General features: G+C 56.1%; 101 protein-coding genes, 1 tRNA gene and 5 pseudogenes (1 of these 107 running past the window's edge). 37 read left to right on the top strand and 70 right to left on the bottom strand.

Annotated elements, in window-relative coordinates; all coding sequences use genetic code 11:
* Positions 1 to 139 precede the first annotated feature (139 nt).
* Both K5I40_RS09460 and K5I40_RS09465 read left to right on the top strand, forming a co-directional pair.
* Complete coding sequence (locus K5I40_RS09460) at positions 140 to 1,153, top strand: HNH endonuclease domain-containing protein (RefSeq protein WP_223074422.1); 1,014 nt, start codon at positions 140 to 142, stop codon at positions 1,151 to 1,153.
* On the top strand, positions 1,153 to 1,743 hold the full coding sequence (locus tag K5I40_RS09465; protein ID WP_223074423.1) for a bifunctional 2-polyprenyl-6-hydroxyphenol methylase/3-demethylubiquinol 3-O-methyltransferase UbiG: 591 nt from the start codon (positions 1,153 to 1,155) through the stop codon (positions 1,741 to 1,743). Before K5I40_RS09460 ends, K5I40_RS09465 begins: the two co-directional genes overlap by 1 nt.
* 109 nt (positions 1,744 to 1,852) lie before the next feature.
* Here the strand turns inward: K5I40_RS09465 and K5I40_RS09470 are convergent, their stop codons facing one another.
* The 11 genes and pseudogenes from K5I40_RS09470 to rraB all read right to left on the bottom strand — a co-directional run bounded on the left by K5I40_RS09470 (position 1,853) and on the right by rraB (position 13,918).
* Positions 1,853 to 5,035 (bottom strand): type III restriction-modification system endonuclease, encoded by a 3,183-nt coding sequence (locus K5I40_RS09470; protein ID WP_223074424.1) that lies wholly within the window; start codon positions 5,033 to 5,035, stop codon positions 1,853 to 1,855.
* A gap of 10 nt (positions 5,036 to 5,045) precedes the next feature.
* Entirely contained in the window at positions 5,046 to 6,176 is a 1,131-nt protein-coding gene (locus K5I40_RS24010) for a DNA methyltransferase (RefSeq protein WP_309487355.1), read from the bottom strand.
* A 37-nt stretch (positions 6,177 to 6,213) separates the two neighbouring features.
* Positions 6,214 to 7,017 carry a site-specific DNA-methyltransferase gene (locus tag K5I40_RS24015; protein WP_286014559.1) on the bottom strand — a complete coding sequence of 268 codons (804 nt, stop codon included), beginning with the start codon at positions 7,015 to 7,017 and terminating at the stop codon, positions 6,214 to 6,216.
* Between the two features lie 100 nt (positions 7,018 to 7,117).
* A complete protein-coding gene (locus K5I40_RS09480) occupies positions 7,118 to 7,987 on the bottom strand; it encodes a DUF4391 domain-containing protein (RefSeq protein ID WP_223074426.1) in 870 nt (289 codons plus the stop codon).
* Between the two features lie 10 nt (positions 7,988 to 7,997).
* A complete protein-coding gene (locus tag K5I40_RS09485) occupies positions 7,998 to 10,163 on the bottom strand; it encodes a C-terminal helicase domain-containing protein (protein ID WP_251929664.1) in 2,166 nt (721 codons plus the stop codon).
* Between the two features lie 14 nt (positions 10,164 to 10,177).
* Positions 10,178 to 11,311, bottom strand: a complete 1,134-nt coding sequence (locus K5I40_RS09490) for an SNF2-related protein (RefSeq protein WP_251929662.1) — start codon at positions 11,309 to 11,311, stop codon at positions 10,178 to 10,180.
* A 5-nt stretch (positions 11,312 to 11,316) separates the two neighbouring features.
* Positions 11,317 to 11,553, bottom strand: a complete 237-nt coding sequence (locus tag K5I40_RS09495; RefSeq protein WP_223074428.1) for a transcription factor — start codon at positions 11,551 to 11,553, stop codon at positions 11,317 to 11,319.
* 198 nt (positions 11,554 to 11,751) lie between these two features.
* Positions 11,752 to 11,836, bottom strand: a tRNA-Leu gene (locus K5I40_RS09500).
* Between the two features lie 114 nt (positions 11,837 to 11,950).
* Positions 11,951 to 12,669: pseudogene (locus K5I40_RS09505) on the bottom strand (topoisomerase II).
* 16 nt (positions 12,670 to 12,685) lie between these two features.
* Positions 12,686 to 13,444, bottom strand: a complete 759-nt coding sequence (gene miaE, locus K5I40_RS09510) for a tRNA isopentenyl-2-thiomethyl-A-37 hydroxylase MiaE (protein WP_223074430.1) — start codon at positions 13,442 to 13,444, stop codon at positions 12,686 to 12,688.
* A gap of 48 nt (positions 13,445 to 13,492) precedes the next feature.
* Complete coding sequence (rraB, locus tag K5I40_RS09515) at positions 13,493 to 13,918, bottom strand: ribonuclease E inhibitor RraB (protein ID WP_039030585.1); 426 nt, start codon at positions 13,916 to 13,918, stop codon at positions 13,493 to 13,495.
* Between rraB and argL the strand changes: the two genes are divergently transcribed.
* From argL to K5I40_RS09530, 3 genes are all read left to right on the top strand, one after another.
* Positions 13,811 to 14,113 (top strand): putative translational regulatory protein ArgL, encoded by a 303-nt coding sequence (gene argL, locus K5I40_RS24125; protein ID WP_375540633.1) that lies wholly within the window; start codon positions 13,811 to 13,813, stop codon positions 14,111 to 14,113. The genes rraB and argL overlap by 108 nt on opposite strands.
* Positions 14,083 to 15,087 carry an ornithine carbamoyltransferase gene (argF, locus tag K5I40_RS09525; protein ID WP_223074431.1) on the top strand — a complete coding sequence of 335 codons (1,005 nt, stop codon included), beginning with the start codon at positions 14,083 to 14,085 and terminating at the stop codon, positions 15,085 to 15,087. The genes argL and argF overlap by 31 nt, the downstream gene beginning before the upstream one ends.
* A 193-nt stretch (positions 15,088 to 15,280) precedes the next feature.
* Entirely contained in the window at positions 15,281 to 16,039 is a 759-nt protein-coding gene (locus tag K5I40_RS09530) for an IclR family transcriptional regulator (protein ID WP_039030588.1), read from the top strand.
* Positions 16,040 to 16,043: 4 nt separating this feature from the next.
* On the opposite strand, the gene K5I40_RS09535 is transcribed toward K5I40_RS09530, so the two are convergent.
* The 5 genes and pseudogenes from K5I40_RS09535 to K5I40_RS09555 form a co-directional block, all read right to left on the bottom strand.
* Positions 16,044 to 17,657 carry a glycoside hydrolase family 43 protein gene (locus tag K5I40_RS09535; RefSeq protein WP_223074432.1) on the bottom strand — a complete coding sequence of 538 codons (1,614 nt, stop codon included), beginning with the start codon at positions 17,655 to 17,657 and terminating at the stop codon, positions 16,044 to 16,046.
* A 12-nt stretch (positions 17,658 to 17,669) separates the two neighbouring features.
* Entirely contained in the window at positions 17,670 to 19,052 is a 1,383-nt protein-coding gene (locus K5I40_RS09540) for an MFS transporter (RefSeq protein ID WP_223074433.1), read from the bottom strand.
* Between the two features lie 228 nt (positions 19,053 to 19,280).
* Positions 19,281 to 21,247 (bottom strand): annotated as a pseudogene (yagF, locus tag K5I40_RS09545) (xylonate dehydratase YagF).
* A gap of 15 nt (positions 21,248 to 21,262) precedes the next feature.
* Positions 21,263 to 22,171, bottom strand: coding sequence for a dihydrodipicolinate synthase family protein (locus K5I40_RS09550; RefSeq protein WP_223074434.1), 909 nt, complete (start codon positions 22,169 to 22,171; stop codon positions 21,263 to 21,265).
* 307 nt (positions 22,172 to 22,478) lie between these two features.
* Positions 22,479 to 22,931 (bottom strand): YhcH/YjgK/YiaL family protein, encoded by a 453-nt coding sequence (locus tag K5I40_RS09555; protein ID WP_138370121.1) that lies wholly within the window; start codon positions 22,929 to 22,931, stop codon positions 22,479 to 22,481.
* A gap of 203 nt (positions 22,932 to 23,134) precedes the next feature.
* Between K5I40_RS09555 and K5I40_RS09560 the strand changes: the two genes are divergently transcribed.
* From K5I40_RS09560 to gbpA, 5 genes are all read left to right on the top strand, one after another.
* The gene (locus tag K5I40_RS09560) at positions 23,135 to 23,239 is read left to right on the top strand and encodes a pyrBI operon leader peptide (RefSeq protein ID WP_138370120.1); all 105 of its coding nucleotides are present in this window, start codon (positions 23,135 to 23,137) and stop codon (positions 23,237 to 23,239) included.
* 34 nt (positions 23,240 to 23,273) lie between these two features.
* Complete coding sequence (gene pyrB / locus K5I40_RS09565; RefSeq protein WP_139564077.1) at positions 23,274 to 24,206, top strand: aspartate carbamoyltransferase; 933 nt, start codon at positions 23,274 to 23,276, stop codon at positions 24,204 to 24,206.
* A 12-nt stretch (positions 24,207 to 24,218) separates the two neighbouring features.
* Complete coding sequence (gene pyrI, locus K5I40_RS09570) at positions 24,219 to 24,680, top strand: aspartate carbamoyltransferase regulatory subunit (protein ID WP_039030593.1); 462 nt, start codon at positions 24,219 to 24,221, stop codon at positions 24,678 to 24,680.
* 73 nt (positions 24,681 to 24,753) lie between these two features.
* The gene (gene ridA, locus K5I40_RS09575; protein ID WP_039030594.1) at positions 24,754 to 25,140 is read left to right on the top strand and encodes a 2-iminobutanoate/2-iminopropanoate deaminase; all 387 of its coding nucleotides are present in this window, start codon (positions 24,754 to 24,756) and stop codon (positions 25,138 to 25,140) included.
* A 183-nt stretch (positions 25,141 to 25,323) separates the two neighbouring features.
* Positions 25,324 to 26,775, top strand: coding sequence for an N-acetylglucosamine-binding protein GbpA (gene gbpA / locus K5I40_RS09580; RefSeq protein WP_223074435.1), 1,452 nt, complete (start codon positions 25,324 to 25,326; stop codon positions 26,773 to 26,775).
* Positions 26,776 to 26,931: 156 nt separating this feature from the next.
* Here gbpA and K5I40_RS09585 read toward each other — a convergent pair whose 3' ends face one another.
* Positions 26,932 to 29,316 carry a beta-N-acetylhexosaminidase gene (locus tag K5I40_RS09585; protein WP_223074436.1) on the bottom strand — a complete coding sequence of 795 codons (2,385 nt, stop codon included), beginning with the start codon at positions 29,314 to 29,316 and terminating at the stop codon, positions 26,932 to 26,934.
* Between the two features lie 211 nt (positions 29,317 to 29,527).
* Entirely contained in the window at positions 29,528 to 32,230 is a 2,703-nt protein-coding gene (gene mgtA, locus K5I40_RS09590) for a magnesium-translocating P-type ATPase (RefSeq protein ID WP_223074437.1), read from the bottom strand.
* A gap of 386 nt (positions 32,231 to 32,616) precedes the next feature.
* Between mgtA and treR the strand changes: the two genes are divergently transcribed.
* From treR to nrdG, 5 genes are all read left to right on the top strand, one after another.
* Positions 32,617 to 33,564 carry a trehalose operon repressor TreR gene (gene treR, locus K5I40_RS09595; RefSeq protein WP_223074438.1) on the top strand — a complete coding sequence of 316 codons (948 nt, stop codon included), beginning with the start codon at positions 32,617 to 32,619 and terminating at the stop codon, positions 33,562 to 33,564.
* A 130-nt stretch (positions 33,565 to 33,694) separates the two neighbouring features.
* Positions 33,695 to 35,113 carry a PTS trehalose transporter subunit IIBC gene (gene treB, locus K5I40_RS09600; RefSeq protein WP_223074439.1) on the top strand — a complete coding sequence of 473 codons (1,419 nt, stop codon included), beginning with the start codon at positions 33,695 to 33,697 and terminating at the stop codon, positions 35,111 to 35,113.
* A 49-nt stretch (positions 35,114 to 35,162) separates the two neighbouring features.
* Positions 35,163 to 36,818: an alpha,alpha-phosphotrehalase gene (gene treC, locus K5I40_RS09605; protein ID WP_223074440.1), complete on the top strand. Its 1,656-nt coding sequence runs from the start codon at positions 35,163 to 35,165 to the stop codon at positions 36,816 to 36,818.
* 372 nt (positions 36,819 to 37,190) lie between these two features.
* Positions 37,191 to 39,329 carry an anaerobic ribonucleoside-triphosphate reductase gene (gene nrdD / locus K5I40_RS09610; protein ID WP_223074441.1) on the top strand — a complete coding sequence of 713 codons (2,139 nt, stop codon included), beginning with the start codon at positions 37,191 to 37,193 and terminating at the stop codon, positions 39,327 to 39,329.
* Between the two features lie 207 nt (positions 39,330 to 39,536).
* The gene (gene nrdG / locus K5I40_RS09615; RefSeq protein ID WP_223074442.1) at positions 39,537 to 40,001 is read left to right on the top strand and encodes an anaerobic ribonucleoside-triphosphate reductase-activating protein; all 465 of its coding nucleotides are present in this window, start codon (positions 39,537 to 39,539) and stop codon (positions 39,999 to 40,001) included.
* Between the two features lie 2 nt (positions 40,002 to 40,003).
* Here nrdG and K5I40_RS09620 read toward each other — a convergent pair whose 3' ends face one another.
* The 10 genes from K5I40_RS09620 to K5I40_RS09665 form a co-directional block, all read right to left on the bottom strand.
* Entirely contained in the window at positions 40,004 to 41,914 is a 1,911-nt protein-coding gene (locus tag K5I40_RS09620) for a transcription antiterminator (RefSeq protein ID WP_223074443.1), read from the bottom strand.
* 19 nt (positions 41,915 to 41,933) lie between these two features.
* Positions 41,934 to 43,022 (bottom strand): lactonase family protein, encoded by a 1,089-nt coding sequence (locus tag K5I40_RS09625; RefSeq protein ID WP_223074444.1) that lies wholly within the window; start codon positions 43,020 to 43,022, stop codon positions 41,934 to 41,936.
* Positions 43,023 to 43,115: 93 nt separating this feature from the next.
* The gene (locus K5I40_RS09630; protein WP_138370111.1) at positions 43,116 to 43,856 is read right to left on the bottom strand and encodes a 2-dehydro-3-deoxy-phosphogluconate aldolase; all 741 of its coding nucleotides are present in this window, start codon (positions 43,854 to 43,856) and stop codon (positions 43,116 to 43,118) included.
* On the bottom strand, positions 43,853 to 44,971 hold the full coding sequence (locus K5I40_RS09635; RefSeq protein ID WP_223074445.1) for a DgaE family pyridoxal phosphate-dependent ammonia lyase: 1,119 nt from the start codon (positions 44,969 to 44,971) through the stop codon (positions 43,853 to 43,855). The genes K5I40_RS09630 and K5I40_RS09635 overlap by 4 nt, the downstream gene beginning before the upstream one ends.
* Positions 44,955 to 46,088 carry an amidohydrolase/deacetylase family metallohydrolase gene (locus tag K5I40_RS09640; RefSeq protein WP_223074446.1) on the bottom strand — a complete coding sequence of 378 codons (1,134 nt, stop codon included), beginning with the start codon at positions 46,086 to 46,088 and terminating at the stop codon, positions 44,955 to 44,957. Before K5I40_RS09640 ends, K5I40_RS09635 begins: the two co-directional genes overlap by 17 nt.
* A 42-nt stretch (positions 46,089 to 46,130) precedes the next feature.
* Positions 46,131 to 46,772, bottom strand: coding sequence for a DUF4310 family protein (locus K5I40_RS09645; protein ID WP_039030608.1), 642 nt, complete (start codon positions 46,770 to 46,772; stop codon positions 46,131 to 46,133).
* 13 nt (positions 46,773 to 46,785) lie between these two features.
* Complete coding sequence (locus K5I40_RS09650; protein ID WP_223074447.1) at positions 46,786 to 47,562, bottom strand: DUF4311 domain-containing protein; 777 nt, start codon at positions 47,560 to 47,562, stop codon at positions 46,786 to 46,788.
* 22 nt (positions 47,563 to 47,584) lie between these two features.
* Complete coding sequence (locus tag K5I40_RS09655) at positions 47,585 to 47,884, bottom strand: DUF4312 family protein (protein ID WP_006810338.1); 300 nt, start codon at positions 47,882 to 47,884, stop codon at positions 47,585 to 47,587.
* A gap of 2 nt (positions 47,885 to 47,886) precedes the next feature.
* Positions 47,887 to 48,249, bottom strand: coding sequence for an SFCGS family glycine-rich protein (locus K5I40_RS09660; protein WP_032616243.1), 363 nt, complete (start codon positions 48,247 to 48,249; stop codon positions 47,887 to 47,889).
* A 10-nt stretch (positions 48,250 to 48,259) separates the two neighbouring features.
* On the bottom strand, positions 48,260 to 48,598 hold the full coding sequence (locus K5I40_RS09665) for a glycine dehydrogenase (RefSeq protein ID WP_223074448.1): 339 nt from the start codon (positions 48,596 to 48,598) through the stop codon (positions 48,260 to 48,262).
* 451 nt (positions 48,599 to 49,049) lie between these two features.
* Between K5I40_RS09665 and K5I40_RS09670 the strand changes: the two genes are divergently transcribed.
* Positions 49,050 to 49,172 (top strand): Hok/Gef family protein, encoded by a 123-nt coding sequence (locus K5I40_RS09670; protein WP_231568143.1) that lies wholly within the window; start codon positions 49,050 to 49,052, stop codon positions 49,170 to 49,172.
* A 68-nt stretch (positions 49,173 to 49,240) separates the two neighbouring features.
* On the opposite strand, the gene cybC is transcribed toward K5I40_RS09670, so the two are convergent.
* On the bottom strand, positions 49,241 to 49,624 hold the full coding sequence (gene cybC / locus K5I40_RS09675; RefSeq protein ID WP_039030613.1) for a cytochrome b562: 384 nt from the start codon (positions 49,622 to 49,624) through the stop codon (positions 49,241 to 49,243).
* Between the two features lie 160 nt (positions 49,625 to 49,784).
* On the bottom strand, positions 49,785 to 51,137 hold the full coding sequence (gene pmbA, locus K5I40_RS09680; protein WP_039030614.1) for a metalloprotease PmbA: 1,353 nt from the start codon (positions 51,135 to 51,137) through the stop codon (positions 49,785 to 49,787).
* 95 nt (positions 51,138 to 51,232) lie between these two features.
* Between pmbA and yjgA the strand changes: the two genes are divergently transcribed.
* Positions 51,233 to 51,784 carry a ribosome biogenesis factor YjgA gene (gene yjgA, locus K5I40_RS09685; protein WP_138370108.1) on the top strand — a complete coding sequence of 184 codons (552 nt, stop codon included), beginning with the start codon at positions 51,233 to 51,235 and terminating at the stop codon, positions 51,782 to 51,784.
* A 99-nt stretch (positions 51,785 to 51,883) separates the two neighbouring features.
* On the opposite strand, the gene mpl is transcribed toward yjgA, so the two are convergent.
* Positions 51,884 to 53,257 (bottom strand): UDP-N-acetylmuramate:L-alanyl-gamma-D-glutamyl-meso-diaminopimelate ligase, encoded by a 1,374-nt coding sequence (gene mpl, locus K5I40_RS09690; RefSeq protein WP_039030616.1) that lies wholly within the window; start codon positions 53,255 to 53,257, stop codon positions 51,884 to 51,886.
* A 179-nt stretch (positions 53,258 to 53,436) separates the two neighbouring features.
* Here mpl and fbp point away from each other — a divergent pair, with 179 nt between their 5' ends.
* Positions 53,437 to 54,435, top strand: a complete 999-nt coding sequence (gene fbp, locus K5I40_RS09695; RefSeq protein ID WP_039030617.1) for a class 1 fructose-bisphosphatase — start codon at positions 53,437 to 53,439, stop codon at positions 54,433 to 54,435.
* A 150-nt stretch (positions 54,436 to 54,585) separates the two neighbouring features.
* Positions 54,586 to 54,939: a LysR family transcriptional regulator gene (locus K5I40_RS09700; RefSeq protein ID WP_223074449.1), complete on the top strand. Its 354-nt coding sequence runs from the start codon at positions 54,586 to 54,588 to the stop codon at positions 54,937 to 54,939.
* Here K5I40_RS09700 and K5I40_RS09705 read toward each other — a convergent pair.
* The 5 genes and pseudogenes from K5I40_RS09705 to ytfQ form a co-directional block, all read right to left on the bottom strand.
* Positions 54,914 to 56,481: pseudogene (locus K5I40_RS09705) on the bottom strand (methyl-accepting chemotaxis protein). The gene K5I40_RS09700 and the pseudogene K5I40_RS09705 overlap by 26 nt on opposite strands.
* Before the next feature lie 93 nt (positions 56,482 to 56,574).
* Positions 56,575 to 57,576, bottom strand: a complete 1,002-nt coding sequence (gene yjfF, locus K5I40_RS09710; protein ID WP_223074450.1) for a galactofuranose ABC transporter, permease protein YjfF — start codon at positions 57,574 to 57,576, stop codon at positions 56,575 to 56,577.
* The gene (ytfT, locus tag K5I40_RS09715) at positions 57,563 to 58,588 is read right to left on the bottom strand and encodes a galactofuranose ABC transporter, ATP-binding protein YtfT (protein ID WP_138370105.1); all 1,026 of its coding nucleotides are present in this window, start codon (positions 58,586 to 58,588) and stop codon (positions 57,563 to 57,565) included. The genes yjfF and ytfT overlap by 14 nt, the downstream gene beginning before the upstream one ends.
* Before the next feature lie 10 nt (positions 58,589 to 58,598).
* On the bottom strand, positions 58,599 to 60,101 hold the full coding sequence (gene ytfR / locus K5I40_RS09720; protein WP_223074451.1) for a galactofuranose ABC transporter, ATP-binding protein YtfR: 1,503 nt from the start codon (positions 60,099 to 60,101) through the stop codon (positions 58,599 to 58,601).
* 130 nt (positions 60,102 to 60,231) lie between these two features.
* Entirely contained in the window at positions 60,232 to 61,188 is a 957-nt protein-coding gene (gene ytfQ, locus K5I40_RS09725; RefSeq protein WP_032616231.1) for a galactofuranose ABC transporter substrate-binding protein YtfQ, read from the bottom strand.
* Positions 61,189 to 61,497: 309 nt separating this feature from the next.
* Here ytfQ and ppa point away from each other — a divergent pair, with 309 nt between their 5' ends.
* Positions 61,498 to 62,025 (top strand): inorganic diphosphatase, encoded by a 528-nt coding sequence (ppa, locus tag K5I40_RS09730; protein WP_032616230.1) that lies wholly within the window; start codon positions 61,498 to 61,500, stop codon positions 62,023 to 62,025.
* A 160-nt stretch (positions 62,026 to 62,185) separates the two neighbouring features.
* Here ppa and K5I40_RS09735 read toward each other — a convergent pair whose 3' ends face one another.
* Genes K5I40_RS09735 through tamA form a run of 3 tightly spaced genes read right to left on the bottom strand, consistent with a single transcriptional unit; the run spans position 62,186 to position 68,039 of the window.
* Positions 62,186 to 62,530 carry a gamma-glutamylcyclotransferase gene (locus K5I40_RS09735; RefSeq protein WP_039028479.1) on the bottom strand — a complete coding sequence of 115 codons (345 nt, stop codon included), beginning with the start codon at positions 62,528 to 62,530 and terminating at the stop codon, positions 62,186 to 62,188.
* A gap of 2 nt (positions 62,531 to 62,532) precedes the next feature.
* Positions 62,533 to 66,309 (bottom strand): autotransporter assembly complex protein TamB, encoded by a 3,777-nt coding sequence (gene tamB, locus K5I40_RS09740; RefSeq protein WP_223074452.1) that lies wholly within the window; start codon positions 66,307 to 66,309, stop codon positions 62,533 to 62,535.
* Positions 66,306 to 68,039, bottom strand: coding sequence for an autotransporter assembly complex protein TamA (gene tamA / locus K5I40_RS09745; RefSeq protein ID WP_138370102.1), 1,734 nt, complete (start codon positions 68,037 to 68,039; stop codon positions 66,306 to 66,308). The genes tamB and tamA overlap by 4 nt, the downstream gene beginning before the upstream one ends.
* A 224-nt stretch (positions 68,040 to 68,263) precedes the next feature.
* Between tamA and msrA the strand changes: the two genes are divergently transcribed.
* Both msrA and K5I40_RS09755 read left to right on the top strand, forming a co-directional pair.
* A complete protein-coding gene (gene msrA / locus K5I40_RS09750) occupies positions 68,264 to 68,905 on the top strand; it encodes a peptide-methionine (S)-S-oxide reductase MsrA (RefSeq protein ID WP_039028476.1) in 642 nt (213 codons plus the stop codon).
* Between the two features lie 187 nt (positions 68,906 to 69,092).
* Entirely contained in the window at positions 69,093 to 70,430 is a 1,338-nt protein-coding gene (locus tag K5I40_RS09755) for a hemolysin family protein (RefSeq protein WP_039028475.1), read from the top strand.
* A 58-nt stretch (positions 70,431 to 70,488) separates the two neighbouring features.
* On the opposite strand, the gene K5I40_RS09760 is transcribed toward K5I40_RS09755, so the two are convergent.
* Entirely contained in the window at positions 70,489 to 70,695 is a 207-nt protein-coding gene (locus K5I40_RS09760; RefSeq protein ID WP_032616223.1) for a DUF1107 domain-containing protein, read from the bottom strand.
* A 327-nt stretch (positions 70,696 to 71,022) separates the two neighbouring features.
* Here K5I40_RS09760 and K5I40_RS09765 point away from each other — a divergent pair, with 327 nt between their 5' ends.
* Positions 71,023 to 71,580 (top strand): YtfJ family protein, encoded by a 558-nt coding sequence (locus K5I40_RS09765; protein WP_039028473.1) that lies wholly within the window; start codon positions 71,023 to 71,025, stop codon positions 71,578 to 71,580.
* Here the strand turns inward: K5I40_RS09765 and cysQ are convergent.
* Positions 71,574 to 72,314 (bottom strand): 3'(2'),5'-bisphosphate nucleotidase CysQ, encoded by a 741-nt coding sequence (cysQ, locus tag K5I40_RS09770; protein WP_223074453.1) that lies wholly within the window; start codon positions 72,312 to 72,314, stop codon positions 71,574 to 71,576. The genes K5I40_RS09765 and cysQ overlap by 7 nt on opposite strands.
* A 190-nt stretch (positions 72,315 to 72,504) precedes the next feature.
* On the opposite strand from cysQ, the gene K5I40_RS09775 reads away from it, so the two are divergent.
* Positions 72,505 to 74,448 (top strand): bifunctional 2',3'-cyclic-nucleotide 2'-phosphodiesterase/3'-nucleotidase, encoded by a 1,944-nt coding sequence (locus tag K5I40_RS09775; protein ID WP_223074454.1) that lies wholly within the window; start codon positions 72,505 to 72,507, stop codon positions 74,446 to 74,448.
* Between the two features lie 130 nt (positions 74,449 to 74,578).
* Here K5I40_RS09775 and K5I40_RS09780 read toward each other — a convergent pair whose 3' ends face one another.
* A complete protein-coding gene (locus tag K5I40_RS09780) occupies positions 74,579 to 74,959 on the bottom strand; it encodes a helix-turn-helix domain-containing protein (RefSeq protein ID WP_039028470.1) in 381 nt (126 codons plus the stop codon).
* A gap of 89 nt (positions 74,960 to 75,048) precedes the next feature.
* On the opposite strand from K5I40_RS09780, the gene K5I40_RS09785 reads away from it, so the two are divergent.
* From K5I40_RS09785 to K5I40_RS09795, 3 genes are all read left to right on the top strand, one after another.
* Positions 75,049 to 75,897: an SDR family oxidoreductase gene (locus K5I40_RS09785; protein WP_223074455.1), complete on the top strand. Its 849-nt coding sequence runs from the start codon at positions 75,049 to 75,051 to the stop codon at positions 75,895 to 75,897.
* An 81-nt stretch (positions 75,898 to 75,978) separates the two neighbouring features.
* On the top strand, positions 75,979 to 76,803 hold the full coding sequence (locus K5I40_RS09790; RefSeq protein WP_223074456.1) for an AraC family transcriptional regulator: 825 nt from the start codon (positions 75,979 to 75,981) through the stop codon (positions 76,801 to 76,803).
* 76 nt (positions 76,804 to 76,879) lie between these two features.
* Entirely contained in the window at positions 76,880 to 77,845 is a 966-nt protein-coding gene (locus K5I40_RS09795) for a DMT family transporter (protein WP_223074524.1), read from the top strand.
* A gap of 152 nt (positions 77,846 to 77,997) precedes the next feature.
* On the opposite strand, the gene K5I40_RS09800 is transcribed toward K5I40_RS09795, so the two are convergent.
* The gene (locus K5I40_RS09800; protein WP_223074457.1) at positions 77,998 to 79,647 is read right to left on the bottom strand and encodes a methyl-accepting chemotaxis protein; all 1,650 of its coding nucleotides are present in this window, start codon (positions 79,645 to 79,647) and stop codon (positions 77,998 to 78,000) included.
* 242 nt (positions 79,648 to 79,889) lie between these two features.
* Here K5I40_RS09800 and ytfE point away from each other — a divergent pair, with 242 nt between their 5' ends.
* On the top strand, positions 79,890 to 80,552 hold the full coding sequence (gene ytfE / locus K5I40_RS09805) for an iron-sulfur cluster repair protein YtfE (protein ID WP_039028487.1): 663 nt from the start codon (positions 79,890 to 79,892) through the stop codon (positions 80,550 to 80,552).
* Between the two features lie 64 nt (positions 80,553 to 80,616).
* On the opposite strand, the gene cycA is transcribed toward ytfE, so the two are convergent.
* Complete coding sequence (gene cycA / locus K5I40_RS09810) at positions 80,617 to 82,026, bottom strand: D-serine/D-alanine/glycine transporter (protein ID WP_039028466.1); 1,410 nt, start codon at positions 82,024 to 82,026, stop codon at positions 80,617 to 80,619.
* A gap of 308 nt (positions 82,027 to 82,334) precedes the next feature.
* Complete coding sequence (gene fklB / locus K5I40_RS09815) at positions 82,335 to 82,955, bottom strand: FKBP-type peptidyl-prolyl cis-trans isomerase (protein ID WP_039028465.1); 621 nt, start codon at positions 82,953 to 82,955, stop codon at positions 82,335 to 82,337.
* Positions 82,956 to 83,186: 231 nt separating this feature from the next.
* Here fklB and K5I40_RS09820 point away from each other — a divergent pair, with 231 nt between their 5' ends.
* Positions 83,187 to 83,828 (top strand): OapA family protein, encoded by a 642-nt coding sequence (locus K5I40_RS09820; protein WP_039028464.1) that lies wholly within the window; start codon positions 83,187 to 83,189, stop codon positions 83,826 to 83,828.
* A 23-nt stretch (positions 83,829 to 83,851) separates the two neighbouring features.
* Here K5I40_RS09820 and K5I40_RS09825 read toward each other — a convergent pair whose 3' ends face one another.
* From K5I40_RS09825 to rpsF, 5 genes are all read right to left on the bottom strand, one after another.
* Positions 83,852 to 84,793 carry a DMT family transporter gene (locus K5I40_RS09825; protein ID WP_039028463.1) on the bottom strand — a complete coding sequence of 314 codons (942 nt, stop codon included), beginning with the start codon at positions 84,791 to 84,793 and terminating at the stop codon, positions 83,852 to 83,854.
* 153 nt (positions 84,794 to 84,946) lie between these two features.
* A complete protein-coding gene (gene rplI, locus K5I40_RS09830) occupies positions 84,947 to 85,396 on the bottom strand; it encodes a 50S ribosomal protein L9 (RefSeq protein ID WP_032616202.1) in 450 nt (149 codons plus the stop codon).
* A 41-nt stretch (positions 85,397 to 85,437) separates the two neighbouring features.
* The gene (gene rpsR, locus K5I40_RS09835; RefSeq protein ID WP_000135199.1) at positions 85,438 to 85,665 is read right to left on the bottom strand and encodes a 30S ribosomal protein S18; all 228 of its coding nucleotides are present in this window, start codon (positions 85,663 to 85,665) and stop codon (positions 85,438 to 85,440) included.
* 3 nt (positions 85,666 to 85,668) lie between these two features.
* On the bottom strand, positions 85,669 to 85,983 hold the full coding sequence (gene priB / locus K5I40_RS09840) for a primosomal replication protein N (protein ID WP_039028462.1): 315 nt from the start codon (positions 85,981 to 85,983) through the stop codon (positions 85,669 to 85,671).
* A gap of 6 nt (positions 85,984 to 85,989) precedes the next feature.
* Positions 85,990 to 86,385, bottom strand: coding sequence for a 30S ribosomal protein S6 (gene rpsF, locus K5I40_RS09845; protein ID WP_011915632.1), 396 nt, complete (start codon positions 86,383 to 86,385; stop codon positions 85,990 to 85,992).
* 344 nt (positions 86,386 to 86,729) lie between these two features.
* Between rpsF and yjfY the strand changes: the two genes are divergently transcribed.
* On the top strand, positions 86,730 to 87,005 hold the full coding sequence (yjfY, locus tag K5I40_RS09850) for a DUF1471 family protein YjfY (protein ID WP_223074458.1): 276 nt from the start codon (positions 86,730 to 86,732) through the stop codon (positions 87,003 to 87,005).
* 96 nt (positions 87,006 to 87,101) lie between these two features.
* Here yjfY and K5I40_RS09855 read toward each other — a convergent pair whose 3' ends face one another.
* The 6 genes and pseudogenes from K5I40_RS09855 to ulaA all read right to left on the bottom strand — a co-directional run bounded on the left by K5I40_RS09855 (position 87,102) and on the right by ulaA (position 91,509).
* Positions 87,102 to 87,788 (bottom strand): L-ribulose-5-phosphate 4-epimerase, encoded by a 687-nt coding sequence (locus K5I40_RS09855; RefSeq protein WP_223074459.1) that lies wholly within the window; start codon positions 87,786 to 87,788, stop codon positions 87,102 to 87,104.
* Positions 87,775 to 88,641 carry an L-ribulose-5-phosphate 3-epimerase gene (locus tag K5I40_RS09860; RefSeq protein ID WP_223074460.1) on the bottom strand — a complete coding sequence of 289 codons (867 nt, stop codon included), beginning with the start codon at positions 88,639 to 88,641 and terminating at the stop codon, positions 87,775 to 87,777. The genes K5I40_RS09855 and K5I40_RS09860 overlap by 14 nt, the downstream gene beginning before the upstream one ends.
* A 9-nt stretch (positions 88,642 to 88,650) precedes the next feature.
* On the bottom strand, positions 88,651 to 89,301 hold the full coding sequence (locus tag K5I40_RS09865) for a 3-keto-L-gulonate-6-phosphate decarboxylase UlaD (protein WP_039028458.1): 651 nt from the start codon (positions 89,299 to 89,301) through the stop codon (positions 88,651 to 88,653).
* A gap of 13 nt (positions 89,302 to 89,314) precedes the next feature.
* Positions 89,315 to 89,781 (bottom strand): annotated as a pseudogene (ulaC, locus tag K5I40_RS09870) (PTS ascorbate transporter subunit IIA).
* A gap of 9 nt (positions 89,782 to 89,790) precedes the next feature.
* Positions 89,791 to 90,096, bottom strand: a complete 306-nt coding sequence (gene ulaB / locus K5I40_RS09875; protein WP_138370093.1) for a PTS ascorbate transporter subunit IIB — start codon at positions 90,094 to 90,096, stop codon at positions 89,791 to 89,793.
* Positions 90,097 to 90,108: 12 nt separating this feature from the next.
* Positions 90,109 to 91,509, bottom strand: coding sequence for a PTS ascorbate transporter subunit IIC (ulaA, locus tag K5I40_RS09880; protein ID WP_138370092.1), 1,401 nt, complete (start codon positions 91,507 to 91,509; stop codon positions 90,109 to 90,111).
* 353 nt (positions 91,510 to 91,862) lie between these two features.
* Between ulaA and ulaG the strand changes: the two genes are divergently transcribed.
* Together ulaG and ulaR are read left to right on the top strand one after the other, a co-directional pair.
* Complete coding sequence (gene ulaG / locus K5I40_RS09885; RefSeq protein ID WP_039028454.1) at positions 91,863 to 92,927, top strand: L-ascorbate 6-phosphate lactonase; 1,065 nt, start codon at positions 91,863 to 91,865, stop codon at positions 92,925 to 92,927.
* Positions 92,928 to 93,036: 109 nt separating this feature from the next.
* Positions 93,037 to 93,792 carry an HTH-type transcriptional regulator UlaR gene (ulaR, locus tag K5I40_RS09890; RefSeq protein ID WP_039028453.1) on the top strand — a complete coding sequence of 252 codons (756 nt, stop codon included), beginning with the start codon at positions 93,037 to 93,039 and terminating at the stop codon, positions 93,790 to 93,792.
* On the opposite strand, the gene yjfP is transcribed toward ulaR, so the two are convergent.
* Positions 93,789 to 94,520: an esterase gene (yjfP, locus tag K5I40_RS09895; protein ID WP_223074461.1), complete on the bottom strand. Its 732-nt coding sequence runs from the start codon at positions 94,518 to 94,520 to the stop codon at positions 93,789 to 93,791. The genes ulaR and yjfP overlap by 4 nt on opposite strands.
* A 138-nt stretch (positions 94,521 to 94,658) precedes the next feature.
* Here yjfP and bsmA point away from each other — a divergent pair, with 138 nt between their 5' ends.
* From bsmA to K5I40_RS09910, 3 genes are all read left to right on the top strand, one after another.
* The gene (bsmA, locus tag K5I40_RS09900) at positions 94,659 to 94,988 is read left to right on the top strand and encodes a biofilm peroxide resistance protein BsmA (RefSeq protein WP_072036607.1); all 330 of its coding nucleotides are present in this window, start codon (positions 94,659 to 94,661) and stop codon (positions 94,986 to 94,988) included.
* 136 nt (positions 94,989 to 95,124) lie between these two features.
* The gene (gene yjfN, locus K5I40_RS09905; RefSeq protein WP_039028450.1) at positions 95,125 to 95,412 is read left to right on the top strand and encodes a DUF1471 family protease activator YjfN; all 288 of its coding nucleotides are present in this window, start codon (positions 95,125 to 95,127) and stop codon (positions 95,410 to 95,412) included.
* 172 nt (positions 95,413 to 95,584) lie between these two features.
* Positions 95,585 to 97,510, top strand: a complete 1,926-nt coding sequence (locus tag K5I40_RS09910) for a methyl-accepting chemotaxis protein (RefSeq protein WP_223074463.1) — start codon at positions 95,585 to 95,587, stop codon at positions 97,508 to 97,510.
* Positions 97,511 to 97,513: 3 nt separating this feature from the next.
* On the opposite strand, the gene K5I40_RS09915 is transcribed toward K5I40_RS09910, so the two are convergent.
* Complete coding sequence (locus tag K5I40_RS09915; protein ID WP_223074464.1) at positions 97,514 to 99,136, bottom strand: isovaleryl-CoA dehydrogenase; 1,623 nt, start codon at positions 99,134 to 99,136, stop codon at positions 97,514 to 97,516.
* Between the two features lie 160 nt (positions 99,137 to 99,296).
* On the opposite strand from K5I40_RS09915, the gene K5I40_RS09920 reads away from it, so the two are divergent.
* Positions 99,297 to 100,586, top strand: coding sequence for an MFS transporter (locus K5I40_RS09920; protein WP_223074465.1), 1,290 nt, complete (start codon positions 99,297 to 99,299; stop codon positions 100,584 to 100,586).
* A gap of 116 nt (positions 100,587 to 100,702) precedes the next feature.
* Here K5I40_RS09920 and rlmB read toward each other — a convergent pair whose 3' ends face one another.
* The 4 genes from rlmB to K5I40_RS09940 all read right to left on the bottom strand — a co-directional run bounded on the left by rlmB (position 100,703) and on the right by K5I40_RS09940 (position 105,894).
* Positions 100,703 to 101,434, bottom strand: a complete 732-nt coding sequence (gene rlmB, locus K5I40_RS09925) for a 23S rRNA (guanosine(2251)-2'-O)-methyltransferase RlmB (RefSeq protein ID WP_039028446.1) — start codon at positions 101,432 to 101,434, stop codon at positions 100,703 to 100,705.
* Between the two features lie 64 nt (positions 101,435 to 101,498).
* Positions 101,499 to 103,940, bottom strand: coding sequence for a ribonuclease R (rnr, locus tag K5I40_RS09930; protein ID WP_039028445.1), 2,442 nt, complete (start codon positions 103,938 to 103,940; stop codon positions 101,499 to 101,501).
* 38 nt (positions 103,941 to 103,978) lie between these two features.
* The gene (gene nsrR / locus K5I40_RS09935; RefSeq protein ID WP_039028444.1) at positions 103,979 to 104,404 is read right to left on the bottom strand and encodes a nitric oxide-sensing transcriptional repressor NsrR; all 426 of its coding nucleotides are present in this window, start codon (positions 104,402 to 104,404) and stop codon (positions 103,979 to 103,981) included.
* 191 nt (positions 104,405 to 104,595) lie between these two features.
* Entirely contained in the window at positions 104,596 to 105,894 is a 1,299-nt protein-coding gene (locus K5I40_RS09940; protein WP_039028486.1) for an adenylosuccinate synthase, read from the bottom strand.
* Positions 105,895 to 106,262: 368 nt separating this feature from the next.
* On the opposite strand from K5I40_RS09940, the gene K5I40_RS09945 reads away from it, so the two are divergent.
* Positions 106,263 to 106,553 (top strand): hypothetical protein, encoded by a 291-nt coding sequence (locus K5I40_RS09945; RefSeq protein WP_223074466.1) that lies wholly within the window; start codon positions 106,263 to 106,265, stop codon positions 106,551 to 106,553.
* A gap of 68 nt (positions 106,554 to 106,621) precedes the next feature.
* Here K5I40_RS09945 and hflC read toward each other — a convergent pair whose 3' ends face one another.
* The 8 genes and pseudogenes from hflC to tsaE form a co-directional block, all read right to left on the bottom strand.
* The gene (gene hflC, locus K5I40_RS09950) at positions 106,622 to 107,623 is read right to left on the bottom strand and encodes a protease modulator HflC (protein WP_039028443.1); all 1,002 of its coding nucleotides are present in this window, start codon (positions 107,621 to 107,623) and stop codon (positions 106,622 to 106,624) included.
* 2 nt (positions 107,624 to 107,625) lie between these two features.
* Positions 107,626 to 108,881, bottom strand: a pseudogene (hflK, locus tag K5I40_RS09955) (FtsH protease activity modulator HflK).
* A gap of 101 nt (positions 108,882 to 108,982) precedes the next feature.
* A complete protein-coding gene (hflX, locus tag K5I40_RS09960) occupies positions 108,983 to 110,263 on the bottom strand; it encodes a ribosome rescue GTPase HflX (protein WP_039028441.1) in 1,281 nt (426 codons plus the stop codon).
* A 77-nt stretch (positions 110,264 to 110,340) separates the two neighbouring features.
* Positions 110,341 to 110,649 (bottom strand): RNA chaperone Hfq, encoded by a 309-nt coding sequence (gene hfq, locus K5I40_RS09965; RefSeq protein ID WP_032616179.1) that lies wholly within the window; start codon positions 110,647 to 110,649, stop codon positions 110,341 to 110,343.
* Positions 110,650 to 110,734: 85 nt separating this feature from the next.
* The gene (gene miaA / locus K5I40_RS09970; RefSeq protein WP_138370085.1) at positions 110,735 to 111,685 is read right to left on the bottom strand and encodes a tRNA (adenosine(37)-N6)-dimethylallyltransferase MiaA; all 951 of its coding nucleotides are present in this window, start codon (positions 111,683 to 111,685) and stop codon (positions 110,735 to 110,737) included.
* Positions 111,678 to 113,525 carry a DNA mismatch repair endonuclease MutL gene (mutL, locus tag K5I40_RS09975; protein ID WP_223074467.1) on the bottom strand — a complete coding sequence of 616 codons (1,848 nt, stop codon included), beginning with the start codon at positions 113,523 to 113,525 and terminating at the stop codon, positions 111,678 to 111,680. Before mutL ends, miaA begins: the two co-directional genes overlap by 8 nt.
* A gap of 9 nt (positions 113,526 to 113,534) precedes the next feature.
* Positions 113,535 to 114,875 (bottom strand): N-acetylmuramoyl-L-alanine amidase AmiB, encoded by a 1,341-nt coding sequence (amiB, locus tag K5I40_RS09980; protein WP_223074468.1) that lies wholly within the window; start codon positions 114,873 to 114,875, stop codon positions 113,535 to 113,537.
* Between the two features lie 16 nt (positions 114,876 to 114,891).
* Positions 114,892 to 115,343, bottom strand: the 3' portion of a protein-coding gene (gene tsaE / locus K5I40_RS09985; protein WP_223074469.1) for a tRNA (adenosine(37)-N6)-threonylcarbamoyltransferase complex ATPase subunit type 1 TsaE. Its footprint extends 10 nt past the window's final position; the window shows 452 of its 462 coding nt (coding positions 11-462); its start codon lies beyond the right edge, outside the window — the gene reads right to left on this strand; its stop codon occupies positions 114,892 to 114,894.

The raw sequence follows: 115,343 nt of genomic DNA on the forward strand, positions 1-115,343 counted from the left end.
GCCCCGCTCTTCAACTGCAAATCGTCACAAATTCACCAAATACATAGATTCAGCGTTTACATCACCATTCATTTATTGTGTGATCCCGTTACAGGTTTCGGTAGTTCGCTACCTCCCCCACCGTAACAGGATTTCATTGATGGAATTTTACCAGGCTGACCCTACGCTGGAGAACTACTGGCGCGGGGTGATTCTTTTTGGAAAGAACGTCGCATCGTACAAGTTCGCGCTTGCCCATGCCCTGTATGAGATCGATAAGACGAGCAATGACATCATCACCCTCGACGAACTCGCCGTGCCGTTCAGCCGCCATCTTTGCGAACATTTGAAACACGCCCCGAAGCAGATCACCTCGAGCCGCAGCCTGTTTCTGGATACCTGCGCGCAATTTAATAACGGTGAGATCTCACATAGCCAGTTAATTGAAACTACGGTGCGGCGAGGCTTTGCTAACGTGATTGATGCCTTCCACAATGTGAATGGCGGCGAGATCGAAAAACGGTTTTTCATTGATGAGCGTAAAACTCATAACGGCATCCGCCTGACGGATAATTTCTTCCATCTGGGCGAGCGTCTGCAGTATCAGAACCTGGCATTTGAAACCACTGCGCGCTGGAACCTTGTCGAACAGGCCTGGGCGATGGGCGTTTCCCGCAACCTTGTTGGTGTTGAGTTTGACGAAGATAATCAGTTGCTGTTCAGTCGCGTAAATGCGCGGCGGGTTGATATCACCAGCTGTCGCGACAGTTTAAACGGCTATCAAAAAGGACGCTGCTTCTACTGTTTCAAACCTGTCAGCCTGATACCGGGCGATCCTGCGCTGGCTGATGTTGACCACTTCATTCCGTGGGCGGCACGCGATGAAGTCGCCAATATCAATGGCGTGTGGAATCTGGTATTGGCCTGCAAATGCTGTAATCGCGGCGTTGAGGGCAAATCCGCTCGCCTGCCGGGAAGTAGACTCCTTGAACGGTTAAATGCCCGCAACGAGTATTTTATTCAGAGCAAACTCCCGCTGCACGAAACTATAATCCAGCAGACCGGAAAGCAGCCCTCCACGCGGAAAAACTTTCTTGAAAATAACTGGAACGCTGCCAAAGTGAGGCTGTTCCATACCTGGGAACCGAAAGCTGAAGGCGAGGCCACATTCTAATGACGCTCAAATACTATCAGGACAATGCGCAGACCTTCTTCGACGGAACGGTGAATGTCGATATGTCCTCGCTCTACGAGACCTTTACTCGCCATCTTGCGCCTGGGGCGCGGGTGCTGGATGCGGGATGCGGCTCAGGACGCGATGCAAAGGCGTTTCTGGCGATGGGGTATCAGGTGGAGGCGTTTGATGCGTCCTCTGCGATGGTTGAGCTGGCGCGGGAACATACCGGGTTGCCGGTTCAGCTGATGACCTTTGCGGATGTGGACTGGAAAGAAGAGTTTCATGGGATTTGGTGCTGTGCTTCGTTGTTGCATGTTCCGGCAGTGGAGTTGACGGGAGTGATGCGGAGGTTGGCGGATGCGCTGAAGCCAGGTGGGGTTTGGTATGTGTCGTTTAAGTATGGGGATGGGGAGCGGGAGTTGGATGGGCGGCGGTTTACGGATATGGATGAGTTGGGACTGAGCATATTAGTGCAAGACATAGTAGGAATTGAAGTCGTTAAGTTATGGATAACTCAGGATAAGCGTCCACAGAGGAATGAGGTTTGGTTGAACGTGATATTAAGTAAGAACTTAGCCCTACGTTAGGGTCGGACCAGATATGCTTTCCGGGCCATATATCAGAATAGCTCTTGAAGTTTATAGCGCGTTTTGAAAGTAAACTTACAGGGTAGCCACAATGTGACTACCAATTAAATTATTCTGCAAGGTGCGTCGAGAAAGTGTCAAAAGAGTCTGCTTTGACGAACTTAGCAGGATTCTCAAGGGCGTTACCCTCTTTATCTTTTGACAACGCTTCAAAGTGAGCCATACCACAGTTAATTTTTGCTTGTTCAGATGCTCTCAGATCATCAGAGAAGATACTGGATTTCGTTTCTACTACAAAGTAGAGCTGATCACCCATACCATCGTCTTTGTCGATTAAAACCGCCCAATCAGGGTTATAACTGCCTAGCGGGGTATCAATCTTGAACCAAGAAGGAAGTTTTGCATAAAGCTTAACATCGTTCGATGCTTCAAGTTTTGCGGAAAATTCAATCTCTGTGTCTGAATCACAAATAATATAGTCGTAAACAGATTTTTTCGCTTCAACCATATTCTTGAGATAACCCGTCAGCTCTTCCTCTTGGAACAGCTCTTGAGCATAATAATCTTCATCACCGATACGGTGGTAAGTTATCCCATCGACAATTGCGAGTCGCATTTGTTTTCGGATCACTTCGCTAGCCAGTTCGATGAATCGTTGAGGGTTGTTCTTGAATGCTTCAAGTTTATCGCCCAAACCGAGCAAGATTTGAACTACGGTCTTACGAGTTAGGTTTGTATTCGACTCTAGATAAGTCACAACATCAGGCAATTGGAAGTTTCTATTACGGTAGTATTGAATCTTTGACTCTTCGTCAAATGTTTCAAGTTCCGCTTCTGTTATAGCAATTTTGACTTTCTTGTATTCAAATTTCGCACTCGCTACGGCTACTGATGCACGAATTTCTTTGATACATTTTTCAACCAATTCAGCAATGTTAAAATCTACTCTATAAGTCGTTTTATACTTGATACGATCCCAAAGGGCCTTGAAATCCTCACCAAGGACAACCTGCTTACCATTATCTTCACGTAGATTTGCAGTCTTCTTCTCTTCGTGTTTCTTAATGCTCAAGCCTTTAGAGACTTTCCTTAAAGTCGCTAAAATTGCATCGGAATATTCCGTTACACTTCCAGGAAGATTTACAGTGTTATCAAAAAGATCAGCCTTAAGGGAATCTTGGATCTTACCGTTCTTATCGATGTAACCATAGTCGGTTAGATGCTGATAGATCTCTTCTGATTTTTTAGTCCCAAGGAACTCTTTTTTGTCAAATTGCTTAGAAATAACGATATTAGCAAATTGATGCTTCTCAATAGCACCGAACTTAATACCTTCCTCTTTTTCAATCTCTTTTTGAAGTTCCGATACAAACTGCTCGTAAGATTCGTTCGCCATTACAGTAAGAGTATTCACCTCAAAACCGTATGGAACACGTTCACCGGATTGATCAACGGCTAAACGCAAACCTCGACCGATCTCTTGTCGTTTCTTCATGACTGAATTGGTTTCGTTTAGTGTACATATCTGGAATACGTTAGGGTTATCCCAACCTTCCTTCAATGCTGAGTGGCTAAAGATAAAGCGTAATTTCTCATCAACAGAAAGTAACTTTTCTTTATCTTTCATAATCAGATTGTAAGCAGATTCATCAGCAGCGGTTTTACCACCCTCACCATTTGCCGCTAACTTAGATTCTGCGAAAAGAGGGTTTCCTGACGCATCGTTCTTCTTGTCTTGAGCAAAATAGCCATTGTGAACTGAACTTGCCAATTCCTTTAGAGCTTGCTCGTTCAATACTGGCTTACCTGAGCTGTTCTTATCCCACACAGACGGGTATAAGACACGATACTTTGGTTTTCTGAGTTGCTGTATGAATTCTTCTTCGAACCATTGTGCAAATTTACCTTGGATCGGTACACCATCTTTCGTATAGCCTCGGTAGTTCGCTACTTTATCGATAAAGAACAAACTGAGAACTTTAATCCCCTTCTGACTCATCACTTTTGAATGATCCATAGGGTCAACTCCAGTTGTGATTTTTTTGAAAAATTTAAGCTCTTTCTCTAGATGTTCTTCAACGGTTTTAGATAGTTGCAAACGCTTATACGTGTTTTCATCAACCTCACCTATTGCCTGTCCAAGCTCGATAATATTATCACGACTTGTAAAGTCGATATATTCATTACCTTCTTCACAATAGATATCGTTGATCACATATCCTTCGTAAACAGTTCGTCCCCCAGATGCTTCAAATAAATCCGTACCACTCCTAACCGTGATGGTTTTACGTGGCTGTAATTTGCCAGTATTAGTTTGAGCGTCAATCTCAACTTTTGCAGTGATTAGTGACTTCTTATTATCGACACTAATTAATTTGATATAAGCTTGGTTGTGATTGTCTTGAACCTCTAGTGAAGCAACTTCAATCTGTTTAACAAGCTTACGGGAATAAGCATCAATCGAGTCAAGCTTATAGAGTAAGTTAAACTTTACTGTCAACGTTGCGGAGTAACGGAACGTGCATAGTGGGTTTAAGCTGGCAATCGCACTTTGACGATTAGCTGTAGATGCCACAGATTGGGGCTCATCAATCAAAACAACAGGATTAGTTGCTTGGATGAACTCAATCGGCTTCATTCCGTTCAATCGGTCATCGGTTCTGTGAATCAAGTTTGCAGTAGTCTCTTTATCTGGATCAGTGAAAGACTTACTGAAAGCATCAATGTTGATGACCATGATTTGAATATAATCATTCGTTGCGAAGTTTCTTACTTGCTCACGCTTAGAAGAATCGTATACAAAATAATCATACTGAACGTTCTTATACTCTTTTCTAAAATGCTCTTCTGTTATTTGCAGAGATTTATAAACACCCTCTTTGATCGCAACAGATGGAACAACAATGATGAACTTTGTTAGTCCATACCGCTGATTCAACTCAAACACACTACGCAGGTAAACGTAAGTTTTACCTGTTCCCGTTTCCATCTCGATAGTGAAATCAAGACTTGGAAGAGTTTGTTTGGACGTTTCAGTTTGTGGTAAGCCGTTAATAAGCTGAACATTTCGTGTATTTTCATAAAGCTCTTCTGGTAAAAGAGTAAGAGCATTTGCTACACCAATATCATTGTTTCGGGCAAACAAGCCCAACTGTTCATTTGTAAGTGTATTTGATAAAACTGAAAAATTAGACTGGAATGTTTCCTGCCCTTCAAAAACACCTATAATTGCGTTAATCGCATCTCTTTGATGGTCTAGATCAGGATTAAACTTAATCTTCATTTCAGACATAACTTATCCCTTAAATACTCTTAACATCTTCGATGCCGGCTTGTTTCAAGATCTGAATTGCATTGGTCTTAACTCGATCGTCAGTAAAACCTTCATCTTTGAAGACTACTTGTGTTGTTTCAGGATCTAATTCAGATTTTAGTTTGGTGATGCCTTCTACTGTTTCAGTCGTGATTTCATCATCCAAGCAAACAATTAAAGCTCCTGCACCGACTACAAAAACGTTTTTACCATTAACTGTTTCAGTTTCTGCTGGCGTAGTTAATTCATAGCCATATTTTAGGAATATTTCGTATAAAACATCTTCGCTAGAACGACCATCTTTGATTGACTTAGTAGCTTGTTGAAGTACTTGTTCTAAGCTGTCAAAGTCTGCATCCCAAGGGCGAATATTTGTTTCGCCAAGCTTAAAGAACTTAAAGCCCTGTTCTTCGCTCACACAGTGTTTAAGCCGAGAAATAGTAGTATCAATAATCGTTTTATCTGCCACCTTTTCAGGTAATTGTACTAAAATAAACTTCCTTTTTTCTTCATTATCAAATGAAAGGCAGGCATGTCCTGTTGTACCTGAACCTGCAAAAAAATCTAAAACTAAATCATCAGGTTTAGTAAAGTACGTAATTAGTGATTTGGAAAATTTATATGGTTTGGGGTTGTCAAAACTTATACCCATAGTTTTTAATAAGACATCGTCAGAACTAGAAAACTTTAGGACTGAAGGTACATTTTCAAACATATTTTCTGATAAAAGATATTTCCTACGGGGTTGAGTGTTCTCATCATCGCCGAATACAATCAGGTCTTTTTCCAACAAATCCATCATAGTAGATGGTGGATTTCTCCATCCCTTGGCAGGCACAGGGCATTCTTTTCTTGTTTTTGGATGTATTAAAGGTATGAAATAATCATCTGGTGCTTTTTTATTATTTGGCCATGCCATGGATACTGGTTGATACACTCTACCTTCATCATCAATATATTTATAAGCGGCCTCGCCACCAGAAAATTCTGTTTGAGAATTTATCCAGAAAGCCAATTCTTCATTAGCATCAGATAGCGTGTACATTTTTGAAAATGCATCTATTTGCAGATCAAGTTTATACTTTTTTATTATTTTAGCCAGCTCATCAGGCATAGCCATTTTCCAATCTTTTTATATAACGAGTTGGCTTTTTTAATTATTTTTCAGCATTTAACTTTTGTCTTTTTAATGCATTATCCTTGAACATCACGTAATTTTTAGCAAAGCAAATTATTGATTCATGCTGATATGCAATCCTAGTTGAATCCCCCTTAGGATTACCTTTATCCCAGCAAATTTCGCCTAAAAAATTGTCCTCACCAAATATTTCATTGAGTAATATTCTAAGATGATAGTTCTCGTGTTCGTCAAGATGAACAACAATTACACCATCTTCTCGAAGTAGGTTTCTGGCAAGCTTTAGTCTCGGAAACATCATTGATAGCCAATCGGAGTGATATCGCCCTGATGTGTCAGAATTTGTACTTAACTTATTACCATCATTGTCAACTTGTCCCGTCTGAATGAGGTAATTTTGAAGGCTATTACGAAAGTTATCTTTATAAACAAAATCTTTGCCAGTGTTGTAAGGAGGGTCGATATAGATCATCTTTACTTTTTTATGGTAAGACTTTTGCAGAAGCTTCAAGACCTCAAGGTTATCCCCTTCGATGAACAAATTTTCGGTCGTTTCCCAATTAACGCTTTCTTCTTTACAAGGGCGTAAGGTACCTGTAGATGGTGTTTGAGCGATTTGTCGCGCTTTCGTTTTGCCATTCCAGGTAAAGTTGTAACGCTCTTCTGAATCGTCAATTTCTGCACCCAAAACTGCTTTGAGTACATCAAAATCAATCTTTCCCTCTGAAAAAGCATCAGGGAACAGTTGCTTTAGATGCTCTATGTTCTGAGTGGTTATGTCCAGGCTTTTTGCTTCTGGACTGGTGCCCATGATCTTTTCCATTTGGCTCATTATGTTGATTACCTATTAACAATCAGTGTCGATGCAAATTTGCTCTATCGCCTTAAGTAAAATTTCTTAAAATTCTGCTTCACTGCTCTTCTTATACAAACTGAGAAGTGATTGCTGAAATTGCCTGTTTTACTTTTCTTGCTTGCACATTGAGACGCATTTTCTCACTCATTTGCAGCTCTTTCTTTAACTTGTTTCTAATATTGTTCAATTCACCATCAAGTGATGCTAACTCTTTGAGAAGTCTTGTCTTCTCTTCGTTGCTCATATCTGTGAATAAAGGTTCATCAAATGTATCGACTTTGCTTGCTTGTGATAAGCAGCGTTCACTATTCGTACAGCCATTTTTACGATAAGAATATGAAATATAACTTGTTTCAAGAGCAATGAGCTTAGCGATGAAGTCTTGATACAGTTCGTAGTAGTTGACGCTTGATACATTTTTCAGCGAAAAATCGTTCAAGAATTCGTTCTCATTGTCCTTCAAGCTTCCAACGTTGAACCACTGGCTGTTGTAAAAAAACTCAATGACCAACTTTGAACTATCAGCCTGATTAATTCGCTTGTCTGCCAGGCTAATCGCCAGTTCTCCGTTTAGCTCTAACAGCAAGATAACCGGGTAGGGGATCAGTGTATGGAAGAGCTTTGCTGTGCTCTTCAACTTTCCACGGTTTGTTGTGTCGGCTTTGAGATTGATTTTAAGAACAGCCACCTCGATATACTCTACCGTTTCGGTTAAATAAGTCGGTATGTTCAACGTTTCAGGCTTAAGAGTATTCAGCCATTCAACGGATTGAATTACATCATTTACCAGTTTCTTATCACTACTTGAGAGATCATTGTTCTCTAGAATCATCTTCTTAGTGATTCGTGTGCCAAGGAATGTTGATTCTGGTAAAGCGAGGTGTTCGTATACCTTGTCGAACAAATTTCCACTGCGAAAATCTATGACCTTGCTCATTGCCTCGCTCCTACAGAATGACCATATAGCTTGCTACTTCAAAATCATTCATATTTTGAGAGCTTGACGCTGATAAAACTGTTCCACCTCGACTAAACAAACTTGTTGCACCGATTTCTTCACTTTTACCCGCAATATTTTCAACCGCTTTGCTGAGAAGATTCTGGAAATGATTCATTTTCATTCCCTTTTGAGTTCTCTTCTCAAACTCTTGATATGCGTATGCCGAATCTTCAAAGGATTTGAACTCTGAGCCTAGTTTCTTGCATAGATCCAGAATCTGTTTTGATTGGGTAAATGAAAGTAATATTTCTTGTTCATCAGACACATAAACAAGATAGTAAGGGGCGAGTGAATAGCTTTCTTCGACCTGGACTTTTCCTTGAATGTCTTTTAGACAGAAAATGACTCCTGATTGAATTTCATCTTTTAGACCTGCAAATTGGCTACGTTCTGACTCAAACGATTCTTTGTTGATAATGACAGGTGCAAACAGCCCGAATGGAGCTTGATCTAAGGTATCTGTGTTACCTTTTGATTTATCACTGAGGAAACTTGATAGATCCATTCTAAAATCGTTCAGCGTTAAGTCGGTTATGGACACACCACCTGAGATTTCTTCTAAATCAACTACAGCATTTTGGAGTTGTTCAAGTTGCTTTCTGCGATACTCTAAGTCATTCATTCCCTTGTTGAGCTTTGGATCTTGCTCGATAACGTTTTCTTCACCCGTTGCAGAAATATCGAGCAGTACCATACGCCCACTAACCCTAGCCTCTAGGTTGATATACTCGTCCAACTCCATATTTGGCCAGAAGTTCACAAGTTGAATTGTGTCGTTAATCGAACCTAAACGGTCTATACGCCCAAAACGTTGAATAATACGAACGGGGTTCCAGTGAATATCGTAGTTAACGAGATAGTCACAGTCCTGTAAGTTTTGACCTTCTGAAATACAGTCAGTAGCAATTAAAATGTCTACCTCTTCTTTAAACTCGGGATAAACCTTCTCACGTTCTTTTGATCTAGGTGAGAAATGCGTCAGCAAACTATTCAGATCAGTTTTGAACTTCTTACCATCAATGCAACGTAAGGTTGTATCTGTGCGTTGACCTGTGATTATCGCAGTATGAAGTCCCAAGTTTTGATAAGCCCAACTGGAAATATTTCTGTATAAATACTCTGCGGTATCAGCAAATGCAGTAAATATAATGACTTTCTTGTTATTACCATTGAACGGTTTCTTACATTTTTCAAGATACGCCTGTTTTAGCATATCGAGTTTTGCATCACGTTCAGAGTCGATGCTCTTTGATACACGCACAATCTCTTGCAAAAAGACTCTATCCGCCTCTAAATCTTGTGCAAATCTCACCAAATCAAGATCTTGTATCCTTACCTTGGTTTTGTTCCCAATGATAAAAGGAGCGAGTTCTGGAGAGTCAAACTCAAGATCATCAATCTCTTCAATTGGTGGCGCAACAAAATCTTCGGTCAGATCGTCAGTAAGTGTCGGCTGGATATTGGCGTTAAAGTTATGGATTTTTGACAGTAAAGTTTCAACTTGCGCTAATACTTTTTCTGAAGTGCGCGTGAACGAATGAATCGAACTTTCCATTCGTTTCAAGAGATTGATACGGATAAGGTGGATCAAACTTTCTTCACGGTCTACTTGTTTGAATACGCTTTTACCGCCCTTTACCTCTTGGTCATAGCGTCTTGCATATTCCGCTTTCTTATCCATCCGTACATATTTCATAGGCGAGTAAAACGCCAATGAAAGTCTACGGATTGTCTTATTCACTTCTTCCAACGGTGGGAATTGGTCTTTAAGATCTATTGTAGGCTTCAAATTGATTGGCAAAAGCCTTGTAGGGAATTTACCAATATCCTCAGTTCCGTAATATTTCTCTATATGCTTACGCGAACGCGCTATTGTATAAATATCCAGTAGTTTGAAATAGTCGAAATTCATCGAGTCTAAAAGGTCTTTCGATGTTCGAACATCAGGATCTTGTTCAGACCAACGTGAGAAGCGTGATTGTGCTTGTCTTAACGTGCTCTCGATGCTGCTTATGCCATGATCGATTAATGCCTGGTCATTTGCTTCTGTGATGAAAGCCACTTGGTTCTTTATATCATTCAATCGGTTATTCACAGGCGTAGCAGAAAGCATCAAAACCTTAGTTTTTACACCAGCCTGGATAATGTCTTCAAGAAGTCGTTGATAACGATTTCGGCCATCTTTTTAGGGTTGTTGTTACGGAAGTTGTGAGATTCATCAATAACAACAAGGTCATAATTTCCCCAATTGATCGTTTCTAGGTTTATATCACCTGAATAGCCAGTATTGCGGTTCATATCAGTATGATTTAGCACATCATAGTTAAAGCGGTCATTGGCTAACAAATTGCGCTTATCGTTCTGTGTGTAGATTAGCCAGTTATCACGCAGTTTCTTAGGACAAAGCACCAAAACTTTATCATTGCGTAATTCGTAGTATTTGATGACGGCAAGAGCTTCGAACGTCTTACCCAAACCGACACTATCAGCGATGATACAGCCGTTAAAATGTTCAAGTTTATCTATAGCACCTAAAACACCATCTCTTTGAAACTTATAGAGCTTCTTCCAGACAATCGTATCTTTAAAACCAGTTTTGGTTTTTAAAATGCTCTCTTCCTGGAGATCACCAACAAAGTCTTTAAAAATGTTATACAGGGTAAGGAAGTAGATAAACTGCGGTGTGTTATCTGCTGTCAGCTTAGATAGTTCGACCTTTAATTGTTCCTTTGCTTCAATAACTTGCCCTTTACTACTCCATACCCGATTGAAGAAACCAAGCAACTCTTGTGCTTGTTCGGAACTAGCAAGGCTGATCATATCGAAACCATTAGTTTCAGTGAGACCAATGCCTTGTCCGTTGAATTGAGCACCGCTAACCGCTAATGAGTTTGAAGTTGAGGAAACGTGCGTTATGTGTTGATGAATAACTCCTGCTTGTTTAACCAAACGAACAGAAGCTTTTTCCTCTAACCAACGGGAAAACTCTATTGCTATTGCTTTTTGGTTCAGCTGATTGCGAAACCTATTTTCTTGTTCTGAGCCGTTAAGCGAGCCAAAAGGTGAAGTGATACTAAGAGCATCAAAGCCCTTAGCTTGAGAGAATAGCAAACGAGCTGAATCTAACTTGTTTAAAGAGTCTTTGAGGTGATCAAAAGCATAGATAGAAAAAAGCCCCGCCATGACGGAAAGCTTATCGTTCTGTTGAATCGCATCGGTAAGTGTATCTGAAACTTTGGTCGTTACGTTATCAATGAGCATGGTGATTAGATTTTCTCCGTAGCTAGACCAGCAGCTTTGAGTCGAATAGTAAGATTTCTCATCTTACTAAACTCAGTGCCGTAGCTAGGCTTAAGACCTAATTCTTCACAGAATTCTCTTGCGGTTATATTGCCTAACTCGTCAGCATACTTTATGGACTGAAGGTGAAGTTCAGCCATAAACCCGTTACGTGGAGCCAGGGCAAGCGCTTTCTTGATTTCTTCTATAATTAGTTTGTTCATTTAACGCTCAAAAGATTCAGTGAAATGATGTTGAATTCTAGCAAAATTAGCTAAGGCCTTTAAAGGTGGACTGTGCTTCAAATTGATGTGGGCTAAATGAGGATGATGAAATTTAGTAAAAAAAGTTCGAAATTGCTTACTAACCCAAATTCCAGACACAAAAAAAGCCGCCCTTAAGCGACTTTCTTTTGCATCTTATGGTGCCGAAGGCCGGACTCGAACCGGCACGTATTTCTACGGTTGATTTTGAATCAACTGCGTCTACCGATTTCGCCACTTCGGCACTGAAGGGGATGCGGAAACGTTGTGGATTATACCTGTCGCACGCCGCCATGCAAGCGGCGACGTACGGTTGTTTCGCTAAGTGTCCAAAAAACCAGCGTAACCCACTCCGCCCTTACAGGTCCGACACCGCATAGCGTATCAGCCCGGCGGCTTTCGGCTCCGGCAGGGCCAGCACGTTGTTCCACAGATCCTGCACCAGGTCGCAGCTCTGCTTCTCTTTGCCCTGCCCTTTTGCGGGGCCTGCAGCAGCTCGATATCGTCGCCGTACTTCGTCGTCAGCTTCTGGACAATCGGTACCACATCCGTCTCGGCCTGTTTAATTTCCTGCGGCGTCACGGTGTGTTTATCCGGCCCAACGGCGGCACGCATCATGTCGACGTCGGCCTGCATGCGGCGCTGCATCAGATCCTTATCCAGCAGACGCATCGGGTTGACGCCGCCCTTCACCTCCGGGTAGAGGAAGCGGAAGCAGCTGTCATCGCTCACCTTCTGCATGGCGGCGGTCTGCTCCATGTTGAGCCTCATATACGCCACCACGTTGGCGTCCGGGGCGGTTTGCAGGCGCGCCATCTGCAGGTGCAAAATCTTTGGCTGCAGGGTGTCGATAATCTGCTGCTCGTTTTTACCCGCTTTCTGCAGAGCCAGCATCTCGTCCTGCACCTGTTTGCGGAACGCAGGTTCCTGCTCCTTGATCACCTGCCACACCGGCATGCTGCTGAGCGCGGTATCCAGCTGCTGTTCGGTGCTGGGCGCGTTGTCGCGATAAAACCAGCCTGCTGCCACCATACCCACCACGACGGCGATGGCGATACGTAAACCCTTTTTCATCATTCCCTGCCTTTTGTTATTAAACCGGCACCCCGCTGTGGAAGCGGAACTCGGTGTCGGGCGATAAGATAAGCTCCGCCTCCACCTCGCCAAACAGCTTCACGCGTGGGGTGATGTCGTCATCGCTGACCTGCTGCGCCAGACGCAAATAGTCCTGATAGTGCCGCGCCTCGGAGCGCAGCAGCGACAGATAAAACTTCTGCAGATCCTCGTCGAGGAACGGTGCCAGCGCGGCGAAGCGTTCACAGGAGCGCGCTTCGATATAGGCGCCGCAAATCAGCTTGTCGATCAGCGTCAGCGGCTCGTGGGTGCGCACGGCTTTCAGCATCCCTTTAGCGTAGCGGCTGGCGGTGATTTTGACGTAGGGAATGTTACGCATCAGCATCGCCTCCCGCACCTGCCAGAAATGGTGCAGCTCCTCTTTAATCAGCAGCACCATGCTGTCGATGAGCGCCTGGCCCCAGGGGTCGTCGGTCTTGGGCATCACGCTTTTGCCAATCAGCTTGTGCAGGGCGACAAAATCCGGTTCCGGACCTTCGCGGAAAGTAAAAGCTTCGTAGGGACTGAGCCACTCGAGCAGCGCGTCGGCTCCGCTCTCGTCGGCGACGTATTTTCGCACTAATAGCAGCGCGGTCTGGGCGGCTTTGAGCTCGCACACCATGTGGTCGGTGAGCAGCAGTGGCAGGTTCGCCGGGTCGCGGGCTTTATCAATCCACGCTTGCGGGGTCGGACACTGGAGGAAGTTTAAAACAGGGGCGAGTATCTGCGGGTAATCCATTGTGATTCCTGAAACAGCAGCGGCAGCCGAAGCTGCCGCAAATAACACTTAGTGACGCACGCCGTCGTCATCTTCGTCGATGAAATCTTCGTCGTCTTCGTCGTCACCCTCTTCGCCGTTCGGATCTTCGAAGTAGGTGCCCCAGCCGTCGTATTCCACTTCAAAACGTTCGGCCAGGTCCATCAACTGTTCAACCTGAGCGTCGATCAGCTCTGCCTTCAGCGCGCCTTCGCTCAGGATATCGCAGCAGATGACGGTATCGCCCTCTTCCACTTCCAGCTCTTCCGGCTCCGTCACTTCGTAACCCAGGCGGAACGCTTCAACCGCCAGTTTTTCCAGCGCTTCGAAATCATCCGCAGAGAAATGATGCTCGATGGTGTACAGCGCATCCGGATCGCTGCCGTCTTCCAGCAGTTCTTCAATAATCAGTCGCGTCTCTTCGCGCTGTTCTTCCAGCAGTTCTGGGTTTGCCATGGCTCGTTCCTCTTTAAAGTGCGGCAGATACTTCTATTTTCACACACGGATGTGTTTGCCTCCACCTTTGTAAGAAAGATTTGTGAAACGGGGTTGCAAGTGAATATTAATACTTATAAAGTGAATTTTAATTCAATAAGTGGCCTTTGCCATGTGAGGATAAAATGTCTGAACTGTATAAAAAACACTTCCTGAAATTGCTCGATTTTACCCCTGCACAAATCACGTCCCTGCTTGCGCTGTCGGCACAGCTTAAGTCCGATAAGAAAAAAGGCACTGAAGTACAGAAACTTACTGGCAAAAACATCGCGCTCATCTTCGAAAAAGACTCGACCCGTACCCGATGCTCTTTCGAAGTTGCCGCATTTGACCAGGGCGCACACGTCACTTATCTCGGGCCGAGCGGCAGCCAGATTGGGCATAAAGAATCAATTAAAGATACCGCTCGCGTGCTGGGCCGGATGTACGACGGCATTCAGTATCGCGGGCACGGACAAGAAGTTGTCGAAACCCTGGCGGAATTTGCCGGTGTGCCGGTGTGGAACGGGCTGACCAACGAGTTCCATCCGACCCAGCTGCTGGCGGACCTGCTCACCATGCAGGAGCAACTGCCGGGCAAGGCGTTTAACGAGATGGTGCTGGTCTATACCGGCGATGCGCGTAACAACATGGGTAACTCGATGCTGGAAGCAGCGGCGCTCACCGGGCTGGATCTGCGTCTGGTTGCGCCACAAGCCTGCTGGCCGGAAGCGAGCCTGGTGGCAGAGTGCAGCGCGCTGGCAGAAAAGAACGGCGGCAAGATCACCCTGACGGAAGACGTGGCGGCGGGCGTGAAGGGCGCGGACTTTATCTACACCGACGTGTGGGTGTCGATGGGCGAAGCCAAAGAGAAGTGGGCCGAGCGTATCGCCCTGCTGCGTGGCTATCAGGTGAATGCGCAAATGATGGCGCTCACCGGCAACCCGGACGTTAAGTTCCTGCACTGTCTGCCAGCGTTCCACGACGACCAGACGACGCTCGGCAAGCAGATGGCGAAAGAGTTCGATCTGCACGGCGGGATGGAAGTGACGGACGAGGTGTTTGAATCTGCGGCAAGCGTGGTATTTGATCAGGCTGAAAACCGCATGCACACCATTAAGGCAGTGATGGTAGCGACGCTTGGGGGTTAAGTCCTCTGCGTTCTGGTGCCCTCACCCTGACCCTCTCCCACAGGGAGAGGGAATAAACACTAAAAACGGCAACGATGTTGCCGTTTTGCGTTTACCTTGCACAGGTACAGGGGCAGATCGTTCCACTCAATTGATTTTCCTGCCCAAAAAAGGTACGTTTTCGCCTTAATTCCAGCGCGGATAAGCCGATCTCATGCCTATTATTCAATCTGTTGAACGTGCCTTACAGATCCTCGATCTGTTTAACGAACAGGCGACGGAACTTAAAATCACCGACATCAGTAAACAGATGGGCCTGAGTAAAAGCACCCTTCACTCGCTGCTCAAAACCCTGCAGCTGCACGGCTATATCGATCAGAACCCGGAGAACGGCAAATATCGCCCTGGCATGAAGCTGGTTGAGCGCGGTCACTTCGTGGTGAGCACCATGGATATTCGCCAGAAGGCGAAGCATTTTCTGACCGAGCTGTCGGAGCGCACCGGGCAGACCACCCATCTGGGCATTCTGGACGGGCGCGAAGGGGTCTATATCGAGAAGATTGAAGGCAAGCTGGCGGCCATCGCCTACTCACGCATTGGCCGTCGCCTGCCAGTACATGCCACCGCCATCGGCAAAGTGCTGATCGCCTGGCTGAGCGACGCCGAGCTGAACACCCTGCTGGAAGGCTATCAGTACACCACCTTTACCCCGGCGACGCTGGCCTCCCGCGAGGCGCTGCTGGCCGCGCTGGCGCAAACCCGCGAGCAGGGTTATGCCCTGGACAGCGAAGAGAACGAACAGGGGGTGCGCTGCGTGTCGGTGCCGGTGCGTAACCATGAGTCCCGGGTCATCGCCGCCCTGAGCCTGTCGACCTTAACCTCCCGCGTGGACGACGAGGAACTGGCCCGCTTTCGCGAGCAGCTGCAGGAGGCCGGGCGCCAGCTCTCACGCGCGCTGGGCTACCCGGCCTGAGCCGTTATACCGGCTCGTAGGTGAAGTAGTCGAAATCGGCGTGACATCCGTCGCCGCTGATATCTTCGCAGTGCAGCCCGACAAAGGCCCCGGTAAAGAAGCCTCGCCCGCCGATATAGTCATCCGACAGCTTCCACGCCTCATAGGTGACCGGCACGGTCTGCCACGTCTCGCCGTCAAAGGAGTAGCTGTAGCGGTAGACCAGACGATCGACATCCACCCGCAGCCACACACTTTGCGCCTCATCCGGTACCGGGATCGGCTGCTCGTGCAGCGGCCATGACGGCACGTTGTGGTCAAGCTGGATCACCTTCAGGGTTCTGCCCTTCCCCTCCTCATAATCGACAAAGCAGTAGCTCCAGTTTTTGCTGTTGTAGTAGCAGGTTAAGCCAGCGCTCTGCTGGAAGTGACGCGGCGAAAATTCCATGCGCGTCTCGGCGCGAAAGGCGACGTGCTGCCAGCGGCGCGCCACGGTGGACTGGGTAAAGGTCGAGTTAAGCGAGTCGTTGCCGTACAGCCGCAGGAAGCCTTTACGCGCCCGCAGCGAGCCAAGTGAGTCGTCGAACGGAATACGCAACGTCTGCAGCTCCGGGTCGAGGCGCTCGCCGTCGAAGTCGTCCCGCCAGGCGTCCTGCGTCACGGCTGCGCTCTCGGTCATCTGCGGGCCCGGCACCGTCACCTGGGCATGTTTCCCCCCTTCAACGTACGGCCAGCCGTCGCGCCATTCGATGCGCGCGATCCCTGTCTCACGCCCCAGGGAGCAGTAGCCCCGCCCGCCGGAGGCCAGCAGCGGAATGCCCGGCAGGCGCTGGGGGCGGCTGGTGAGATAGGCCATGTACCACTCGCCGGTGTGGGTTTCCAGAAGCGAGCCGTGGCCGCTTTTTTGCAGCGGATTTTCCGGCAGGTGCCAGCTGGTCATCATCGTCACATCGGGGTGCAGCTCATATGGCCCGTCGATGTTTCTGGCCCGCAGCACCACCACCGCGTGCTCGTAGCTGGTGCCCCCCTCGGCGACCAGCAGATAGTACCAGCCCTCCTTGCGGTAGAGATGCGCCCCTTCGGTGTAGCACAGCGGCGTGCCGGTGAAGAGGGTTTTCCGCTCGGGCGACAGCGTGCGGGTCTGCGGATCAAACTCCTGTATCACGATGGTGTTATGCGGATTGCTGTGGTGGCGCGGCCCCCACGGACGGTAGAGGTAGTATTTGCGGCCATCGTCGTCATGAAACAGCGAGGGATCGAACCCGCCGTTGCCCATCGGGATCGGCTCGCTCCACGGCCCCTCAATGGAGGGAGCGGTCACCAGGAAGTTGCGCCCGTTTTTCCACGGGGAATCGACAATTTTCACATCGGTATAGAGCAGCCAGAACTGTCCGTCGGCGTAGCTCAGGCACGGCGCCCAGATCCCACCGGAGTCCGGGTTGCCCTTCATATCCAGCATCGACACGCGATCCAGCGGGGTGCTCACCAGCCGCCAGTTTTTAAGGTCGCGGGAGTGGTAAATACGCACGCCCGGAAACCACTCAAAGGTCGAGGTGGCGATGTAGTAATCCTCGCCCTGACGGCACATCGACGGGTCCGGGTTGAAGCCGGTCAGGATCGGGTTGGTAATGGTGTACATAGTGCCTCCTGCTTAATGAGATGCCGCCGTCGCCGCATCAGGGATCGCATCCCCCTGCGCCGCGCGATGCTTAAGTAACTGCTTGCTGATGGCTTCCACCCGCGTATCCGAGAGCTTATAGAACGACAGCATGGTGAACATGCCCACGTAGAGCACCACCGGCACCACGCAGAACAGAATTTTGATGGTGGTTAGCACCTCAACCGGCTGCACGCTGTTGCTGGCGGAGTAGTTAACCCAGGCGAGGATCCAGCCCACCACCGCGCCGCCAATAGCCAGGCCAATCTTCAGGCTGAACAGGTAGGTGGAGAACACCAGCCCGTCCAGACGACGCCCGCTGCGGCTCTCTTCGTAATCCACCACGTCGGAGGCCATCAGCCACTGCAGCGGCGTGGTGGTGTTAAAGACGAACAGGAACAGGATGTTGAGGGCAAAAATCAGGGCCATATGTTCGGCCGGGGTGAAGAAGATCAGCAGGCTGATCAGGGAGTAAATGACGATGATCCACTTGAAGGCCTTCACCCGGTCGAAACGGCCCAGCAGGCGCGAGGAGCAGAGCGAGCCAAACATGGTGGCGATGCTGCCGTAGAGCAGGAACTGGGTCGCCATCTCCGGGTGGTCCATCACGTATTTCACGAAGTAGAGCGTCGCCCCGCCGCGCACCACGTTGGAACAGGTCGCCATCATCTTGAAGGCGCACATGATCCGCCACTGGCTGTTACCGAGCAGCAGCTTGAGATCTTTTTTGACCGACGAGCCCGGCTGCACCTCAAAGGTGTAGCGCTCTTTGGTGGTGAAGAAGCAGACGTAGAGCAGCACCACGCCGCAGAGCCCCAGCACGCACATCGCGCCAAAGTAGCCGAGCTGTTCGTTGCCTTTGCCTATGATCCCCACCAGCGGCAGGGCAATGCCGCTGATCGCCAGCGATCCGGCTGCGGCAAGGAAGAATCGCCACGACTGCATGGCGTGACGCTCTTTCGGATCGGCGGTGATCACCCCCGGCATGGCGCAGTACGGCACGTTAACGAAGGTATAAACCAGGGTCAGCAGGATGTAGGTGACGCAGGCGTAAATAATTTTGCCGTTGGCGGAGAAATCCGGGGTGTAGAAGGTGAGCATGCAGACGATGCCAAACGGGATCGCCCCCCACAGCAGGAACGGGCGGAACTGGCCGTGGCGGGTGCGGGTGCGGTCCACCAGCAGCCCCATCAGCGGGTCGGTCACCGCATCCAGCACGCGGGAGACCAAAAACAGCGTGCCCATAATCCCGGCCGATAAGCCAAACACATCGGTGTAGAAATAGGCGAGCAGGAACATGGTCGCCTGCCAGACAAAGCCGCAGGCGGTGTCACCCAGCCCGTAGCCAATTTTATCTTTCATGGTTAATTGCATCATCAGAAATACACCCTTATTTAGTGTGCTGAATTCACAACATCGTGTTAATAGAGTGTAATGAGCTGTTCAATTAACCAGCAATGGTCATATCTTGTTTCTGAATTACGTTATTTTGCTTTTGTGATACTCCTCGAAATAAGGTAAATATCTGTTTTTAGGTAATTAATAACAGACACAACAAAGCCGTCCGCGGAATATTTCCGCAGACGACAAAAGTGATAAATATAATTAAAGTCCGAGCGCTTTTTTGCCGGCGTTAATTACCTCAATGATTTTATCGGTGTCGTAAATACAGCCTTTCCAGGTGCCGCCGCTGACCGACTGTAATGCGGCCCACAGGCGCGTATCGTCCGGTAAAAATTCATGGGCGTGCAGTTCAGGGTGTGGCTCACGACGGGCCAGCTCCATCGCCCCCTCCAGCGGGGTGAGCGGTGCCTGTGCCGTGCCGATAAAATTCACGCTGCCGGTCAGGGCCAGACGGTCCACCGCGATTTCGATAATGTCGTTGTCCCGCAGCTTGCCAATCGGCCCGCCGGCCAGCGCTTCGGGGGCGACGTGACCAAAACAGGCCCCGGTGGAGACGCCCGAGAAGCGGGCATCGGTGATCAGCGACACCGTTTTACCCCAGGAGATATGCTTCAGCGCCGAGGTCAGCTGGTAGGTCTCTTCCATGCCGGTTCCGGACGGTCCGCCGCCGATCACCACCATGATATCGCCCTGCTCGATCTCGCCGCTTTTGATCGCCTTGATCGCCCGGGCTTCCGAAACAAACACCCGCGCCCGGCCGGTGTGACGGTAGACGCCGTCCTCACCCACCACCGACGGGTCGATGGCCGTGGCCTTGATCACCGAGCCTTCCGGGGCGATGTTGCCCATCGGGAAGGCCACCGTGGAGGTGAGCCCGCGGGCTTTAGCGCGTTCCGGCGGCAGGATCACGTCATCCGGTTCGACGCCGTCCTGCTCGCGCAGGCACTGGCGGAAGCGTTCCCGCCGTTCCGAGCCCTGCCACCAGTCGAGGTTTTCTCCCACCGTCTGGCCGGTGACGGTCATGGCATCCAGATGCAGCAGGCCGAGATCGCGCAGATGGAGCATCACCTCCGGCACGCCGCCCGCGAGGAACGCCCGCACCGTCGGGTGATAATCCGGCCCGTTCGGCAGGACGCTCACCAGCCGCGGCACCTTGCGGTTGATCCGCGTCCAGTGCTCCACGTCAGGAATGGTGCAGCCCGCCGCGTGGGCGATGGCCGGTATGTGCAGCAGCAGGTTGGTGGAGCCCCCGAACGCGGCGTGGATCACCATCGCGTTCTCAATCGCTTTATCGGTGAGAATATCCCGGGTGGTGATCCCGCGGTTATCCAGCTCAAATACCGCCCGGGCGGACTGGCGGGAGATCTCCAGCCACACGTCCTGGCCTGACGGCGCCAGCGCCGAGTGCGGCAATGCTAGGCCTAAGGCTTCGGCCACCACCTGTGAGGTGCCTGCGGTGCCGAGGAACTGACAGCCGCCACCCGGCGAGGCGCAGGCGCGGCAGCCCAGTTCGGCGGCCTCCTGCAAAGAGAGTTCATGGTTGGCGTAGCGCGCGCCGATGGTCTGCACCTTGCCGGCGTCTTCGCCGAACGTCGGCGGCAGCGTGGCACCGCCCGGCACCAGAATGGTCGGCAGATTGTGCATCGCGGCCAGGGCGATCATGGTGGCGGGCAGGCCTTTGTCGCAGGTGGCAACGCCAATCACCGCCCGGCGCGTGGGGAGGGAGCGGATCAGACGGCGAAACACGATTGCCGCATCGTTGCGGTACGGCAGGGAGTCAAACATCCCGTGGGTGCCCTGAGAGCGGCCGTCGCAGGGATCGCTGACGAAGGCGGCAAAGGGGATCCCGCCGTTGCGGGTGATCTCTTTTGCCGCCGCCTGCATCTGCAGGCCAATCTCCCAGTGGCCGGTGTGGTAACCCAGCGCGACCGGGCGGCCATCTCCCGCGCGATCCCGCCCTGGGTGCCGATAATCAGCACCTCTTTGCCGGTGAGCTTATTCGCATCCCAGCCCATTCCGGCGTTTTGCGTCATGCCAAACAGATTGCCGCTGGGGGATTCCATCAGCATCTGCGGGGTCAGGGGCAGCGCCCCCTGCGGCCCGGCCGCGTGGGTGATCACCGAATAGAAGGCGTCATCCTGCGGGGTAAAAATGGTTTCTATCGACATCGTGACCTTCCGGCTTCAGCAGAGCTTGAGCTGTTGCAGCAGCGTTTTCAGCTGCGCCTTGCGCGCGTCGTTCAGCGGACCGGCTGGCGGCAGCACGTGGGTGGAGACCGGACGCACGCAGAGGGCAATCGCCTCTTTAATCACGTTCACAAACGGTGTATCCAGCTGATACATCTGCGGAATTTGCAGCATGGTTTGATGATACTGCGCCGCCCGGGCCAGGTCGCCATCGCGGAACGCCTGCAGCAGTTTGACCGACACCTGCGGCGCGAAGTTACCGCTGGCGGAGATCGCCCCGTCGCCGCCCAGCAGCAGGGTGTTGAACAGGTGATCGTCGTAGCCGCACAGCACCACAAAGTTCGGATGCGCCGCTTTAACGGTAAGCACCATGCTGCGCAGATGGGCCACGGAATCGATAGTGTCTTTGATCCCGACGATATTGGCCCGGGAGTCCACCAGGGTTTTGACCAGCTGCGGGGTCAGATCCTGCCCGGTCAGCGCCGGGAAGTTATAGAGGATCACCGGCAGGGTCACGCTGTCGGCCACCTGTTCAAAGTAGCGGATCAGGTTCGCTTCAGACACTTTCCAGTAGTAGGGGTTGATCACCACGATGCCGTCGGCGCCCGCCTGCTGGGCGTGCTGGCTCAGCTCGATAGTTTCCCGGGCGTTAGTGCCCCCGGTACCGATCAGCACCGGCACGCGACAGTTCACGTGGGCGATGGCAAATTCGGCGATCGCTTTGCGCTCGGCGGTGTTGAGCTGCGAAAACTCGCCGCCGCTGCCCAGGAAGAACAGGCCATCGACACCGGCGTCGATCATATGGTCGATGAGCGCGGCGCTGCCGGGTTTATCCAGCTTGCCGTCGGCGGTGAAAATGGTGGAGACAGGGGGAATAATGCCCGAGAACTGCACGGTCTGCTGCATGAGATCTCCTTGCTGAATCATTTTGTTCTACATTATAGAACAGCGTTCGTTTATTTAACGATCATACTATGACGCAGAAAAAGCGCAGGTAAATGAGAGGAGAACAGGGAGTGCGGGAAATTTAAGCTGGATCACAAATTTTTTCCCCTCACCCCGGCCCTCTCCCCATAGGGGCGAGGGGGAAAAGACCGCACCGTGCAGTCCCCTCTCCCCAAAGGGCCGGGGGGTAAAAGACCGCACCGTGCAGTCCCCTCTCCCCTCTGGGGAGAGGGTTAGGGTGAGGGGTGAGGGGTGATGGTGAAGGGTATTACCCTACCAACATCTTCACCACCACCTTGCGCACCTGCGCCGGGTTGCCCACCGCGCACAGCGGCTTGTGGACTTCGCCCGGGTAGAAGACCACGAAATCGCCTTCACTCAGCACCACAGTTTTTTCTTGCTCGCCTTCCGGCAGGAACGCGATGTCTTTGTCCGCCAGCCAGTCGGTGTCCGGCGTGCCGTTTGGCAGGGTGCTGAAGGTCATCCCTTCCTGGCCTTTCAGCACGATCTGAATGTCCAGATAGCGGGCGTGATACTCCGCGCGACGCTCGGCGAACGGCTGGGTCATGTCTTCGGAGACCAGATAGAACAGGTTGTTGCCGTCGATGTCATGTTTGCCGGTCGGCGTGGCGTCTGTCACATGCGCTTTAACGTGTTCGATCGCCTGACGCAGCGCTTGCGGCAGCCAGGACTGGAGGTTGTGGATGTTGCCAACGATCATGTTTAAATCCTCATTATAAAACACCGTTTCATTTTCAACTTTTATACGAGAATTTTAGCTGCCATACCACCACTTTTTAGTGGGGATTTGCTCTTGCGCATAACCATGCATGCGGAAACCTTTACGTTGCGTAAAGTGTGCATTATTCGCTTGATCGATGATTCAGGCTGCGTATAATGCCCCACAATTTGCCAGGAGGAAGCATGCTCAAACATGTTCGACAGAGTGCCCCAGCGCGTCTTAAATCAGACGCTGGCCTGCCGTTTTTCTTCCCGTTGCAATCCCTATTCCAGAAGCCCCTCATTTGAGGGGCTTTTTTTTGCCCGGCGTCAGGAGAGAAAAATGAATCCGCTTTATCAAAAACACATCATTTCCATCAACGACCTCAGCCGTGAAGAGCTGGAGCTGGTTCTGGCAACCGCGGCAAAATTGAAAGCCAATCCGCAACCGGAGCTGCTGAAGCACAAGGTGATCGCCAGCTGCTTCTTCGAAGCCTCCACCCGTACCCGCCTGTCGTTTGAGACCTCCATTCACCGTCTGGGCGCAAGCGTCGTGGGCTTCTCCGACAGCAGCAACACGTCGCTCGGTAAAAAAGGCGAAACCCTGGCGGACACCATCTCGGTGATCAGCACCTACGTCGACGCTATCGTGATGCGTCACCCGCAGGAGGGCGCGGCCCGTCTGGCGACCGAGTTTTCCGGCGGTATTCCGGTGCTGAACGCCGGTGACGGGGCTAACCAGCATCCGACCCAGACCCTGCTGGATCTGTTCACCATTCAGGAGACCCAGGGCACGCTTGAGAACCTGAACATCGCCATGGTCGGCGACCTGAAATATGGCCGGACCGTCCACTCCCTGACCCAGGCGCTGGCGAAATTCAACGGCAACCGCTTCTACTTTATCGCCCCGGACGCGCTGGCGATGCCGCAGTACATCCTCGATATGCTGGATGAGAAAGGGATCCCGTGGAGCCTGCACGCCAGCATCGAAGAGGTGATGGGCGACGTGGATATTCTCTATATGACCCGCGTGCAGAAAGAGCGTCTGGATCCGTCGGAGTACGCCAACGTCAAGGCGCAGTTCGTCCTGCGCGCCAGCGATCTCGAAGGCGCACGCAACAACATGAAGGTGCTGCACCCGCTGCCGCGTATCGATGAGATCACCACCGACGTGGATAAGACGCCGCACGCCTGGTACTTCCAGCAGGCCGGGAACGGCATCTTCGCCCGCCAGGCGTTACTGGCACTGGTTCTGAATCGCGATTTAGCTCTGTAAGGGGAAAAGACAATGACACACGATAACAAACTCCAGGTCGAAGCCATCAAACGCGGCACCGTAATTGACCACATCCCTGCGCAGGTGGGCTTTAAGCTGCTGACCCTGTTCAAACTGACCGAAACCGACCAGCGCATCACCATCGGCCTGAACCTGCCTTCCGGCGAGATGGGCCGTAAAGACCTGATTAAAATCGAGAACACCTTCCTGACCGACGAGCAGGTAAATCAGCTGTCGCTGTACGCCCCGGAAGCCACCGTCAACCGCATCGACGACTACGAAGTGGTGGGTAAATCCCGCCCGAGCCTGCCGGAGCGCATTGAGAGCGTGCTGGTGTGCCCGAACAGCAACTGCATCAGCCACGCTGAGCCGGTAAATTCCAGTTTTGCAGTGAAAAAACGCGCCGATGATATCGCGCTCAAATGCAAATACTGTGAAAAAGAGTTTTCCCATAATGTGGTGCTGGCCAACTAATCCCGGTGGTAATGCCTTCCCGGCTCTTTATAATGGCCGGGAACATTCATAACGCTGTTATTCAGGAGAAATCATGACCAAAGTACTCGCGACGGAAAATGCACCTGCAGCTATCGGCCCATACGTTCAGGGCGTTGATCTTGGCAGCATGATCATCACCTCCGGCCAGATCCCGGTAAACCCAAAAACCGGTGAAGTGCCGGAAGACGTCTCCGCTCAGGCGCGTCAGTCGCTGGAAAACGTCAAAGCGATCGTCGAATCCGCTGGCCTGAAAGTGGGCGATATCGTTAAAACAACGGTATTCGTAAAAGATCTCAACGACTTCGCCACCGTTAACGCCACCTACGAAGCTTTCTTCACCGAGCATAACGCCAGCTTCCCGGCGCGCTCCTGCGTGGAAGTGGCGCGTCTGCCAAAAGACGTGAAAATCGAAATTGAAGCGATCGCCGTGCGTCGCTAATTATTGATTTTGAAAAGTTAAAGGCAGCTTCGGCTGCCTTTTTTATTTCCTGAATACACAGCAAATAATATTCTTCAAGTATTTTCACCGTTATTTTTCGCCACCGCCTGGAATGATTAATTTTTTATTCCAGAGGAGACTAGCCCTGCCTAAATAATTAATCCCCTCTTTAATGGAATAAAAATGAAACTGTCTAAAATTGCGTTGGCACTTGCCACACTCACGGTTGCTTCATCGGCTTTAGCGCATGGTTATGTTGATACTCCGGCCAGCCGTGCCTATATGTGTAAGCTCGGTAAGAATATCGATTGCGGTTCTGTACAATATGAACCACAGAGTGTAGAACGCACATCTGGCTTCCCGACGGGCGCACTGCCGCCAGATGGTCAGCTGGCCAGCGCCGGTATCTCCCAGTATTCCCAGCTCGATCGCCAGAGCATGAACGCCTGGACTAAAACGCCAATTACTGCGGGTGCGAATAAATTTACCTGGTATCACACCGCTCCGCATAAAACCACCAACTGGCGCTGGTATATTACCAAACAAGACTGGAATCCTAATAAACCGCTGACCCGCGATCAATTTGAATCCACACCATTCTGTACCGTTAACGGTAATGGCCAGACGCCAGCTGTTCGTCAGGATATGACCTGTAACGTGCCACAGCGTACCGGCTACCAGGTTATTTACGCGGTATGGGAAATTGCAGATACCACTAACAGCTTCTATCAGGCTATCGACGTTGATTTCGGTAACGGCGGCAACGTGATCCCTGACGATGACACTCCGGCTCAGGTATCCGAGTGGACGAAAACCCTGGACGGCCAGATCGCCGGGAATAACGTGAATGCAGGCGATAAAATCATTGCCCGCTTCTTCGACGCTAACGGCGAAGTCGCCTCCATGCGTACCGAACTGACCGTGGCTTCTGCATCCCAGGGTCAGGCAAGCCAGTGGTCCTTCGATCTGGCGCAGGCGATTAACGCCGCGCACAGCGATATCCGCGTCGGTGTGAAAGACGAAAGCGGCGTGGTGAACCCGGTTCACGGCGCGAACAACGTCTATGTGAAAGATGGCAGCACGCTGAAATCCGTGGCGATCTCCTATGAAGAGCAGCAGGCGCAGGTGACCGAGAACATCGCCGTCACCAACGTGCAGTTCTCCAAAATCAAGAACGGCGCAGCAACCGTGACCTTCCACGTGAACACCCAGGGCGATGTCAGCCTGGAAGCCAGTGCGTTAAACCACGCGGGTGCGGAAAAAGGCTACCTGAAGCAGGACATGAACAACGCCAACCAGGACGTGACCATGAACCTGACTGACGTGACTGCCGGCCACCACATGCTGAAATACTTCGCCACCAACAAAGATGGCGTGCTGTTCGCGCAGGATGTGATCGATATGATGCTGGAAAACGAAGCGTCATCCGATACCGCGGGTAAATACGACTATACCTTCCCGCAGAACCTCTCTTCCTACAAGGCAGGCACCGTGGTACTGCAGCCGAAAAATGGCAAAACGTACCAGTGTAAGAAAGCGCCATACAGCGGCTACTGCGTGCAGTATTCCGCTGGCTCTAACCAGTTCGAACCGGGTGTCGGTTCTCACTGGCAGATGGCGTGGACTCTGAAGTAATACGTTGAGGTCTGTGCGGCCTGTATGCCGGGGGCGCTTCGCTTGCCCGGCCTACGGGTTCGTGCGGTCTGTGTGCCGGGCGGCGCTTCGCTTGCCCGGCCTACGTGACTGCGCTTTTCCAGGCCCGGTAAGGCGAAGCCGCCACCGGGCGTTTTTTTACTGATTGCGCGTTGCGCGCAGCAGTTTCTCCAGCGGATAGACCGCCGCGATCACCACTTCATCCTGAATCTGCGCCGCCTTATCCAGCTCCCCCTGAATCGACGCAATCTCCGTATCATCCAGCGTGCCCTGACGCGCCACCAGATCCGTTAAGCGCAGCCCAATTGTCGCCAGCTTATCCACCGTCTGAATCACCGGTTTGATCGCTTTCAGCTGATAGCTGTTTTCAGCCAGCGCCAGCGCGTCCGGAGTGTTGGTCTGCCAGCGGGTAAAGAGATGGCGCAGCGACTCCGCGCTTTCGCTGTCTTCGGCATCGCTCACCAGTCGTTCCACCCAGTGGTTCATCTGCCGCACCGTATTGCTCTCCGGCGATAGCGCGTCGGCCAGCCGGTTCAGCGGCTCAAACAGATCGTAATTCCCGGCCTGGAACTTGAGATGGTTACGGGTGTAATACTGCGCAGGCTCCAGCGCCTGGGCGAGGATTGTCAACGCCAGCGTGTCGGTGGTGTTGCCGAGCCGCGTGAACTGCACCTGCTGGCGGGCATGCTGCTGCAGCCCCACCGACACTGTCGACCAGCTGTCCATCGCCTGCAGGCGGGTGTACATATTGTCGATATCGTTCACCTCCTGGGCCGACCACAGCCGCTCCGCCACCGCAAACGCCCGCGGCCAGAGCTTAATATCCAGCACCGGTGCAGAGACGTTTTCCGCCCACAGCGCCGCCTCGCCGCCCAGCAGATTGGCCTGCTGGCTGGCATCCGGCACCGCCGGGGCGATCCCTTCCGGCACCGCGTCCAGCCGCTGGCCCGTCACCGGATAACGGCTGTTGCCCAGCAGGAAATAGCCCTCAATCTTGTCGTCTTTCACCGTCACCACCGGACGGGTCTCCCCCATCCAGGTGTCCACGGTGAAGCTCACCTGGTTGTCGCTGCGCCATTCAATATCCTGCACCGCCCGCCGGGATTTGCCGCTGAAATCGATAAAGCCGCGCCAGCCCGCCTCGCCTTTCACCAGCGTAAAGCTGCCCTCCACCGGCTTGCCCTTCAGGCGCGGCAGGGTGAATGACCAGCTCTGGGCGCTGTCGCTGTCGGTAATGACGTCCACATTGTTCAGCCCCTGCGGCACGATCTCATTGCGGTAGTGATAGGCCGTGTACTGGGGCTGATCGAGGTAAAAGCCCGTCGAGAGGATCCCCTTGTAGCCTTTTTTTGCCACCTCGCCCAGCGCGTCCTGCCCCTGCCAGGACTGGATCAGAATGCTTTTCGGCAGATCCGGGTGGTAGATCTCATCCCAGCCCACCATCTGGCGCTGGTTTTTTTCGAGGATCGTCTCCAGCTTGCGGTTGAAGTACGCCTGCAGCGCGTGGCTGTCGGCCAGCTTGTTGTCGCGCATAAACTGCTGGATGGCCGGGTTATTTTTCCACTGGGTGTCGTCCACCTCATCGCCGCCGATGTGCAGATAGGGATCCGGGAAGATCGCCGCCAGTTCGGCGATCATCGCCCCGGCAAAGGCGTAGGTGGCCTCTTTGGTAGGATCCATCACCGGCTTGAGCACGCCCCAGTGGCGCTCCATCTGGTACGGCCCCGGGGCGCTCATCAGCTCCGGATAGGCCACCGCAATGGCCGAGGCGTGGCCGGGCATGTCAATTTCCGGCACCACGCGAACGCCACGCGCGGCGGCGTAGCGCACCACGTCACGCATCTGATCCTGGGTGTAGAACAGCCCGTCGCTGGCAAGTTCGGTCAGTTTCGGGTAGCGCTTCGAGGCAAATCGCCAGCCCTGATCGTCGGTTAAGTGCCAGTGCAGCACGTTGAGCTTCGCCGCCGCCATGCCGTCGATCTGGCGTTTGATGTCCTCCAGCGGAATAAAGTGGCGGGCGGAGTCGAGCAGCAGGCCGCGCCACGGGAAGCGCGGGGCATCCTCAATGGCGACCCATGGCAGAGAGGTATTTTCTGAACCGTTCTGGATCAGCTGGAGCAGGGTTTCCATCCCCCGCAGCGCGCCGAAACGGGTGTTAGCGGTAATGGAAACTCCGCTGGCGTCGACGGTGAGCTTATAGCTTTCATCGCTGTCCGGTTTCGGCAGCAGGGCCACCTTACGGGCGATGGCGATGGTGACCGTCGGTTTTTCCGGCTTATCCGCCTGAGGCTGTAGCGTCCAGCCGGTTTGCAGCGCCACGCGCTGACGCAGACGGGCAACCGCATCGCCGAGATCGTCCCCGGAAACGCTGACCTGGAAATTATTGTTGATGACCAGCGCCCCCTGGGTGGCAGGACGTTCCACCTTTGCAGGCCAGGGCATCAGAGGGAGATCGCCTGCCGGGGCGGCAAACGCGGAAAAGCCGAGCATAAGCCCGGCGGTTAAGAGGCTGTACCGTAACATGAATGTTCCTTATTTGACGGGCCGAAAAAAGGCAAAACATTCTGTTAACATGTGCGCAAATTAGCGTCAAGCACGGCGGATGACGGAGATCACAGGTTGTTGAATTTGGGAGAAAACGGAGCCCCTCACCCCGGCCCTCTCCCCAAAGGGGCGAGGGTGTAATCGTCCCCTCTCCCCTATGGGGAGAGGGTTAGGGTGAGGGGTAGATTTTTCACTGCCACCCGTACCGGCGGCTATAGAATCCTTTCACCAGCTGCGTCAGCACCATATACCCGGCGAGGATCGCCACCAGCCACGGGAAGTAGCTGAGCGGCAGCGCCTGCAGTTGCAGATAGCCCGCCAGCGGCGAGAACGGCAGCGCGATGCCGAGCACCATCACCAGACCGGTCATCAGGATCAGCGGCCAGGCGGCACGGCTCTGGAGGAACGGGATGCGGCGGGTGCGGATCATATGCACAATCAGCGTTTGCGACAGCAGCCCGACCACGAACCAGCCGGACTGGAACAGGGTCTGCTGTTCCGGGGTATTAGCGTGGAACACAAACCACATCAGGCAGAAGGTCAGAATGTCGAAGATGGAGCTGATCGGGCCGAAAAAGAGCATGAAACGGCCCAGTTCTGCCGGGTCCCAGCGCTGCGGCTTCTGGATCTGATCCTCGTCGACGTTATCAAACGGGATCGCCACCTGGGAGATGTCGTACATCAGGTTCTGGATCAGCAGATGCAGCGGCAGCATCGGCAGGAACGGCAGGAACGCGCTCGCCACCAGCACGCTGAAGACGTTGCCGAAGTTGGAGCTGGCGGTCATTTTGATGTACTTGAGCATGTTGGCGAAGGTGCGGCGGCCTTCGATCACCCCCTCTTCCAGCACCATCAGGCTCTTCTCCAGCAGAATGATATCCGCCGCTTCGCGGGCGATATCCACCGCCCCGTCCACCGAAATACCGATATCCGCCGCACGCAGCGCGGGGGCATCGTTGATGCCATCCCCCATAAAGCCCACCACGTGCCCTTCGCGCTTCAGCAGGGTGACGATGCGCTCTTTGTGCATCGGCGTCAGGCGCGCAAACAGCGTGGTGCGCTTAGCGAGCAGTGCCAGCGCGTCGTCAGTCAGCGCTTCAATCTCGCTGCCCGTCACCACCTCGCCCGCGTCCAGGCCCACTTCGCGGCACACTTTCGCCGCCACCAGCTCGCTGTCGCCGGTGAGGATTTTCACCGTGATGCCGCTCTCTTTCAGCGCCTTTAACGCTGGCGCCGTGGTCTCTTTCGGCGGATCGAGGAAGGCGATGTAGCCCTCGAGGATCAGATCCGATTCATCGATGCGCTGGTAATCGCCCTCGCGGGCCGGCAGAAACTTGCTGGCCACCGCCACCACGCGCAGCCCCTGGCGGTTGAGGTTGTCGGTCACGCGCCGGATGCGCCGCAGCATGCTCTCGTCCAGCGGGACAATCTCCCCGTGATGCCGTACCTGGGTCGAGACGTTCAGGATCTCCTGCAGCGCCCCTTTGCAGATCAGCAGATGCACGCCCTGCTCTTCACTCACCACCACCGACATGCGTCGACGCTCGAAATCAAAGGGGATCTCATCCACTTTCTGCCAGCGGGTCGAGAGGGTGCGGGCGGCGGCTTCGTCCACCCCTTCCAGCACCGCAACGTCGAGCAGGTTTTTCAGCCCGGTCTGGTAGTGGCTGTTCAGCCACGCGGTTTCCAGCACCCGCTCGCAAATCTTGCCCGAAACGTCGGTGTGGTGCTCCAGCACGATCTTGTCCTGGGTCAGGGTCCCGGTTTTGTCGGTGCAGAGGATGTCCATCGCGCCAAAGTTCTGAATGGCGTCGAGGTGTTTGACGATCACCTTTTGCTTCGAGAGTTTTACCGCCCCGCGCGCCAGAGTCGAGGTGACAATCATCGGCAGCATCTCCGGGGTGAGCCCCACCGCCACCGAGAGGGCAAACAGCGCCGCTTCCCACCAGTCGCCTTTGGTGTAGCCGTTAATCAGCAGCACAATGGGGGTCATCGCCAGCATAAAGCGGATCAGCAGCATGCTGACGCGGCCAATCCCCTGCTGGAAGGCGTTCGGCTCGCTCTCCTGCTCGCTGACCCGCCCGGCCAGCTGCCCAAACCAGGTGTTGCACCCGGTGGCTATCACCATCGCCTGCGCCGTACCGCTCACCACCGTGGTGCCCATAAAGCACAGGGTGTCGCACTCGAGCGGGTTGCTCTGCTGCGGATCGCGGCTGTGGGCCACCTTCTCCACCGGCAGGGATTCACCGGTCAGCGAGGCCTGCGCCACGAACAGGTCGCGTGCCTGGAGGATACGCAGGTCCGCCGGGATCATGTCCCCGGCCGCCAGCTTAACCAGATCCCCTGGCACCAGCTGATCGATGGGTATCTCCTGCCAGCCGCTTTCGCCTTTGTCGTTGAGGGTGCGCAGGACGGTGGCGGTGTTGCTGACCATCGCCTTGAGGGCATCCGCCGCGCGGGTTGAACGGGCTTCCTGAATGAAGTTCAGCAGCGTGGAGATGCCCACCATCAGGGCGATCACCCCGGCGGCAAACAGGTCTTCGGTGGCATAGGAGATAACCCCCAGCACCGTCAGCAGCAGGTTGAAGGGATTGCGGTAGCAGGTCCACAGATGAACCCACCAGCGGGCCGGTTTTTGCGCCGGGATTTCATTCTTGCCATGGCGGGCGCGGGCGATCCCCACCTCTGTGGCATTCAACCCTTCCGGGTGGCTGGCGAATGCATGCCAGAGCGCATTCTCTTTCATTGCGGCGACCCGCAGGCAGTGGGCGGCAAGCGCGCCGGGAACGGCGGCATCGGTTTTACCGGTTGCCATTGGCGCACGCTGCACCAGACGACGCGGCAGATGGCGGCTCAGCCGGGTGAACAGCTGTTGGGTGAAATTTTTGAACATAATAAGTCCCCCGCACCCGTAAAAAACGGGCGCAGTCTTGCCATCAGACGTGACAAAGCCACGCCTGAGCGGCGATATCAATTATGCAGGGACGGATAAAACGTCACTGCCTTACGCATCCGGTAAGGCAGGAAGAGACTTACCGGAGTAAAAGGGTTCTCCCTGTCGGGAGAGGGGTGGGATCGGGATCCATACGGCCTCCGGTAAGTAAAAAAGGTAAGTCGGCGCGCAGTATAATGTTTTAACCATACCGTGAGTGACAATTCGGGCGGTATGATACCGCCCTGGCATTAAACCAAACGTAAACCAGACATTGCCCATTGCACATCGCGATACCCGATTTAGGCTTACTGATTATTTCATTGATGCATAACAGGATATAAAGCATGCAGAACCGCCTCACCATTAAAGACATTGCCCGTCTGAGCGGCGTGGGTAAATCCACCGTCTCGCGGGTGCTGAATAACGAAAGTGGTGTCAGCCAGCGCACGCGCGAGCGCGTCGAGGCGGTAATGGATCAGCACGGCTTTTCCCCTTCCCGCTCGGCGCGCGCCATGCGTGGCCAGAGCGACAAGGTGGTGGCAATCATCGTCACCCGTCTGGATTCGCTGTCGGAAAACCTGGCCGTCCAGACCATGCTGCCCGCCTTCTACGAACAGGGCTACGATCCGATCATGATGGAGAGTAAGTTCTCGCCGCAGATGGTGGAAGAGCATCTCGGGATGCTCAAGCGCCGCAATATCGACGGCGTGGTGCTGTTTGGCTTTACCGGCATCAGTGAAGAGATGCTCACCCCGTGGCAGTCCTCGCTGGTGCTGCTGGCGCGCGATGCCCGCGGGTTTGCCTCGGTATGCTATGACGATGAAGGGGCTATTCACATTCTGATGCAGCGCCTGTATGAGAGCGGCCATCGCCATATCAGCTATCTTGGCGTGCCCCACAGCGACGTCACCACCGGCCAGCGCCGCCATGCTGCGTATCTGGAATTCTGCAAACAACACGCGCTGCCTGCGGTCGCTGCCCTACCTGGTCTGGGGATGAAACAGGGCTATGAGAAGGTAGCCGACGTGCTGACCCCGCAGACCACCGCACTGGTCTGCGCTACGGATACTCTGGCTCTGGGCGCAAGTAAGTACTTACAAGAGCAGCGCATCGACAGCCTGCAGCTGGCGAGCGTGGGCAACACGCCGCTGATGAAGTTCCTGCATCCGGAGATCATCACCGTCGATCCCGGCTACGCCGACTCCGGCCGCCAGGCCGCTATGCAGTTGATCGAGCAGATCAACGGCCGCAGCAAACCACGCCAGATCGTCATTCCCGCCACCCTTTCCTGAGCGTCAAAAGACGCTTTATTGTGATCCTCGCCCGATTTCGGGAACGTTCCCATTTTCGTTAATTGAGGTTAAGAGTAGGCTTGCCACCAGTTATCTTCCTCCCCCTGAACGAGTGTCATGAGGTTTCATGATGAGCAAAGTAAAACAAACGGATATCGACCAGCTGATCGTGCTGGTTGGCGGACGTGACAATATCGCCACGGTCAGCCACTGCATTACCCGCCTGCGTTTTGTGTTAAACGACCCGGCCAAAGCCGACCCGAAAGCCATCGAAGAGCTGTCGATGGTGAAAGGTTGCTTCACCAACGCCGGACAGTTCCAGGTCGTCATCGGCACCGAAGTGGGCGACTACTACAAGGCATTACTGGCGACCACCGGCCACTCCTCGGCTGATAAAGAGCAGGCCAAAAAAGCGGCGCGCCAGAACATGAAGTGGCATGAACAGCTCATTTCACATTTCGCGGAGATTTTCTTCCCGCTGCTGCCGGCGCTGATCAGCGGGGGCCTGATCCTCGGCTTCCGTAACGTGATTGGCGATGTGCCGATGAGCGACGGCAAAACCCTGGCCCAGATGTATCCGGCTCTACAGAGCATCTATGACTTCCTGTGGCTGATTGGCGAGGCCATCTTCTTCTATCTGCCGGTGGGCATCTGCTGGTCGGCGGTGCGCAAAATGGGCGGTACCCCGATCCTGGGTATCGTGCTGGGCGTAACGCTGGTCTCTCCGCAGTTAATGAACGCTTACTTACTTGGGCAGCAGGTGCCTGAAGTGTGGAACTTCGGCCTGTTTACCATCGCCAAAGTGGGCTATCAGGCGCAGGTGATCCCGGCCCTGCTGGCTGGCCTGGCGCTGGGGATGATTGAAACCCGCCTCAAGCGCATGGTGCCGGACTACCTCTATCTGGTGGTGGTGCCGGTCTGCTCCCTGATCCTCGCGGTGTTCCTCGCCCACGCCTTTATCGGTCCGTTTGGCCGCATGATTGGCGACGGCGTTGCTTACGCGGTGCGTCACCTGATGACCGGCAGCTTCGCCCCGATTGGCGCCGCGCTGTTTGGCTTCCTGTATGCCCCGCTGGTGATCACCGGCGTGCATCAGACCACCCTGGCCATTGATATGCAGATGATCCAGAGCCTCGGCGGTACCCCGGTGTGGCCGCTGATTGCCCTGTCGAACATTGCCCAGGCCTCGGCGGTCACCGGCATCATTATCGTCAGCCGCAAGCATAACGAGCGTGAAATCTCGGTTCCGGCGGCCATCTCCGCCTACCTCGGGGTCACCGAACCGGCGATGTACGGTATCAACCTGAAGTACCGCTTCCCGATGCTGTGCGCGATGATCGGCTCCGGGCTGGCGGGCCTGCTGTGCGGACTGAACGGCGTGATGGCCAACGGCATTGGCGTCGGCGGCCTGCCGGGCATCCTTTCCATCCAGCCGGCCTTCTGGCAGGTATTCTCCCTGGCAATGGCCGTAGCGATCGTCGTCCCGATGGCGCTGACCACCGTTGTCTATCAGCGCAAGTACCGTCAGGGCGCGTTACAGGCGGTTTAATCTTCTTCGGGGCGCAGTTGCGCCCCCTTCGCATTTGCAGGAACGCATGATGAATACCCTTCCTCACTGGTGGCAAAACGGCGTCATCTATCAGATCTACCCGAAGAGCTTCCAGGACACCACCGGGCGCGGCACCGGGGATCTGCGCGGCGTGACGTCGCGTCTCGACTACCTCAAAACCCTCGGCGTTGACGCCCTCTGGCTGACGCCGTTCTACATCTCTCCGCAGGTGGATAACGGCTACGACGTGGCGAACTACATCAGCATCGATCCGGCCTACGGCACCCTGGACGACTTCGACGAGCTGGTGGCCGAAGCCCATCGCCGCGGAATGCGCATCGTGCTGGATATGGTGTTTAACCACACCTCCACCCAGCACGCGTGGTTCCGCGAGTCGCTGAACCCGCAAAGCCCGTACCGCGAGTTCTATATCTGGCGCGACGGCACCCCGGAGCAGGCGCCTAATAACTGGCGCTCCAAGTTTGGCGGCAACGCCTGGCGCTGGCATGCCGAGAGCGAGCAGTACTATCTGCACCTCTTTGCCCCGGAACAGGCGGACCTGAACTGGGAGAACCCCGAGGTGCGCGCCGAGCTGAAAAAGGTGTGCGAGTTCTGGGCCGATCGCGGCGTGGACGGCCTGCGCCTCGACGTGATCAACCTGATTTCAAAAGATCAGGATTTCCCGGAAGACAACATCGGCGACGGTCGCCGCTTCTATACCGACGGGCCGCGCATTCACGACTACCTGCAGGAGATGAGCCGGGACGTCTTCATCCCGCGCAACCTGATGACGGTGGGCGAGATGTCCTCTACCAGCCTGGAACACTGCCAGCAGTACGCGGCGCTGGACGGGCGCGAGCTGTCGATGACCTTTAACTTCCACCATCTGAAGGTGGATTATCCCAACGGCGAGAAGTGGACCCTGGCAAAGCCGGACTTTGTGGCGCTGAAAAGCCTGTTCAGCCACTGGCAGCAGGGGATGCACAACCGGGCGTGGAACGCGCTGTTCTGGTGTAACCACGATCAGCCGCGCATCGTCTCGCGCTTCGGCGACGAGGGAGAGTACCGCGTCCCGGCGGCGAAGATGCTGGCGATGGTGCTGCACGGGATGCAGGGCACGCCCTACATCTACCAGGGTGAAGAGATTGGCATGACCAACCCGCACTTCAGCCGCATCACCGATTATCGCGACGTGGAGAGCCACAACATGTTCGCCGAACTGCGCAACCAGGGACGGGATGCCGACGAACTGCTGGCGATCCTCGCAAGTAAGTCCCGGGATAACAGCCGCACGCCGATGCAGTGGGATGCCTCCCCCAACGCCGGATTCACCACCGGCGAGCCGTGGATTGCGCTGGGCGATAACGCAGAGGCGATCAACGTTGACGCGGCGCTGGCCGATCCCGACTCGGTGTTTTACACCTACCGGGCGCTTATCCAGCTGCGTAAAACCCTGCCGGTGCTGACCTGGGGGGATTATCAGGATCTGCTCCCGGATCACCCGTCCCTGTGGTGCTATCGCCGCCAGTGGCAGGGCCAGACGCTAATGGTGGTCGCGAACCTGAGCCGCGAGTGCCAGCCGTGGCAGCCGCATTCGGTGGACGGCAAATGGCAGGTGGCGATGAGCAACTATGCCGAGGTGTCCCGGCAGCCTGGCGCCATGACCCTGCGTCCCTTTGAAGCGGTGTGGTGGCTGCAAAACTGATGTTATCCGCCGGGCAGCGCATCCTTGCCCGGCGCACGCTTTTTTTGGTGGAAAATCAACCAGATTAGCGCTTGAAGAATTTACAAATCCCGGATCGCCCGTCATCTGTACACTTCGTTTTTTACCTTGTCCTGAATCAAATAAATCGCAAACAAGTTTGATGCAAATCACTACATATAGAACTTAGAATGCTCGCCGACCCAAGATGTTGTATTCATCGTCTATTATTGCCACAAGACTTTGCAACCCAGACTGCACCAGTTTGTGGATAAAAAGGGTCGATATCAGGAGAAATCGCGCGCGCGTCGGCAGTTACGGCCCCGACCCTTTTCCCTGCTTCTGTGGATAACCTGTTCTTAAAATGGAGTGATCATGACACCGCATGTGATGAAACGAGATGGCTGTAACGTGCCTTTCAAATCAGAGCGCATCAAGGAAGCGATTCTGCGTGCAGCTAAAGCAGCGGGAGTCGATGACGCAGACTATTGCGCCACCGTCGCAGAAGTCGTCAGCAATCAGATGCATGACCGCAGCAAGGTCGACATCAACGAGATCCAGACCGCGGTGGAAAACCAGCTGATGTCTGGCCCTTACAAGCAGCTGGCGCGCGCCTACATTGAATACCGTCACGACCGGGATATCGAACGTGAAAAACGCGGTCGTCTGAACCAGGAGATCCGTGGCCTGGTCGAACAGACCAACTCCGCGCTGCTCAACGAAAACGCCAACAAAGACAGCAAGGTGATCCCGACCCAGCGCGACCTGCTGGCGGGTATCGTTGCCAAACACTATGCCCGTCAGCACCTGCTGCCGCGCGACGTGGTGCAGGCGCACGAGCGCGGGGATATTCACTATCACGATCTCGACTATTCGCCGTTCTTCCCGATGTTCAACTGCATGCTGATCGACCTGAAAGGCATGCTGACCCACGGCTTTAAGATGGGCAACGCCGAGATTGAGCCGCCAAAATCGATCTCCACCGCCACTGCTGTAACCGCGCAGATCATCGCCCAGGTTGCCAGCCATATTTATGGCGGCACCACCATCAACCGTATCGACGAAGTGCTGGCCCCGTTTGTGACCGCCAGCTTTGACAAGCACCGTCAGGTGGCAGAAGAGTGGCAGATCCCGGATGCGGACGGCTATGCCCGCTCCCGCACCGAGAAAGAGTGCTACGACGCCTTCCAGTCGCTGGAATACGAAGTGAACACCCTGCACACCGCCAACGGCCAGACGCCGTTTGTCACCTTTGGCTTTGGCCTGGGCACCAGCTGGGAGTCGCGCCTGATCCAGCAGTCCATTCTGCGCAACCGTATCTCCGGCCTCGGCAAAAACCGCAAAACCGCGGTGTTCCCGAAGCTGGTGTTCGCCATCCGCGACGGCCTGAACCACAAGTTCGGCGATGCCAACTACGACATCAAGCAGCTGGCGCTGGAGTGTGCGAGCAAGCGCATGTACCCGGACATTCTGAACTATGACCAGGTGGTGAAAGTCACCGGCTCGTTCAAAACGCCAATGGGCTGCCGCAGCTTCCTCGGCGTCTACGAAGATGAAAACGGCGAGCAGATCCACGACGGGCGTAACAACCTGGGCGTCATCAGCCTCAACCTGCCGCGCATCGCGCTGGAAGCCAAAGGCGACGAAGCGGCCTTCTGGAAACTGCTGGACGAGCGTCTGGTGCTGGCGCGTAAAGCGCTGATGACCCGTATCGCCCGTCTGGAAGGGGTCAAGGCCCGCGTCGCGCCAATCCTGTATATGGAAGGGGCCTGCGGTGTGCGTCTGAAGGCCGACGACGATGTGTCTGAGATCTTCAAGAATGGCCGGGCGTCCATTTCGCTGGGCTATATCGGCATCCATGAAACCATTAATACGCTCTGTGGTGACAAGCACATCTATGACAGCGAAGCCCTGCGTGAGAAAGGCATAGCTATCGTGCAGCGCCTTCGCGACGCGGTGGATCGCTGGAAAGACGAAACCGGCTACGGCTTCAGCCTTTACAGCACTCCGAGCGAAAACCTGTGCGACCGCTTCTGCCGCCTGGATACCGCCGAGTTTGGCGTGGTGGAGGGTGTGACCGATAAAGGCTACTACACCAACAGCTTCCACCTCGACGTGGAGAAGAAGGTGAACCCGTACGACAAGATCGATTTCGAAGCGGCCTACCCACCGGTGGCGAGCGGCGGATTTATCTGTTACGGCGAATACCCGAACATCCAGCACAACCTGAAGGCGCTGGAAGACGTGTGGGATTACAGCTATCAGCACGTGCCTTATTACGGCACCAACACGCCAATCGACGAGTGCTACGAGTGCGGCTTTACCGGTGAGTTCGAATGCACCAGCAAAGGCTTCACCTGCCCGAAATGCGGTAACCACGACGCCGCCCGCGTCTCCGTGACCCGCCGCGTGTGCGGTTATCTCGGCAGCCCGGACGCCCGTCCGTTCAACGCCGGTAAGCAGGAAGAGGTGAAGCGCCGGGTTAAGCATTTAGGGAATGGGCAGATCGGGTAATCCCCTCACCCTAACCCTCTCCCCATAGGGGAGAGGGGATCGATCAAGCACTATTGTTGAGCCCGGCACCGGTTTTCTCCCTCTCCCCTGGGGGAGAGGGGATCGAGCTAGCACATTATTGAGCCCGGCACCGGTTTCTCCCTCTCCCTTTCAGGGAGAGGGCCGGGGTGAGGGTCTCAGCGCGCACCGACTCTCTGGACGACTTCTATGCGATACCACCAATACTACCCCGTCGACATCGTCAACGGCCCCGGCACCCGCTGCACTCTGTTTGTCTCGGGCTGCATCCACGAATGCCCCGGCTGCTACAACAAAAGCACCTGGCGGCTGAACTCCGGGATGCCGTTTACCGCAGAGATGGAGCAGCGAATCATCGACGATCTCAACGACACGCGCATTAAACGCCAGGGCATTTCATTATCCGGCGGCGATCCGCTGCATCCGCAAAACGTGCCGGATATCTTAAAACTGGTGCAGCGCATCCGCGCCGAGTGCCCGGGAAAAGATATCTGGATGTGGACCGGCTACAAGCTGGACGAACTGAACGACGCCCAGATGCAGGTGGTGGATCTGATCAACGTGCTGATCGACGGCAAGTTCGTGCAGGATCTGAAAGATCCGATGCTTATCTGGCGCGGCAGCAGTAACCAGGTGGTGCATCATTTGCGTTGAGCTCAAAACCGGCTCAAACACTCCATTGCCACGGATTTAAATTCCGCAAAGTCGTGGCAGCCGCACAGCCGGGTCATCGCCCGTTCGCGCAGGAAGGTGACGAAAATATCGTAGATGGCCATTGCCTCTTCATACTCGCTTTTGCTGATGGCAAGCAGGAAGATGACGTGCGCGGTTTCATCCCCCCACTGGATGCCCTGTGGGGCCAGCACGGTGTAAACCACGGTCTTTTGCGCCAGCAAACCAAGGGAGTGCGGCAGGGCGATACCGTCGCCGAGCAGGGTGCTGACGATGGCCTCACGCTCGACCACTGAGTCGAGAAACTCCGCGTTCACAAACCCCTCCTCCTGCAGCTGGCCGCACAGCTCCTGGAACAGCGTCTGCTGGTCAATGGGTTTTTCAATCACGCGAAAGTGGCTGGCGTCGAAGTACTTTTCCAGCATCCACGGGCGGGTTCTGTCCACCAGCACCAGCTTGCCAATCTGCTCCAGCTGATAGTCGGTTGGGAACGGGGCGATCATCACCACCGGCTTGGCTTTTTCGCCGACGCGCGCGGTGGAAATGACAAAATCTTCGCTGATGCTTTCGCACTGCTCATATTCCCGCAGCGTCAGAACGCTGGTGACCTCGATTTGCGGATACTTGCGCTGCAACACCGCCTCGATCATCCGCACCATGGCGTTGCCCGCGTCGCACACCAGCATCACCCGCGGCTGGCGCTGATAGCCGATGTTGTAGTGGCGCTCCAGCCCGACGCCGATATGCAGCACCAGGAAGCCAATCTCGTTTTCGCTGATCGCATACGGAGTGTATTTGCCCCAGCTGGAGACCGCCGCGAGGGTCATGTCCCAGGCCATCGGGTAGTGCTGCTTGATGTTATCCAGCAGCGGATTGGGGATCATGATCTGGTAGCGCACCCGGGTGATCATGGTCTTAATGTGGGTCAGCAGATCCGCATGCAGCTGGGCGTCGTCGAGCAGGTTGTAGTTATAGTGGGTGTTGATATAGCGCAGGATGTAGTTCACCAGCGCCTCTTCATCATCGGCGTTGATGGCGCTGGGGGAGATCTCCTGCACCTGGCGCGCGGCGATATGGACCCCCAGCCAGGTCACTTCCGACGGTGCCAGCGTTTTATCTGCCAGCCGGGCGATGGCGCTGGCGATATCCCGCGCGGCGTCGCGCACGTTCTCGGCCACCTCTTCAGCGTTAAATTCCGGCAGCGGATAGCCTTCGCTGATGCGCCGCACCGTCACCGCGCCGTAGAGGCGTAAAAACAGCTCGCCCTCATCGGTGAGGCGAATGTGATGGCGGGTAAAGGTCTCATGCAGGACGGCGGCAAGCTGCTCCGGCACGCCCGCATTCAGCGCCACCTCCGTCACCAGCGGGTTGAGATTGTCCTGCTGCGCCAGCTGCCACAGCAGATCGGTCAGGCAGGCGCGGATCGCCATCTCGCTGCCAAACAGCTTCATGCCGTGACGCGGACGGGTCTCCAGGGTCAGGCGGTAGCGGTGAAACCACTCCCGCACCTCCGCCATATCGCTCTGCAGCGTAGCGCGGCTGACGAACCACTCGTCGGCCAGATCTTCCAGCTTGAGGGAGAACGCCGAGGTGAGAAAACGCACCACCAGGTAGTGCACCCGCTCCGGGCCGGTGCGCGGAATACGCAGCATCCGTGGGTGGGAATCCTGCAGCAGCTGATAGCGCGCCGGATCGTCGATCTTCAGCTGGTAGCCGTTCCCGCGGCTGAGGATAAACTGCGCCCCGTTCCCCGCCAGCAGCGCGTTGAGCGCGGTAATGTCCGCCCGGACGGTACGCGTGGATACCGACAACCGCTGCGCCAGTTCATCCTGCGGCAGCGTTTCGTTTTGCAACATCTCGAACAGTTGCGCTAAACGTTGGTTGGGAAATCGCACGGGGTTGTCCTCTTACTGCTCAGGGTGAAATGACCATCTGGGATGGACTGCCTACCGGGGTGTAGTCTGGCTCAAAGCTCAGCCTGCCGTCCTGCGCCACGCGAAAACGGGTGATGTTGTCGCTGCGCTGGTTCATGACGTACAGCCAGCGTCCCTCTTTATCCAGCGTCAGGGTGCGCGGGTAATCGCCCCGCGTCCAGACATCGTCCTGATGGGTCAGGATGCCGTCCGCCGTTACGGTAAAGTGCCCGATGCTGTTATGCAAACGGTTAGCGACATACAGCTGTTTTCCATCGGTGCTTAATGCCAGCCCGGCGGCAAAACTGGTGCCTTTGTAACCTGCCGGCAGCGCGGAGACCGTTTTACCCTCTTTCAGCCTGCCGCTGTTATCCAGCACATAATGGGTCAGCGTAGACGCCTCTTCGTTAATCAGCCACAGGGCATCGCCTTTTGACGTAAAGACGAAATGGCGCGGCCCGGCTCCTTTTGAGGAGGCGCTGATAAACGGCGGATCGTTCGGGATGAGCTTTCCGCTTTGATCGTCAAAACGGTACTGATAAATACGATCCAGACCCAGATCGGTTGAAAAAACGAACTTCCCGCGCGGATCGGCGGCGATCATGTGGGCATGCGGGGCGCTATGCCCGCTGATGGCAAAACTGCCCTCCACGGCGGCTTCCGGTTTTGCCACACCCGGCTCGCCGCTGTCCTGATGGGTATCCGTGGCGTCACCCAGGCTGCCATCCGCGTTGACCGGCAGAACGGCCACCGACCCGCTCCCGTAGTTCGCCACCAGCAGGTAACGTCCGGTAGGGGTCAACGACAGGGATACCGGGCCTGCGCCGCCGGACGCCACCTCGTTCAGCAGATGCAATTCTCCGGCGTCATCAATACGCAACGCCTGGACAACGCCCTGCTCTACTTCGCTTGCCAGATAGAGCGTATTGCCATCCGGCGCAATAGCCAGCTGCGCGGCGTTTGTCAGGGTATGCGCCAGGGTTTTGTTGCTGAGCGCGCCGGTGATGGGGTCGAGGGTAAAGCGGTATAAGCCTTCGCCGTGGGGATGGTAAGTGCCGACCCAGGCGTACTGCTGATGTTGGGTGTGCATGGGGATCCTGAGATTTTTTACTCCCCTCACCCTGACCCTCTCCCCATAGGGGAGAGGGGATGATTACACCGCTGGGGTGAGGGGTGGTTTTTATTACTTAACCAGTTTCTTCGTCATTTCCAGCAGCGTGCGCACGTCTTCCGGACGCGTATCGCCGCTGGCTTTGTCGATGATCGAACTGTAGATATGCGGGATGATCTTGCTCACGCCCGCATCCAGGGCGATCTGCAGGATCTCTTCGTAGTTTTCCAGATCGATGCCGCCGGTCGGCTCCAGCCAGAAATCGTGACGGGCGCAGGCTTCCGCCACCGCTTTGTATTCGTCACGGCACTTCAGGCCGCCCATCGGGAAGTATTTGATCGAGCTGCCGCCGAAATCCTTCAGCAGGGCAATCGCCGTCTCTACAGGGACAATGCCGTCCGGCGACGCGCTGCTCAGCGGGCCGGTGGAGATTTTCACCATGCCGACGGTGCCGGTCGGCGAGACCAGACCGTTGACCACGGACTCGCTCTGCCCCAGCAGCGCGCGGCTGGTCGCCACGCCGGTAAAGACCTGGTTGACGTGCTGCGGCTGTACCTGGCGGGAGATTTCGCTCACCATCGCCGACTGGTTCGGATCGCCCGCGCCCAGGCCCACGGAGAGCGCGTTATCAATAAGCGCGGCATACTCGCGCATATCGGCCACGGCGCTGTCGACGTCCGGGTAGTTTTTGGAGAGCACGCCCACCAGCACATGGCCTTCTGCCGCCTCATAGATGGCGCTGGCATTGGCTTTCGATCCGGCCAGCACGTTCAGGCAGACGCGGTCACGGTAAAAATTGGGGGTCAGTTTCATGCCTTTTTCTCCTGGCCTAATACTTCGCTGATGCGGCGATAGACAATATTCAGTTGGTCGGCGCTGACGCTGCGCACGTCCGCTTCGATGATCCCTTCGTTGGCCTTGTAGCCACGGAAGTAGATGGCGTATTCGCCCTGCTTCAGGGCGTGCACCAGGTCGCCGGTGCCGACGCCGGTGGCGGCTTCGTCGAACTTGATTTCGGTACGGGCGATATCGCGACCGGCGCTGTCCCAGACCACGCGGGCGGTGACGCCGTTCAGGGTGTTGAGCGCGTCAATAAACGGGGTCATCTTCGCCACCATCTCGGCACCGCTCTCTTTGGTGGCCGTCAGGTAGTGTTCGATGGCGCAGGTCAGGCCGAGAATGCCCTCTTTGCCCACCTTCATGGCGCGGCCAATGCCCGCCGTCTGGCGCTTCACCCACTCCACGTACTGGGTCCTGCCGATCACCAGGCCGCTGGTTGGGCCTTCAATGGCCTTCGCGCCGCTGTAAATTACCAGGTCCGCGCCGGAGCGGTAGTAGGTATGCAGATCCTCTTCCGCCGCCGCATCGACGATCAGCGGCAGGTCGTGCTTACGTGCCACCACGGCCGCCTGCTCCACGCTGAGCATGCTCTTCTGCACGCAGTGGTGAGATTTGATGTAGAGGATCGCCGCCGTGCGCGGAGTGATCGCCGCCGCCAGCTGATCGGCGGAGCATTCGTTGGCATAGCCCGCTTCCACCAGTTTGCCGCCGCCCAGCGCCACCATGGTGCCGACCGGGGCACCAAAGTTGACGTTATGGCCCTTCGGCAGGACGATCTCGTTGTTCTCAATCGGGGTGACGTGCAGGTTTTCCAGCAGCCAGTCGCTGTCTTTTACCAGCACGGCCGCCACCGACTGGGCGATGCCCGCCGAGGCGCAGGAGACGACGGTCGCCCCTTCCACATCCAGCAGTTTCGCGATGTATTCGCCGGTTTTGTTCACCAGATCCTTCATCTCGAAGTACTGGTTCATGCCGTCCATTGCCGCCTGCACCACTTCCGGGCGCGGGGTGGAGACGCCGAGCGCGGTCATGCGTCCGGAGGTATTGATCACCTGCTTTAAGTTGTACTTCTCATAAATCGAAGGCATGTTCCTTGCTCCCTTGTTCGGTCATGTAGCCCTTGCCCGCGCGGATCGCGGCAAGCGGCACCAGAATGTGTTCAGCCTGCAGGCTGTCGTTTTCGGCATCCACCAGCACCGTCGGCTGGCGCTTAAGGGTGAACAGCGTCAGGTCGGCATCGAGCCCCGGCTGAATGCGCCCTTTCTGCGCCAGGCGCAGGCCGTCGGCGGCGTTGGCGGTCACGCACTCAATCACCTGCGGCAGCGACATGCCGATGGCGAGGAATTTCGACATCACGCTTGCCAGCGAGCCCACCGGACCGTTGATGCGGTTGCGGCAGTAGATATCCGAGCTGATGGTGTGCGGCAGAATGCCCATCGCGATGGCGCGTTTCGCCACTTCAAAGCTGAAGCTCGCCGTGCCGTGGCCCACGTCCAGACGCACGCCGCGCTTCAGGGCGGAGGTGATGGAAGCGCGCAGTTCGCCGGATGGCGTCAGAATGCGGTTCGGTTTGCCGTTGTAGCAGTGGGTAATGATGTCCCCGGAACTCAGCAGGTCGGCAATCTCATCGAGGTTCGGCGGGTTGTTGCCGATGTGGACCATCAGCGGCAGGTCGCCGTTCTCTTTCTGGATGGTTTTGGCGCGCTCCAGCGGCGTAATGCCGTTCTCGCCCACCACGCTGCTGCTCATGCGCGCTTTCAGGCCGACGATAAAATTCGGGTGGCGTTGTACCGCCTGCTTCACCGCGTCGGCGTCGATGTTGGCCATGTTGGCCAGCTCGTTCTGGGCAATCAGCCCCACGCGGGAGATGTTCAGCAGGGCAAAGACCTCGGTGGAGGCTTTGCGGGTGATGGCGTAGAAATCGTCCACGTCGTCCGCCCCGGTGCTGCCCGCGTCCACCACGGAGGTGACGCCGGTGGCGATGCCGACGCTGTCCGGCTCGTCGTGGTAAATCGGCGAGTTCGGGTAGCAGTGGACGTGGGAGTCGATCCAGCCTGCGCTGACGTAAGTGTCGCCGTTGAGCTCAACGGTGCGGTGGGCGGGATCGGTGATGTCGCCCGTCGCCGCGATCTTCCCGTCCTGAATGGCGATATCGGTCAGGGTATCGTCGGTGAGGCGCGCACGGCGCAGGAGTAAATCAAACATGGGGTTCTCCTGATAAGTCGGGCGCCTGAGCGCCCGCGGGTATTAAAGGGCGACCGGGAACAGCCAACCCAACAGCATTGCACCGAGGATGGCACCGCCGGTGATCGGCTTCTGCCAGATATAGAACAGCAGTGCGCCCGCCAGCGAACCAATGCCGATAGGAATCGACGCGGTCATCGCGCTGAGGATAATCAACGGCCCGAGGAAGCGGCCGGAGGCGTTACCGGCCCCCATCATCACGTCTGCACCGTAGGTGGAGTTGCTCTGGTTGATGGTGAACTTACGCGCCAGGATGATGACGTAACCAATCGCCAGGCCAATCACCAGGCCGGTTGCCAGCGAGGCGGCAAAGTTGGTCACCGGGAACATGATGCCCGCGCCCAGCAGCAGCGCCGGAACGCCTAAGCCCACGCCGGTCTGGATCGCGCCGCCGATATCGAGGATCCCCACCAGCGAACCTTCGATAATACGGGCGAACAGGAAGCTGGCGCCAAACGCCGCCACCGCGCCGTAAGCCCCGGTATCGATCCCCGCTTTCAGCATCGCCACGAAGGCCACTTCGTTAAAAGCACCGATGCCGTAGAGGTAGTACATGTGCGTCCCGGCGAACACGCCGGAGGAGAGCAGGCCAACGAAGATCGGGAACGACCAGTCGGCATACCAAAAACCTTTATTCTGTTCCATTTAGAGGCTCCTGTTACTTGCCGCTGAGCGAGTTGTGGATCATGTCGAGCCAGTTCGGCACGGTCAGATGGAAGGATTCAATCATCTTCATGTCGAAGCCGCGGAAGAAGCCGCTCAGCACGAACAGCAGAACGATGGCCGCCATCATCACTTTGGTGACGTGGTTCCAGCCGCTCTCTTCCACGCCTTTGCCGATCAGGATGCCCAGCACCAGACCCGGTACGGCGTTACCCATAATCAGCTGCGCCGCGCCGCCAAAGACGGTAGCCCAGAAGCCCGATTTTTTGCCCGCGTCGATGGCCGCCAGCCAGAAGATCACCGGCATCACGGTGTTGACCAGCAGGTTAGCCGCCGGCACCAGCACCTTAACGGCGGTCACCTGCAGCGCGGCCGGAACGGACGAGGCGGTAAGGTTCAGGAAGGTGACGACAATCATGCCGATCACGCCGCAGGCAATCGCCATGCGCTTAGGATCGTGCAGGGTCTCGCCGACGTTGCGGTTTTTGATCATCAATGCCGCAGCACCCCAGTTAGGGATGATGCGGTGGTCAACGTCCTGGGTGAAGGAACCCGCCGCCACTGACGACGCCCAGGCGTTAAAGAAGAAGCCTAATCCAAAGGAGAAGTGGGACGCCGGATCCCCTTCACAGGAGTTCAGCTCCCCCAACGTACGAAACGCGCCCATACCTTGTGTGGTAGGCGCATGAAACATGCGTGCAGCCCCGGCACCAACGCCGACGCCAACCAGGCCGCCGATGATGAGCGATTTTATTAAAATTATCAGGAACATTATTCTGCCCTATTAGTAAGAATCAGCGTTGCGTGACAAAGTCCACCTGGTCGAGATTGATGGCAGTCACGTTGACGGTCACGTCCAGCTCCACGCTGTAGGTGCGTCTTTCCCGGCGCAAAAAGAAGAACAGAAACGCCTCTTTACGCACCGCTTCTTGCGCCTGAACAACCTGCACATCCTGTGGCTCAATACGCAGTAAGATATGCGGCGATGCTTTCATCACCGCGGCCTGAACGTGGTTCAGCGCGTCGGCAAAGGCGCGCGCTTTGGCGTCACCTTTGCCTTTCACTCTCACCGTGGTGGTGAACTGTTCTTTCATGCTTATGCGCCGTGCTTCTTCTGCCACGCCTGAACCAGACGCTCGCCCAGCTCTTCTTTATCCATAAAGCCAAAGCCCAGCACGTTGCAGCCTTCGTTGATGGCGGTCACGCCCTCTTCCACCGAACGCATGCCGTACTTCGCTTTGTAGCCATATTTGGTCTGGGCGGTGATGGCACCTGCGCCGCCGCTGCCGCAGAAAGAGATACCGAAGGTGGCGTTTTCCGCTTTCATCACGTCGCCGAGCTTCATATCCGCCGCCATGCCAGGCACCACGACCGCGCGGCCACCTGCTTTTTCAACCCCTGCTGCAACCTTCTGGCCTTTGCCCAGGCGATCGCCGATGACAACTGTAATTTGTTCCATGATGTGCTCCTTAAAGGTTGTCTTTTGCGACTTCGAAGTGAACGGAGAGCAGCCAGGCCTCTTCATCAGGAAGATTGCCAAACTGCGCGACCACTTCACGGGCAAGCCGCATGGATTCTGGTGAAATTTCGTCAAACAGGTCAGCTTCGACCTCCGGCAAGGGTTCGCCGGTAACTGACCGGTGCGCCATGGCGCGAACGTGGGAGGTCAGCATCTGCTCCTGAACGGCATTGGGGATAATGTTGTTATGACTAAGCAGCGCGAAAGTCTGCCTGAGCATGCTGTCGGCGAGCTGTTCAGTTTGTGCCGCCTGGTCTCCAGTGTCGTTTATTACCGTTCCGTTAATCACTCGTCTTACCCCGTTATTGGCTCTGGGATAAAACTAACGCCGGCTGTTATGGGTTTGTAGCGAGTTGTTTTCCACTTCGAAGTGGAAAGGAGAGCGGCACCAGTGATCTGTGCCACATAATTGCCCTGAATAATGATTTTGAGCTGGATTTACGTGACGAATATCACGCATCTGAACGGCGAATACGGCGTTCTGGAAGTGAAAAAGTTTACGAGCAGACTCGTAGAAATGTGAGCTGGATAAGGTTTTCTTATGCGGATTGGGTAGAGTGGCCGTGGGTGCTTGAGACTGACCGTCTCTTGCATGGGACGGAAAGTGGAAAGCCCCGCCTGACTAAAAATCAGGGCGGGGGCTCGAAACGACACGTACCGACCGTGGAGTTCGCTACCTCGCCCGCTTTTAAAGCAAGGAGGCATCCATGAAACGCAGAGATCCCAGTATCGGGGTTTTGATGATTATTTCTTTGACAATAATCATCTTAACTCTGGTGACGCGGAAAACGCTGTGCGAGATCCGTTTTCGAAACGGTTCGCTTGAAGTGATTGCGCAAATGGAGTGTCGCTCCGGATCGTAGGGGCAAACAGGCGGAGGCGTTTAGTGCGCCTCCGCACACGGGGACAGGGCGTAAGGCTCAGGCACCCATTAACGGTATTTTTTGTGATAGGTGTTACGCGTGGTGACAAACCCGTCGGCTGCCGCCTGGGCCTCTTTCACTTTGCCTTCGTTCGCCAGCTTCAGTGCGCCGTCGATCTGGCCGACCAGCGTCTCAAGACCGTGGCGGAAATCTTTCATCTCCGGGCTGTCTTCCGCTTTACCTTCCAGCTTCGGCGGGGTCTCTTTCTGCGCATCCACCGCCGCAGTACGCATTTTGGTTAACGCCTCTTTCATCTCTCCGGCATTATCGGTTTTTTGCACCACCTTCAGGTTTTCGCTGAGGGTGTCCATATTGTCTTCCAGGTCGGCAAAGACCGACGTACTCATTACCAGCGATGACGCTGCGAGGATAGCTAACAGGGTTTTACGCATTGCTCACTTCCTTTTTTTATTATGAAAAAACGACCGATACCCTAAATAATTCGCGTTGCAGGAAGGCGGCAAGCGCGTGAATCCCCAGGAGCTTACATAAGTAAGTGACTGGGGTGAACGCGCGCAGCCAACGCATCTGCAGCGTGAAGTATGACGGGTATTACTGACCGGCGATCTTCATCTCCGGTAACAGTACGGATCCGCACTGAATATTACTGCGCGTCTCGATATCGTTGCCCACGGTCACGATATTGCGCCACATATCCTTTAAGTTACCGGCGATGGTAATTTCGCTCACCGGATACTGAATCTCACCGTTTTCCACCCAGAAGCCAGACGCCCCGCGCGAGTAGTCGCCGGTCACGCCGCTGACGCCCTGGCCCATCAACTCGGTCACCACCAGTCCGGTGCCCATCTCTTTAAGCATCTGCTCAAAGCTCAGGCCACGGCCCGGAATGCGCCAGTTGTGGATCCCGCCCGCATGGCCGGTGCTCTTAAGCCCCAGTTTGCGCGCGGAGTAGCTGGTCAGCAGCCACTGAGTCAGGATGCCGTCTTTGATGATATCGCGACGTTCCGTGCGCACGCCTTCGCTGTCGAACGGCGTGGAGGCCAGCCCTTTCAGCAGGTGCGGGTGCTCTTCAATGGTCAGCCACTCCGGCAGGATCTGCGTGCCCAGCGCATCGAGGAGGAAGGTAGATTTACGGTACACCGCTCCACCCGCAATGGCGCCCACCAGATGTCCGAACAGCCCGGTCGCCACTTCATTGGCGAAGATCACCGGTGCTTTCATGGTAGACAGTTTTCGCGGAGCGAGGCGGGATAATGTGCGTTTTGCGCACTCCATCCCAACCCACTCAGGCGACTGCAAATCGCCCATCGCGCGGCCAATGGTGTAGGCGTAGTCGCGCTCCATGTCGCCGTTCTCTTCCGCAATCACGCAGCTGGAGAGCGAGTGACGGGTTGAGCTGTAGCCCTGCAGCATGCCGTGGCTGTTGCCGAAGACTTTGATGCCGTAGTGGCTGTTGAAGCTGCCGCCTTCGGTGTTGGTGATGCGCTTATCGGCGTTAAGGGAGGCCTGTTCCGCGCGGGCCGCAAACTCAATGGCTTCGTCCGGGGTCACTTCCGCCGGGTGGAACAGATCCAGATCCGGGGCCTCGAAAGCCAACAATTCCCGATCTGCGACGCCAGCGTAAGGGTCCGCAGAGGTGTAGCTGGCGATATCCAGCGCCGCCTGCACGGTGCGGGCAATAGCGTCCGGACTTAAGTCGGTCGAGGAGGCGCTGCCTTTACGGTTCTGGTGATAAACAGTAATCCCTAACGCGCCATCGCTATTAAATTCAACGGTTTCCACTTCACCATAGCGGGTGCTGACGCTCAGGCCGGTGGTCTTGCTGACGGCGACTTCTGCCCCGTCGGATTTCGCTGACGCCAGCTCCAGGGCCATGGAGACGGCCTCTTCCAGTGCTTTACGCTGCGCTGCAACTTGTGAGATCACTTTCATCGTAAATGCCATAATGTAAGGTGTAGTTAGCTGAAGTCTAACAGAGAACCGTTTCTCAGTACGCGTCTAAACTGGTAACATTAGCCTCTTTTTTTAAGGAGCCTGACATGACTAAGCAGCCCGAAGACTGGCTCGACGACGTTCCCGGTGATGACATCGAAGACGAAGATGATGAGATCATCTGGGTCAGTAAAAGTGAAATTAAACGCGACGCCGAAGAGTTAAAACAGCTTGGTGCGGAAATGGTAGAGCTGGGTAAAAACGCGCTGGACAAAATCCCGCTCGATCCCGATCTGCGTGCCGCCATCGAACTGGCACAACGCATCAAGAAAGAGGGCCGCCGTCGCCAGCTTCAGTTGATTGGTAAATTGCTGCGTCAGCGCGATGTGGATCCGATCCGCCAGGCGCTGGATAAGCTGAAAAACCGCCACAACCAGCAGGTTGCGCTGTTCCATAAGCTGGAGCAGATCCGCGATCGCCTTATTGATAATGGTGATGATGCCCTGGCAGAAGTGCTGAACCTGTGGCCGGACGCCGACCGCCAGCAGCTGCGAACGCTTATCCGCAACGCGAAGAAAGAGAAAGAGGGAAACAAGCCGCCGAAATCTGCGCGTCTGATTTTCCAGTATCTGCGCGAACTGGCGGAAGCGGAAGGTTAAGAACCGAGCCGTTTGTTTCCCCTCACCCCGGCCCTCTCCCCAAAGGGGCGAGGGAGGAATTGTTCCCTCTCCCTTTTAGGGAGAGGGTTAGGGTGAGGGTTATTCTGCGGCCTGTGCTTTCTTCGCCAGACCGTCCAGCAGCTTCTGATGGATCCCACCAAACCCGCCGTTGCTCATCACCAGAATGTGATCGCCCGGCTGCGCGGTCTTCACCACCATCTCCGCTAAGGTATCCACATCGGCGCTCCAGTGCGCTGGCTGGACGCAGGCTTCCGCCACTTCCGCCACCTGCCACGGAATGTGCTGCGGCTGCAGGAGGAAGACCTCATCCGCACGGCCCAGAGAAGGGGCCAGATCGTCTTTGCAGACGCCCATTTTCATGGTGTTTGAGCGCGGTTCCAGTACGGCCAGGATGCGTGCCGTGCCGCCCACTTTGCCGCGCAGGGCAGCCAGGGTCGCCAGGATCGCGGTCGGGTGATGGGCAAAATCGTCATACACCGTGACGCCATTAGCTTCGCCGCGCAGCTCAAGACGGCGACGGGCGTTGATAAAGGAGCCCAGCGCATTGGCCGCATCGGCAGGCAGCACGCCCACATGACGGGCAGCGGCAATCGCCATCAGGCCGTTATGCATGTTGTGTTCGCCCACCAGCGCCCAGTTCACTTCCCCGACCTTTTCGCCATCCAGCAGCACTTCCCACTGAGAGGCATCGTTGGTCAGCTTTTTCGCCTGCCAGTGGCCCTGCTCGCCCACCAGCTCCTGCTCGCTCCAGCAACCCATCGCCATGGTCTGCTTCAGGTTGATGTCGTTTTCCGGCAGGATAATCCGCCCCTGTCCCGGCACGATGCGCACCAGGTGATGGAACTGTTTCTGGATCGCTTTCAGGTCGTCGAAAATGTCCGCGTGATCGAACTCAAGGTTGTTGAGGATCAGCGTGCGCGGGCAGTAGTGGACAAATTTGGAGCGTTTATCAAAGAACGCGCAGTCGTATTCGTCTGCTTCAATGACAAAGAACGGGCTCTCGCCCAGGCGGGCAGAGACGTCGAAATTACCCGGTACGCCGCCGATCACAAAGCCCGGCTTGTAGCCACAGGCTTCGAGGATCCAGGTCGCCATTCCGGCGGTGGTGGTTTTACCGTGCGTCCCCGCAACAGCAACAACCCAGCGATCGCGCAGGACAAAATCATGCAGCCACTGCGGGCCTGACATGTAGGGAATATTCCTTTCCAGCACGGCTTCTACGCAGGGATTACCACGGGTCATGGCGTTACCGATGATCACCAGATCCGGCTGCGGCTCCAGCTGGCTGGCGTCGTAACCCTGAATCAAATCGATGCCCTGGTTTTCCAGCAGCGTGCTCATCGGCGGATACACATTGGCGTCCGAACCTGTCACCTCATGGCCAAGAGCGCGCGCCAGCATAGCCAGGCCGCCCATGAAAGTGCCACAAATCCCCAATATATGAATGCGCATACGTCACTATCCTTCTTCAATGTGGCGCACATTTTACGCATATGTCAGCAGCAGAGAAACGCATTTCAGGAAAATCTGTAGCAAGCTGGCGCGATTCACCTCTGCGACACTATTTGAAAGTTTGTTAAGATTGTTGGGCATCAACAACTTTACTCAACATCCAATGCAGGGAAAGTGTTATGAAAACGTTAGGTGAATTTATTGTCGAAAAGCAGCACGAGTTCTCGCATGCTACCGGTGAGCTCACTGCTTTGTTGTCGGCAATAAAGCTGGGCGCCAAGATCATCCATCGCGATATCAACAAGGCCGGTCTGGTCGATATCCTGGGTGCCAGCGGTGCTGAGAACGTGCAGGGCGAAGTTCAACAGAAACTCGATCTGTTCGCGAACGAAAAACTGAAAGCTGCACTGCGCGCGCGCGACATCGTTGCGGGGATCGCCTCGGAAGAAGAAGATGAAATCGTCGTCTTTGAAGGGTGTGAACACGCGAAGTATGTCGTACTGATGGATCCCCTGGATGGCTCCTCCAACATCGACGTTAACGTCTCTGTCGGCACGATCTTCTCCATTTACCGTCGCGTTACCCCTGTCGGCACGCCGGTAACCGAAGAAGATTTCCTGCAGCCGGGCAACAAGCAGGTTGCTGCGGGCTATGTGGTTTACGGCTCCTCCACCATGCTGGTCTACACCACCGGCTGCGGCGTGCACGCCTTTACCTACGATCCGTCGCTGGGCGTGTTCTGCCTGTGTCAGGAGCGCATGCGCTATCCGCAGAAAGGCAGCACTTACTCCATCAACGAAGGGAACTACATTAAATTCCCGTCGGGCGTGAAGAAGTACATTAAATTCTGCCAGGAAGAGGATAAAGCCACCCAGCGCCCTTATACCTCGCGCTATATCGGCTCCCTGGTGGCGGATTTCCACCGCAACCTGCTGAAGGGCGGTATCTACCTCTACCCAAGCACCGCCAGCCACCCGGAAGGCAAGCTGCGCCTGCTGTACGAGTGCAACCCGATGGCCTTCCTCGCCGAGCAGGCGGGTGGTAAAGCCAGCGACGGCAAAGAGCGGATTATGGATATCATTCCTGAAAGCCTGCACCAGCGCCGCTCGTTCTTCGTCGGCAACGATCATATGGTTGAAGACGTCGAACGTTTGATCCGCGAATACCCGGACGCCTGAGTTTGACCAAAAGGGCCGCCAGGCCCTTTTGTTTTTCTAAAGATTTATACCTGTGTCGGTATAACACTATATAAAAATGCTGCTGTAACCCTCCGGCGCTATCCGTCATCATTACGGCGTTCAAATAGTGTTCAACGGGAATCAGCAGAAATGAAAAACTACTCTCGCTCATCCACTGGAATCGATCTCAATCTTATTCCGGTATTTATTGAAGTCGTCAGATGCGGGAGCATGGCCAAAGCCTCTTTACGTCTTGATATGTCCAGGCCCGCCGTGAGCCTGGCGCTGAAACGCTTTGGTATGCTGTTTAATGAGCCGCTGTTTACCCGCAAGGGGCTGTTCCTGGAGCCAACGCCACACGCGCTGAAGCTGACCGCCGAGATGGAAAAGCTGCTGGCTTCAATTCACGATCATATCGCCAGCACCCCGGAGAACGCGGAGAGCGTCCCGACGCCAGCGGCGCCGGAACGTGATAGTGCTACGCCTGCTGTAACGACAGCTTAAACGATGACATCGCCTCGATGAGCTCGCGGGATTGCTCTTCCAGCGAGCGCGTCGCGGCAGAGGATTGCTGGACCAGCGCCGCGTTTTGCTGCGCGGTTTCATCCATCTGATTGACAGCGATATTCACCTGCTCAATACCGCGACTCTGTTCGTGCGACGCGTTGGCGATCTCACGCATCAGGCGGGTCATGCGCATCACCTCAGTGGCGATCTCGTCCATCGTTTCACCCGCCTGCTGGGCCAGCTCGCTGCCTTCGCTGACGTGTGCCTGTGAATCGCTAATCAGGGTGCGGATCTCTTTTGCCGCATCGGCGCTGCGGCTGGCGAGGATACGTACTTCCCCGGCGACGACCGCAAAACCGCGCCCCTGCTCACCCGCGCGGCGGCCTCGACCGAGGCGTTCAGCGCCAGGATATTGGTCTGGAAGGCAATGCCGTCAATGACGCTGAGAATGTCGGCGATGCGGTCGGCGCTGCCGGAGATGTCGCGCATCTTCTCAATCACGTAGCACACCATTTCGCTGCCGCGGTCGGCGGTATCGGACATCGTCTTCGCCACCTGATGCGCCTGCTCGGCATTGTGGGCGTTCTGTTTCACCGTGGCGGTGAGCTCTTCCATGCTGGCGGCGGTCTGCTCAAGGGAAGTGGCGGTGGATTCCGTCCGCTGGGCAAGGTGCATGTTGCCCGCGGTCAGCTCCCGGCTGCCGGTGTCGATTTGCGAGCTGGCGTCGCGCACCCGCAGCACCGAGCCCATCAGCGACTGGCGCATCTCCTCGATGGCGGCATTCAGGCGATTAAACTCCTGGCTGGCGGGGCGGGTCAGGGCGTGGGTCAGATCCCCGGCGGCCACGTGTTCAAGCTGGGCGATAGAGGTGGAGAGTGGCTTGAGCAGCATATGGCGCAGCGCCAGCCAGGCCAGCACGATAATGCCAGCGGTCAGCAGCGCGGCGACGATAATCAGCATCATCACCCGATTTTTACTCGCCTGCACCGCAGCGACTTCGGCTTTGCCCCGGGCGTCGCTCCAGATCTGGAAGGCCTGCATGTCGTTGTCAAACTGACGCGCCACCGGCACCAGACGGTTCTCCAGCAGATCGTAATAGTCATCCGCATTCTGCGCATTCAGGGCGTTCTGCATCGGCACAATCCCCTGGGCGTTGTATGCCGCCAGGCTCTCCGCCACCTTCTTCAGCAGCTGCTCCCCTTCGGGATCGTTCACGCCGCCATCGATCACGCTTTTCAGCGTGGCTTGCGCCTGTTTGATTTCGTCATTGATGTTCTTCACCGATTTGGCGGCGTCATCCAGCAGGCCCACCTCCATCATGCGGACGGCCTGCCCCGCCTCGTTGCGTGCGCGCAAAATCAGGGTGTAGCCCGAATTGAGCTGCACCAGCTGTTCACCCTGAAGGTGATTAATGCGCTGCAGGGAGGAGGAACTCTGCGTGAGGGCATAAATGCCAATACCGCTGACGAGCAGCAGCAGGAGGGTCATGACGGCCAGTAACGAAAGCAAGCCGGTACGAATCGATAGCGTTTTAAGCATGATGTAATTTCCGGTAGCGAGATAAATCTGGACAGAATTAAGGGTTATCGGCCGCTACCGGAAAAGATTTAGACTTTACGCAAATTCAGGGAGTTATCCCTTGCTGGATGTGGTACTCACCCGGGTGACAGGCGAGCTCTGACGGTTCTCCCAGAGTACGGTCAGGCCGCGCTGCAGGGCGATAAAGATGAACAGCAGAATGCCAATCGCAATCTTGGTCCACCACGAGCTGAGCGTGCCGTCGAAGTTGATATAGGTCTGGATCAGCCCCTGGATCGCCACCCCGAACAGCGTGCCCAGCACCGTGCCGACCCCGCCGCTGAGCAGCGTGCCGCCAATCACCACCGAGGCAATTGCGTCCAGCTCCACGCCAACCCCTGCCAGGGCGTAGCCCGCCTGGGTATAGATGGAGAAGACAATCCCCGCCAGCGTCGCCAGCCCGGTAGAGAGCATATAGATCCGGATGGTGGTGCTGCGGGTGGAGATCCCCATCAGGTTCGCCGAGGTGGCGCTGCCGCCAATGGCATACACTTCGTTGCCAAAACGGGTGCGGTGAGCGAGGAAAATACCGATCACCACCACGCCCAGCATCACCAGACCGAGAATACTCAGACGGCCGCCGCCGGGGATTTTCCACGCCAGGCTGGAGAGGGTGTCGTACACCGGATGGTTAATCGGGATCGACTCCTCCGACACCAGATAGCTGACGCCGCGCAGGAAGAACATCCCGGCGAGGGTGATAATGAATGCCGGAATTTTCAGGGCGTCGATCAGCAGCCCCATAAAGGCACCAAAGGCGCAGCCCATCGCCAGCACCAGCGGGAAGGCCAGCAGCGGGGAGATCCCCCAGTAGCCAATCGCTTTTGCCAGAAAGACGCCGGTAAAGGCGATGACCGACCCGACGGAGAGGTCGATCCCGCCGGAGAGGATCACGAAGGTCATGCCGACGGCGATGATCCCCAGAAAGGCGTTATCGGTCAGGATATTGCAGATCACCCGCGTTGAGGCAAAGCCGGGGAACTGCGTCAGACAGTAGAGATACCCCAGCACAAACACGCCCAGGGTTATCATGAGCGGTAAATTACGTTTTATCATGACCACGCATCCCCTTAATGAGACTGATAAAGCGCGGCGACTGCACGATGAGCACGCAGAGCACCACCACCGCTTTCACCACCTGGTTGAGTTCCGGCGGGAAGCCAGACAGCAGAATACCGGTGTTCATCCCCTGGATAATCAGCGCCCCCACCACCGACAGCAGCAGGTTGAAGCGTCCGCCCATCAGCGAGCCGCCGCCAATCACCACCGCGAGGATCGCGTCCAGCTCCAGCCACAGACCGGCGTTATTGGCATCCGCCCCGCGAATATCGGCCGCGACAATCACCCCGGCAATGGCGGCGCACACCCCGCTTAAGACGTAGGTCAGCATCACCATCAGGCGGGTGCTGACCCCGGCGTTTTTCGCGGCGCGAATGTTGATCCCCACCGCTTCGATAAACATCCCGAGGGCGGTTTTGCGGGTAAAGAGCCAGAAGGCGATCAGGGTGACCACCACGATAATCACCGGCGTCGGGAAGAACAGCAGCGAACCGCTGCCGATCCACGCCAGATTAGGGGCGTTAAAGGTGACGATCTGCCCGGAGGTGATCAGCTGCGCCACCCCGCGTCCGGCGACCATCAAAATCAGGGTCGCAACGAAGGGCTGTATCTTGAGGATCGCCACCAGGATGCCGTTCCATAGTCCCGCCAGCACCCCGGTACCGAGGGTTACCAGCAGCACCACCGGCAGGCTGTGTCCGGCCACGGTCATCGACGCCGCCGTCGCGCCCGCAATGGCCATCACCGCCCCCACCGACAGGTCGATACCGCCGGTGGCAATCACCAGCGTCATGCCGATTGCCAGCAGAGCCACCGGTGCGGCGCGGTTTAAGATATCAATCGGACTGCCGAACAGGCGGCCATCCTGGAGGATAATCTGATAAAAATGCGGCGAAACGAGGCTATCCACCAGCAATACCAGCACCAGGGCAATGATTTGCGGCGTGCCGGTGGGCCAGCTGAAGCGGCGCTTCGGCTCGCCGGTTTGAGAAAGTGAACGTGGCATCACGATCTACTCCTTATGCCGCAATGGCGTTCATGATGGCCGGAACGGAGAGCGCGTCCAGCGGGATCTCGGCCACCTGTTGACGGTCGCGCATGATGATCACCCGATCGGCATACCCCACCAGCTCCTCCAGCTCCGAGGAGATAACCAGCAGCGCCAGACCGTCGGCGCAGAGGGTTTCGATCAGGCGGATAATTTCCGCGTGCGCCCCCACGTCGATACCGCGGGTCGGCTCGTCAAGGATCAGGAACTGCGGTTTGGTCAGCAGCCAGCGCGACAGCAGCACCTTCTGCTGGTTACCGCCGGAGAGGAACTCAATGGGCTGTTCCGCGCTCGGGGTTCGGATACCGAGCTGGCGAATGAAGCGCTCGGCAATGGCGTTTTGCTCTTTACGCGGAATGGGCCGCAGCCAGCCGCGCTGGGCCTGCAGGGCCAGAATGATGTTCTCGCGCACCGAGGCGGCGGCAATAATACCGTCGGTTTTACGGTCTTCCGGGCAGAAGCCGATCCCAAGGCTGGAGGCCTGATGCGGAGAGCGCAGCGCCTGGGGTTTGCCTTTGATCATCGCCGTGCCGCTGTCGGCAGGTTTGATCCCGAAGATCACCTCCGCCGTTTCGGTACGGCCTGAGCCTAACAGACCCGCCAGACCGACGATTTCGCCCGGGCGTACCTCAAGGTCAAAGGGCGCGATGGTGCCCTTCTTACCGTACTCTTTAAACGCCGCGATAGGTTTCTCGCTGAGCAGCGTGCGGCCCGCCCGTTGCAGGGCGTTGGTCTCCAGCTCGCGGCCGAGCATCATTTTGACCAGCTCGATCTGCGGCAGCTCACGGGTTTCGCGGCAGCCGACAAAACTGCCGTTACGCAGGACGGTAATGCGGTCGCTCACCTCATACACCTGATCGAGGAAGTGAGTGACGAAAATCAGGCTCACCCCCTGGTCGCGCAGCTGGCGCATCAGGGTGAAGAGCATCTCCACCTCCTGGGTATCCAGGCTGGCGGTGGGTTCATCAAGGATCAGCACTTTGGCGGAGAGATCGATGGCGCGGCAGATGGCGACGATCTGCTGCATCGCCACCGAAAAACGGTTCAGCGGCTCGCGCACGTCGAGGGAGAAGCCGTAAGACTCCATCAGCCTGGTGGCGCGGGCTTCCATCTCTTTGCGGCGCAAAAAGCCAAAACGTCGCGGCTCGCGGCCGATAAACAGGTTATCCGCTACCGACATGTTCGGCAGCAGGTTCACTTCCTGGTAGACCGTCCCGATCCCCAGCTGCTGGGCATGGGCGGTATTTTTTGGCGATATAGCGTTCCCTTCCAGCCAGATAGTGCCGCGATCGGCGTGATACACGCCGGTCAGGGCTTTAATCAGGGTCGATTTCCCGGCGCCGTTCTCTCCCAGCAGGGCCATGATCTCGCCACGGCGCAGACTGAAATCGACGCTATCCAGCGCTTTTACGCCGGGAAAGTACTTGCTCAATCCTTCTGTGCGGAGGATTTCCTGGTGTTGGTTGGTGGTCATGATTTCCCCCTCACCCTAACCCTCTCCCCGGAGGGGAGAGGGGATTGATCGTGCCAATTGTTAATTTCCAGCTCCGCCCTGCCTTTCTCCCTCTCCCCTCTGGGGAGAGGGCGGGGTGAGGGGCAAGCGATCAGTAGCCCATATTTTTCTTTTTCTCTAACTCTTCTTTAGCCGTATCAGGCAGATAGAGCGTGGATTTGGTGATGGTGACTTTCTCCGGCATGGTGCCGTCTTTCTTGAATTTCTCCAGCGCGTCGAAGGCCGGGCCTGCCATGTTTGGCGTCAGCTCAACGCTGGCGTTGGCCTCTTTGTCGATCATCGCTTTATAGATATCCGGAACGCCGTCGATGGAGCCGGTCAGGATGTCGGTACCCGGCTTCAGGCCCGCTTCTTTAATGGCCTGGATGGCACCGATCACCATGTCGTCGTTATGGGCGTAAACCATGCAGATGTTCTTGCCGTTGTTCTCAGCTTTGATAAAGCTTTCCATAACCTCTTTACCTTTACTGCGGGTAAAGTCGCCGGACTGGGAGCGGATGATTTTGATGTTTGACGCTTTGGAGATGGCGTCGGCAAAGCCTTTCTTACGGTCGATAGCCACGCTGGCGCCGACGGTGCCCTGCAGCTCAACCACGTTACACGGCTTGCCATCCACCTGTTTCACCAGCCACTCACCGATCAATTTGCCTTCCAGCACGTTGTCGGCGGTGACGGTGGTCATATAGAGAGATTTGTCTTTTACATCGATGGAACGATCGAGCAGGAAGACCGGAATTTCCGCATCTTTCGCTTCTTTCAGAACGGGTTCCCAGCCTGTCGCCACGACCGGGGCAATGAAGATGGCGTCAACGCCCTGGGCGATAAAAGAGCGTACCGCTTTGATCTGGTTTTCCTGTTTTTGCTGACCATCGGCGATTTTCAGCGTGATACCGCGTTTTTCGGCCTCGCTCTTCGCGACGTTGGTCTCAGCGGCGCGCCAGCCGGACTCTGAGCCGACCTGCGCAAATCCTACGGTTAAAGGGGCGGCCATCGCCATAGACGACATGGCTGCCGAAACTGCTGTGACAAGAAGTAAGCGCTTCCACATAAGTGCGTCCTCGTAGGGTAGTTTATTGTTGGGTAAAAGATGTTCTGCGACCAAACTATAGACAATGCGAGATGTAACGGAGTGTGTTACATCACACTTCGGAAAAGTGAATAAAACGTTAATCACAAGTTTGTAATCGCTTTCACTCACCCATGAAAAAAGCGGCTGAGTTTATGGATTATCTTGTCATGAGAATGGGCTGATAGTGGCCTTCAGGTGAAGGGAATGGCGAAAACAGGCGGAGACATTCCGCGCCAGTTGGCTATAATACTCGCCACTTGATTACCAATCATTTTAAAGGACACAGACATGAGCTTACTCAACGTCCCAGCGGGTAAAGAACTGCCGGAAGACATCTACGTAGTTATCGAAATCCCGGCGAACGCTGATCCTATCAAATACGAAATCGACAAAGACACCGGCGCACTGTTCGTTGACCGTTTCATGTCTACCGCGATGTTCTATCCGTGCAACTACGGTTACATCAACCACACCCTGTCTCTGGACGGTGACCCGGTAGACGTTCTGGTCCCAACGCCGTACCCACTGCAGCCGGGCTCCGTCATTCGCTGCCGTCCAGTTGGCGTGCTGAAAATGACCGACGAAGCCGGTGAAGATGCGAAACTGGTTGCGGTACCGCACACCAAGCTGAGCAAAGAGTACGATCACATCAAAGATGTGAACGACCTGCCAGAACTGCTGAAAGCGCAGATCGCCCACTTCTTCGAGCACTATAAAGATCTCGAGAAAGGCAAATGGGTGAAAGTGGAAGGCTGGGACAATGCAGAAGCGGCTAAAGCTGAAATCATTGCCTCCTTCGAGCGCGCTAAGAAGTAATTCTTACTGCTGCTAATAAAGCCCCGCGAGCCGGGGCTTTTTTGTGCCCGTCGGTTGCCGGGTGGCGCTTCGCTTGCACGGGCCTACCAACCCGTAGGCCCGTGCAAGCGAAGCGCCGCCGCACAAAAAACAACGCCACCCGAAGGTGGCGTTATTCGTATCAGTACTGGTCTCTGTCTAACCAGTTACCGCTTTCAATCAGCGTTAAACCTTCCACCGAACGTTGGTACACGTACATCCATGCACTGCCGTAGGGCGTCTGGATCAACCGGCGAGCGTATTCCCCGCCTTTGGTGCGCAAGGCATCAAGTTCGGCCAGCGTGGCATTATCAATACGATAAACCTCACCCTGTACTGCTCCTTCCCCCGGAACGGCGCCTGGATAGTGGCCCAGGCTGTACAGCTGGTAGTTTTCGATACTGTAATCACCCAGCAACTGGGCGTTGGTCATCCAGTGGCTGTTGCCCTGCTTCGTTCTTAAACTGCCGTAGACAAATATTCGCATTGCTAAAACTCAAACTGATAGAGCAAATCGAGTGCCTGGTCTACGCCAGACACCGCTTCCAGATATAGCTTAGGCATCAGGCGATAGCGTAACGTGAGCGTCGCCAGCGAGTCAAAGATCCCCACACCATATTTCACCTGCAGACCTGGCAGTACATAACCGCTGACCACCACCTGAGAGGAGTCACCGACCCCCTGGGTGTCCAGCGCCAGGTTGCTTACGCCAAAGGTCTCGCCGATTTTACCCACAACCTGACCACTTTGTGCAACCCCCAGGCCGACTAACATTGAGGTCATCGCCGCGCTGTCGCTCTGATTGCTGTCCAGCCCCTGCCCGCGCAGCAGGTATGAGAGCGCTTCCTGCTGGGACATTGCCGGGTCGGAGAAAATTTCCGCTTTCGGTTCGTCCGCGGTGCCGGTCACGCGCACCCCGGCGATCACGTCATTTTCGGTGGCTTCCGGATTACGGATCGCCTCGATATTCAGCAGCGGCTGGTCCGGCGGGCCGGAGAACAGCAGCTCGCCTTTACGCACAATCAAATCCTGGCCGTAGGCATGGAAGCGCCCTTCCGGGATGTTGATCTGCCCGTTCAGGCCCAGACCCTGCTTATCCTGCGCGACTTTCAGATCGCCGGTCAGCCTTGCCTTCAGCCCAAACGCATCCAGACGCACGTTATTACCCACGTGCACGACCAGGTTGCTGTTGATCGGGATAGAGGCGCTCTGCGGCTCCTCCGGCTGCAGGTTGTTGTTGAGCATCACCTCATCGCTGGAGACGCCCACCGCGCTTTCCGGCAGCTCATGCACCACGATACGCGCCCACGGCACATCAACGCGGCCATCAAGGGTGAACAGCTGTGGCGTGGCCTCAAAGACCACGTCCGGCGAGACGTCTAAACGCACCATCGGCGGCACGGTGATACGCACCTTGCTGCCTTTGGCCGCGACGCGCGCGCGCCAGTTATCAAGCTGGCTCCAGTCCGCATCGCCGCTGAGGTTGATCTGCCCCTGCTGGGTACGTACGGTGCCCGCCAGGGTCGAGCTCATGCCGTTGAAGTTCATCGCCAGTTGGCTCGGCAGCATATCGAACGGCATAAAGTTGCCGTCGATATCTACCCCGTTCAGCTGCATCTGACCAAACAGCTGCGGGCTTTGCGCGCTGCCCGCCAGACGTAAGTTGGCATTCAGCATGCCTGCCGCCTTCTCACCGCGGGAGAAGATGGCGTTGGCCATCGCCAGGTTGAGATTGCGGATATTAACGTTGCCGCCCAGATTGCGCCGTCCCTGCGGATCGGTCACCTGGATCTGGCCGTCCAGTTGGCCGTTGTTGGCAAGACGGATCAGCCAGCCCAGCTCGGCGCGGTTGTTATGCAGATCGGCGGTGAGATTCAGGGTATCGAACGCCAGCGGTAGCGGCGCATCGTTCACCACCTGGGTCACCTTCACGTTACGCCCGGCGAGCGTGACGTTACCCTCCGGCAGCCCCGGTTTGGTGGCATCCCAGGAGACATCCGCCTTGCCGCTGAAGACGCCGCTCGCCTGGGTGGTGTCCGGCATGAACGGCTTGAGCATCGCCAGATCGAAGCGGTTAAGGTTAACCACCGCCCGTCCTTCTGCGCCCGCGTCAATGGTCTGAGGCACGCACAGCTCGGCGTTCGGGTTGGTCCAGCAGTGTGGCCCGATGCTGATTTTCTGCTCCGCGTTGCGGTAATCCAGGGCAATGGAGCGGGTTAACGACCACGGCCCCACCGGGGTGGCGAAGCGGGTGTTATCCAGAGTCCCTTTCCAGCGCGTCTCTTTGCGGTCAAAACTGCCCGCCAGATGCAGCTGGCCGGAAACCGGTTCACCCTGAATGCGCAGCTGCAGATCGTGCTGCTTCTCGCTGCCTTTGGCCTCCAGCGTCACCTGGTCAAGGTTAACGCCCGGCTGGGAAATCCGATCCACCCGCAGGTTCAAATGCCCGGCGATCTGGTCGGTGGATTTCACGTCGCCGTCCACCCGCACGCGGGCGATGGTGAGCTCCTGCCAGCGCAGGCTGTTGGCGGTGATATCCGCCAGCAGCTGTGGCGCTTCGACCGTACCGCGCACCTTAACCAGTCCTTTCGCGGTGCCGCCCAGTCCAGGCAGGGCATTATCAAGATTCGGCGCGTCGATGGTGGCGTCCAGATCGAGATCTTTCACCCCCAGTTCGCCCTTGATGTCGGCGGTGTTGCGACCAAGCGCGACGTGCAGGCCCGGGATCACCCACTGCAGGTAGCTGTTGCCCCTCAGCGAGCCGTTCACATCCACCTTGTTCTGCTTGACGTTGCCGGTGATTTTCAGCTCCGGCACCTCCATCTGCCAGCTGCCGCCGTACAGACTGCCGCGCGTCTTAATCAGGCCGTCGAGCTTCGAAGGCCAGTCCGGCACCTCTTTGGCGGTGTTGATCCCGGTGAGCTTCAGCTCGCCGCGCCAGCTGATCGCCTTCTGCCAGTCGAGCAGCGCCGTCAGCTCGGTTTTACCCTCCAGCGCCGCGACCGTCAGCTTATCGAGGTTAATCTGCTGCTCGTTGCCCTTCGCATCCAGGGTAATGCCCGCAGGCGGCAGCCCTTCCCCTTTCACTGACGTGCGGAACGACAGGGTGTAGTCGGTCATCTTGCCGGTGAGCTTCAGCTTCACGTCATCGGCCTGGTACTGCTTCTCGCCGGTAAACGGCCAGTACAGCTGCTCGCTGACCACCTCCAGGTTGAGCGGCAGGCCCGCCTCCGCCAGCCGGGTCTGGCCGCGCAGCACAACGTCTACGGGGCCGGAGAGGTTAACGCCAAACTCCAACTGGTCGCGCAGGGCGCCGCCAACCTTCAGCTTCACCTTCTCGCCTTTAATCGGATCGATGTTCAGGGTGCTGTTGAGGGTGATATCGACCGGCCAGTTATCCTTCAGAAGTGCATTGCCGGTGGCGTTGACGCTGCCCTGGTTGGTGTCGATATCCAGCGCGTCGAGCTTCATGTTGCCGTCGATGCTGCTCACTTTCAGCAGCATGTTGAAGACCGTCAGATCGGTGTCACCGGTCAGGCGCAGCTGCTCGCCCTTGAACTCTTCGATATTGAGGTTCAGCGGCAGATGGACGTCGGTCATCTCCGGCAGGACCGGTTTAGAGAAGAGATCTTTCAGGGTTTCGCCGAGCGGTTTCTCTTCCGGCTGCGGGTTCTGAATTTTTGGCTCGACGATCTCCTCCTGCGCCACTTCCGCCACTTTCGGCAGGGCAATCAGCAGCCCCTGCAGGTTGGTCGGGGTTAAGGTCAGGTTTTTCTCCTGCCAGCGCAGGCCGGAGGTGAAATCCATCACCGATACGGTGGTGTCGTCGATTTTGACGTTGACGTTATTCAGCGCCACCCGGTAGAGCGCAATCGGGTACGGCGTGGAGAGATCCAGCGGGCCGCTCTCCTCTTCGGCGACCGGTTCGGACTGCGGCATTTTTTTCGAATCTATCGTCACAAATACATCTTTTAACGACAGATCGTTAATGCACAGGCTGCTGTCGCGCAGGCAGCCGAGCTTCACCGCCAGATGCAGATCCCCGGCATTCACCGCCACGCCCGGCTGGTCGTAGCGAACGTTTTTCAGATGTAAGTCGCGCCAGCCGCCGGTGACCTGGCCGATCTCCAGCCCCGGCACCCAGCGATCTGCCGCCTTAAACAGCAGATGCAGGCCGCTGGTGGTCCCCACCAGATAAGCCACCGCAGCCAGCAGCAGCAGGATAAACACCAGTACGCCGAGGCTGATTTTCTTCCATAAACTCATAATTCAGGCCCCAGACCGATGTAGAACTGCAAACCGTGTTCCTCTTTGTCGCCCACCGGCACGGCGAAATCGAGCTTGATTGGCCCGACCGGTGACTCCCAGCGCACCCCGACGCCCGCGCCGGTTTTAAAGTCGCTGCGGCGGATATCGCTTACCGCCTCTCCGCTGTCGATAAAGGTCGCGCCCCACCATTTTCCGGTGACGTTGTACTGATACTCCAGCGAGCCGGTAGCCAGCTTCGAGGCCCCGATCAGCTTGCCGTCGTCATCTTTTGGCGCGATGGATTTGTATTTATAACCACGAATGCTGCGATCGCCCCCGGCGAAGAAGCGCAGATCCGGCGGCACTTTTTCAAAATCGCCGGTTTCGATCCAGCCGAGATTGCCGCGCACCACAAAGCGATGGCGGTCATAGAAGGTGCGGATCCAGACGTTCTGCGCCTGTACCACGGAGAAATCCACATCCGAGCCCCAGGCGGTATTGGAGTAGTCTATCGAATAGCGCTGGGAGTCGCCCCAGTCCGGCATCAGCCCGCCGCGGGAGCGGGTCCGGCTGATCATCACCCCGGGATAGAGCAGCATGGTGGTGTTGGTGACGTTGGCCTGGGTAAAGTGGTCGAGACTCCAGCGCAGGTTAATGGCGCGCTGCCAGCCGCTGGAGAGATCCCAGTAGCGCGACACGGCGAGGGTCGTGGAGTCCGCTTCGGTATCGTTAAGATCGGTGCGCTTAAAGCCGCCCTGCACCAGGTAATATTGCTCAAGCGGGTTTTTCAGCAGCGGCATTTTATAGCTGAAATCGAGCTGCTGTTCCGGCGCGGAAAGGCTGAGGTTGCTGGTCAGGCTGTGGCCGTAGGAGTTCATCCACGGTTTTTTCCACGACGCTTTTACGCGCGGGCCGACGTCGGTGGAGTAGCCCACCCCGGTCTCGATGGTGTTCTCGGTGCGCGGCGAAACCACGCCGTGCAGCGGCAGCACTTTTGTCTGCCGCGATTTATCAAACTCCGGCGCCACGACCACCGAATTAAACCAGCCGGTGGCTGACAGGCGGCGGTTCAGTTCCGCCAGATCTTTTGATTCATAGTAATCCCCCTCTTTAAAGGGGATCAGGCTTTGCAGGTACTCGTCGCGGATCTGCGAGCCTTCGAAGGTGACGTCGCCAAAGCGGTAGCGTTCCCCGCTGTCGTAGTCGATATCCCAGAACGCCTGATGCCTGTCGAGGGCGATGCCGAGCTGGCTTTTATTGAACTGGCTGTCGAAGTAGCCTTTGCGCAGCGCGACCTTAGTCAGATCTTTTTTGAAGCCGTCATAGTCGCTGTGGTTGAGCACGGTGCCGTTTTTTGGCCGCGTGTTCAGCAGATCCAGATAGTCATGGTCCGTGCGCGCGCCGCCGCGCAGCACCACGTCCGTGCCGCCAATCAGTACCGGTACGCCCGGCTTGACGCGGGCAATCAACACCTGCCGCCCTTTGGCCGGAGGTGGACGCAGTTCGAAGTCGATGGTCGGTTCGTAGTAGCCGAGCGCTTTTAAACCGCCGCGGATGGCGTCGTCCACGCGCGCGCGAAAGCGACGGTCTGGCGTCACTTCGTCGCTCTGGATCGTGGAGAGCTGTGCGCGTACGTTTTTTTCCAGCGCCCCGGATAGCCCCTCAACCTGCAAACGAACATTCGCCGCGCTGGCGACTCCGCTTGTCAGCAAGACACTGACTAAACATAACTGGCGGATTTTTGGCACGTTTTCTCCTGAATATCCTTGTTTCCACCCCTGGAAGCATATGAAGTGCCGCTCCGCAGCAAATCACGGCATTAAGCCCAAAACCCAATAGACGGGTTGAAAAATGGTTAAACAACCTAATATTTCTTATGTTTAAATCTAGACTCATTCACCGCATTTATTGTGTTCAATTAAACGCGTCGTGACAACCTTAACCCAAACATCACCTACCCGGAGGCCACACCGTGAGTTTATTTGATAAAAAACACCTTGTTGCTCAGGCGGATGCATTACCGGGACGTAACACCCCTATGCCAGTCGCCACCCTGCACGCGGTTAACGGACACTCCATGACCAACGTTCCGGACGGTATGGCGGTCGCCCTGTTCGCGATGGGCTGCTTCTGGGGCGTCGAGCGCCTGTTCTGGCAGCTGCCGGGCGTCTACAGCACCGCGGCCGGCTACACCGGCGGTTATACCCCGAACCCGACCTACCGTGAAGTCTGCTCCGGCCAGACCGGTCACGCCGAGGCGGTACGCGTGGTGTATGACCCGAACGTCGTCAGCTACGAACAGCTGCTGCAGGTGTTCTGGGAAAACCACGACCCGGCGCAGGGTATGCGTCAGGGCAACGACCACGGTACCCAGTACCGCTCGGCGATCTATCCGCTCACGCCAGAGCAGGATGCCGCCGCCCGCGACAGCCTGGCGCGTTTCCAGCAGGCGATGCACGCCTCCGGTGACGATCGCCCTGTGACCACTGAGATCGCCAGCGCGCTGCCGTTCTACTACGCGGAAGACGACCACCAGCAGTATCTGCATAAAAATCCGTACGGCTACTGCGGTATCGGCGGCATCGGCGTTTGCCTGCCACCTCAACTGGCATAACAGTAAGCCGTTTTGCCCGTTTACGAGCAAAACCGGCTCAAAAAGTGATCTCTGGCGGGTTTACAGACATTTACGCTATACTAGCCGCTGAAATAACCGGCCTACTGCTTCGGACCGGTGTTCAAAATCTCTACACACCTGTATGACCAACTTCCCTCCGAGGATCCGGCGATAAGCTGGATAAGATATGTTAAACAGTATTTTAGTAATACTTTGTCTCATTGCCGTCAGTGCATTTTTCTCAATTTCAGAAATCTCGCTGGCCGCATCCCGTAAAATCAAACTTAAACTGCTCGCCGATGATGGCGACCTGAATGCCCAACGCGTCCTGAAAATGCAGGAAAACCCGGGGATGTTCTTTACCGTGGTGCAGATCGGCCTCAACGCGGTCGCCATTCTTGGCGGTATTGTCGGTGATGCTGCTTTCTCGCCGGTATTCCACGCCCTTTTCTCAAAGTACTTCTCTCCGGAGCTTTCCGAGCAGCTGAGCTTTATTCTCTCCTTCTCGCTGGTGACGGGCCTGTTCATTCTGTTTGCCGACCTGACCCCGAAACGCATCGGTATGATTGCGCCCGAAGCCGTGGCTTTGCGCATCATCAACCCGATGCGCTTCTGTCTGTTCGTGTTCCGCCCGCTGGTGTGGTTCTTTAACGGCCTGGCCAATACCATTTTCCGCCTGTTTAAGCTGCCGATGGTGCGTAAAGATGACATCACCTCTGATGACGTTTACGCGGTATTCGAAGCCGGTGCGCTGGCGGGGGTGCTGCGTAAGCAGGAGCATGAGCTGATCGAGAACGTGTTTGAGCTGGAATCCCGTACCGTGCCGTCATCCATGACCGGACGTGAGAACGTGATCTGGTTCGATCTGCACGAAGACGAGCAGAGCCTGAAGACCAAGGTGGCGGAACATCCGCACTCCAAGTTCCTGGTGTGTAATGAAGATATCGACCACATCATCGGCTATGTCGACTCCAAAGACCTGCTGAACCGCGTGCTGGCAAACCAGAGCCTGGCGCTGAACAGCGGCGTGCAGATCCGCAATACCCTGATTGTCCCGGACACCCTGACGCTCTCCGAAGCGCTGGAAAGTTTCAAAACCGCCGGGGAAGACTTCGCGGTGATCATGAACGAATACGCGCTGGTGGTGGGTATCATCACCCTGAATGACGTGATGACCACCCTGATGGGCGATCTGGTGGGCCAGGGTCTGGAAGAGCAGATTGTGGCGCGCGATGAGAATTCATGGCTGGTGGACGGCGGCACGCCTATCGACGACGTCATGCGCGTGCTGGATATCGACGAGTTCCCGCAATCGGGCAACTACGAGACCATTGGCGGCTTTATGATGTTCATGCTGCGTAAGATCCCGAAACGCACCGACTCGGTGAAGTTCTCGGGCTACAAGTTCGAGGTGGTGGATATCGACAACTACCGCATCGACCAGCTGCTGGTGACCCGCATCGACAACAAGCCGACGGTGCTGGTACCGAAACTGCCGGACGCCGAAGAGAACGTATCGGCCTAAGCCAGAAACATCAACGGCTCCCATCGGGAGCCGTTTCTTTTACTGCATAGCACGTTGGTTAAGCCATCTCAGTTTGCAGACGCATAACCTGACGGTTGACTTCGGACATCACAGAAAAGTGCTGTTTATCCTTCACTTTTGGGACAAGGATTTTGCCCTTATCAAACTCAAAAGCGCCAACATCCTTGATATACAACCGTCCACGGAACAGGATTTTTACGTATTTAGCTACCTGAAGCGGATTGTAGCGTTGGAAAATTTTCATTCTATTATCTCCTGCGAATCATACGCTCTTGCGGCACCACAATCGGGCCGACCCTCTGGAGCGCAAATTTTGTTGCCCAATGACTATAGACGAGAAAAAAGGTGATACCCAGTCTGCATAAGTTTATTTACCTTTTGATGACAAATAATCAGAATATTCTTTGCAAACGTAACTTTCAGGCAGTATAAGCCATCGTTTTTGTGCAGATATGTGCGTTTCACCTCACTCTGGCACCGGGATTGCGGGTAAAGCGCCGCGATCGCACTTATGATTAAAACGTCAGACCAAGTGGTCGGATCACCTGCTAAAAACAAAAAGGAAAACACCATGACCTTACGTAACATCCTGGCAACTGCCTGCCTGATGCTGCCACTGATGGCTTCCGCACATAATTTTGAGAAGGGACAACGTGTGCCGCCGGTGGGCATTGCCGACCGGGGAGAATTGATCCTCGACAATAATGAGTTTAGCTACAAAACCTGGAATAGCGCGCAGCTCGTGGGCAAAGTGCGAGTGGTGCTACATATTGCCGGCCGCACATCGGCAAAAGAGAAAAACGCAACCCTGATTGAAGCGATCAAGGCGGCACATTTACCAAAAGATACTTATCAGACCACTACCGTCGTGAACACCGATGATGCGATCCCGGGCTCCGGCATGTTCGTGCGCAGCAGCCTCGAGAGCAATAAAAAGCTCTATCCATGGTCACAGTTCATTGTTGACAGCAACGGTGCCGCGCGTAGCGCCTGGCAGCTGGAAGAAGAGAGTTCGGCAGTCGTGGTGCTGGATAAAAACGGTAACGTGCAGTGGGCGAAAGATGGCGCCCTGACCCAGGAAGAGGTGCAGCAGGTGGTTGCCCTGCTGCACAAGCTGCTCGGTCAGTAAAGCGAAACCCGGAAGCCCGGATTGAGGAAAGATTCACGCGGGGTATAGTCGAGCGGCTTGCCCTGCCAGTCGTGAACGTGTGCACCCGCAGCGGCGGCAACGGCATGGCCTGCCGCCGTATCCCAGACGTTGGTCGGGCCGAAGCGCGGGTAAAGCTGCGCCTGCCCTTCTGCCACCAGGCAGAACTTCAGCGATGAGCCGATGGACGTCGTCTGGTGCTCACCCAGCTGATGCAGATACTCCTCCAGCTCATTATCCGAATGCGAGCGGCTGATCACCACCAGCGGTGGCCGGGCGTCACGCACCTGGATCTGCTTGCGCACCCCGCACTCTTCTTTCCACGCTTTGCCTTCTGCGGCGCTGTACATCACCTTCAGCACCGGGGCATAGACCACGCCCAGCACCGCTTTGCCTTTATCAATCAGAGCAATATTTACCGTGAATTCACCGTTACGTTTGATGAACTCCTTGGTGCCGTCCAGCGGATCCACCAGCCAGTAACGCTGCCAGTGCTGGCGCTGGTCCCAGGGCTGAGGATCTTCTTCGGACAGCACCGGAATATCGGGCGTCAACGCCTGCAGACCCTGCAGGATCACCCCGTGCGCCGCGAGATCGGCTGCAGTGACCGGGGAGTCGTCGATTTTACGGATCGTGTCCATTGGGATCTTGCCATCGTAGACCTGCATAATGGCATCGCCCGCATCCCGTGCGAGCTGACAAATTTTATCTAACATTCTCCACCTCTTTGTTAACACAGTGGGTTTAACTCTTTGTTTTATTTATATCGCATTGTGAATAAATCCGCTATCTGTGAAGCAATTCCGGTTTCAGGGCCCTTTTTTCTGGCAGGATTCACAATTCTGTAAGCAAAAAAATATAGATACATATTCTTTTGTGGCCTGGATCTAAAAAAGGACTCCTCTGATGATTAAGTTTAGCGCAACGCTCCTGGCGACGCTGATTGCAGCGAGCGTACAGGCGGCGACGGTCGATCTCCGCATAATGGAAACCACCGACCTGCACAGCAATATGATGGACTTCGACTACTACAAAGACGCCCCGACGGAAAAGTTTGGCCTGGTGCGCACCGCAAGCCTGATTAACGCCGCCCGTAGCGAAGTGAAAAACAGCGTGCTGGTCGATAATGGCGACTTAATTCAGGGTAGTCCGCTTGGGGATTACATGGCGGCGAAGGGGCTAAAAAAGGGCGATGTGCATCCGGTATATAAAGCGCTGAACACCCTGGATTACGCGGTGGGTAACCTCGGCAACCACGAGTTTAACTACGGGCTGGACTACCTGCACATGGCGCTCTCCGGCGCGAAGTTCCCGTACGTTAACGCCAATATCATCGACGTTAAGACCAACAAGCCGCTGTTTACGCCTTACTTAATTAAAGAAACGACAGTCGTCGATCAGGATGGCAAACAGCAGACCCTGAAGATCGGCTATATCGGTTTTGTCCCGCCGCAGATCATGACCTGGGATAAGGCTAACCTGAGCGGCAAAGTGACGGTCAACGACATCACCGAAACCGCCCGCAAGTATGTGCCGGAGATGCGCGAGAAAGGCGCCGATCTGGTGGTGGTGGTGGCGCACTCGGGTCTCTCTGCCGACCCATATCAGGCGATGGCGGAAAACTCGGTTTACTACCTCAGCGAAGTCAAAGGGGTGGACGCCATTCTCTTCGGCCACGCCCACGCGGTGTTCCCGGGCAAAGATTTCGCCAGCATCAAAGGAGCCGACATTGCGAAAGGAACCCTGAACGGCGTGCCAGCGGTGATGCCGGGCATGTGGGGGGATCACCTTGGGGTGGTCGATCTGGTGCTGAATAACGACGCCGGGAAGTGGCAGGTCACGCAGTCGAAGGCCGAAGCCCGACCGATTTACGATCTGGCCGCCAAAAAAGCGCTGGTGAGCGAGGATAAAAAAATCGTTGAGGTGCTGAAGCACGATCACGACGCCACCCGCGAGTTTGTCAGCAAACCGATCGGTAAATCCGCCGACAACATGTACAGCTACCTGTCACTGGTGCAGGACGATCCTACCGTACAGGTTGTGAACATGGCGCAGAAAGCCTACGTGGAGAAATATATTCAGGGCGACCCGGACCTGGCGAAACTGCCGGTGCTCTCCGCCGCCGCGCCGTTTAAGGTGGGTGGACGTAAAAACGATCCGGCCAGCTACGTTGAAGTGGAGAAAGGCCAGCTGACCTTCCGTAACGCCGCCGATCTCTATCTCTATCCGAACACCCTGGTGGTGGTCAAAGCCACTGGCCAGGAGGTGAAGGAGTGGCTGGAGTGTTCCGCCGGGCAGTTCAACCAGATCGATACCCACAGCAGCAAACCACAGTCGCTGATTAACTGGGACGGTTTCCGCACCTATAACTTCGACGTGATCGACGGCGTGGAGTACCAGATTGACGTGTCGCAGCCGGCGAAATATGACGGCGAGTGCCAGGTGGTGAATGCCCAGGCCGGGCGCATCAAGAACCTGACCTTTAACGGCAAGCCGATCGACCCGAAAGCGACCTTCCTGGTGGCGACCAACAACTACCGCGCCTACGGCGGGAAGTTTGCCGGAACCGGCGACAGCCATATCGCCTTCGCCTCACCGGATGAGAACCGCTCGGTGCTGGCGGCGTGGATTGGCGAGCAGTCGAAGAAGCGTGGCGAAATCCATCCGGCAGCGGACAACAACTGGCGTCTGGCCCCCATCCACAGCGACGTGAAGCTGGATGTTCGCTTTGAGACCGCGCCAACGGAAAAAGCGGCGGCGTTTATCAAAGAGAAAGCGCAGTACCCGATGCAGCAGGTCGCCACCGATGAGATCGGATTTGCGATTTATCAGTTAGATTTGAGCAAATAGTCGTTTATGTAGGCCGGGTAAGGCGAGGTAAAAGCAAAACGGCAACGCAAGTTGCCGTTTTTAGTGTTTGCGCCCTCGGACCAAAGGAGAGGGTTGGGGTGAGGGCATCAGGCCGCACAATTTTATATAATCACGCCGCCCGCTCCCCCCTGTTGCTCATCACCTGCGGTAAGTTCAGCTCTATCCAGTCGGCCAGCGCCGCCACCTTCTCGCTCACCTCTTCCCCCAGAGGGGTCAGGCTGTACTCCACGTGCGGGGGCACCACCGGATACGACACCCGGTTGATAAAGCCATCCTGCTCCAGCGCCTGCAGCGACTGGGCCAGCATCTTCTCGCTCACCCCACCCATCTTGCGACGCAGATCGCTGAAGCGATGCGTTCCATCACGCAGCGCCACCAGAATCAGCACGCCCCAGCGGCTGGTCACATGCTTGAGCACATCCCGGGAAGGACACTGCTCGGCAAACAGGTTGCCGTCGCGCAGCTGCTCGCTGAGGGTCTGATTCGTCATTTGATACTTACCTTTTTGTGCGTACTTACTAAAAGTTAGTTTGAGTGATAGTGTGCCACAACAGTCACCCGATACGAAGGATAATCATCATGATCGCAATCACCGGCGCTACCGGCCAGCTTGGCCAACTCGTTATTGAACAGCTCCTGAAAACCGTTCCGGCCAGCCAGCTGGTCGCCATTGTACGCAACCCGGCAAAGGCTGAGGCGTTAAGCCAGCAGGGCGTGACCGTGCGTCAGGCCGATTACACCGACCAGGCCGCCTTCACCCGTGCGCTCGCAGGGGTGGATAAGCTGCTGCTCATCTCCTCCAGCGAAGTGGGCCAGCGCGCCCCGCAGCATCAGAACGTGATTAACGCGGCGAAGGCGGCGGGCGTGAAGTTCATCGCCTATACCAGCCTGCTGCATGCCGATACCTCGCCGCTGGGCCTGCACGTGGAGCATGTCGCCACCGAACGCGCCCTGGCAGAGTCGGGCATTCCTTATGCCTTGCTGCGTAACGGCTGGTATACCGAAAACTATCTCGCCAGCGCTCCGCCTGCGCTGGAGCACGGCGTGTTCATCGGTGCCGCCGGCGAAGGCAAAATCGCCTCTGCCACCCGCGCCGACTATGCCGCTGCCGCCGCACGCGTCATCAGCGAAGAGGGCCATGCCGGTAAAGTATATGAGCTGGCGGGCGACCACGCGTGGACATTAGGAGAACTTGCAGCCGAACTCAGCCGCCAGAGCGGTAAAAACGTGGTCTATCAGAACCTGAGCGAAGCCGATTTTGCCGCCGCGCTGAAGGGCGTGGGCCTGCCGGCGGGCCTGGCGGATATGCTGGCCGACTCCGACGTGGGCGCCTCGAAAGGCGGTCTGTTTGATGACAGCCGCACCCTGAGCGCGCTGCTGGGTCGCCCGACCACAACGCTTGCTGAGAGCGTGAAGGGCATCCTGTAATTGTTAAAATGTAGTTAATTAGTGTGGCATCCCCGCGGGTCATCTCTGATAATGACAGTCTGACCCGCGAGGAGGCTCACCGTGCAAGGCGTACCTGAACAGTTCTTCGATGAGAGAGACAGCGCGCGCTTTCGCCATCTGGCGCAGGTGCCTGGCGTCGAACTGTATCACGCCCATATCTCCCGCTACGCGTTTGAGCCCCATACCCACGAGGCCTTCGGGATCGGCGCCATAGAAGCCGGTGCCGAACGCTTTCGCTATCGCGGGACGCAGTACGTCGCCCCGGTCCACTCCGTCGTCACCATGAACCCTGATGAGCTGCACACCGGCGAGGCCGAGACCGCCGACGGCTGGCGCTACCGGATGGTCTATCTCGAGCCGGACCTGCTTGAAGAGGTGACGGGTATCCGCCACTGGTGGTTCAGCGACGTTACCCGCCACGATCCCCGCCGTTCGCAGCAGATCTGTCAGCTGATCTACGGCCTGTGGCATACCAACGATCCGCTGGCGCAAAAAGGCTTGCTGCTGGACCTGATTGATACCTTTAAACCGCTGGCGCGCCATGCGCCGGTCCTGCACGAAGGGGCACATCGCTTCGAGCGGGTGCGCGACTACCTGCATGACAACTATATGCACTGCCTGACCCTTGATGAGCTGGCGCAGGTGGTGTCGCTCAGCCCGTACCATTTCCAGCGCCAGTTCAAGGCCCATTTTCACGTCACACCCCATCAGATGCTGATGGCCATCCGCCTGTGGCGCGCCAAAGCCTTTCTCACCCAGGGACTGCCTGCGGCAGAAGTTGCCGCTGCGACGGGCCTGACCGATCAGTCGCACCTGACCCGGGCGTTTACGCGTCGGTACGGCATCACTCCCGTGCGCTACCAGAAACAGGTAACGCAGCGCTAATGCGCAATCTCATACAATACGTCCCCCCTTTTGTCTTTCTACACTGCCAGCAGGTTCAAATAAGATGGATGGAAAAATGATTAGCGGCGTGTTGTATGCCCTGCTTGCAGGGTTGATGTGGGGGCTGATTTTTGTTGGTCCGCTGATCGTCCCGGAATACCCGGCGGCGTTGCAGTCGATGGGACGCTATCTGGCGCTGGGGCTTATCGCCCTGCCGATCGCCTGGCTGGGCCGGGCGCGGTTGCGCCAGCTTAAAGGCCGGGACTGGCTCACCGCGCTGTCGCTGACCATGATGGGCAATGTGATCTATTACATCTGCCTGGCGAGCGCCATTCAGCGTACCGGAGCGCCCGTCTCGACGATGATCATTGGCACCCTGCCGGTGGTGATCCCGGTGTTCGCCAATCTGCTCTACAGCCAGCGCGACGGTAAACTGCCGTGGTCGAAGATGGTCCCCGGACTGCTTGCCATTGCGCTGGGGCTGGTGTGCGTGAATATCGCCGAGCTGCGTCATGGTGTGGCCGGGGGCAGCGGCTGGCGCTACGTGTCCGGGATCCTGCTGGCGTCGGTGTCGGTGGTCTGCTGGGCATGGTATGCCCTGCGTAACGCCCGCTGGCTGCGGGAAAACCCCGACAAGCATCCGATGATGTGGGCCACCGCCCAGGCGCTGGTGACGCTGCCGGTCTCGGTGGTGGGGTATCTCGCCGCCTGCGCATGGCTGAACGTGCAGCAGCCGGACTTTGCGCTTCCGCTGGGGCCGCGCCCGTGGGTCTTCCTTGGGCTGATGGTAGCAATTGCGGTGTGCTGCTCGTGGGTGGGTGCGCTATGCTGGAACGTTGCCAGCCAGAAATTACCGACGGTGGTTTTAGGGCCGCTGATTGTCTTCGAAACCCTGGCCGGGCTGCTGTATACCTTCCTGATGCGCCAGAGCCTGCCGCCGCTGTTAACCGGTACGGGGATTGTGTTGCTGGTGGTGGGCGTGGTGATTGCGGTGAGCGCGAAACCGGAAAAACCCCTGGTTGTTCCGGCTTCGGAGCTGTAGGTATCGCCCGGCGGCGAGGTAAAAGCAAAACGGCAACCCTGGGGTTGCCGTTTTTAATGTGTGCTCCCTCTCCCGGTGGGAGAGGGTTGGGGTGAGGGCAACAGGCCGCACACTTCCCAAGCCGGGTAAGCGAAGCCGCCACCCGGCAGGTTTTAGAAGGTTTCCCAGTTCGCGTCCGTCGTCGCCAGCACCGGCTTCGCTTTTGCGGTATAGGTTTTCACCGGCGCGACCTTCGCCGTCTGGCTCTTCGTAATCTTAAACACCGCCACCGCCTCGTTCAGGCGCGCTGCCTGCTCTTCCAGCGCTGCCGCCGCCGCCGCAGACTCCTCAACCAGCGAGGCGTTCTGCTGGGTCACGCGATCCATCTCGGCCACCGCCTGACCGACCTGATCGATACCCCGGCTCTGCTCATCCGAAGCGGAAGCGATTTCGCCCATGATGTCGGTCACGCGGGTGACGGCGCTGACGATCTCCGCCATCGTCTCCCCGGCTTCGTTCACCAGCGCGGAACCGGCGCTGACGCGCGCGCCAGAGTCGTCGATCAGCCCTTTAATCTCTTTCGCCGCCTGGGCGCTGCGCTGGGCCAGCGTACGCACTTCCCCAGCCACCACCGCAAACCCGCGTCCCTGCTCTCCGGCACGCGCCGCTTCTACCGCCGCGTTCAGCGCCAGGATGTTGGTCTGGAAGGCGATACCGTCAATCACGTTGGTGATCTGGGCGATTTTACTGGAGCTGTTGGCAATCTCGTCCATGGTGCGCACTACGCCTTCAACCACGTTCCCGCCTTTCTTCGCGGTACTCGAGGCATCCAGCGCCAGGCGTGACGCCTGACGGGCGTTATCGGCGTTCTGCTTCACGGTGGCGGTCAGCTGTTCCATGCTGGCGGCGGTCTCTTCCAGCGAGGCCGCCTGCTGCTCGGTACGGGAAGAGAGGTCGTTGCTGCCTGCGGAGATCTCACCGGCACCGGTATAGATGGTATCTGCCCCATCGCGAACCACGCCCACGGTGTTAGCCAGCGCCTTCTGCATCTCGTGTACGTTATGCGCCAGCATCGCCATTTCATTGTGACCTTCGGCGTTAACGGGCTGGGTCAGATCCCCTGCGGCAATGGCGCGAATATGGGCAATCACCTCGTGCAGCGGCTTCAGCAGCACGTTGCGCATGGCGATCCAACTGGCGACAATCACCGCCACCACAATCACCATAATTGCCGTCAGGATCCACAGAATCCGCTGGTAGTCGTTCTCGTTGTCAGTAATGCCTGCGCTGGCCAGCTTCGCCTGGGCTTCACGCCATTCACGATAAACAGCCTGCATTGCCACCTGCTTCTGCTCGGCATTCTGCCTGAACATGTCGTCCAGGTTGCCCTGGGCCAGCAGCTCGTTCATTTTTGTCAGCGTGGTGTGGTAAGCGCGGTACTGCTCTTCCAGCCGATCGGCCAGCTTCTCATCCAGACCCGGCGTTTCCGGCAGGGCGTAATATTTGTCGTAGTGTCCCTGGGCTTCTGCCAGCAGGTTTTTGCCCGCCGTTACCAGCTCGCCCAACTGGCCGCCGTTGATTTCGCTCGCCGTGCTGCTCTGCAGACGGAGCATGCCGCGGTTAAGGGTGACGCGCGCCTGGTTCAGGCTGATCCACGCGTCGGTAAACTCCGCCACGTTCTGGCTTGAGAGCTGGGAGACGGTGAAATTGTCCTTATCGTTATTCAGGGCATTGATAAATACCGACGCCGCGATGATTTGCATCACCCCCAGCACCAGCAGCACCGAGACTAACAGGGTGATTACTTTAATACGTTTAAACATTCTCAGTCTTCTTTTGCAGGATATTGTCTGAGGGGTATATCGGCAGGGAGGGCATGTTATTTAACAAATCGTGGTCTAACCACCCCTATTATTTGGAAATTATCAAATCCATTCAGCAAGTTAAATCATAAGAAACTTTTGTGAATTGCCCCCTTTTTAATCCTCTGCTCCTAAAGGGTTATATCTTCACCTTAAAGGTGCATTTAAAATACATCTTATCAAATAACGATGAGGTAACGACCATGGCCTTCCGCGACCAACCTTTAGGCGAGCTGGCGCTCTCCATCCCACGCGCTTCCGCGCTGTTTCGTAAATACGATATGGATTACTGCTGCGGCGGTAAGCAGACCCTGGCGCGTGCCGCATCGCGTAAGGAACTGGATCTGGACCTCATCGAAGCTGAACTGGAAAAACTGGCCGAGCAGCCGCTGGAAAAAGACTGGCGCAGCGTGGCGCTGGCAGAGATCATCGACCACATCATCGTGCGTTTCCATGACCGCCATCGCGAACAGCTGCCGGAGCTGATCCTGCAGGCCACCAAGGTTGAGCGTGTCCATGCCGAGAAAGCCTCCGTTCCGCGCGGCCTGGCGAAAAACCTGACCCTGCTGCATGAAGAGCTCTCCAGCCACATGATGAAAGAGGAGCAGATCCTGTTCCCGATGATCAAACAGGGGATGGGTAGCCAGGCGATGGGGCCTATCAGCGTGATGGAAAGCGAACACGACGATGCCGGTGAACTGGTCGAAGTGATTAAGCACATCACCCATAACGTGACCCCGCCTGCGGATGCCTGCACCACCTGGCGCGCGATGTATAACGGGATTAACGAGATGATTGACGACCTGATGGAACACATTAGTCTTGAGAATAACGTGCTGTTCCCGCGGGCGCTTGCCGGGGAATAAAAAAGCCCGGTGGCGCTAGCGCTTACCGGGCCTACAAACGGCAACCGAAGTTGCCGTTTTGCTTTTACCTTACACCTGCCATACGTTTCTTACCGATAAACAGCCAGCCCAGCCCCAGCGCGATAAACCACAGCGGCGTAACGATCAGCGCCTGACGGGTATCCTCTTCCAGCGTCAGCAGGACCAGTACGAACACGAAGAACGCCATGCAGACCCAGCACATCAGCTTGCCAAGCGGCATCTTGTAGATCGATTTTTCATGCAGGTGCGGACGCTGTTTGCGGTACACCAGGTACGAGCACAGGATGATGGTCCAGACGAACATGAACAGGATCGCAGAGACGGTGGTGATCATGGTGAACGCGCCAATCACGCTTGGGTTCACGTAGAGCATCACCACGCCGCCCAGCAGGCAGATACAGGAGAAGGTCAGCCCTTTCGCCGGTACCGCACGCTTAGAGAGCTTCGCGAACGCGCTCGGCGCTACGCCTTCCTGCGCCAGGCCAAACAGCATACGGCTGGTGGAGAACACGCCGCTGTTGGCCGAAGAGGCCGCTGACGTCAGCACCACGAAGTTAATCAGGCTCGCCGCAGCCGGCAGGCCTACCAGCACAAACAGCTCAACGAACGGGCTCTTGGTAGGGACGACGGAGCTCCACGGCGTAACCGACATAATGACGATCAGCGCGAAGACATAGAACATGATGATACGCACGGGAATGGAGTTAATTGCCCGTGGCAGCGACTTCTCAGGATCTTTGGTTTCTGCGGCAGTGGTGCCCACCAGCTCAATCCCCACGAAGGCAAAGACCGCAATCTGGAAGCCGGCGAAGAAGCCGCTCAGCCCTTTCGGGAACCAGCCGCCGTCATTCCACAGATGGGTAAACGAAGCCTGCACGCCGCTCGGAGAGGTGAAGTGCGTCATCACCATCACCAGGCCGACCACGATCAGGCCAACGATGGCGACAATTTTGATCATCGCGAACCAGAACTCCATTTCACCGAACATTTTCACGGTGGCGAGGTTAAGGCTCAGCAGCAGGACGATGACCGCCAGCGAGGCTACCCAGTCAGACAGCCCCGGGAACCAGAACTGCGCATAGGCCGTAATGGCGACCACGTCGGCCATGCCGGTAACAACCCAGCAGAACCAGTAGGTCCAGCCGGTAAAGTAACCCGCCCACGGCCCGAGCAGGTCGGAGGCAAAGTCGCTGAAGGATTTGTATTCGAGATTCGAGAGCAGCAGCTCTCCCATTGCACGCATCACGAAAAAGAGCATGAAGCCGATGATCATATAGACAAAAATGATCGACGGACCGGCAAGGCTAATGGTTTTACCTGAACCCATAAACAGCCCGGTGCCGATAGCACCGCCGATGGCGATAAGCTGAATATGACGGTTTGTGAGATTGCGCCGTAGCGACTGTTCAGACGGTGCCTCTTCGTCGGCAACGACTTTTACCTGATCTACCATGTGATGTTTTCCTGTTGTGACTACCTGTGTTGTTCAGGCTCTTCTGGCCCTTTATTACATCGAAAAGCGACGGCCCCGATTAAGGACTCATCGATATTAGGTAAGAATCGGCGGGATGAATACTATGATTTAAATATTATGTTAACAACATGTTGAAACTGAGTGTCATATCACTTAAGTAACGCAAAACAGCTCACAAAAATACACTTACTGTGACCTTTTGCAAGATAATCTGCTGATTGGCGCGTAACTATAGGTTTTTTAACTGATTTCCCCTCCCCTGTCGGGGAGAGGAAGAGGAAGGTCGCTTACAGGATTTCCAGCAGCTCAACTTCGAAGACCAGGGTGCTGAATGGCGGGATGGACGCGCCAGCGCCGCGCTCGCCGTAGGCCAGGTTCTGCGGGATAGTCAGTTCCCATTTAGAGCCAACCGGCATCAGGGTCAGGGCTTCGATCCAGCCTGGGATCACGCCATTTACCGGGAATTCTGCCGGTTCGCCGCGGGCAACGGAGCTGTCGAACACGGTACCGTCGATCAGTTTACCGGTGTAATGCACGCGAACGTGGTCGGTACGCGCCGGGATTGGGCCTTCACCCTGAGTCAGTACGCGGAACTGCAGGCCGGTTTCGGTGCTGTTCACGCCTTCACGCTCACGGTTCTCTTCGAGGAATTTCTCGCCTGCCGCAGCCATCTCTTCGAAACGGGCGCGACGCACGGAGTCAGCACGTTCGTGGATTTCACGCAGCGCGCGGTGAACCACATCTACCGGAACCGCCGGTTGTTTACCTTCCAGCGCATCGGCGATACCCGCCACCAGCGCTTCAGGTAACAGACCCTGCAGACCTGATTCGCTCAGCTGCTGTCCTACCTGCAAACCAATACCGTAGCTTGCTTGCGCTTCGATTGTGTCAAAAGTCGGGGTGGTCATGGGATTTCCTTCCATCACATTTAAAGTAGCGGGCAGCATAACAGCCACCTTCCATCCGGTAAAACTTTGTCTTATGGAAAGATGACAAATTGCGACGAAACGGAAACAATAGAGACTATCTGGATTTTTCCCGAATGCGTGTCACGGAAGCCGGCTTTGTTACGCTCATCAGGCAGTTAGCAAACTATACTTCTCGGGACAGGAAAAAAGACGCGGAGCAGGAGGAGAGCCATGCCCGGGCCATTTGAACTAAAACCTACCCTGACGAAAATCTGGCATGCGCCGGATAACTTTCGCATCATGGACCCGCTGCCGCCCCTGCACCGCAGAGGCATTATTATTGGTGCGTTGATGGTGATTGTCGGATTTCTGCTGCCAGGCGGCGCGGACGACAGCGCGACGACGCCGGTTCGTCGCGATGCCGAACTGGATATTCGTTCGCAGACGCAGCCGCAGCCCGACGCACAGCCGATGCAGACGCAGCTGGTGGCCCCGTCTAACGATCCCGGCCAGATCGCCCCTGTTGAGCCGGAGCCGATTCAGGAGGATCAACCCCAGGAGCAGGCCGCCGCGCCTGTCCAGTCCCGGCAATCCCCTCCCGGTATTGAGCAGCAGTGGCGGACCTATCGGGTAGAGCCGGGTAAAACCCTGGCGCAGCTGTTCCGCGATCATAACCTGCCGCCGACCGATGTCTATGCCATGGCGCAGGTTGAAGGTGCTGGCAAGCCGCTGAGCAATCTGCAAAACGGCCAGATGGTGCAGATCCGCCAGAATGCGAGCGGCGTGGTAACCGGGCTGACCATTGACAGCGGAAACGGCCAGCAGGTGCTGTTTACCCGTCAGTCTGACGGCAGCTTTATCCGCGCTAAATAGCAGTTCGCCCGGTGGCGTAAGGCTTACCGGGCCTGCTTTCCACTCTCTTTATTGACCCACCAGATCCCTGAGCAGACCAGCACCAGCGCCACGGCATATTTGATCTCGAGGATATTCTCACCGAGGAAAATGGCCGAGAGCACGGTTCCGGCGACCGGCACTAAAAAGTTGAATGGGGCGATCATGCTTACGCGGTTATGTTTCAGCAGCAAACTCCACAGAGCAAACGCCACCGAGGAGAGCAGGGTCAGATAGCCGAGGATAGCCGCCGCCTTGAAGCTGGGGACGGCCAGCGTTCCGCCGGTGATGTAACCGCCCACCACCAGCATCACCCCGCCAATCGCCAGCTGCCAGCCGGTCATCACCATCGGGTCGACCGTCTGAGAAATGCGTTTACCGTAGAGCGTGGCGGCAGAGAGAATAAACGCCGCCAGCACCACAAAACCGTCCCCGTTCCAGACAAAGTGGAAGTCCTGCAAGCCGCTGTTAAAGTTCACGATCATCACCCCGGCAAACCCGAGGATACACCCGAGGGCCTTGTTGTAGCTGATCCTGTCGTTCTGATAGATGAAGTGCGCCAGCATAACGCTGAAGAAGGTGGCGGTCGCGTTCATGATCGAGCCTTTAGCACCCGTTGTGTAGGCGAGGCCGATATAAAAGAAGGTGTACTGAATGGCAGTCTGCGTCAGGCCAAGGACCGTCAGCTGTCCGAACTGCCGCGGGCTGAGCCGGCCAATCGGCTTGCGCTGAGCCAGGGCAAGCAGCAGCAACAGCAGGCCTGCAAAAACAAAGCGATAACCGGCAAAGACTACTTTTGACGGAATGTCGTTGGCGGCGATCTGAAAGAGTTCATAGCCACTCTTAATGGCGGGATAGGAGCTACCCCATAACAGGCAGCACAGCGTCGCGCTGGCGAAGACGATGTTTTTACGAGAGAAAAGCGGTGCAGGCAGAGCGGTGTCCATGACAAATCCCAAAGATAAAATGTCGTTTCATTTTATTATCAGGGAATGCGCAAGGAATAGCCACCATACAAGTCACAAAGAAAGGGGCCGGTCGCGTTAAAAAGCAAAACGCCGGCACAAGGCCGGCGCTTCGACGTGGTGAAGAGTAATTACTTACTCAGCAACAACGTTAACAACCAGTTTCGCGAATACTTCGCTGTGAACCTGGAAGTCCACTTCGTGCTCACCGGTGGTACGCAGAACGCCGTTCGGCATACGAACTTCGCTCTTAGCCACTTTAACGCCAGCTGCAGTTACTGCATCAGCGATATCGCGGGTACCGATGGAACCGAACAGTTTACCTTCGTCGCCTGATTTAGACGCGATAGTAACGGTGCCCAGTGCGTTGATTTCTTCAGCGCGAGCGTTAGCAGCCGCCAGAACGTCAGCCAGTTTGGCTTCCAGTTCAGCACGACGTGCTTCGAAAAACTCTACGTTTTTCTTGGTAGCAGGAACAGCTTTACCCTGTGGAACCAGGAAGTTACGAGCGTAGCCCGCTTTAACGTTTACCTGATCACCCAGGCTGCCCAGGTTTGCTACTTTATCAAGCAGAATAACTTGCATTACCTTATCCTCTTAAAGTCGTATTAATGGACCGTGCCCGATTACTGATGACGATCAGTGTACGGCAGCAGGGACAGGTAGCGAGCGCGTTTGATAGCGCGAGCCAGCTGACGCTGGTATTTTGCACGAGTACCGGTGATACGGCTTGGGACAATCTTACCGCTTTCGGTGATGTAGTTTTTCAGCGTTGCGATATCTTTATAGTCGATCTCTTGAACGCCTTCCGCGGTGAAACGGCAGAACTTGCGACGACGGAAATAACGTGCCATTGGCTAGTCTCCAGAATCTATCAAATCAATCTGCTCGGCATGCAGAACTAGTTTGCTCAGGCCGTTCTTTGCCTTGTGGCAAGAGATGAACCCCTGAACCGTTACTGCACTACCGACCGTTATACTGTGAGTAATGGCCTGGTTTTCGTGTCCGCTAATAATAACGGGCATTTGGCACCACGCCTGCCGGTGAAACCCGGCTTCCTCCTGCACTGAACGATGCTCAAGCACGAACTGGCAGTGAGGAATTCCTGATGGGCTGACCTTGCGAAGTGGGGTCCTGCACACGGTACCGGACAACACCAGACGGTTGGTCATCAGAAATTACTCTTCAGAATCCCCAGCATCAGAATCATCTGCGGTTTCGTTTGCGAAATCATCGCGACGCTCACGGCGCTCGTCTTTCGCTTTAACCATCGGAGATGCTTCGGTCACTGCGTTTTTGGTACGCATAACCATGCTGCGGATAACGGCATCGTTGAAGCGGAAGTTAGTTTCCAGCTCATCGATCGCTTCCTGCGGCGCTTCAACGTTCAGCAGAACGTAGTGAGCTTTGTGCAGTTTGTTGATCGGATAAGCCAGCTGACGGCGGCCCCAGTCTTCCAGACGGTGGATCGTGCCTTCTGCTGCAGTGATTGCACCAGTGTAGCGCTCGATCATACCCGGAACCTGTTCGCTCTGGTCAGGATGGACCATAAAAACGATTTCGTAATGACGCATCGAATTGCTCCTTACGGATTATTCAGCCTCCTGTCTGGGTCAGCCGAGGCCCGGGGAGGCAAGGAACGTGTTAAAGGTCGGCTGAAAAATTGACGCGTCATAATACTTGCGCCCCCCATGAAACTCAAGCTGATTGCGCAAATAATTCGCACAAAGCGCAAAGCGGGTCTAAGTGGGTGATTTACCATTGCTCACGGACGATCGCGGCGTTTTTTTGAACAACAGCATCAGAAATGGTCGCCATAGCCTGTGAGATTCATGCTTACACTTTAATCAGACCCTGTCTCAGGACAAAAGACAGCCGTGAATATCGTCGCACCGTAGTTTGTCGTGGAGCGCATATCATGAAAAAGATCACCATTGCCCTTCTGGCTGCGCTTTTGCTGAGTGCAAACGCGACTGCAGCCATTCAGGTTGACGGCCGACAGGCCAGAAATATGGATGATGTGCAAAGCCTGGGCGTCATTTATATCAACCATAACTTCACCACGGAAAGTGAAGCGACTGAAGCCATTAATGCAGAAGCCGATGCGCGGGATGCCCGCTACTATCACGTCATGCTCACCCGTGAACCGGGCAGCAACGGCAATATGCACGTCAGCGCAGATATCTATCGGTAACGCTTTGACGCTAGCACCAGGAAAGCCAACAACGAAAAAATTGTCATAGTCTGATTAGCCCCCTGCCCGGGGGCTTTTTTTCTTCTTTTACTTCTCTTACTTCTGGCCGTAATAGGCATTGGCACCATGCTTGCGCATAAAATGTTTGTTCATCAGATAGCTGTCGACGGGCTTCAGGTGCGGATTAATGCCGCGAGCTATCCACGCCATTTTCGCGACCTCTTCCATGACTACGGCATTATGCACGGCATCGTGAGCATCGCTTCCCCAGGCAAAGGGGCCATGCTGATACACCACAATGCCCGGTCTGTGCAGCGGTTCACCCTCTCCCAGCGTTTCAATGATCACCTTGCCGGTGTTGAGCTCGTACTCGCCCTGCACTTCTGCTTCGGTTAGGGCCCGGGTACAGGGGATATCGCCAAAGAAGTAGTCGGCATGGGTAGTGCCGAGCGCCGGGATCGCCAGCCCTGCCTGCGCCCAGGCGGTCGCATGGGTCGAGTGGGTATGCACCACCCCGCCAAGAGAGGGGTAACGCCGGTACAGCGCCAGATGGGTCGCGGTATCAGACGAAGGGCGCCATTGTCCCTCCACCACGTTGCCGCTGAGATCCACCACCACCATGTCATCGACGCGCATGGTCTCGTAGGCGACCCCGCTGGGTTTGATCGCCACCAGCCCACGCTCCCGATCGATGGCGCTGACGTTTCCCCAGGTGAAGGTGACCAGACCGTAGCGCGGCAAATCCATGTTTGCCTCAAATACCTGCTGTTTAAGCTGCTTCATGCTGATCCTCTCCGAGCCCGGCTCGCGCCATCCGCTCACGCACCCAGTCGCGCGCCAGCGCCACTTCGCGAACCGGATCGTCTGAGGTTTCGCTCCACATTTCGATCAGATAAGGCCCGCAGTAGCCGCTCTGTTTTAGCGTCTGGAAGCAGCGTTCAAAATCGACGATCCCGCTGCCGAACGGCACGTTTTTGAAAACGCCGGGGCGGGTGTCTTTCACATGGACCGCCACGATATGGCCGATGCCCGCCTGCAGTTCCATCTGCACGTCGTTATCCCACGCCGAGAGATTGCCGATATCGGGATAGAGCTGGAACCACGGATTATTCAGGTAGTGGGCATAGCCCAGCGCCTTGCTGATGGAGTTCATCAGCGGGTAATCCATGATCTCCATCGCCAGCGTCACCTGAGCACGGCTGGCCATTTCCATGCTCTCTTTCAGCCCATCCCGGAAACGACGGCGCGTTTCGTCATTGGCTTCCTGATAGTAGACGTCATAACCGGCCAGCTGGATAACGCGGATCCCCACGTCCTGGGCAAAGCGAATCGCTTTACGCATGATCTCAAGGCCCTCTGCCCGCACGGCGTCATCTTCACTGCCGAGCGGGAAGCGACGGTGGGCGCTAAGGCACATGGATGGCACGCGCACGCCGGTTTCGGCGACGGCGTTCACCAGCGCCAGACGCTGTTCGCGGCTCCAGTCGAGACGGGAGAGGCGCTCGTCCGTCTCATCCACCGACATCTCGACGAAATCGAACCCCAGCGACTGCGCCAGTTTCAGTCGTTCGAGCCAGCACTCCCCCGAGGGGAGCGCCTTTTCATAGATGCCAAGCGGCACCTGTTTGCTTAACATAGCCGCTCCTTATCCCCACAGTTGGGCGATGGAACGTTTGAACTGGCGTGCCGCTTCCACCGGCGAGGCGGCATCGCGGATGCTGCGACCGGCAATAAAGACGTGAATCGGAATCCCCGCGAACAGCGGCAGATCTTCCAGCGCCAGCCCGCCGGTAACCGTCACCTTAAAGCCCATCTCCGCCAGACGCTTAACGGCGCTGATATCCGCTTCGCCCCAGGCAACGCCCGCGGCCTGCGCATCGCGGCTGCGGTGATAGACCACCTGCTGAATGCCTGCGGCGCGCCACTCTTCGGCCTGCTCCCAGGTCCAGAAGCCGGTAAGTTCGATCTGCACGTCACCGTTGAACTCTTTTGCCACTTCCAGCGCGCCTTTGGCGGTGTTGATATCCGCGCAGCAGATCACCGTGACCCAGTCGGCGTTGGCTTCGAAGCACATCCGCGACAGGATTTTGCCCGCATCGGCAATTTTGGCGTCGGCCAGCACAATTTTATGCGGATAGAGGGCTTTCAGGTCGCGGACGGCGCGAACCCCCTCGCCGACACACAGGATGGTGCCTACTTCGATGATGTCTACTTCTTCGGCGATAAGACGCGTGGTTTCGTAAGCGTGGTTCAGGGTCTGGTTATCCAGGGCAACCTGTAACATAGGTAATGACATTTTCAAATCCCTCTTAAACTGCCGCCGCTGTGGCGTTGTCGATTAAATCCAGCACTTCCTGCGCGGTGCGGCAGGCGCGTAAACGGTCAAAATTGGCTTCATCTTCAAACAGATTGACGATCTGCATAATGCCCACTTCCTGATGGGTGTTGGCATCCACGGCGGCCATGGTGATCAGGATGTCCACCGGGTCGTTATCTTCATGGTTAAACACCAGCGGCGTTTTCAGGGTGACCAGGGCGAAACCGGTTTTTTGACGCCCTCTTCCGGACGGCCATGCGGCATGGCCAGCCCCGGGGCAATCACAAAGTACGGCCCGAACTGCTCGACGCCATCAAGAATGGCCTGGTAATAGCGCGGCTCTACAACGTCAGCCTTAACCAGCAGATCGACGCTCAGCTTTACCGCCTCCTGCCAGGTACTGGCCTCGGCCTGTAAAAGGATGGAGTTATTCTCTGCCAGCGAATCACGTAGTTTCATAAAGCCTCTTTACTTCACGTCTTGCGGGAAATGCGCTTTGATCACTTCCAGCAGTTTTGGGCCAAAGTCCGCAGGCGACAGCATGTTGCGCACGCCCACCACGTATTTATTGCCAGTCACGTTAATCTCACCGGCGATGTGGGTTGAGGCGATGATGATGTCCGCGCCGTTCAGTTCACTTTTGTATTCACCCACCGCGCAGCTGTTCACCGTGTGGTCAATTTTTGACTGGGTTAAAAACTGGTCCACTTTCATCTTCATGATCATGGAGCTCCCTTGCCCATTGCCACACACGGCCAGGATACGTACGGTCATAATCAAAACTCCTTAGTGAGCAGAAACTTCTGCTGTTTGTTGTTCCGCATCTTCTTCAGCGCGCAGCGAACGGCCAGCGAAGAACATATAAGCCAGTGCAATCAGAATGATGACGCCCATAAAGATCAGGCCGACAGAGGCGAAGCCCTGCATCATCGGCGGCGCCAGAATCGACCAGTCCGCCATCCCCATCCAGGCGCTCATACCGGTGAGCTTGACCGCCCACACGCAGCCGAAGATTTCAATCATGCCCATCACCAGGCAGATCTTGAGCGCCGCGCGCCAGCCGCCGAAGTGGTTAGCAAACACGCCGATGGTGGCGTTAGAGAAGAACATCGGGATAAAGCCAGGAATAATCAGGATGGACGAGCCGCAGCCCACCAGGATGCCAACCGCAATCAGCTGGCCGATGGTGCCCCACATAAAGCCCCACACCACCGCGTTCGGCGCGAAGCTATAAATCGCCGCACAGTCAATCGCTAACACCGCGCCGGGAATCAGACGCTGAGAGATACCGTTGAAGGCCTCAGACAGCTCGGCGACGAACATGCGGACGCCCTGGGTGATGATGAAAATCGCTACGGCGAAGGAGAAGCCGGTTTGCAGGATGTAGATGGTCCAGTGGGTTTTACCCGCCATGGCCTGCACAACGTCAATGCCGAAGGAGAGCAGGATGGCGCCAAAGAAGATGGTCATCACGATCGCCGTAGAGACGATGTTGTCGTGGAAGATATTCAGCCAGCCGGGCAGCTTCAGATCCTCAACGCTCTCCTCTTTTTTACCCAGATACGGGGCAACCTTATAGGCAATCCATGAGGCAAACTGCTGCTGGTGGCCGATGGAGAAACCGCAGCCGTCGGTCACTTCCTGTGTGGGTTTGTACATCATATTGGAGGTGATCCCCCAATAGAGTGAGACCAGCACCGCCGTACAGATAATGGTGGTCCACATCGAATAGCCGAAAATATAGAGGGAAACCGCAATCAACCCGGCCTGCTGGAACATGATGTGGCCGGTCAGCATGATGGTGCGGATGCCGGTGATCCGACGCAGCAGAACGTAAATGATGTTCAACGCCAGGGCGAGCAGGACGGCGTATCCCACCCAGCTATAGGCATCGCCCATGCGTTCGATGGTGGCCATCATTGAGGCGTAGGTGTCTGAAATCGCGCCGTTAATGCCATAAACTTCCGACATTTTGGCGACAACGGGCTTAAAGGTGCTGGTTAAAATGCCTGAACCCGCCTGAAGCAGCATAAAACCGATGATGGTTTTGATGGTGCCTTTGATTATCACGCTCACGCTTTTACGCAGCAGGATATAACCCAGGCAGGTCACGATACCCAGCAGCAGCGGGGCATTGGTCATTACCTGATTAAAAAAGACGGTAAAGACGCTGTAGAGGATCTCCATAACACTCTCCGGTAAAGGCAGTACGATGCGTAATGCTCGTACAACAGCCCCCACTCTATTAATCACAAATAATCACCACAAGATTGATTTTGATTATTTGTGACGCATCACGCAAATTATTTCCCCTTAAAGATTAATGCCTTTATATGCATTCACAGCCACTCTATAAATTCGTTGTAAATCAATAAATTATATAAATATAAGTAACAAAATCACATCCAGGAATTTTCAGGGTAGTCGCCTGAGTTTGCCGCAACCCTCGCAAAACGGCATTGCATTGCTGATTCATTGGTGACAATATAAATCAAAATACATCACCAAATGATTACTTTTGATAGATAGGGAGTCTGACAATGAGTAAAGTGAATACCATTACCCGCGAATCATGGATCCTGAGCACTTTCCCGGAATGGGGTAGCTGGCTGAATGAAGAGATCGAACAGGAGCAGGTCGCGCCGGGCACATTCGCGATGTGGTGGCTGGGCTGTACCGGCATCTGGCTGAAGTCTCAGGGCGGCGCCAATGTCTGCGTTGATTTCTGGTGCGGCACCGGCAAACAGAGCCATGGCAACCCGCTGATGAAAAAAGGCCATCAGATGCAGCGTATGGCAGGTGTCGAGAAACTGCAGCCGAACCTTCGCACCACGCCGTTTGTCCTCGATCCTTTTGCGATTCGTCAGATCGACGCCGTTCTTTCGACCCACGATCATAACGATCATATCGACGTCAACGTTGCGGCAGCGGTAATGCAGAACTGTCCGCAAGACGTGCCCTTTATCGGGCCACAAACCTGTGTCGATTTATGGATCGGCTGGGGCGTGCCAAAAGAGCGCTGCATCGTCATGAAACCGGGTGACGTGGTAAAAATCAAAGACATCGAAATTCATGCCCTTGACGCGTTTGACCGCACCGCACTGATTACCCTGCCGGCCGATCGGAAGGCAGCCGGCGTGTTGCCGGACGGGATGGACGAGCGCGCGGTGAACTATCTGTTCAAAACCCCGGGCGGCACGCTGTACCACAGCGGTGACTCACACTACTCCAACTACTACGCCAAACACGGTAACGAGCACCATATCGACGTGGCGCTGGGCTCTTACGGCGAGAACCCACGCGGCATCACCGATAAGATGACCAGCGCCGACATTCTGCGCATGGCGGAAGCGCTGAATACCCAGGTGGTGATCCCGTTCCATCACGATATCTGGTCAAACTTCCAGGCCGATCCGCAGGAGATCCGCGTGCTGTGGGAGATGAAAAAAGACCGGCTGAAGTATGGCTTTAAGCCGTTTATCTGGCAGGTGGGCGGCAAATTTACCTGGCCGCTGGATAAAGACAATTTTGAGTATCACTACCCGCGCGGCTTTGATGATTGCTTCACCATTGAGCCCGACCTGCCGTTCAAATCATTCCTGTAATCTTTCAGGCGATCGCCAGGCGCCTTGCCTGGCGATAGAACATTTTGCTTAGTATTTTCAGGCTATTTCAAATATCATCTTTTAACATCAATTTATTTCGGAATAGCTCATGACGGAAGCACAGCGGCATCAAATTTTACTGGATCTCCTGGCGCAAACCGGGTTTGTCACCGTTGAGCAGGTGATTGCCCGGCTGGGCGTCTCTCCCGCCACCGCGCGCCGGGATATCAACAAACTTGATGAAAGCGGCAAGCTGAAAAAGGTGCGTAACGGCGCCGAAGGGATCAGCCAGCAGCGCCCACGCTGGTCGCCGATGAATATTCATCAGGCGCAGAACCACGACGAGAAAGTGCGTATCGCCAGAGCCGCCTCCCAGCTGGTCAATCCCGGCGAAAGCGTGGTGATTAACTGCGGTTCCACCGCTTTCCTGCTGGGCCGTGAAATGTGCGGCAAACCGGTGCAGATCATCACTAACTACCTGCCGCTGGCCAACTACCTGATCGATCAGGAGCATGAAAGCGTGGTGATCATGGGCGGCCAGTACAATAAGAGCCAGTCCATCACCTTAAGTCCGCAGGACAGCGAGAACACGCTCTATGCCGGGCACTGGATGTTTACCAGCGGCAAAGGGCTCACCGCCGAAGGGCTGTATAAAACCGATATGCTGACGGCGATGGCTGAGCAGAACATGCTGAACGTGGTCGGCAAGCTGGTGGTGCTGGTCGACAGCAGCAAGGTCGGCGAGCGTGCGGGCATGCTGTTCAGCCGTGCCGAGCAGATAGACATGGTGATCACCGGCAAAAATGCCAACCCGCAGATCCTCCAGAAACTGGAAGATCAGGGGGTGACGATCCTGCGCGTTTAAAGGTGCTGGCGGAAAAACGCCACCGTGGCGTCGAGCGCGGTCGGGGTAATGCGGTGTTTCACCCCCGCCTCCCACAGGCAGGTCAGATTTTTATCCAGCCCTTCCTGCCGTAACGCCTGCTGCAGACGGAATGTTTCTCCGGCAGGCACTACATCATCTTCCTCACCATGCCAGAGCAGCAGCGGGCGGTCGGCAAGACGCGGTAGCGCGGTTGTCACTTCCCAGTCGGCAAGCGGAGAGACCATCGCCGCGAATGCCTCAGGCTGCAGCGGCGGAAACAGCGTCCGGGCCAGCGACGTAAAGTAGCCAGAGCCCATCAGGCTTGCCACACACTTCACCTCAGGGTGGCGCGTCATAATCCCCAGCGCGGTCATGCCGCCCATCGAGGCCCCGGCCACCGCAAGGCGTTCATCGGCCACCAGCCCGGCCTGATACAGGGCATCCCGCAGCGCGGCAAACTCGGTAAGATTGCCATGCAGGATTGGCCAGAACTGCCCCAGACGAGCCTGCTCATCACCCGTAAAACGCGCCCCGTGCTCGGGCGCATCCGGCATTACCACTCTGAAACCTGCCTGTGCCAGCGCCACCGCAAAATAGCTGTAGACCAGCTTTGAGGAGGTAAAACCATGATAAAAAATAACAACCGGCAACGGTTCAGACCGTTTTCCCGCCGGAACGGCATGTACAATCTCATGGTCGCCAAGCTGCCGGACTTCAATTTCAATCATCAGTGGGCCTCATACTTTAGGGTGAATCATAATGTTGAGAACTGGCTTACGCTTTCACACAATTTTCATTCGAAATTTACGTCTCAGATAACAATTTGGGAACATTCCCCCAATGTCAAATCAACAGAGATCTACACTATGGCTATCAGGAAACGAGATATGGTTATGCGAAGGGTTGCTGCTTTAACGCTGATGCTGCTGTTAGCCGGATGTAGCGTGCTCGAAGGTACGCCACAGCCCGCACCACCGGTCGCCGATCACCCCCAGGAAATTCGTCGTAATCAGACGGAAGGATTACAGCGAATGGGTACCGTGACCGCACTTGAGCGCGGCTCTCCCGACGATGTGGAAGATGCCATTAAAGCAAAAGCTGTCGCCGCGAATGCAGATTATTACGTCATTACCCTTATCGATGAAACTATCGTAACAGGGCAGTGGTATTCGCAGGCCATTTTATACCGTAAATAACACGCGGTATTTAAAAGACATTTACACTGCTTTGCGTCCATAGACGTTTTCCTGTCCACAATAAACTCCATGCCTGTGACAATGGAAGTGAGTTTATTAGCGAAGGATTGCCCGGCGGATTCCGGGGATACGTAAAATGGAGCTAACGATGAAACGATCTCTTGCTTTGACCTCACTGCTGCTCTCTGCGGGTCTGCTGAGTACGGCTGCACAGTCAGCTGAATTTGCCAGCGCGGATTGTGTGACAGGTTTAAATGAAATTGGATTGATCTCCGTGAGTGATATCTCAGGGAGCCCGCAGGACGTAGAGCGCATGATTGCGCTAAAAGCCGATGAACAGGGTGCCTCCTGGTATCGCATCATAAAAATGCAGGAAGAGAGCCATGTCGATCGCTGGCGGGCACAGGCCATTATCTATGCCTGAAAAGCGCCAATAAAAAGCCACTAAAAAAGAGTGGCTTTTTAATATTTACAATTTTATTATCCTTGCCGTTACTGCCCAGAGACATCTTTGTAACATTTTGTTACATAAACCAAATAAATGTTATCCCCGCTCTGCCGTTGAAAAGCGATACCTTTTTAACAATGAGCAATTTATGATCAATTTTTTTCGCCGTGCAGGTCTGGGCACTAAGCTGTCGCTGCTTACCGGCTTGAGCGTTGCCACGCTCTTTCTGCTTTTCACTTTTCTCCTGAGCTACAACACCAGTCAAAAACTCGAATCGCTGGCCATTGAAGACCTGCATAATCAATCCACCGGCGTGGTGGATATGGTGCAGATGTTCAATACCAGCCTCACCGAAGAGGTGGAGAGCTATACCCGCCTGTTCACCACCTTCTTGCCGCAGCCGCTGAACCTTGATGCCAGCCAGACCCGCGCGATTAACGGTCAGAACGTTCCTCTGCTGAAGGGCGGCGAGACGGAACTCCACGAGAACAACGCCACGCCGGATGATTTTCTGAGTCGCACCGGGGCCATCTCGACGCTGTTTGTTCGCAGCGGCGACGATTTTGTCCGCGTGGCGACCTCGCTGCGTAAAGAGAACGGCGACCGGGCTATCGGCACCGTTCTCGATCGTGCCAGCCCGGCCTGGGCGGTGGTCAACACAGGCGAGGTCTATCGCGGCCTCGCCCTGCTGTTCGGCAAACGCTATATCACCCAGTATCAGCCGGTAAAAGACGCGGGCGGACAGGTGATCGCCATTATCTTCGTCGGGATCGATATCACCCACTCCTGGAACGTCATGCGCGAGAAGATCCTCAGCCGCCGTCTGGGCGAGAGCGGTCACTTCTTTGTGCTGGACCGCAGCAATGGCAAAAATCACGGCCAGTATCTGTTCCACAGCGCCGAAGAGGGGCAACTGCCGAAGTGGGATAACGCCGTTCAGCAACAGCTGCTGGGGGATCACTCCGGTACCCTGGAGAGCAAGAGCGCTGATGGCCGCACCCTGATTATGGCCTGGACGCCGCTGCCGGGCTGGAACTGGACGATAGTGGGAGAAGTGGATAAAAGCGTACTGCTGGCCGACGTGACCCGCCTGCGCGATCGCTTCCTGCTCGCAGGTGTGGCGCTGTCGGCGCTCTTTGCCATGCTGTTCGTGTTTATTATCCGCCGCTGGCTGTCACGCCCGCTGCGCGATGTCATTGGTCTGGCGGAACAGTATGCCGCAGGCGATCTGCGCGCCACCCTGCCTGCCACCCGTCAGGATGAGGTTGGCCAGCTGATCAACGCCATCAACGGCATTGGCGGCGGCCTGCAAAAAATCGTGCTGCAGGTGCGGGAAGCCGCGGGGGATATTCATCTGGGAACCAACGCCCTGGCGGCGGATACCGGTGAGATTTCCGAGCAGATCAACAAGCAGGCCAGCAGCGTGGAGGAGACTTCTGCCAGTATGGAGCAGCTGGCGGCCACCGTGCAGCAGAACGCGGCCAATATGGAGCAGACTCAGCAGCTGGTGGGCGAAACCTCACGGGCGGTGCATCAGGGCGGGGAGACCGTCAGCAATGCTGTATCCACCATGGATGATATTCGCGAGGCATCGAAACGTATCGAAGCCATCACGCGGGTGATTGAGAGCATTGCCTTCCAGACCAATATTCTGGCGCTGAACGCCGCCGTAGAAGCGGCCCGGGCAGGTGAGCACGGTAAAGGCTTCGCCGTGGTCGCCCAGGAAGTTCGCGCCCTGGCGGCACGCAGCGCCAACGCGGTGAAGGAGATTGAACAGCTGATTGGCGATACGCTCAGTAAGGTAAGCGAGGGCCACGCCCTGTCGGAGCAGACCCGTCAGGCGATGGAGAGCATCATCGAGCACATCGACAACATCAACCAGCTGGTCACGGAAATTAACCACGCCTCCCGCGAGCAGTCGGCAGGTATCGGTCAGGTGAATCTGGCGATGACGCACATCGGCGAAGCGTCGCACATCAACGCCGACCGCGTCTCGCGCAGCGAACAGACGGCGCAAACCCTGCGAGAGAAGGGTTCGCATCTGACCGATCTGGTCAGTCTGTTCCGCCTGTAACACTCAGGCTACGCCGCCCGTGGCGCGCAGCAGCAGGTCGTCCTGTATCTGCTCGCTGAGCAGGGATCTGCCCCGGGCGTCGAGCATTTCACGGCACCAGGCCTGTGCCAGCGGTGGAGAAGCATGGCGCAGCATCTGCGCGCCCGCGCCCAGCAGGTATATCTGCCGGGCGATCTCCCTGCCCTGGGCCTCCTGCGGTTTGCGCAGTTTCTGCTGGAGCTGCCGCCAGCTGCGATCGAAATGGCGATCCTGGCCTTTGACCTCGGCAAAATCCGCCGCGAGCAGATCGAGCACGCCTGGCTGCTTCGCCAGCACCCGCAGCACGTCCAGCCCCATAATGTTGCCCGAGCCTTCCCAGATGCTGTTGACCGGCATCTCGCGGTACAGGCGCGGCAGCTCGCTCTCTTCGCAATAGCCGATCCCTCCCAGCACCTCCATCGCTTCCGCAACGAACGGGATGCCCGCTTTACAGATCGCCAGCTTCGCGGCCGGGGTAAACAGCCGCGCCCACAGCACCTCGTGCTCGTTATCACGGCGATCCCATGCCCGCGCCAGGCGGAACAGAAACGCCGTCTGGCCTTCAAGCTGCAGCGCCATGCGGCTTAACACGTCGCGCATCAGCGGCTGATCGATCAGGTTTTTACCAAAAGTCTGTCGCTGGTGGGCGTGGTACAGCGCCACCGAGAAGGCCCGGCGCATCAGGCCGTGGCTGCCGAGGGCGCAGTCGAAACGGGTGAGGCCGCCCATCTTCAGGATCTGGCGCACCCCTTCCCCCTCTTCCCCCAGCAGCCAGCCGGTGGCGTCGAGAAACTCGGCTTCGCTGCTGGCGTTCGAGCGGTTCCCCAGCTTGTCTTTCAGACGCTCCAGATGCACGGCATTGCGCAGGCCGTCGGGCAGAAAACGGGGAACGAAGAAGCACGACAGGCCGCCTTTGGCCTGGGCCAGCACCAGGTGCGCATCGCTTTGCGGCACCGAGAAAAACCACTTATGCCCCACCAGCCGGTAGCTGCCGTCGCTGCAGCGCTCTGCCCGGGTGGTGTTGCTCAGGACATCCGACCCGCCCTGCTTCTCCGTCATCCCCATCCCGATTAACAGGCCGCGCTTCTGGTTGCCCGGGGCGAGATGCGAGTCGTAGCGGTCGCTCAGCAACGGCGTCAGCCAGTCGTGAAACGCCCGCGGTAGGGCCTGCTGCAACAGCGGCGTGGCGGCATGGGTCATGGTGATCGGGCAGAGCGTGCCGGCTTCCACCTGGGCATGCAGAATAAAACGTGCCGCCCGGGCCACGAAGGCCCCTTTTCGCGCCTCCTCTTCCCACGCCAGGTTATGGACCCGGTTGGCGCAGAGCCCCTGCATCAGCAGGTGCCAGGCGGGGTGAAAGCGCACATCGTCCAGCCGGGTTCCGCTGGCATCATAGCGCAGCAGTTCGGGCGGATTGACGTTAGCCAGGCGGCCAAGCTCCAGAGATTCCGCCGTCCCCAGCTGTTGACCGATGCTGGCGAGAAGGTCAGCGTCCCAGTCGGCACCTTCACGATTGACCGCTTCACACAGGGCACGATCGGAAAGAAAAAGGTTGCTGTTGGTAAGTGGCGCAGGCTGATTAAAAACAGTGTGTGTCTGCCAGTGCATAGTGTATCCCTCCATCTGTGGCAACGGAGTAAGTATGGACAGACCGGGCCACATTACCGCCACTCTCAAGCGTGAACATGGTCACACAATGAGCGAATAATAAATTTCTTATCGGATGTTATGGTGAATAATTTATTCTCGACTCATGGAGAGAATAACAATGCACAACACACAACGGGCGCCGGATGCCCACAAACGCGCTTTGATTGCTGGCTCCATCGGCAACTTCATAGAATGGTACGAATTTGCGGTGTACGGTTTTCTGGCCACCGTGGTTGCGAAAAACTTCTTTCAGCTCAGCGGTGAAGCGGGGCTGACCAGCCTGATCCTCACCTACGCCTCGTTCGCCATCGCCTTTTTCTTCCGCCCGCTGGGTGCCATCGTATTTGGCCGGATTGGCGATCGCATCGGGCGCAAGCCCACGCTGATTATCGTGCTGGTGATGATGACGCTGGCAACGGCGGCAATCGGCCTCGTGCCGGTGTATGCCAGCATCGGCATTGCCGCACCGCTGATTATCACCGGCCTGCGGATCCTGCAGGGGCTTTTCGCTGGTGGCGAATATGGCGGTGCAGTGTCTCTGATGACCGAGTTCGCCCCGCGCGGTAAACGCGGGCTGTACGGCGCATGGCAGTCCTTTACCGTTGCGCTGGGCCTGCTGGCCGGAGCGGGCATCGTGGCGCTGCTCTCTGCGCTGCTGACGCCAGAAGCCCTGCACGACTGGGGCTGGCGCATTCCGTTCTTTATCGCCCTGCCGCTGGGGGCGGTGGCCCTGTGGCTGCGGGTGAGCATGGAAGAGACGCCGAGCTTCGTGAAGCAGCAAACCAAACCGGTGGCCGTAAAGGCGCGCACCCGCGACACGCTGAAGGCCATTGTCATGGGCATAGGTCGGGTGATGGTGTGGTCCGCCGCGGGCTATACCTATCTGGTGATCATGCCCGCCTATCTGCAATCAGCCCTGCATACCGGTTTTAACCAGGCGCTGCTGATTGCGGTGATCTCAAATATCGGCTTTGCGCTGACCATTATCCCGTCGGGCATGCTCAGCGACCGCATCGGACGCCGGACGGTAATGGTGATTGCCGCCGCGCTGCTGCTGATCCTCGCCCTGCCGCTGCTGAAAATTCTGCAGGCGGAGTCCAGCACGCTGGCGGTGAAAGCGATAGTGGTGCTGATCGCCGGTGGTCTGGTGGGGATGCTGGCAGGACCAGGACCGGCCATGCTGTCAGAGATGTTCCCGACGCGGGTGCGCTATACCGGGCTGGGGCTGGCCTATTCCCTGTCGAACGCTATTTTCTCGGGCTGTGCGGGGTTAATCATTACCGGGCTGATTAAAGAGACGGGGAACCTGGATATTCCGGCGTATTACGTAATGGCGACGGCGGTGGTAAGTATTTTTGCGCTGATGACGCTTAAGAAGGATGACCATTTGCGGTCGCTGGAGGAGTGACAGCGCCGGGTGGCGCTGCGCTTACCCGGCCTACGGGACCGTGCATATTGTTGTGCCGGGTCTATGTTTTGTAGGCCGGGTAAGGCGTAGCCGCCACCCGGCAAAACCACAAAGCCTTACCCGCGCTGGCGCACCGCTTCAAACAGGCAGATGCCGGTTGCTACGGAGACGTTCAGGGACGAGACGCTGCCCGCCATCGGAATGCTGATCAGCTCGTCGCAGTGCTCGCGCGTCAGGCGGCGCATGCCTTCCCCTTCCGCACCCATCACCAGCGCCAGACGGCCGGTCATTTTGCTCTGGAACAGGGTATGGTCCGCTTCACCCGCGGTGCCGACAATCCAGATGTTCTCTTCCTGCAGCTGACGCATGGTGCGCGCCAGGTTAGTCACGCGGATCAGCGGCACGTTCTCCGCGGCGCCGCAGGCCACTTTCTTGGCCGTCGCGTTGAGCTGCGCGGAGCGGTCTTTCGGCACGATCACCGCATGGACGCCCGCCGCATCGGCGCTACGCAGGCAGGCACCGAGGTTGTGCGGATCGGTCACGCCGTCGAGGATCAGGAAGAACGGGTTATCCAGCGCGGCAATGAGATCCGGCAGATCGTTCTCCTGATACTGGCGGCCCGGCTTCACGCGGGCGATGATCCCCTGGTGTACCGCACCTTCACTTTTCTCATCCAGATACTGACGGTTCGCCAGCTGGATCACCACGCCCTGCGCTTCCAGCGCGTGGATCAGCGGCATCAGGCGTTTGTCTTCACGCCCTTTCAGAATAAACACTTCCTGAAAACGCTCCGGTGCGCGCTCCAGCAGGGCCTGCACCGCGTGGATGCCGTAAATCATTTCACTCATTGATGGTTCTCATTAATTACTGTTCACCTCTCCCTGCCGGGAGAGGATCAAGGTCAGGGGAGAATTACTCCGCCACTTTTTTCTTCGCTGCCCGCTTCGCTTTGGTCGCGGCAGCTATTTTCTGGGTCTTTGCCGACGGTTTTTTCGCCGCTCTGGCCTCTTTCTTCGCGGCCTTCGGCTTCTGTTTTTTCTCGCCGCGGAACGCACTATCCGGCTCGAAGTTTACTCGCTTACCGGCCTGACGGCGTTTGCCGCTGGTTTTACCGGCAGCGCCTTTCTTCGCTTTCTCGCGCTCGGTTTTACCCACGTTGCGCGGCGCACGTTCGCTGGAGATCAGGCTAAAGTCGATTTTACGCTCGTCCATGTTGACGGCTTCAACCTTCACTTCCACGCGATCGCCCAGGCGATACGTCTGACCGCCAGATTCGCCAATCAGGCGCTGACCAACCTGGTCAAACCGGTAGTAGTCATTGTCCAGGGATGAAACATGAACCAGACCATCAATAAACAGTTCATCAAGGCGGACAAAGAAGCCGAAGCCGGTGACGCTGGCAATGACGCCCTTAAACACGTTGCCGACCTGATCTAACATGAAGTCACACTTCAGCCAGTCAGCAACGTCGCGCGTCGCTTCATCAGCACGGCGTTCGGTCATTGAACAGTGCTGGCCCAGCTGCAGCATCTCTTCCATAGAGTAGTGGTAACCACCGGTCTCCGTGGTGTTGCCCTTATGCCCCTGCTCATGCGCCAGCAGATACTTAATGGCACGGTGCAGGGAGAGATCCGGATAGCGACGGATAGGCGAGGTGAAGTGCGCATACGACTGCAGCGCCAGACCAAAGTGACCGCGGTTTTCAGGATCGTAAATCGCCTGCTTCATAGAGCGCAGCAGCATGGTTTGCAGCATTTCTGCGTCAGGACGATCGGCGATAGATTCCAGCAGCTCGGCGTAATCGCGCGGCTCCGGCTTATTGCCGCCGGGCAGCTCAAGGCCCAGCTCCGCCAGTACGGTGCGGAAGGAGGTGATTGCCTCGGTGGTCGGTTTATCGTGAATACGGAACAGCGCAGGCTCTTTGGCTTTCTCAACAAAGCGTGCCGCAGAGATGTTCGCCAGGATCATGCACTCTTCAATCAGCTTGTGAGCATCGTTACGCTGGGTCTGTTCGATACGCTCAATACGACGCTCGGCGTTAAAGATGAACTTCGCCTCTTCACTCTCAAATGAGATACCGCCGCGCTCTTCACGTGCCTGATCCAGCACCTTATAGAGGTTGTGCAACTCCTCGATGTGCTTCACCAGCGGAGCATACTGCTCACGCAGATCCTGGTCACCCTGCAGCATATGCCACACTTTGGTGTAGGTCAGACGCGCATGTGAACTCATCACCGCTTCATAGAATTTGTAACCGGTTAAACGCCCTTTGTTGGAGATGGTCATTTCACAAACCATGCACAGACGGTCAACCTGCGGGTTGAGCGAGCACAGACCGTTAGAGAGCACTTCCGGCAGCATCGGCACTACCTGCGACGGGAAGTAAACCGAGGTGCCGCGGTTACGCGCTTCACCGTCCAGCGGCGTACCGGTACGGACGTAGTAGCTCACATCGGCAATGGCTACCCACAGACGCCAGCCGCCACCGCGTTTTTTCTCGCAGTACACGGCGTCATCAAAGTCGCGAGCGTCTTCGCCATCAATGGTAACCAGCGGCAGGCTGCGCAGATCCACGCGGCCCGCTTTTGCCGACTCCGGCACCTGCTCTTTCAGGCCTTCAACCTGCTCTTCAACCGCTTTTGGCCAGACGTGTGGGATTTCATGGGTGCGAAGCGCCATATCCACGGCCATGCCGGTACCCATGTTATCGCCCAGCACCTCGACAATCTTACCGATCGCTTTGGTGCGGCGGGTTGGACGCTGGGTCAGTTCAACGACCACCACAAAGCCCATTCGCGCGCCCATCACCTCTTCAGGTGGAATAAGGATGTCAAAGCTCAGGCGGCTGTCGTCCGGTACCACAAAACCTACACCGGCATCGGTGAAGTAGCGGCCCACAATCTGGCTGGTTTTTGGCACCAGCACGCGCACGACGCGCGCTTCACGACGGCCTTTGCGGTCTGCACCCAGCGGCTGGGCCAGGATCTGGTCGCCGTGAATGCACATCTTCATCTGTTCAGAGGAGAGGTACAGGTCGTCCTTGCGGCCTTCGACACGCAGGAAGCCGAAACCATCACGGTGACCAATCACCATGCCTTTCAGCAGATCGAGACGTTCTGGCAGGGCATAGCACTGGCGGCGGGTAAAGACGAGTTGTCCATCGCGCTCCATGGCGCGCAGACGACGGCGAAGGGCTTCGATTTGCTCTTCGCCTTCAATGTTTAATTCAACGGCAAGTTCTTCACGGTTGGCAGGCTTTTCGCGTTTTGTGAGGTGTTCAATGATGAACTCGCGGCTGGGGATAGGGTTCGCGTATTTTTCGGCTTCGCGTTCCTGGAAAGGATCTTGTGACATATCGGTTCCTCCGTTGTCATCTCCGGTGGACGTTTTCTTCATTCCACCAGCAATAATTTATACAGCGGTTGATTCTCTTCAACCAAATCGGCCAGCGTGTAGTTATCCAGCTCCATGAGAAAACTTTGCACGGCCTTAGAAAGCGCCTGTTTCAGTCGACAGGCGGGGGTAATGTGGCAGAACGCGCTGCTGCAGTTCACCAGAGACAATGGCTCCAGTTCGCGCACCACATCACCAACACGAATACTCTGTGCCGGTTTACCCAGGCGAATGCCGCCATTTTTCCCGCGGACGGCAGCAACGTATCCGGCACGGCTAAGTTGATTGATTATTTTGACCATATGATTACGGGACACACCGTACACCTCTGTCACCTCAGAGATACTGGTCATTTTCCCATCGGGTAACGACGCCATGTAGATCAGCGCGCGTAATCCGTAATCGGTGAAACTTGTTAACTGCACATCAACCTCAGGAAAGGGTAAAACGCGGGAGTTCCGCAGAGATATTCATTAATGATGATAAACCAGCCAGATAGTCAACGGCGAATTTATTTGACAGACGGGGCGAAAAAGCGGGGATCCAGAAGCGGTCGCCGGATGGCGCTACGCTTATCCGGCCTACGGGTCACCCCGCAGGCCAGTATTCACGAAGATTATGCGTCGAACGGGTCGCGCAGGATCATCGTTTCAGAACGATCCGGGCCGGTAGAGATAATATCAATCGGCACACCGGTCAGTTCTTCAATACGCTGGATGTAGTCCAGCGCCGCCTGCGGCAGGCCGCTACGCTCTTTCACGCCAAAGGTGGTCTCAGACCAGCCAGGCATGGTTTCGTAGATTGGCTCAATACCCTGCCAGTCGTCTGCAGCCAGCGGAGTGGTCGTCACTTCGCGGCCATCCGGCATACGGTAGGCAACACAGATTTTCACTTCTTTCAGGCCGTCCAGCACGTCCAGCTTGGTCAGGCAGAAGCCAGACAGGGAGTTGATCTGCACCGCACGGCGCACAGCAACTGCATCCAGCCAGCCGGTACGACGACGACGACCGGTGGTCGCGCCAAACTCGTTACCTTGCTTGCACAGGAACTCGCCGGTTTCATCAAACAGCTCGGTCGGGAATGGACCGGCACCCACGCGAGTGGAGTAAGCTTTGATGATCCCCAGAACGTAATCCACATAACGCGGACCCAGGCCAGAGCCGGTTGCCACGCCACCTGCGGTGGTGTTAGAGGAGGTTACGTACGGATAGGTACCGTGGTCAATATCCAGCAGCGTACCCTGCGCACCTTCGAACATGACGAAATCGCCACGTTTGCGCGCCTGGTCCAGCAGATCGGACACATCAACAACCATACCGGTCAGGATGTCAGCGATTGCCATGACATCATCCAGCACTTTCTGGTAGTCAACAGCGTCAACTTTGTAGAAATTCACCAGCTGGAAGTTGTGATATTCCATCACTTCTTTCAGTTTTTCAGCAAAGGTGGCTTTGTCGAACAGGTCGCCAACGCGCAGGCCGCGACGGGCAACTTTATCTTCGTAAGCCGGGCCAATACCACGACCGGTTGTACCGATCGCTTTCGCGCCGCGCGCTTTTTCACGCGCCAGGTCCAGCGCAACGTGGTAGTCGAGGATCAGCGGACAGGCTTCGGAGAGCAGCAGACGCTCGCGAACCGGGATGCCACGGTCTTCCAGGCCTTTCATCTCTTTCATCAGCGCAGCAGGAGACAGCACAACACCGTTACCGATGATGCTGGTCACATTGTCACGAAGAATACCTGATGGAATAAGATGGAGGACGGTTTTTTCACCGTTGATTACGAGAGTATGGCCAGCGTTATGACCACCCTGATAGCGTACAACAAATTTAGCACGTTCAGTCAGAAGATCGACGATCTTCCCTTTACCTTCGTCACCCCATTGGGTGCCCAGTACGACGACGTTGTTACCCATTTTCAAAATCACCGATTGCTTAAAAATGGATTCTACCATCGGTTTTGATGATGTTCAGCTTTTTTTGTATACAAATTTCGGCGAAATTGGCGGGTTCCTCGCCAGTTAAACGATTACCTCAATATCTTGTGTGACGTGCCGATTTTCATCACAAGCGGTGCGGTACAGACCGCATAAAAACAGGATGAAGTGATAACCGCTTTTGTTTCATCGTTAGACGTTACCGCTTCCTGTTATGAGTAAATGTGATTTAACGAGATGAAATAAAATTCATAAACCACTGGTATTGCTGAATATTTAAAAGGTTGTCAGGATCCTTTCGCGCCCCATGAGGGGGCGGCATAAACTCATTAATTAGGATGATTAAAATGAAAGAATTAACAATCGTAGAAATGGAATACGTTGGTGGTGCGGGCTGGCTGCAGGATGGGCTGGCATCTCTGGGCGGTAAAATTGGTGAAAAGGCGTGGTCAATGGGCTCTGATCTGCTGACAGTTGAGCTGCCGCTGTTTGGTACCATCAATCTTGCCACTGTTGCCCCGGATCTGGGCAAAAACCTCGGTACTTCTGTTGGCAAAACCGTGGGCGGAACCATTGAATCTACCCTGGCAAATCTTCCGGTTGTCGGTAACCTGCTGAATAAATGGCTTGGCAACTGAGTAATAGAGTAGCATGAAAAAAATGGCGCCTCAGAGAGGCGCCATTATCATTTTTTGAAGCCGGGAAATCAGCGAGTGGTTGTCGGTGACTTCATATAGCGGAAGAAATCGCTGTCCGGGCTTAGAACCATCACGTCCTGATTGCTCTTAAAGCTGCTCTCATAAGCACGCAGGCTACGGATAAAGGCGTAGAAGTCCGGATCCTGGCTGAACGCATCGGCGAACAGTTTCGCGGCTTCGGCATCGCCTTCACCACGCTGGATACGACCCTGACGCTCCGCTTCTGCCAGCGTTTTGGTCACTTCATAGTCCGCGGTCGCACGCAGTTTCTCTGCCTCTTCCTGACCTTGTGAACGATGGCGACGCGCTACCGCTTCACGTTCTGCACGCATACGGTTGTAGATCGCTTCAGACACTTCAGTCGGCAGGTTGATCTGCTTGATACGCACGTCAACTACTTCAATACCTAACGCCGCCATACTGTTCGGGTTAATGACCGCGACTTTACCGTTGGTTTCAGCCTGAACGCGCTCCGCCGCTTTGGCGATTGCATCGTCAGCCGCTGGGGTTGTCACTTCATCTTCCGTGCCCGCAGAGCCGGAGTTCAGCGCATCGCGCACTTCCAGGGTCAGACGGCCGCGGGAGTCGGTAACGATGTCTTTCACATCCAGACGACCGATTTCCGAACGCAGACGGTCAGAGAACTTACGTTTCAGCAGCACTTCTGCCTGTGAAACATCGCCACCGCCTGTCGCCAGGTAGTAACGGCTGAAGTCGCTGATACGCCATTTGATATAGGAATCGACGATCAGGTCTTTCTTCTCTTTGGTCACAAAGCGATCGGCCTGGTTATCCATGGTCTGGATACGGGCATCCAGCGTTTTTACCGATTCGATCATTGGGATCTTAAAGTGCAGACCCGGCTCGTAAACCAGCGGTTTGTTTTCGCTGTCACGCAGAACTTTGCCAAAACGCAGGGTAATACCGCGCTCACCCTCTTTTACGACAAAAATAGAGGTATAAAGCACGACCAGCACGATGATGATGATCGCAATAACTGACTTACGCATCGTTATTCCCCCTGACGCTGGTAGTCGTTACGCTGCGCGTTGGCGCGGCGTTGGTCCATGATGTCACCATCGCTTGAAGAAGAGCTGGTGTTGGCGCTGGAGTTACCCGTTGACGCAGGTGGCAGACGCAGCAGGTTATTCGCCCCGCTGTTGTCGTTCTTCGCGCCCGCGGCGTTACCGCCTTTCAGCATCTGATCCAGCGGCAGAACCATCAGGTTGCCATTTTTGCTGTCATTGACCAGCACCTTACGGGTGTGGCTCAGCACTTTCTCCATGGTCTCGATATACAGACGCTCACGGGTAATTTCCGGTGCGGCTTTATATTCAGGCAGCAGCTTCGCAAAACGCGCCACTTCACCCTGTGCTTCGAGGATGGTCTGAGTCTTGTAGGCGCGCGCTCTTCGAGGATACGCTGTGCCTGGCCGTTTGCACGCGGCTGAACTTCGTTGATGTACGCTTCCGCTTCACGGATGTACTGCTGTTCGTTTTCACGGGCAGCAATCGCATCGTCAAACGCGGCCTTCACCTCTTCCGGCGGACGAGCGGCCTGGAAGTTGACGTCCAGCAGGGTGATACCCATGTTGTACGGACGAATGGTCTCTTCCAGCTCGCGCTGGGTATCGCTACGAATAACGGTACGACCTTCGGTCAGAATGCGATCCATGGTGTATTTACCGATTACGCCACGCAGGGCGCTGTCGGTAGCCTGACGCAGGCTGTCATCTGCGCTGGTCACGCTGAACAGATAGTGCTGCGGATCGGTTACGCGATACTGCACGTTCATCTCAACGCGCACGACGTTCTCATCGGACGTCAGCATCACGCCAGAGGCCGCCAGTTCACGTACCGATTCAACGTTCACCGCCGTGACGTCATCGATAAAGGTTGGCTTCCAGTTCAGGCCTGGCTCAACCAGATGGCTGAATTTACCAAAACGGGTAACAACACCGCGCTCGGCTTCTTTGATTGTGTAGAACCCGCTGGCTGCCCAGATGATCACCGCTGCTGCTGCAACAATGCCCACCACGCGACCGCCCATATGAGGACGCGGCCCCTGGCCATTACCACCGCCAGTGCCTTTACCACCGCCAAGTCCGCCCAGCTTTTTACTCAGCTTGCGGAAGATATCATCCAGATCGGGTGGCCCCTGCTCGCGACCACCTTTGTTGCCATTTCCCCCGGAGTTGCCGCCTTGATTATTGCTGCTCCCCCACGGGTCGCGGTCTTGTCCGTTATTACCGGGCTGATTCCACGCCATGTATGTGCTCCATATTTGTTATGCGGTGATATACCCTCAAACGCCTGTGCAGCGATGCGGGTATCCCAAAGGGCAAAATCCTTCAGGCATCTCCTTTCCGGTCAGACGACGTAGTCGACCAGCGCAGGTTCTTGTTTACAGAGGCGACGCCAGTCAACGATTGGCATACGTACCTGCAACCCCACGCTGCCGTCATCCTCCATCCACTCTTTTTCTATCGCCTGAAGCTGATAAAAACGGCTGCGCAGTCGGCCTTCTTCTGGCGGGAGACGCAGCGTGTGCTGAGCCACTTCACCGGAAAGGCGTTCTGTTAAGGCCTGGAAAAGCAGTGGTACACCAACACCGGTCTGAGCAGATAGCCAGACCCGAATCGGTATGTTCTCTTCATTCCTGTCGATACGTGGCTCAAAACCGTCCAGCATATCGATCTTGTTCATCACCAGCAGCGTTGGGATCTCGTGGGCATCAATCTCTTCCAGCACGATATTCACTGCATCAATATTTTCCTGCAGGCGGACATCCGCAGCGTCAATGACGTGCAACAGCAACGTTGCCTGACGTGTCTCCTGCAGAGTCGCTTTAAACGCGGCCACCAGATCGTGCGGCAGATGACGGATAAACCCAACGGTATCCGCCAGCACGGTTTCACCCACGTCCGTCACGTCTATGCGGCGCAGCGTCGGATCCAGGGTCGCAAACAGCTGGTCTGCAGCATACACCTGGGCTTCGGTTATCTGGTTAAACAGGGTGGATTTACCGGCGTTGGTATAACCGACCAGCGACACCGTCGGGATGTCTGCTTTCTGTCGGGAGCGGCGCCCCTGCTCGCGTTGCTTCTCAACTTTTTCCAGTCGTGAGAGGATCTGGGTAATACGGCCACGCAGCAAGCGACGGTCGGTTTCGAGCTGGGTTTCACCCGGGCCGCGCAAACCAATCCCGCCCTTTTGTCGTTCAAGGTGTGTCCAGCCACGCACCAGGCGCGTCGCCAGATGGCGCAGCTGCGCCAGCTCAACCTGCAGTTTCCCTTCATGGGTACGTGCACGTTGGGCAAAAATGTCTAAAATCAAACCCGTCCGATCGATAACCCGGCATTCGCACAGACGTTCCAGGTTGCGTTCCTGGGCCGGTGTCAACGCGTGATCGAACAGCACGACTGATGCGCCAGTCGCTTTAACGGCATCCGCAATCTCTACTGCTTTACCTTCACCAACAAAATACTTTGGGTGCGGCGCTTTACGGCTACCGGTAATCACCTGCATTGCTTCGACACCGGCGGAAGAGACCAGAGATTCAAACTCCTGGAGATCTTCCATATCTTTGTCTTGCGAAAAATAGATGTGTACCAGCACCGCCTGCTCACCGGCATCGTAACGGTCAAACAAGCGTAAACCCCTCAAAAAAGATCAGCGGGGAACGCAGAAAACCTGGCTCCCCGATATGGAAATAACAGCCAGTAACCTTATTCGGTTTCTTCGCTGTCCTGCGCAGGCGCTGAAGAGCCCTGTGCGTTGCTGCCGTGATGGTAGTTACTGGAGCCGCCGCCAGCGTTATTGCTGTGATGAGATACCGGGCGAGACGGAACAACAGTAGAAATCGCGTGCTTGTAGACCATCTGGCTGACCGTGTTTTTCAACAGGATCACGAACTGATCGAAAGATTCAATCTGACCTTGCAGCTTAATACCATTCACCAAATAAATAGAAACTGGAACACGTTCCCGACGCAGTGCGTTCAAGAACGGATCTTGTAAAGATTGCCCCTTAGCCATTCTATCTTTTCCTTATATGCTTGTTTTGTACTTAGAACCTTGCGATTCTGAAAAATTGCGCACGATACGGCTTAATTGTACACATTCAGTCTGCGATATCACCAACAACCTGTAATACATCGTGTAACGCCTGTTGCGGCTTTTCACTGTCTAACCAGTGAACCCCGTCCCAACCGCGCAACCAGGTTATCTGGCGCTTCGCCAACTGTCTCGTGGCGCAAATACCTCGATAAACCATTTCATCATGTGATATTTCACCTTCAATGTATGACCACATCTGGCGATAACCCACACAACGAATGGAAGGCATGTCCGTATGCAAATCTCCACGGGCAAATAGCGCCCGCACTTCTGCTTCAAAATCTGAAGCCAACATCTGATGAAAACGCTGCTCAATTCGCTGATGGAGCAGTTCACGGCTCGCCGGGGCGATGGCGAACTGATGCACCTGATACGGCAGAGCCTCTCCTGACGTTTGCGTCAGTTCCGTTAAAGTTTTACCCGAAATGAAAAAAACTTCCAGTGCCCGGGAAAGCCTTTGCGGATCATTTGGATGAATACGTGCTGCAGCAACCGGATCGATCTCTGCCAGTTGCTCATGCAGCGCACCCCACCCCTGCTCTGCTGCCTGATGCTCAATCTTTGCTCTTACTGCCGGATCGGCCGAAGGTAGCGGCGACAGCCCTTCCAGTAAGGCTTTGAAATACAGCATTGTTCCGCCCACCAGCAGCGGGATACGTCCTGCTGCTGTGATCTCAGCCATATGCGCCAGCGCATCGCGACGAAAATCAGCCGCCGAATAAGCCTGCGCCGGGTCGAGAATGTCCAGTAATCGGTGCGGTGCCGCGCGTAACTCGTCTGCGTTAGGCTTTGCCGTACCAATATCCATCCCCTGATAAATAAGGGCGGAATCAACGCTAATCAACTCTACTGGCAAAACTTTACGTAACTCAATGGCTAACGCAGTTTTGCCCGAGGCCGTTGGCCCCATCAAAAATATCGCCTTTGGCAGGCTGGTATTACTCAAGTCACTCATTTTTCAGGGCGGTCTTAGCCGGTTGTAAATCTATAAGTTGCAACAAACCACCCGGCGGCGCTTTCACCAGATGCGGACAGAGACGTTCGACCTCTGCCAGCACGGTGATAGCCTGCGCCATGCTCCACGTCGGGTGGTCGCTTGCCAGCTGGCGGGCGATCCACTGCGCGGTATTGGCGGCATCAAACGTTGTCTGCTGCGCCAGGTAGCCTATCAGTTCAGGAATCAAGTTTTGTAAATTTTGTTGGCGTAAGGGTAAAGGCACGGCACGAAGCGTGACATGATGCGACTCCTGCACCATTTCAATACCCATTTCAGCAAGGGCAGCCTGATGACGCTGCACAACCTGCGTCTCCTGCGGTGAGATTTTTATCCGCACCGGGATCAGCAACGGCTGTGCACAGGCCTGATGCGGACCAGGCGCCAGCTGCGCCTGTTTCAGCCAGCGTTCCGCGACCGGCAGGGAGAGCAGCGTCAGCTGACCGTCACGCTCCAGCAGCGCCGCATCGGGCGCGACGATGGTCAGCACCCGGCCAAAACTCTGGCTATGGCTCGCCAGCGCTGGCGTCGTGGGGACGACCTCATCCGCTTTTTGCGCCGGAGCCGGAGTGTCGAGCAAGGTGCGATATACCGCTCCCGCCTGCTTCTGGTAGCCCGGCTGGGCATGAGGATAATTCGCGCCAGACGCACGGGGGGCTGAGCCGCCAGACGAAAAACGCGGGGCGGCAGGTTCCCGCGCCACCGCGGGTTCAGCAAACTGGTTTCTGCCCGCCGCAACACGGTTCTCCGGGATCGAACGTGGAGCAGGCACCTCTTCGCTCAACGGCAAGCCCGGCTCGGCCTGCTGCTGCAATACGCTCAGCACGCCCTGATAGATAAAGTCATGTACCAGCCGCGACTGATGAAAACGCACTTCATGTTTCGCCGGATGGACGTTGACGTCCACCTGATGCGGGTCGATCTCCAGATACAGCACAAAAGCGGGCTGCTCGCCGGCGCCCAGTTTATCCTCGCACGCCTGGCGGATCGCATGGTTGATGAGACGGTCACGCATCATGCGGCCGTTCACGTAGCAATACTGGATCTCGGCAAATGCGGAACTGTTCGCTTTCGGATCCGCTACCCAGCCGCGCAGGGTCAGATCGCCATGCTGCCACTCAATGGCCAGCGCCTGTTCCAGGAACGGGGTTCCGCAGATGGCGCCAAGCCGACGCTCTTTCTGCCCGCCCTGCGCCACGGCGCGGTACTGACGCATCACCTTGCCGTTGTGGCTCAAATTGATGGTGACATCGAAGCGCGCCAGGGCGATACGGCGAATGATCTCGTCGATATGGCCGAATTCGGTTTTCTCGGTGCGCATAAACTTGCGCCGGGCGGGAGTGTTATAGAAGAGATCCAGCACTTCCAGCGTTGTACCCACCGGGTGCGCGGCAGGTTTCACCGTCACGTCCATATCCCGCCCTTCGGCGTAAGCCTGCCAGGCTTCCTGCTGTTCAGCGGTGCGGGAGGTGAGCGTCAGGCGGGAGACAGAGCTAATACTGGCCAGCGCTTCGCCGCGAAAACCGAGGCTGATGATGGCTTCAAGGTCGTCGAGGGAGGCAATTTTACTGGTGGCGTGGCGAGCCAGCGCCAGTGCCAGCTCCTCTTTTTTAATACCGCAGCCGTTATCGCGAATTCGAATGAGTTTCGCACCGCCGCGTTCGATATCAATATCGATGCGGGTCGCGCCCGCATCGAGACTGTTTTCCACCAGCTCTTTCACGACCGACGCAGGACGTTCCACCACCTCACCGGCGGCGATTTGGTTCGCAAGCTGCGGCGGCAGAACCTGAATCGGCATGAAATCTCCTTAATGGGTCGAGGACGACTCGCCCGGTAACATGGCGGTCTGCTCCGCGCCACCCTGTGGTGCAGACTGGAGCGGATGCGCATCAAAGTACTTACGCAGGCCCTTGTAAATCGCTTCAGCAATCTGCTGCTGATAGCTGTCGCTGGCCAGCAGGCGCTCTTCACCGTTATTACTGATAAAGCCCGTCTCCACGAGGATGGACGGGATATCCGGCGAGCGCAGCACGCCCAGGCTGGCATGTTCCGGACGGCGCTTATGCAGGGAACCCACGCTTTGCAGCTGGCTCAGGACGTTAGTCGCCACATCATACCCGACGCGCTGGGAATGGCCGAACTGTAAATCCAGCACCGCCTGGCTCAGGTAGGGATCCGACTGGCTGTTCGCCAGTACGTCACCTGCCCCGCCTAACAGCTCGGATTGCTTTTCATGTTCCTCAAGCCAGTTTGCCATTTCGCTGTTAGCACGACGGTTGGAAAGCACCCATACGGATGCCCCCGTCGCGTTGCGGTTGGGAGCGGCATCGGCGTGCACAGAGACGAGGAAATTAGCGTTCTGCTGGCGCGCCACGTCTGAGCGGCCCATGACCGAGATAAAATAATCGCCGTCACGGGTTAACACACCTTTAAACATCGGGTCGTCGTTCAGCAAGGTCCGCAGCTTACGGGCAATGGCAATGGTCACGTTCTTCTCACGCGTACCACCCGGTCCGATGGCGCCAGGATCATCGCCACCGTGTCCGGCATCAATCGCAATAATGACTTTATCGCCGTTTACCTGACGGCGCGCCTGCGCTGCCGGACGGGTCACCGTGTTGCTGCTGGTGACGCTGGTAATACGATCGCTGCCGGATTTAAACGGATTTCGCGCTGGCTCTGAAGGGCGCGGCGCAACGACAGGCTCCTCCATACGCTTCACCACCACCGGTGGCGGAGGAGGCGGAGGAGGCGGCGGTGGCGCATCGGCGTTGATGGTAAAGACCACCATGTAGTTCGCACCGTTCTGCTGCTTCACCGCCCGGGTCTTGCCGTTTTGGGTTAAATCGACCACCAGACGCAGGGACTGCGCGTCTTTTGGCGTACCTGAACGGATGCTTTGCACCAGGTTATTGCCGCTGAACTGGAGCGGCAGCCCTTTGATAACGCCGGTCTGTTTGATATCCAGCGCAACGCTGCGCTTATCGACCTGCGAAAACGCATACTCAGGATCGCCCATAAAGCTGAAGGTGATCCGGGCCTGATTGTCTCCGTTGGAAACCTGAATATCGGACAATGTTGCCGCCCCGGCCTGTGCACAAAACAGCACCGTTGCTGCTATCAACCAACTTTTAACGCGATTAATCATCCCGTTATCTCTTAACTTAACCGGCTAAACGCGCCAGTATCGATTTTCCTGATGCAGAGACAGCAGTCACGCGGGCCTCACGCCCTTGCGCCTGATACTCCAGGTGAATTTCAACGTCGGGTTCAGGCAAGACGCCGGTACCCTGCTGCGGCCATTCGACGAGGCAAATGGCATCGTTGGCGAAGTAGTCACGGATCCCCATAAATTCCAGCTCTTCAGGATCGGCAAGGCGATAGAGATCGAAGTGGTACACCATCAGGTTTTCCAGGGTGTAGGGCTCAACCAGCGTGTAGGTTGGGCTTTTCACATTTCCCTGATGCCCCAGCGCCTTCAAGAAGCCCCGGCTAAAGGTGGTCTTACCCGCACCAAGATCGCCATACAGATAGATGACGGTTGCGCCCTCGCAGGCCTGCGCCACGCGCTGGCCGAGATCTAAAGTTGCCTGTTCGTCGGGTAAAGGGATCACTC

Origin of the sequence: Leclercia sp. LTM14 (assembly GCF_023736175.1) — a bacterium.
GTDB lineage: Bacteria > Pseudomonadota > Gammaproteobacteria > Enterobacterales > Enterobacteriaceae > Enterobacter > Enterobacter barmai.

Coding starts and splice junctions, on each gene's coding strand:
- priB (WP_039028462.1), bottom strand. CDS start 85,983: ATGACCAACCGTCTGGTGTTGTCCGGTACCGTGTGCAGGACCCCACTT.
- K5I40_RS09645 (WP_039030608.1), bottom strand. CDS start 46,772: ATGGAACAGAATAAAGGTTTTTGGTATGCCGACTGGTCGTTCCCGATC.
- K5I40_RS09625 (WP_223074444.1), bottom strand. CDS start 43,022: ATGCACACCCAACATCAGCAGTACGCCTGGGTCGGCACTTACCATCCC.
- K5I40_RS09630 (WP_138370111.1), bottom strand. CDS start 43,856: ATGAAACTGACCCCCAATTTTTACCGTGACCGCGTCTGCCTGAACGTG.
- rlmB (WP_039028446.1), bottom strand. CDS start 101,434: ATGAGTGAAATGATTTACGGCATCCACGCGGTGCAGGCCCTGCTGGAG.
- ulaG (WP_039028454.1), top strand. CDS start 91,863: ATGAGTAAAGTGAATACCATTACCCGCGAATCATGGATCCTGAGCACT.
- yjfY (WP_223074458.1), top strand. CDS start 86,730: ATGAAAAAGATCACCATTGCCCTTCTGGCTGCGCTTTTGCTGAGTGCA.
- K5I40_RS09585 (WP_223074436.1), bottom strand. CDS start 29,316: ATGTTACGGTACAGCCTCTTAACCGCCGGGCTTATGCTCGGCTTTTCC.
- K5I40_RS09650 (WP_223074447.1), bottom strand. CDS start 47,562: ATGTTCCTGATAATTTTAATAAAATCGCTCATCATCGGCGGCCTGGTT.
- K5I40_RS09490 (WP_251929662.1), bottom strand. CDS start 11,311: ATGCTCATTGATAACGTAACGACCAAAGTTTCAGATACACTTACCGAT.
- nrdD (WP_223074441.1), top strand. CDS start 37,191: ATGACACCGCATGTGATGAAACGAGATGGCTGTAACGTGCCTTTCAAA.
- cycA (WP_039028466.1), bottom strand. CDS start 82,026: ATGGTAGATCAGGTAAAAGTCGTTGCCGACGAAGAGGCACCGTCTGAA.
- gbpA (WP_223074435.1), top strand. CDS start 25,324: ATGAAACTGTCTAAAATTGCGTTGGCACTTGCCACACTCACGGTTGCT.
- bsmA (WP_072036607.1), top strand. CDS start 94,659: ATGGCTATCAGGAAACGAGATATGGTTATGCGAAGGGTTGCTGCTTTA.
- K5I40_RS09775 (WP_223074454.1), top strand. CDS start 72,505: ATGATTAAGTTTAGCGCAACGCTCCTGGCGACGCTGATTGCAGCGAGC.
- K5I40_RS09760 (WP_032616223.1), bottom strand. CDS start 70,695: ATGAAAATTTTCCAACGCTACAATCCGCTTCAGGTAGCTAAATACGTA.
- yjfN (WP_039028450.1), top strand. CDS start 95,125: ATGGAGCTAACGATGAAACGATCTCTTGCTTTGACCTCACTGCTGCTC.
- K5I40_RS09485 (WP_251929664.1), bottom strand. CDS start 10,163: ATGCTTTCTGCTACGCCTGTGAATAACCGATTGAATGATATAAAGAAC.
- ytfR (WP_223074451.1), bottom strand. CDS start 60,101: ATGACCACCAACCAACACCAGGAAATCCTCCGCACAGAAGGATTGAGC.
- K5I40_RS09865 (WP_039028458.1), bottom strand. CDS start 89,301: ATGTCATTACCTATGTTACAGGTTGCCCTGGATAACCAGACCCTGAAC.
- K5I40_RS09800 (WP_223074457.1), bottom strand. CDS start 79,647: ATGTTTAAACGTATTAAAGTAATCACCCTGTTAGTCTCGGTGCTGCTG.
- K5I40_RS09820 (WP_039028464.1), top strand. CDS start 83,187: ATGCCCGGGCCATTTGAACTAAAACCTACCCTGACGAAAATCTGGCAT.
- K5I40_RS09945 (WP_223074466.1), top strand. CDS start 106,263: ATGAAAGAATTAACAATCGTAGAAATGGAATACGTTGGTGGTGCGGGC.
- K5I40_RS09470 (WP_223074424.1), bottom strand. CDS start 5,035: ATGTCTGAAATGAAGATTAAGTTTAATCCTGATCTAGACCATCAAAGA.
- K5I40_RS09735 (WP_039028479.1), bottom strand. CDS start 62,530: ATGCGAATATTTGTCTACGGCAGTTTAAGAACGAAGCAGGGCAACAGC.
- rnr (WP_039028445.1), bottom strand. CDS start 103,940: ATGTCACAAGATCCTTTCCAGGAACGCGAAGCCGAAAAATACGCGAAC.
- K5I40_RS09755 (WP_039028475.1), top strand. CDS start 69,093: ATGTTAAACAGTATTTTAGTAATACTTTGTCTCATTGCCGTCAGTGCA.
- cysQ (WP_223074453.1), bottom strand. CDS start 72,314: ATGTTAGATAAAATTTGTCAGCTCGCACGGGATGCGGGCGATGCCATT.
- K5I40_RS09910 (WP_223074463.1), top strand. CDS start 95,585: ATGATCAATTTTTTTCGCCGTGCAGGTCTGGGCACTAAGCTGTCGCTG.
- treC (WP_223074440.1), top strand. CDS start 35,163: ATGAATACCCTTCCTCACTGGTGGCAAAACGGCGTCATCTATCAGATC.
- mpl (WP_039030616.1), bottom strand. CDS start 53,257: ATGCGCATTCATATATTGGGGATTTGTGGCACTTTCATGGGCGGCCTG.
- rpsF (WP_011915632.1), bottom strand. CDS start 86,385: ATGCGTCATTACGAAATCGTTTTTATGGTCCATCCTGACCAGAGCGAA.
- ytfE (WP_039028487.1), top strand. CDS start 79,890: ATGGCCTTCCGCGACCAACCTTTAGGCGAGCTGGCGCTCTCCATCCCA.
- K5I40_RS09670 (WP_231568143.1), top strand. CDS start 49,050: ATGATTATTTCTTTGACAATAATCATCTTAACTCTGGTGACGCGGAAA.
- ulaR (WP_039028453.1), top strand. CDS start 93,037: ATGACGGAAGCACAGCGGCATCAAATTTTACTGGATCTCCTGGCGCAA.
- K5I40_RS09780 (WP_039028470.1), bottom strand. CDS start 74,959: ATGACGAATCAGACCCTCAGCGAGCAGCTGCGCGACGGCAACCTGTTT.
- ytfQ (WP_032616231.1), bottom strand. CDS start 61,188: ATGTGGAAGCGCTTACTTCTTGTCACAGCAGTTTCGGCAGCCATGTCG.
- tamB (WP_223074452.1), bottom strand. CDS start 66,309: ATGAGTTTATGGAAGAAAATCAGCCTCGGCGTACTGGTGTTTATCCTG.
- K5I40_RS09765 (WP_039028473.1), top strand. CDS start 71,023: ATGACCTTACGTAACATCCTGGCAACTGCCTGCCTGATGCTGCCACTG.
- cybC (WP_039030613.1), bottom strand. CDS start 49,624: ATGCGTAAAACCCTGTTAGCTATCCTCGCAGCGTCATCGCTGGTAATG.
- yjgA (WP_138370108.1), top strand. CDS start 51,233: ATGACTAAGCAGCCCGAAGACTGGCTCGACGACGTTCCCGGTGATGAC.
- fklB (WP_039028465.1), bottom strand. CDS start 82,955: ATGACCACCCCGACTTTTGACACAATCGAAGCGCAAGCAAGCTACGGT.
- ulaA (WP_138370092.1), bottom strand. CDS start 91,509: ATGGAGATCCTCTACAGCGTCTTTACCGTCTTTTTTAATCAGGTAATG.
- nrdG (WP_223074442.1), top strand. CDS start 39,537: ATGCGATACCACCAATACTACCCCGTCGACATCGTCAACGGCCCCGGC.
- K5I40_RS09530 (WP_039030588.1), top strand. CDS start 15,281: ATGCCTATTATTCAATCTGTTGAACGTGCCTTACAGATCCTCGATCTG.
- K5I40_RS09825 (WP_039028463.1), bottom strand. CDS start 84,793: ATGGACACCGCTCTGCCTGCACCGCTTTTCTCTCGTAAAAACATCGTC.
- ridA (WP_039030594.1), top strand. CDS start 24,754: ATGACCAAAGTACTCGCGACGGAAAATGCACCTGCAGCTATCGGCCCA.
- K5I40_RS09560 (WP_138370120.1), top strand. CDS start 23,135: ATGCTCAAACATGTTCGACAGAGTGCCCCAGCGCGTCTTAAATCAGAC.
- K5I40_RS09535 (WP_223074432.1), bottom strand. CDS start 17,657: ATGTACACCATTACCAACCCGATCCTGACCGGCTTCAACCCGGACCCG.
- pyrI (WP_039030593.1), top strand. CDS start 24,219: ATGACACACGATAACAAACTCCAGGTCGAAGCCATCAAACGCGGCACC.
- K5I40_RS09855 (WP_223074459.1), bottom strand. CDS start 87,788: ATGAAGCAGCTTAAACAGCAGGTATTTGAGGCAAACATGGATTTGCCG.
- K5I40_RS24015 (WP_286014559.1), bottom strand. CDS start 7,017: ATGGAAAAGATCATGGGCACCAGTCCAGAAGCAAAAAGCCTGGACATA.
- K5I40_RS09640 (WP_223074446.1), bottom strand. CDS start 46,088: ATGTTTGATTTACTCCTGCGCCGTGCGCGCCTCACCGACGATACCCTG.
- mutL (WP_223074467.1), bottom strand. CDS start 113,525: ATGCCGATTCAGGTTCTGCCGCCGCAGCTTGCGAACCAAATCGCCGCC.
- K5I40_RS09655 (WP_006810338.1), bottom strand. CDS start 47,884: ATGAAAGAACAGTTCACCACCACGGTGAGAGTGAAAGGCAAAGGTGAC.
- K5I40_RS09700 (WP_223074449.1), top strand. CDS start 54,586: ATGAAAAACTACTCTCGCTCATCCACTGGAATCGATCTCAATCTTATT.
- K5I40_RS09495 (WP_223074428.1), bottom strand. CDS start 11,553: ATGAACAAACTAATTATAGAAGAAATCAAGAAAGCGCTTGCCCTGGCT.
- K5I40_RS09635 (WP_223074445.1), bottom strand. CDS start 44,971: ATGCCTTCGATTTATGAGAAGTACAACTTAAAGCAGGTGATCAATACC.
- fbp (WP_039030617.1), top strand. CDS start 53,437: ATGAAAACGTTAGGTGAATTTATTGTCGAAAAGCAGCACGAGTTCTCG.
- K5I40_RS09915 (WP_223074464.1), bottom strand. CDS start 99,136: ATGCACTGGCAGACACACACTGTTTTTAATCAGCCTGCGCCACTTACC.
- yjfP (WP_223074461.1), bottom strand. CDS start 94,520: ATGATTGAAATTGAAGTCCGGCAGCTTGGCGACCATGAGATTGTACAT.
- ulaB (WP_138370093.1), bottom strand. CDS start 90,096: ATGACCGTACGTATCCTGGCCGTGTGTGGCAATGGGCAAGGGAGCTCC.
- K5I40_RS09795 (WP_223074524.1), top strand. CDS start 76,880: ATGATTAGCGGCGTGTTGTATGCCCTGCTTGCAGGGTTGATGTGGGGG.
- yjfF (WP_223074450.1), bottom strand. CDS start 57,576: ATGATAAAACGTAATTTACCGCTCATGATAACCCTGGGCGTGTTTGTG.
- argL (WP_375540633.1), top strand. CDS start 13,811: ATGCTCGATGGTGTACAGCGCATCCGGATCGCTGCCGTCTTCCAGCAG.
- mgtA (WP_223074437.1), bottom strand. CDS start 32,230: ATGTTCAAAAATTTCACCCAACAGCTGTTCACCCGGCTGAGCCGCCAT.
- amiB (WP_223074468.1), bottom strand. CDS start 114,875: ATGATTAATCGCGTTAAAAGTTGGTTGATAGCAGCAACGGTGCTGTTT.
- hflC (WP_039028443.1), bottom strand. CDS start 107,623: ATGCGTAAGTCAGTTATTGCGATCATCATCATCGTGCTGGTCGTGCTT.
- K5I40_RS09920 (WP_223074465.1), top strand. CDS start 99,297: ATGCACAACACACAACGGGCGCCGGATGCCCACAAACGCGCTTTGATT.
- K5I40_RS09785 (WP_223074455.1), top strand. CDS start 75,049: ATGATCGCAATCACCGGCGCTACCGGCCAGCTTGGCCAACTCGTTATT.
- K5I40_RS09555 (WP_138370121.1), bottom strand. CDS start 22,931: ATGATCGTTGGCAACATCCACAACCTCCAGTCCTGGCTGCCGCAAGCG.
- K5I40_RS09480 (WP_223074426.1), bottom strand. CDS start 7,987: ATGAGCAAGGTCATAGATTTTCGCAGTGGAAATTTGTTCGACAAGGTA.
- rplI (WP_032616202.1), bottom strand. CDS start 85,396: ATGCAAGTTATTCTGCTTGATAAAGTAGCAAACCTGGGCAGCCTGGGT.
- miaE (WP_223074430.1), bottom strand. CDS start 13,444: ATGGATTACCCGCAGATACTCGCCCCTGTTTTAAACTTCCTCCAGTGT.
- rraB (WP_039030585.1), bottom strand. CDS start 13,918: ATGGCAAACCCAGAACTGCTGGAAGAACAGCGCGAAGAGACGCGACTG.
- treB (WP_223074439.1), top strand. CDS start 33,695: ATGAGCAAAGTAAAACAAACGGATATCGACCAGCTGATCGTGCTGGTT.
- K5I40_RS09550 (WP_223074434.1), bottom strand. CDS start 22,171: ATGCAGCAGACCGTGCAGTTCTCGGGCATTATTCCCCCTGTCTCCACC.
- miaA (WP_138370085.1), bottom strand. CDS start 111,685: ATGAGTGACTTGAGTAATACCAGCCTGCCAAAGGCGATATTTTTGATG.
- rpsR (WP_000135199.1), bottom strand. CDS start 85,665: ATGGCACGTTATTTCCGTCGTCGCAAGTTCTGCCGTTTCACCGCGGAA.
- K5I40_RS24010 (WP_309487355.1), bottom strand. CDS start 6,176: ATGGCTATGCCTGATGAGCTGGCTAAAATAATAAAAAAGTATAAACTT.
- argF (WP_223074431.1), top strand. CDS start 14,083: ATGTCTGAACTGTATAAAAAACACTTCCTGAAATTGCTCGATTTTACC.
- hfq (WP_032616179.1), bottom strand. CDS start 110,649: ATGGCTAAGGGGCAATCTTTACAAGATCCGTTCTTGAACGCACTGCGT.
- K5I40_RS09860 (WP_223074460.1), bottom strand. CDS start 88,641: ATGTTAAGCAAACAGGTGCCGCTTGGCATCTATGAAAAGGCGCTCCCC.
- K5I40_RS09660 (WP_032616243.1), bottom strand. CDS start 48,249: ATGGAACAAATTACAGTTGTCATCGGCGATCGCCTGGGCAAAGGCCAG.
- pmbA (WP_039030614.1), bottom strand. CDS start 51,137: ATGGCATTTACGATGAAAGTGATCTCACAAGTTGCAGCGCAGCGTAAA.
- ppa (WP_032616230.1), top strand. CDS start 61,498: ATGAGCTTACTCAACGTCCCAGCGGGTAAAGAACTGCCGGAAGACATC.
- K5I40_RS09540 (WP_223074433.1), bottom strand. CDS start 19,052: ATGATGCAATTAACCATGAAAGATAAAATTGGCTACGGGCTGGGTGAC.
- pyrB (WP_139564077.1), top strand. CDS start 23,274: ATGAATCCGCTTTATCAAAAACACATCATTTCCATCAACGACCTCAGC.
- K5I40_RS09460 (WP_223074422.1), top strand. CDS start 140: ATGGAATTTTACCAGGCTGACCCTACGCTGGAGAACTACTGGCGCGGG.
- K5I40_RS09465 (WP_223074423.1), top strand. CDS start 1,153: ATGACGCTCAAATACTATCAGGACAATGCGCAGACCTTCTTCGACGGA.
- K5I40_RS09940 (WP_039028486.1), bottom strand. CDS start 105,894: ATGGGTAACAACGTCGTCGTACTGGGCACCCAATGGGGTGACGAAGGT.
- treR (WP_223074438.1), top strand. CDS start 32,617: ATGCAGAACCGCCTCACCATTAAAGACATTGCCCGTCTGAGCGGCGTG.